This is a genomic window from Sphingomonas sp. PAMC 26621 (genome assembly GCF_000251145.1).
Taxonomy (GTDB): domain Bacteria; phylum Pseudomonadota; class Alphaproteobacteria; order Sphingomonadales; family Sphingomonadaceae; genus Sphingomonas.
In genome coordinates this window covers 57,672-168,710 of the sequence record NZ_AIDW01000019.1, presented here as the reverse complement: position 1 = coordinate 168,710, position 111,039 = coordinate 57,672, and the positions used below count along the sequence as shown (strand labels likewise).

At 66.2% G+C, this 111,039-nt stretch carries 114 protein-coding genes, 3 tRNA genes and 2 pseudogenes (1 of these 119 cut by a window edge); 51 read left to right on the top strand and 68 right to left on the bottom strand.

Features of this window, described 5'->3' with window-relative positions; all coding sequences use genetic code 11:
- Positions 1–30, top strand: the 3' portion of a protein-coding gene (locus tag RI03_RS10750) for a class I SAM-dependent RNA methyltransferase (RefSeq protein ID WP_026046643.1). 1,152 nt of this gene lie to the left of the window's left edge; only the last 30 of its 1,182 coding nucleotides appear in the window; its start codon lies beyond the left edge, outside the window; the stop codon is at positions 28–30.
- 6 nt (positions 31–36) lie between these two features.
- Here RI03_RS10750 and RI03_RS10745 read toward each other — a convergent pair whose 3' ends face one another.
- Positions 37–588, bottom strand: a complete 552-nt coding sequence (locus tag RI03_RS10745) for a class I SAM-dependent methyltransferase (protein WP_010164078.1) — start codon at positions 586–588, stop codon at positions 37–39.
- 95 nt (positions 589–683) lie between these two features.
- On the opposite strand from RI03_RS10745, the gene RI03_RS10740 reads away from it, so the two are divergent.
- Positions 684–854 (top strand): CsbD family protein, encoded by a 171-nt coding sequence (locus tag RI03_RS10740; RefSeq protein ID WP_010164077.1) that lies wholly within the window; start codon positions 684–686, stop codon positions 852–854.
- Between the two features lie 52 nt (positions 855–906).
- Here the strand turns inward: RI03_RS10740 and RI03_RS10735 are convergent, their stop codons facing one another.
- From RI03_RS10735 to RI03_RS10720, 4 genes are all read right to left on the bottom strand, one after another.
- Positions 907–2,544, bottom strand: a complete 1,638-nt coding sequence (locus RI03_RS10735) for a thiamine pyrophosphate-binding protein (protein ID WP_010217291.1) — start codon at positions 2,542–2,544, stop codon at positions 907–909.
- 223 nt (positions 2,545–2,767) lie between these two features.
- The gene (gene grxD / locus RI03_RS10730; protein ID WP_010164075.1) at positions 2,768–3,100 is read right to left on the bottom strand and encodes a Grx4 family monothiol glutaredoxin; all 333 of its coding nucleotides are present in this window, start codon (positions 3,098–3,100) and stop codon (positions 2,768–2,770) included.
- Between the two features lie 5 nt (positions 3,101–3,105).
- Positions 3,106–3,345: a BolA/IbaG family iron-sulfur metabolism protein gene (locus tag RI03_RS10725; protein WP_010217290.1), complete on the bottom strand. Its 240-nt coding sequence runs from the start codon at positions 3,343–3,345 to the stop codon at positions 3,106–3,108.
- The gene (locus tag RI03_RS10720) at positions 3,345–3,668 is read right to left on the bottom strand and encodes a DUF1476 domain-containing protein (RefSeq protein WP_010217289.1); all 324 of its coding nucleotides are present in this window, start codon (positions 3,666–3,668) and stop codon (positions 3,345–3,347) included. The genes RI03_RS10725 and RI03_RS10720 overlap by 1 nt, the downstream gene beginning before the upstream one ends.
- 146 nt (positions 3,669–3,814) lie before the next feature.
- Here RI03_RS10720 and RI03_RS10715 point away from each other — a divergent pair, with 146 nt between their 5' ends.
- Positions 3,815–5,263 (top strand): Nramp family divalent metal transporter, encoded by a 1,449-nt coding sequence (locus tag RI03_RS10715; RefSeq protein WP_010217288.1) that lies wholly within the window; start codon positions 3,815–3,817, stop codon positions 5,261–5,263.
- Between the two features lie 63 nt (positions 5,264–5,326).
- Here the strand turns inward: RI03_RS10715 and RI03_RS10710 are convergent, their stop codons facing one another.
- The 10 genes from RI03_RS10710 to RI03_RS10665 form a co-directional block, all read right to left on the bottom strand.
- On the bottom strand, positions 5,327–6,328 hold the full coding sequence (locus RI03_RS10710; RefSeq protein ID WP_026046642.1) for an NADPH:quinone oxidoreductase family protein: 1,002 nt from the start codon (positions 6,326–6,328) through the stop codon (positions 5,327–5,329).
- On the bottom strand, positions 6,291–6,920 hold the full coding sequence (leuD, locus tag RI03_RS10705) for a 3-isopropylmalate dehydratase small subunit (RefSeq protein ID WP_026046641.1): 630 nt from the start codon (positions 6,918–6,920) through the stop codon (positions 6,291–6,293). Before leuD ends, RI03_RS10710 begins: the two co-directional genes overlap by 38 nt.
- Before the next feature lie 133 nt (positions 6,921–7,053).
- The gene (leuC, locus tag RI03_RS10700; protein WP_010217284.1) at positions 7,054–8,505 is read right to left on the bottom strand and encodes a 3-isopropylmalate dehydratase large subunit; all 1,452 of its coding nucleotides are present in this window, start codon (positions 8,503–8,505) and stop codon (positions 7,054–7,056) included.
- Positions 8,506–8,554: 49 nt separating this feature from the next.
- On the bottom strand, positions 8,555–9,400 hold the full coding sequence (locus tag RI03_RS10695) for a hypothetical protein (RefSeq protein ID WP_026046640.1): 846 nt from the start codon (positions 9,398–9,400) through the stop codon (positions 8,555–8,557).
- Positions 9,401–9,491: 91 nt separating this feature from the next.
- Complete coding sequence (locus RI03_RS10690; protein ID WP_010217281.1) at positions 9,492–10,379, bottom strand: alpha/beta hydrolase; 888 nt, start codon at positions 10,377–10,379, stop codon at positions 9,492–9,494.
- Entirely contained in the window at positions 10,376–11,011 is a 636-nt protein-coding gene (locus RI03_RS10685; RefSeq protein WP_010164063.1) for a 3-oxoacid CoA-transferase subunit B, read from the bottom strand. Before RI03_RS10685 ends, RI03_RS10690 begins: the two co-directional genes overlap by 4 nt.
- The gene (locus tag RI03_RS10680; RefSeq protein ID WP_010217280.1) at positions 11,011–11,886 is read right to left on the bottom strand and encodes a 5'-nucleotidase, lipoprotein e(P4) family; all 876 of its coding nucleotides are present in this window, start codon (positions 11,884–11,886) and stop codon (positions 11,011–11,013) included. The genes RI03_RS10685 and RI03_RS10680 overlap by 1 nt, the downstream gene beginning before the upstream one ends.
- A 149-nt stretch (positions 11,887–12,035) precedes the next feature.
- The gene (locus RI03_RS10675; RefSeq protein WP_010217279.1) at positions 12,036–12,737 is read right to left on the bottom strand and encodes a CoA transferase subunit A; all 702 of its coding nucleotides are present in this window, start codon (positions 12,735–12,737) and stop codon (positions 12,036–12,038) included.
- Between the two features lie 70 nt (positions 12,738–12,807).
- Complete coding sequence (locus RI03_RS10670) at positions 12,808–13,500, bottom strand: VIT1/CCC1 transporter family protein (protein ID WP_010217278.1); 693 nt, start codon at positions 13,498–13,500, stop codon at positions 12,808–12,810.
- A gap of 24 nt (positions 13,501–13,524) precedes the next feature.
- On the bottom strand, positions 13,525–14,433 hold the full coding sequence (locus RI03_RS10665; protein ID WP_010217276.1) for an SMP-30/gluconolactonase/LRE family protein: 909 nt from the start codon (positions 14,431–14,433) through the stop codon (positions 13,525–13,527).
- A gap of 121 nt (positions 14,434–14,554) precedes the next feature.
- Between RI03_RS10665 and RI03_RS10660 the strand changes: the two genes are divergently transcribed.
- The 7 genes from RI03_RS10660 to RI03_RS10630 all read left to right on the top strand — a co-directional run bounded on the left by RI03_RS10660 (position 14,555) and on the right by RI03_RS10630 (position 20,502).
- Positions 14,555–14,923, top strand: a complete 369-nt coding sequence (locus RI03_RS10660) for a BlaI/MecI/CopY family transcriptional regulator (RefSeq protein ID WP_010164056.1) — start codon at positions 14,555–14,557, stop codon at positions 14,921–14,923.
- Positions 14,920–16,677 (top strand): M56 family metallopeptidase, encoded by a 1,758-nt coding sequence (locus tag RI03_RS10655; protein WP_010217275.1) that lies wholly within the window; start codon positions 14,920–14,922, stop codon positions 16,675–16,677. The genes RI03_RS10660 and RI03_RS10655 overlap by 4 nt, the downstream gene beginning before the upstream one ends.
- 64 nt (positions 16,678–16,741) lie before the next feature.
- Positions 16,742–17,599 (top strand): MBL fold metallo-hydrolase, encoded by an 858-nt coding sequence (locus tag RI03_RS10650; protein WP_010217274.1) that lies wholly within the window; start codon positions 16,742–16,744, stop codon positions 17,597–17,599.
- Positions 17,596–18,279, top strand: coding sequence for a DUF4230 domain-containing protein (locus RI03_RS10645; RefSeq protein ID WP_010217273.1), 684 nt, complete (start codon positions 17,596–17,598; stop codon positions 18,277–18,279). The genes RI03_RS10650 and RI03_RS10645 overlap by 4 nt, the downstream gene beginning before the upstream one ends.
- A 98-nt stretch (positions 18,280–18,377) precedes the next feature.
- Positions 18,378–19,097, top strand: coding sequence for a hypothetical protein (locus tag RI03_RS10640; protein WP_010217271.1), 720 nt, complete (start codon positions 18,378–18,380; stop codon positions 19,095–19,097).
- 52 nt (positions 19,098–19,149) lie between these two features.
- Entirely contained in the window at positions 19,150–20,160 is a 1,011-nt protein-coding gene (gene nadA, locus RI03_RS10635; protein WP_026046638.1) for a quinolinate synthase NadA, read from the top strand.
- A 45-nt stretch (positions 20,161–20,205) separates the two neighbouring features.
- On the top strand, positions 20,206–20,502 hold the full coding sequence (locus tag RI03_RS10630; protein WP_238542344.1) for a DUF6894 family protein: 297 nt from the start codon (positions 20,206–20,208) through the stop codon (positions 20,500–20,502).
- On the opposite strand, the gene RI03_RS10625 is transcribed toward RI03_RS10630, so the two are convergent.
- Positions 20,468–21,196, bottom strand: coding sequence for a Crp/Fnr family transcriptional regulator (locus RI03_RS10625; protein WP_010217265.1), 729 nt, complete (start codon positions 21,194–21,196; stop codon positions 20,468–20,470). The genes RI03_RS10630 and RI03_RS10625 overlap by 35 nt on opposite strands.
- A 432-nt stretch (positions 21,197–21,628) precedes the next feature.
- Between RI03_RS10625 and nadC the strand changes: the two genes are divergently transcribed.
- From nadC to RI03_RS10610, 3 genes are all read left to right on the top strand, one after another.
- Positions 21,629–22,492: a carboxylating nicotinate-nucleotide diphosphorylase gene (nadC, locus tag RI03_RS10620; protein ID WP_010217264.1), complete on the top strand. Its 864-nt coding sequence runs from the start codon at positions 21,629–21,631 to the stop codon at positions 22,490–22,492.
- A gap of 75 nt (positions 22,493–22,567) precedes the next feature.
- On the top strand, positions 22,568–22,993 hold the full coding sequence (locus RI03_RS10615) for a hypothetical protein (protein ID WP_010217263.1): 426 nt from the start codon (positions 22,568–22,570) through the stop codon (positions 22,991–22,993).
- Positions 22,990–23,697 (top strand): ribonuclease T2 family protein, encoded by a 708-nt coding sequence (locus RI03_RS10610; protein ID WP_010217262.1) that lies wholly within the window; start codon positions 22,990–22,992, stop codon positions 23,695–23,697. The genes RI03_RS10615 and RI03_RS10610 overlap by 4 nt, the downstream gene beginning before the upstream one ends.
- A gap of 15 nt (positions 23,698–23,712) precedes the next feature.
- Here RI03_RS10610 and RI03_RS10605 read toward each other — a convergent pair whose 3' ends face one another.
- The 8 genes from RI03_RS10605 to aroA form a co-directional block, all read right to left on the bottom strand.
- Positions 23,713–24,123, bottom strand: coding sequence for a DUF4112 domain-containing protein (locus RI03_RS10605; protein WP_026046637.1), 411 nt, complete (start codon positions 24,121–24,123; stop codon positions 23,713–23,715).
- A 27-nt stretch (positions 24,124–24,150) separates the two neighbouring features.
- Entirely contained in the window at positions 24,151–25,626 is a 1,476-nt protein-coding gene (locus RI03_RS10600) for an ABC transporter substrate-binding protein (RefSeq protein ID WP_010217260.1), read from the bottom strand.
- Between the two features lie 105 nt (positions 25,627–25,731).
- A tRNA-Leu gene (locus tag RI03_RS10595) sits at positions 25,732–25,814 on the bottom strand.
- 82 nt (positions 25,815–25,896) lie between these two features.
- A complete protein-coding gene (gene ihfB, locus RI03_RS10590) occupies positions 25,897–26,178 on the bottom strand; it encodes an integration host factor subunit beta (RefSeq protein WP_010164040.1) in 282 nt (93 codons plus the stop codon).
- Positions 26,179–26,331: 153 nt separating this feature from the next.
- Entirely contained in the window at positions 26,332–28,059 is a 1,728-nt protein-coding gene (rpsA, locus tag RI03_RS10585; protein ID WP_010164039.1) for a 30S ribosomal protein S1, read from the bottom strand.
- 245 nt (positions 28,060–28,304) lie between these two features.
- Positions 28,305–28,925: a (d)CMP kinase gene (gene cmk, locus RI03_RS10580; protein WP_010217259.1), complete on the bottom strand. Its 621-nt coding sequence runs from the start codon at positions 28,923–28,925 to the stop codon at positions 28,305–28,307.
- Positions 28,922–29,179, bottom strand: coding sequence for a CBU_0592 family membrane protein (locus RI03_RS10575; protein ID WP_010164036.1), 258 nt, complete (start codon positions 29,177–29,179; stop codon positions 28,922–28,924). The genes cmk and RI03_RS10575 overlap by 4 nt, the downstream gene beginning before the upstream one ends.
- A complete protein-coding gene (gene aroA / locus RI03_RS10570) occupies positions 29,176–30,513 on the bottom strand; it encodes a 3-phosphoshikimate 1-carboxyvinyltransferase (protein ID WP_010217257.1) in 1,338 nt (445 codons plus the stop codon). The genes RI03_RS10575 and aroA overlap by 4 nt, the downstream gene beginning before the upstream one ends.
- A 108-nt stretch (positions 30,514–30,621) precedes the next feature.
- Here aroA and RI03_RS10565 point away from each other — a divergent pair, with 108 nt between their 5' ends.
- The 5 genes from RI03_RS10565 (at position 30,622) to RI03_RS10545 (ending at position 34,729) form a co-directional block, all read left to right on the top strand.
- Positions 30,622–30,939: a TIGR02300 family protein gene (locus tag RI03_RS10565; protein ID WP_010217256.1), complete on the top strand. Its 318-nt coding sequence runs from the start codon at positions 30,622–30,624 to the stop codon at positions 30,937–30,939.
- Positions 30,940–31,096: 157 nt separating this feature from the next.
- Positions 31,097–31,172 (top strand) — tRNA-Ala (locus RI03_RS10560).
- Between the two features lie 147 nt (positions 31,173–31,319).
- Positions 31,320–32,459 carry a Gfo/Idh/MocA family protein gene (locus RI03_RS10555; protein ID WP_010217253.1) on the top strand — a complete coding sequence of 380 codons (1,140 nt, stop codon included), beginning with the start codon at positions 31,320–31,322 and terminating at the stop codon, positions 32,457–32,459.
- 3 nt (positions 32,460–32,462) lie between these two features.
- Positions 32,463–33,509, top strand: a complete 1,047-nt coding sequence (locus RI03_RS10550; protein ID WP_010217252.1) for a Gfo/Idh/MocA family protein — start codon at positions 32,463–32,465, stop codon at positions 33,507–33,509.
- Complete coding sequence (locus RI03_RS10545) at positions 33,506–34,729, top strand: glycosyltransferase family 4 protein (protein WP_010217250.1); 1,224 nt, start codon at positions 33,506–33,508, stop codon at positions 34,727–34,729. Before RI03_RS10550 ends, RI03_RS10545 begins: the two co-directional genes overlap by 4 nt.
- 10 nt (positions 34,730–34,739) lie before the next feature.
- Here RI03_RS10545 and RI03_RS10540 read toward each other — a convergent pair whose 3' ends face one another.
- Entirely contained in the window at positions 34,740–36,059 is a 1,320-nt protein-coding gene (locus RI03_RS10540; RefSeq protein ID WP_010217248.1) for an ABC transporter ATP-binding protein, read from the bottom strand.
- A 34-nt stretch (positions 36,060–36,093) separates the two neighbouring features.
- Entirely contained in the window at positions 36,094–37,848 is a 1,755-nt protein-coding gene (locus tag RI03_RS10535; RefSeq protein ID WP_010217247.1) for an ABC transporter permease, read from the bottom strand.
- A 465-nt stretch (positions 37,849–38,313) separates the two neighbouring features.
- Between RI03_RS10535 and RI03_RS10530 the strand changes: the two genes are divergently transcribed.
- From RI03_RS10530 to RI03_RS10500, 7 genes are all read left to right on the top strand, one after another.
- On the top strand, positions 38,314–39,423 hold the full coding sequence (locus RI03_RS10530; protein ID WP_010217246.1) for an S-(hydroxymethyl)glutathione dehydrogenase/class III alcohol dehydrogenase: 1,110 nt from the start codon (positions 38,314–38,316) through the stop codon (positions 39,421–39,423).
- The gene (gene fghA, locus RI03_RS10525) at positions 39,423–40,283 is read left to right on the top strand and encodes an S-formylglutathione hydrolase (protein WP_010217244.1); all 861 of its coding nucleotides are present in this window, start codon (positions 39,423–39,425) and stop codon (positions 40,281–40,283) included. The genes RI03_RS10530 and fghA overlap by 1 nt, the downstream gene beginning before the upstream one ends.
- An 89-nt stretch (positions 40,284–40,372) precedes the next feature.
- On the top strand, positions 40,373–40,648 hold the full coding sequence (locus RI03_RS10520) for a hypothetical protein (protein ID WP_010217243.1): 276 nt from the start codon (positions 40,373–40,375) through the stop codon (positions 40,646–40,648).
- A gap of 228 nt (positions 40,649–40,876) precedes the next feature.
- On the top strand, positions 40,877–41,863 hold the full coding sequence (locus RI03_RS10515; protein ID WP_010217242.1) for an aldo/keto reductase: 987 nt from the start codon (positions 40,877–40,879) through the stop codon (positions 41,861–41,863).
- Complete coding sequence (locus RI03_RS10510; RefSeq protein WP_010217241.1) at positions 41,860–42,678, top strand: SDR family NAD(P)-dependent oxidoreductase; 819 nt, start codon at positions 41,860–41,862, stop codon at positions 42,676–42,678. Before RI03_RS10515 ends, RI03_RS10510 begins: the two co-directional genes overlap by 4 nt.
- A 76-nt stretch (positions 42,679–42,754) precedes the next feature.
- Complete coding sequence (locus RI03_RS10505) at positions 42,755–43,096, top strand: hypothetical protein (RefSeq protein WP_010164019.1); 342 nt, start codon at positions 42,755–42,757, stop codon at positions 43,094–43,096.
- 221 nt (positions 43,097–43,317) lie between these two features.
- Positions 43,318–43,746 (top strand): Hpt domain-containing protein, encoded by a 429-nt coding sequence (locus RI03_RS10500; RefSeq protein WP_170318372.1) that lies wholly within the window; start codon positions 43,318–43,320, stop codon positions 43,744–43,746.
- Positions 43,747–43,786: 40 nt separating this feature from the next.
- Here RI03_RS10500 and RI03_RS10495 read toward each other — a convergent pair whose 3' ends face one another.
- Positions 43,787–46,114, bottom strand: coding sequence for a hypothetical protein (locus tag RI03_RS10495; RefSeq protein WP_010217239.1), 2,328 nt, complete (start codon positions 46,112–46,114; stop codon positions 43,787–43,789).
- A gap of 83 nt (positions 46,115–46,197) precedes the next feature.
- Between RI03_RS10495 and RI03_RS10490 the strand changes: the two genes are divergently transcribed.
- From RI03_RS10490 to RI03_RS10470, 5 genes are all read left to right on the top strand, one after another.
- Entirely contained in the window at positions 46,198–46,491 is a 294-nt protein-coding gene (locus RI03_RS10490; protein ID WP_010217237.1) for a hypothetical protein, read from the top strand.
- A gap of 191 nt (positions 46,492–46,682) precedes the next feature.
- Entirely contained in the window at positions 46,683–47,843 is a 1,161-nt protein-coding gene (locus RI03_RS10485) for a hypothetical protein (RefSeq protein ID WP_010217236.1), read from the top strand.
- 56 nt (positions 47,844–47,899) lie between these two features.
- Positions 47,900–49,024 carry a DUF2336 domain-containing protein gene (locus tag RI03_RS10480; RefSeq protein WP_238542343.1) on the top strand — a complete coding sequence of 375 codons (1,125 nt, stop codon included), beginning with the start codon at positions 47,900–47,902 and terminating at the stop codon, positions 49,022–49,024.
- Positions 49,021–50,421, top strand: a complete 1,401-nt coding sequence (locus RI03_RS10475) for a sensor histidine kinase (RefSeq protein ID WP_010217233.1) — start codon at positions 49,021–49,023, stop codon at positions 50,419–50,421. Before RI03_RS10480 ends, RI03_RS10475 begins: the two co-directional genes overlap by 4 nt.
- A gap of 84 nt (positions 50,422–50,505) precedes the next feature.
- Positions 50,506–50,694 carry a hypothetical protein gene (locus tag RI03_RS10470; protein WP_026046634.1) on the top strand — a complete coding sequence of 63 codons (189 nt, stop codon included), beginning with the start codon at positions 50,506–50,508 and terminating at the stop codon, positions 50,692–50,694.
- A 76-nt stretch (positions 50,695–50,770) separates the two neighbouring features.
- Here the strand turns inward: RI03_RS10470 and RI03_RS10465 are convergent, their stop codons facing one another.
- The 3 genes from RI03_RS10465 to gltX are packed head-to-tail and all read right to left on the bottom strand — an operon-like array spanning position 50,771 to position 53,702.
- Positions 50,771–50,959: a hypothetical protein gene (locus tag RI03_RS10465; RefSeq protein ID WP_010164009.1), complete on the bottom strand. Its 189-nt coding sequence runs from the start codon at positions 50,957–50,959 to the stop codon at positions 50,771–50,773.
- A complete protein-coding gene (locus tag RI03_RS10460) occupies positions 50,956–52,242 on the bottom strand; it encodes a citrate synthase (RefSeq protein ID WP_010164007.1) in 1,287 nt (428 codons plus the stop codon). The genes RI03_RS10465 and RI03_RS10460 overlap by 4 nt, the downstream gene beginning before the upstream one ends.
- Before the next feature lie 20 nt (positions 52,243–52,262).
- On the bottom strand, positions 52,263–53,702 hold the full coding sequence (gene gltX / locus RI03_RS10455) for a glutamate--tRNA ligase (RefSeq protein WP_010217229.1): 1,440 nt from the start codon (positions 53,700–53,702) through the stop codon (positions 52,263–52,265).
- On the opposite strand from gltX, the pseudogene RI03_RS10450 reads away from it, so the two are divergent.
- Positions 53,632–55,359, top strand: a pseudogene (locus tag RI03_RS10450) (ComEC/Rec2 family competence protein); the annotation flags it as partial. The gene gltX and the pseudogene RI03_RS10450 overlap by 71 nt on opposite strands.
- 678 nt (positions 55,360–56,037) lie before the next feature.
- On the opposite strand, the gene lexA reads toward RI03_RS10450, so the two are convergent.
- Complete coding sequence (gene lexA / locus RI03_RS22690; protein ID WP_081504216.1) at positions 56,038–56,718, bottom strand: transcriptional repressor LexA; 681 nt, start codon at positions 56,716–56,718, stop codon at positions 56,038–56,040.
- A 56-nt stretch (positions 56,719–56,774) separates the two neighbouring features.
- Entirely contained in the window at positions 56,775–57,965 is a 1,191-nt protein-coding gene (locus tag RI03_RS10445) for a molybdopterin molybdotransferase MoeA (RefSeq protein ID WP_010217224.1), read from the bottom strand.
- A gap of 282 nt (positions 57,966–58,247) precedes the next feature.
- On the opposite strand from RI03_RS10445, the gene RI03_RS10440 reads away from it, so the two are divergent.
- A complete protein-coding gene (locus RI03_RS10440) occupies positions 58,248–60,575 on the top strand; it encodes a TonB-dependent receptor (protein ID WP_010217222.1) in 2,328 nt (775 codons plus the stop codon).
- A 51-nt stretch (positions 60,576–60,626) separates the two neighbouring features.
- Here the strand turns inward: RI03_RS10440 and RI03_RS10435 are convergent, their stop codons facing one another.
- Positions 60,627–60,959 (bottom strand): GFA family protein, encoded by a 333-nt coding sequence (locus RI03_RS10435; protein ID WP_026046633.1) that lies wholly within the window; start codon positions 60,957–60,959, stop codon positions 60,627–60,629.
- 212 nt (positions 60,960–61,171) lie between these two features.
- Between RI03_RS10435 and RI03_RS10430 the strand changes: the two genes are divergently transcribed.
- The gene (locus RI03_RS10430; protein WP_026046632.1) at positions 61,172–62,218 is read left to right on the top strand and encodes an HWE histidine kinase domain-containing protein; all 1,047 of its coding nucleotides are present in this window, start codon (positions 61,172–61,174) and stop codon (positions 62,216–62,218) included.
- Complete coding sequence (locus tag RI03_RS10425; protein ID WP_010217215.1) at positions 62,215–62,589, top strand: response regulator; 375 nt, start codon at positions 62,215–62,217, stop codon at positions 62,587–62,589. The genes RI03_RS10430 and RI03_RS10425 overlap by 4 nt, the downstream gene beginning before the upstream one ends.
- Positions 62,590–62,668: 79 nt before the next feature.
- Here the strand turns inward: RI03_RS10425 and moaC are convergent, their stop codons facing one another.
- From moaC to RI03_RS10405, 4 genes are read right to left on the bottom strand one after another with little or no spacing between them, the layout of a single operon-like run.
- A complete protein-coding gene (gene moaC, locus RI03_RS10420; RefSeq protein ID WP_010217214.1) occupies positions 62,669–63,136 on the bottom strand; it encodes a cyclic pyranopterin monophosphate synthase MoaC in 468 nt (155 codons plus the stop codon).
- Entirely contained in the window at positions 63,133–63,918 is a 786-nt protein-coding gene (gene trpC / locus RI03_RS10415; protein ID WP_010163996.1) for an indole-3-glycerol phosphate synthase TrpC, read from the bottom strand. Before trpC ends, moaC begins: the two co-directional genes overlap by 4 nt.
- Positions 63,915–64,910: an anthranilate phosphoribosyltransferase gene (trpD, locus tag RI03_RS10410; RefSeq protein ID WP_010217212.1), complete on the bottom strand. Its 996-nt coding sequence runs from the start codon at positions 64,908–64,910 to the stop codon at positions 63,915–63,917. Before trpD ends, trpC begins: the two co-directional genes overlap by 4 nt.
- Positions 64,907–65,491, bottom strand: coding sequence for an anthranilate synthase component II (locus RI03_RS10405; protein WP_010217210.1), 585 nt, complete (start codon positions 65,489–65,491; stop codon positions 64,907–64,909). Before RI03_RS10405 ends, trpD begins: the two co-directional genes overlap by 4 nt.
- A 124-nt stretch (positions 65,492–65,615) precedes the next feature.
- Between RI03_RS10405 and RI03_RS10400 the strand changes: the two genes are divergently transcribed.
- Entirely contained in the window at positions 65,616–66,047 is a 432-nt protein-coding gene (locus RI03_RS10400; protein ID WP_026046631.1) for a hypothetical protein, read from the top strand.
- A 146-nt stretch (positions 66,048–66,193) separates the two neighbouring features.
- On the opposite strand, the gene RI03_RS10395 is transcribed toward RI03_RS10400, so the two are convergent.
- Positions 66,194–67,729: an anthranilate synthase component I gene (locus RI03_RS10395; protein WP_010217205.1), complete on the bottom strand. Its 1,536-nt coding sequence runs from the start codon at positions 67,727–67,729 to the stop codon at positions 66,194–66,196.
- Positions 67,701–69,650: a peptidylprolyl isomerase gene (locus RI03_RS10390; protein ID WP_026046629.1), complete on the bottom strand. Its 1,950-nt coding sequence runs from the start codon at positions 69,648–69,650 to the stop codon at positions 67,701–67,703. The genes RI03_RS10395 and RI03_RS10390 overlap by 29 nt, the downstream gene beginning before the upstream one ends.
- 136 nt (positions 69,651–69,786) lie before the next feature.
- Between RI03_RS10390 and tpiA the strand changes: the two genes are divergently transcribed.
- Both tpiA and RI03_RS10380 read left to right on the top strand, forming a co-directional pair.
- A complete protein-coding gene (gene tpiA / locus RI03_RS10385; RefSeq protein ID WP_010163988.1) occupies positions 69,787–70,524 on the top strand; it encodes a triose-phosphate isomerase in 738 nt (245 codons plus the stop codon).
- Between the two features lie 16 nt (positions 70,525–70,540).
- Positions 70,541–71,182, top strand: a complete 642-nt coding sequence (locus RI03_RS10380) for a GNAT family N-acetyltransferase (protein WP_010217200.1) — start codon at positions 70,541–70,543, stop codon at positions 71,180–71,182.
- Positions 71,183–71,192: 10 nt separating this feature from the next.
- Here the strand turns inward: RI03_RS10380 and RI03_RS10375 are convergent, their stop codons facing one another.
- Genes RI03_RS10375 through rimO form a run of 3 tightly spaced genes read right to left on the bottom strand, consistent with a single transcriptional unit; the run spans position 71,193 to position 74,343 of the window.
- The gene (locus RI03_RS10375) at positions 71,193–71,588 is read right to left on the bottom strand and encodes a hypothetical protein (protein WP_026046628.1); all 396 of its coding nucleotides are present in this window, start codon (positions 71,586–71,588) and stop codon (positions 71,193–71,195) included.
- On the bottom strand, positions 71,585–72,976 hold the full coding sequence (locus tag RI03_RS10370; protein WP_010217196.1) for a leucyl aminopeptidase family protein: 1,392 nt from the start codon (positions 72,974–72,976) through the stop codon (positions 71,585–71,587). The genes RI03_RS10375 and RI03_RS10370 overlap by 4 nt, the downstream gene beginning before the upstream one ends.
- 38 nt (positions 72,977–73,014) lie before the next feature.
- On the bottom strand, positions 73,015–74,343 hold the full coding sequence (gene rimO / locus RI03_RS10365; RefSeq protein WP_010217195.1) for a 30S ribosomal protein S12 methylthiotransferase RimO: 1,329 nt from the start codon (positions 74,341–74,343) through the stop codon (positions 73,015–73,017).
- Positions 74,344–74,363: 20 nt separating this feature from the next.
- On the opposite strand from rimO, the gene RI03_RS22685 reads away from it, so the two are divergent.
- From RI03_RS22685 to RI03_RS24065, 4 genes are all read left to right on the top strand, one after another.
- Positions 74,364–74,795, top strand: a complete 432-nt coding sequence (locus tag RI03_RS22685; RefSeq protein WP_338009633.1) for a GIY-YIG nuclease family protein — start codon at positions 74,364–74,366, stop codon at positions 74,793–74,795.
- Between the two features lies 1 nt (position 74,796).
- Positions 74,797–75,312, top strand: a complete 516-nt coding sequence (locus RI03_RS10360; RefSeq protein WP_010217190.1) for a DOMON-like domain-containing protein — start codon at positions 74,797–74,799, stop codon at positions 75,310–75,312.
- 145 nt (positions 75,313–75,457) lie between these two features.
- Complete coding sequence (locus RI03_RS10355) at positions 75,458–76,654, top strand: exo-beta-N-acetylmuramidase NamZ family protein (RefSeq protein ID WP_010217188.1); 1,197 nt, start codon at positions 75,458–75,460, stop codon at positions 76,652–76,654.
- Between the two features lie 170 nt (positions 76,655–76,824).
- Positions 76,825–76,983: a hypothetical protein gene (locus tag RI03_RS24065; RefSeq protein ID WP_157136955.1), complete on the top strand. Its 159-nt coding sequence runs from the start codon at positions 76,825–76,827 to the stop codon at positions 76,981–76,983.
- Between the two features lies 1 nt (position 76,984).
- On the opposite strand, the gene RI03_RS10350 is transcribed toward RI03_RS24065, so the two are convergent.
- The 9 genes and pseudogenes from RI03_RS10350 to RI03_RS10310 all read right to left on the bottom strand — a co-directional run bounded on the left by RI03_RS10350 (position 76,985) and on the right by RI03_RS10310 (position 86,891).
- Positions 76,985–78,163 (bottom strand): vWA domain-containing protein, encoded by a 1,179-nt coding sequence (locus RI03_RS10350; protein WP_010217186.1) that lies wholly within the window; start codon positions 78,161–78,163, stop codon positions 76,985–76,987.
- A 131-nt stretch (positions 78,164–78,294) separates the two neighbouring features.
- Complete coding sequence (locus RI03_RS10345; protein ID WP_010217184.1) at positions 78,295–78,858, bottom strand: CHAP domain-containing protein; 564 nt, start codon at positions 78,856–78,858, stop codon at positions 78,295–78,297.
- 107 nt (positions 78,859–78,965) lie between these two features.
- The gene (locus tag RI03_RS10340; RefSeq protein WP_010217182.1) at positions 78,966–79,820 is read right to left on the bottom strand and encodes an AAA family ATPase; all 855 of its coding nucleotides are present in this window, start codon (positions 79,818–79,820) and stop codon (positions 78,966–78,968) included.
- 113 nt (positions 79,821–79,933) lie between these two features.
- Positions 79,934–80,599, bottom strand: a complete 666-nt coding sequence (locus RI03_RS10335; protein WP_010217180.1) for a DUF6975 family protein — start codon at positions 80,597–80,599, stop codon at positions 79,934–79,936.
- 284 nt (positions 80,600–80,883) lie between these two features.
- Positions 80,884–81,795: a PAS domain-containing protein gene (locus RI03_RS10330; RefSeq protein ID WP_010217178.1), complete on the bottom strand. Its 912-nt coding sequence runs from the start codon at positions 81,793–81,795 to the stop codon at positions 80,884–80,886.
- Between the two features lie 127 nt (positions 81,796–81,922).
- The gene (gene rpoD / locus RI03_RS10325; RefSeq protein ID WP_010217175.1) at positions 81,923–83,950 is read right to left on the bottom strand and encodes an RNA polymerase sigma factor RpoD; all 2,028 of its coding nucleotides are present in this window, start codon (positions 83,948–83,950) and stop codon (positions 81,923–81,925) included.
- Positions 83,950–85,832, bottom strand: a pseudogene (gene dnaG, locus RI03_RS10320) (DNA primase). The gene rpoD and the pseudogene dnaG overlap by 1 nt, the downstream one beginning before the upstream one ends.
- The gene (locus RI03_RS10315) at positions 85,829–86,239 is read right to left on the bottom strand and encodes a GIY-YIG nuclease family protein (protein ID WP_010217169.1); all 411 of its coding nucleotides are present in this window, start codon (positions 86,237–86,239) and stop codon (positions 85,829–85,831) included. The pseudogene dnaG and the gene RI03_RS10315 overlap by 4 nt, the downstream one beginning before the upstream one ends.
- Before the next feature lie 184 nt (positions 86,240–86,423).
- Entirely contained in the window at positions 86,424–86,891 is a 468-nt protein-coding gene (locus RI03_RS10310) for a GatB/YqeY domain-containing protein (protein ID WP_010217167.1), read from the bottom strand.
- Positions 86,892–87,009: 118 nt separating this feature from the next.
- On the opposite strand from RI03_RS10310, the gene carA reads away from it, so the two are divergent.
- The 4 genes from carA (at position 87,010) to greA (ending at position 92,579) form a co-directional block, all read left to right on the top strand.
- Positions 87,010–88,287, top strand: coding sequence for a glutamine-hydrolyzing carbamoyl-phosphate synthase small subunit (carA, locus tag RI03_RS10305; RefSeq protein WP_010217165.1), 1,278 nt, complete (start codon positions 87,010–87,012; stop codon positions 88,285–88,287).
- Complete coding sequence (locus RI03_RS10300) at positions 88,287–88,685, top strand: ribonuclease E inhibitor RraB (protein ID WP_037515176.1); 399 nt, start codon at positions 88,287–88,289, stop codon at positions 88,683–88,685. The genes carA and RI03_RS10300 overlap by 1 nt, the downstream gene beginning before the upstream one ends.
- Complete coding sequence (gene carB / locus RI03_RS10295) at positions 88,685–92,017, top strand: carbamoyl-phosphate synthase large subunit (RefSeq protein WP_010217160.1); 3,333 nt, start codon at positions 88,685–88,687, stop codon at positions 92,015–92,017. Before RI03_RS10300 ends, carB begins: the two co-directional genes overlap by 1 nt.
- Positions 92,018–92,102: 85 nt before the next feature.
- Entirely contained in the window at positions 92,103–92,579 is a 477-nt protein-coding gene (gene greA / locus RI03_RS10290) for a transcription elongation factor GreA (protein WP_010163958.1), read from the top strand.
- A gap of 43 nt (positions 92,580–92,622) precedes the next feature.
- Here the strand turns inward: greA and RI03_RS10285 are convergent, their stop codons facing one another.
- The 5 genes from RI03_RS10285 to RI03_RS10265 form a co-directional block, all read right to left on the bottom strand.
- Positions 92,623–92,856, bottom strand: a complete 234-nt coding sequence (locus RI03_RS10285) for a DUF4170 domain-containing protein (protein WP_010163956.1) — start codon at positions 92,854–92,856, stop codon at positions 92,623–92,625.
- A 78-nt stretch (positions 92,857–92,934) separates the two neighbouring features.
- On the bottom strand, positions 92,935–93,516 hold the full coding sequence (locus RI03_RS10280) for a hypothetical protein (protein WP_037515150.1): 582 nt from the start codon (positions 93,514–93,516) through the stop codon (positions 92,935–92,937).
- Between the two features lie 22 nt (positions 93,517–93,538).
- A complete protein-coding gene (locus RI03_RS10275) occupies positions 93,539–93,838 on the bottom strand; it encodes a DUF3618 domain-containing protein (protein ID WP_010217157.1) in 300 nt (99 codons plus the stop codon).
- Positions 93,835–94,203: a phage holin family protein gene (locus tag RI03_RS10270; RefSeq protein ID WP_010217154.1), complete on the bottom strand. Its 369-nt coding sequence runs from the start codon at positions 94,201–94,203 to the stop codon at positions 93,835–93,837. Before RI03_RS10270 ends, RI03_RS10275 begins: the two co-directional genes overlap by 4 nt.
- 22 nt (positions 94,204–94,225) lie before the next feature.
- Positions 94,226–94,738: a hypothetical protein gene (locus RI03_RS10265; protein ID WP_010217152.1), complete on the bottom strand. Its 513-nt coding sequence runs from the start codon at positions 94,736–94,738 to the stop codon at positions 94,226–94,228.
- A 145-nt stretch (positions 94,739–94,883) separates the two neighbouring features.
- Here RI03_RS10265 and eno point away from each other — a divergent pair, with 145 nt between their 5' ends.
- Both eno and RI03_RS10255 read left to right on the top strand, forming a co-directional pair.
- Complete coding sequence (gene eno / locus RI03_RS10260) at positions 94,884–96,161, top strand: phosphopyruvate hydratase (protein WP_010217150.1); 1,278 nt, start codon at positions 94,884–94,886, stop codon at positions 96,159–96,161.
- Between the two features lie 80 nt (positions 96,162–96,241).
- The gene (locus RI03_RS10255; RefSeq protein ID WP_010163949.1) at positions 96,242–96,529 is read left to right on the top strand and encodes an FtsB family cell division protein; all 288 of its coding nucleotides are present in this window, start codon (positions 96,242–96,244) and stop codon (positions 96,527–96,529) included.
- A gap of 154 nt (positions 96,530–96,683) precedes the next feature.
- Here the strand turns inward: RI03_RS10255 and RI03_RS10250 are convergent, their stop codons facing one another.
- A complete protein-coding gene (locus RI03_RS10250) occupies positions 96,684–97,487 on the bottom strand; it encodes an alpha/beta fold hydrolase (protein WP_010217147.1) in 804 nt (267 codons plus the stop codon).
- A 142-nt stretch (positions 97,488–97,629) separates the two neighbouring features.
- Here RI03_RS10250 and RI03_RS10245 point away from each other — a divergent pair, with 142 nt between their 5' ends.
- On the top strand, positions 97,630–99,366 hold the full coding sequence (locus RI03_RS10245) for a DUF885 domain-containing protein (protein WP_010217144.1): 1,737 nt from the start codon (positions 97,630–97,632) through the stop codon (positions 99,364–99,366).
- Positions 99,367–99,432: 66 nt separating this feature from the next.
- Here RI03_RS10245 and RI03_RS10240 read toward each other — a convergent pair whose 3' ends face one another.
- The 3 genes from RI03_RS10240 to RI03_RS10230 form a co-directional block, all read right to left on the bottom strand.
- Complete coding sequence (locus tag RI03_RS10240) at positions 99,433–100,062, bottom strand: PEPxxWA-CTERM sorting domain-containing protein (RefSeq protein WP_238542341.1); 630 nt, start codon at positions 100,060–100,062, stop codon at positions 99,433–99,435.
- Between the two features lie 409 nt (positions 100,063–100,471).
- Entirely contained in the window at positions 100,472–101,008 is a 537-nt protein-coding gene (rsmD, locus tag RI03_RS10235) for a 16S rRNA (guanine(966)-N(2))-methyltransferase RsmD (RefSeq protein WP_010217140.1), read from the bottom strand.
- Positions 101,008–102,336, bottom strand: a complete 1,329-nt coding sequence (locus RI03_RS10230; protein WP_010217139.1) for a pseudouridine synthase — start codon at positions 102,334–102,336, stop codon at positions 101,008–101,010. Before RI03_RS10230 ends, rsmD begins: the two co-directional genes overlap by 1 nt.
- Before the next feature lie 147 nt (positions 102,337–102,483).
- Between RI03_RS10230 and RI03_RS10225 the strand changes: the two genes are divergently transcribed.
- Entirely contained in the window at positions 102,484–102,915 is a 432-nt protein-coding gene (locus RI03_RS10225) for a response regulator (RefSeq protein ID WP_010163940.1), read from the top strand.
- A 120-nt stretch (positions 102,916–103,035) separates the two neighbouring features.
- On the top strand, positions 103,036–104,352 hold the full coding sequence (locus tag RI03_RS10220; protein WP_026046625.1) for an AmpG family muropeptide MFS transporter: 1,317 nt from the start codon (positions 103,036–103,038) through the stop codon (positions 104,350–104,352).
- Between the two features lie 35 nt (positions 104,353–104,387).
- Here the strand turns inward: RI03_RS10220 and RI03_RS10215 are convergent, their stop codons facing one another.
- The 7 genes from RI03_RS10215 to RI03_RS10185 form a co-directional block, all read right to left on the bottom strand.
- Positions 104,388–104,831 (bottom strand): DUF6628 family protein, encoded by a 444-nt coding sequence (locus RI03_RS10215; RefSeq protein ID WP_010217134.1) that lies wholly within the window; start codon positions 104,829–104,831, stop codon positions 104,388–104,390.
- A gap of 69 nt (positions 104,832–104,900) precedes the next feature.
- Entirely contained in the window at positions 104,901–106,235 is a 1,335-nt protein-coding gene (locus tag RI03_RS10210; RefSeq protein ID WP_010217133.1) for a bifunctional folylpolyglutamate synthase/dihydrofolate synthase, read from the bottom strand.
- 135 nt (positions 106,236–106,370) lie between these two features.
- Entirely contained in the window at positions 106,371–107,231 is an 861-nt protein-coding gene (gene accD, locus RI03_RS10205; RefSeq protein WP_010217131.1) for an acetyl-CoA carboxylase, carboxyltransferase subunit beta, read from the bottom strand.
- On the bottom strand, positions 107,228–108,031 hold the full coding sequence (gene trpA / locus RI03_RS10200) for a tryptophan synthase subunit alpha (protein ID WP_010217128.1): 804 nt from the start codon (positions 108,029–108,031) through the stop codon (positions 107,228–107,230). Before trpA ends, accD begins: the two co-directional genes overlap by 4 nt.
- Positions 108,028–108,237 carry a hypothetical protein gene (locus tag RI03_RS10195; protein WP_010217126.1) on the bottom strand — a complete coding sequence of 70 codons (210 nt, stop codon included), beginning with the start codon at positions 108,235–108,237 and terminating at the stop codon, positions 108,028–108,030. Before RI03_RS10195 ends, trpA begins: the two co-directional genes overlap by 4 nt.
- The gene (gene trpB, locus RI03_RS10190) at positions 108,234–109,490 is read right to left on the bottom strand and encodes a tryptophan synthase subunit beta (RefSeq protein WP_010217123.1); all 1,257 of its coding nucleotides are present in this window, start codon (positions 109,488–109,490) and stop codon (positions 108,234–108,236) included. The genes RI03_RS10195 and trpB overlap by 4 nt, the downstream gene beginning before the upstream one ends.
- Positions 109,491–109,974: 484 nt before the next feature.
- Positions 109,975–110,487, bottom strand: coding sequence for a hypothetical protein (locus RI03_RS10185; RefSeq protein ID WP_010217120.1), 513 nt, complete (start codon positions 110,485–110,487; stop codon positions 109,975–109,977).
- A gap of 123 nt (positions 110,488–110,610) precedes the next feature.
- Here RI03_RS10185 and RI03_RS10180 point away from each other — a divergent pair.
- Positions 110,611–110,687 (top strand) — tRNA-Arg (locus tag RI03_RS10180).
- A gap of 136 nt (positions 110,688–110,823) precedes the next feature.
- Here the strand turns inward: RI03_RS10180 and RI03_RS10175 are convergent.
- On the bottom strand, positions 110,824–111,039 hold the full coding sequence (locus RI03_RS10175; protein ID WP_010163930.1) for a hypothetical protein: 216 nt from the start codon (positions 111,037–111,039) through the stop codon (positions 110,824–110,826).

The window sequence follows — 111,039 nt, the reverse complement described above, 5'->3', positions numbered from 1 at the left end:
GCCGAACTGGCGGCGCTATTCCGGCGGTAGGACGCGTTACAGTTTCTCGGCGAGCCATATCCCCGCATCGTCGCACGCAGGATCGACGTCCATATGCGCGATCAGGCGGAGACCGCTGCCCGCGATCGCGGCGGCATAATCGGTCGCCTCAAGGTCGAAGCGGTATGGCGAACCATCGCGATAATCCTTGCGGCTGGGATCCTGATCGGCCGGGGCATTGAACAGCATCCGGCCCTCTGGCTTGAGCCATTCGGCCGCACGCCGCGCCATCAGCGCGCGGTCATCGTGGCTGAGCCACGTCAGCGAGTTCCACGCGATCACGGCGTCGAACGGCCCTTCGACCTGGACGACGCGCATGTCTCCCTTGATCCAGCGCCCGCGCGCCAGCCGGGTCCTGAGGAGTTCGATGATGGAAGTCGCGGCGTCGACGCCGGTGACTGCGAACCCGCGATCGAGCAGGTAGCGCGGGATCGGCTGGCCATCGCCACATCCAAGATCGAGCACGGTGGCACCGGCGGGCAGGGGGGCGACAAGTCGGTCGATCCAGGCCTTGCCGACGAAGCCGGCATCCCGCGAACGATCAGTCATTGTACAAAGGAACCGCTTGGGACATTGGCCGTTTATTACCTGGGAGTAGCGGATGTCGGCTTGCGACATCGCTTAGGACCGAAAGGATAAAAGCCATGGGCGAATTCATCGACAAGATCAAAGGCAACGTCAACGAAGCCATTGGTAAGGCGAAGCAGGAAAGCAATAATCCCGAGACGCAGGCTGACGGCGCCGCCCAGGAAGCCAAGGGCAAGGCCCAGCAGCTCGGCGGCAAGGTCAAGGGCGCGCTCGGCGACGACATCTGACCTGCGCTGACTGATAATAGAGAGGCCGCTCCGGGAAACCGGAGCGGCTTTTTTATGTCTTGAGCATGGCACCAGCGGTGATCGCACGCATCTCGGTCTTGAGGTGCAGCAGCCGCACACCGTCTTCTGCCATCGCGCGCGCCAGCGCCGGGGTGAAGCTTTCGGTCGCATCGACGGTCTCCGCCCAGCAGCCATAAGCCTTGGCGAGCGCTGCAAAGTCGGGATTGCCAAGCACGGTGCCGCTGATCCGCCCCGGATAGTCTCGCTCCTGGTGCATTCGGATCGTGCCGTAGCCGCCGTTGTCGATCACCAGTACGAGCATGTCCGCGCCATGCGCGACCGCAGTCGCGAGCTCCTGTCCGTTCATCAGGAAACACCCGTCGCCCGCAAGCGCCACCACGGTTCGCCCCGGATAGCGTAACGCGGCAGCGGTCGCCGCGGGCACGCCATAGCCCATGGCACCTGCGGTCGGGGCAAGTTGCGTACCCGGTCCGGCGTAGCGCCAGTAGCGATGCCACCAGCCCGAATAATTCCCCGCGCCGTTGCAGATGATGCTGTCCGCCGGAAGGTGATCGCGCATTGCGGCGACGCACGGCCCGAGATCGAGCGTCAGGCCGGCGCGCGGGGCAGGGGTCGACCAGTCGAGGTAGGCGGCATGCGCCGCGTCCGCATCGCGCGGGCGACATGCGATCGAATGGAGCGAGTCTCCGAACGACCCCATGTCCGCGCAGATCGCGAGGTCGGTGCGGTAGGTCCGTCCAAGTTCGGCGGGATCGGGATGGACGTGGACCAGCCGCTGGCCCGGATGATCGGGGGTGACGAGGGTGTAGCCGTCGGTCGTCGCCTCGCCAAGCCGGGGACCGACCACCAGCAGCAGATCGGCCTCGCGGACTCGCTGGACGAGCTTGGGATTTGGGCCGTAGCCGAGGTTACCCGCCCATACCGGGCTGGTGTTGGGGAGAGCGTCCTGGCGCCGGAACGCGGCGGCGACGGGCAGGCCACACCGCTCCGCCCATGCCCCAAACGATTCCGCCGCGCGCGTGCGCCAGCCCGCGCCACCGATGATCGCGAGCGGGTTTTCCGCTGCCTCGAGCAGTTCGGCGAGGGCGTGGAGCTGGAACGGATCGCACGCCTGCACCGCAGGTTCGACGCGCGGCCGGTCGACCGCGTCGACCCGGTCGAGCAGCATGTCCTCGGGCAAGGCTAGGACGACCGGGCCGGGCCGGCCCGACATCGCAACGCTCCACGCACGAGCGACATATTCGGGAATGCGACGCGCATCGTCGATCTTCGCCGCCCATTTCGCGATCGGGCCGAACATTGCCGGGAAATCGATTTCCTGGAACGCCTCGCGATCGCGCGTGCCGCGATCGACATCGCCGATGAACAGGACCATCGGCTGCGAATCCTGCATCGCGACATGAACGCCGATCGATGCGTTGGTGGCACCGGGACCGCGCGTGACGAAGGCAACGCCGGGCCGCCCGGTCAGCGCGCCATCGGCGCACGCCATGAAGCCGACGCCGCCTTCCTGTCGGCAGACGACGAGATCGATTTCGGGCGTGTCATGCAGCGCGTCGAGCACCGCGAGGAAGCTCTCGCCCGGCACCGTAAAGATGCGGTCGCATCCCTGCGCCAGCAGGTTGTCGACAAGGATCTGGCCGCCGGTGCGGGGGGATTGGGTCGTCATGCCCGGGTTCTAGCGAGGGATGCGGGGCAAGGAAACCGCGATAAAATGTCGGAAAACTTTACACTCGTCAGGGTGGACGCTGTACCGTTAACCACCGCGAACTCTGCAAAACCGCGCTTGTGGCGTTCTGGCACGCCGCATGCTACTAGATCGATATGCCGAGCGGTTACGCTTCAGCAGGGCGGGTCAGCGCTACTCCAGCGCGACCCGCCCAACCCGGCCGTCAGTTCGCCTTCGCGACGCCCTGTTCCTCGAGCAGCGTGGCAAGCTCGCCGCTCTCGTACATTTCCATCATGATGTCCGAGCCACCGACGAATTCGCCCTTCACATACAGCTGCGGGATCGTCGGCCAGTCCGAAAAGGTCTTGATTCCCTGGCGGATACCCTGGTCCTGAAGCACGTCGACGCTGTCGAATTCCACGCCGATGTGGTTGAGAATCGCAATCGCACGGCTCGAAAAGCCGCACTGCGGGAATAGCGGGCTGCCCTTCATGAACAGCACGACGTCGGACTTGCCGACGAGGTCGGCGATACGGGTCTGGGATTCGTCGGTCATAGTCATCACTCCTGAACAGGGACGGCGGTGGTGAGTTGCAGCGCGTGGAGTACGCCGCCCATCCGGTCGCCCAGCGCGGCATAAACGGCACGCTGTTGCTTCAACCGCGGTTGCCCGCGGAAACTCTCGGCGGTGACCCGCGCGGCCCAATGGTCGCCGTCCCCCGCCAGATCGGTCATCTCGACATGGGCATCGGGAATGCCCGCGACGATCAACGCCTCGATCTCGGCCGCAGACATGGGCATTATTCGCTGCCCATCAACTGGCGGCGCGCCTCGACCGTCTTTTCCTCGATGGTGCGACGGATCGTCGGCTCGTCGATCGCGACGTTTGCGGCGGTGAGATCGCTGACCAGCTTGCGGATCACGTCCTCGTCGCCGGCTTCCTCGAAGTCGGCCTGGACCACGGCAGTCGCATAGGCATCCGCCTCTTCCTTGGTCAGACGCATCTCCGTCGCCGCCCAATGGCCGAGCAGGCGGTTGCGCCGGGCGACGATGCGGAACGCCATTTCCTCGTCGCGCGCATATTTGGTTTCAAAGGCGCGTTCGCGATCGTCGAAGCTGGTCATGTGCCGTTGGTCCCCGGATAACGGTAGGAAAGGATGCACCGGAGATAGGGACAGCGGGGGGATGGTGCAACGCATCGCTGTCGCAACCGTTCGACTCTCGATTCCGCGTCGGCAAATCGCGGGACTTCGGGTAGGGCATCACCTTCATGGCTTCGTCACAGAAAAAGCGCGCGCTGTTCGAGCGCACGATGGCCCCGGCGGATCCTCCCGACCTCGCGCGATCGCTGCCGGAGGCGCATCGCAGCGTCAAAGTCTGGGAAAGCGGCGATCCGCGACGCTCGAACTGGCGGCAGTGGCTCGGGTTCGCGGGGCCCGGGTTCCTCGTTTCGGTCGGGTATATGGACCCGGGCAATTGGGGGACCGATCTCGCGGGCGGGAGCCAGTTCGGCTACACGCTGCTGTGGGTCATCCTCGCGTCGAACCTGATGGCGATCTTCCTGCAGGTGCTGTGCGCGCGGCTCGGGATCGTCACGGGACGCGATCTCGCGCAATCGTGCCGGGACTATTATTCCAAACCCGCCTCTGTCGCGCTCTGGCTGCTGTGCGAAATCGCGATCATTGCGTGCGACCTTGCCGAAGTCGTTGGTTCGGCGGTCGCGCTCAACCTGTTGCTCGGCCTGCCGCTGGTGTGGGGCGTGGTGATCACCGGGCTCGACGTGTTGCTGCTGCTGCTGCTGATCAACCGCGGGTTCCGCAAGATCGAGGCGGTGGTGATCGCGCTGGTCGCGACGATCGGGTTGTGTTTTGCCTATACGATCGTGCTGGCGAAGCCCGACTGGAGCGCGGTCGCGCTCGGCGCGGTGACGCCGGACATTCCCAACACCGCCGCCCTGCTGATCGCGCTCGGGATCCTCGGCGCGACGGTGATGCCGCACAATCTCTATCTCCACTCCTCGATCGTGCAGACCAGGGCGTTCGGCAGCGGCAAACGCGACATCAAGGCGGCACTCACCTTCAACACGATCGATACCGTCGTCGCGCTCGGCATGGCGTTCTTCGTCAATGCGGCGATCCTGGTGCTCGCGGCGGCGGTGTTCTGGCGCAACGGCATGGTCGTCACCGAGCTGCAGGACGCTCACCAGTTGCTGCGCCCCGCGCTGGGCGGGGTGGCGGCGACGGCGTTTGCGCTCGCGCTGCTCGCCTCGGGGCAGTCCAGCACGATCACGGGGACGCTTGCCGGGCAGATCGTGATGGAGGGGTTCCTGCGGATCCGCGTCCGGCCCTGGCTGCGGCGAATGGTGACGCGCGGGCTTGCGATCATCCCCGCGCTGATCGTCATTTCGGCGACCGGGGGGAAGGATACGGTCGAATTGCTCGTGGTCAGCCAGGTCGTGCTGTCGATGCAGCTGCCGTTCGCGATCTTCCCGCTGATGATGGTGACGAGCAACCGGGCGCGGATGGGGGAATATGCGAACCCCTTGTGGGTAAAACTGCTCGGTTTTGCGATCTGCAGCGTGATCGCAGGGTTGAACGTGTATCTGCTGTGGGAAACGATCGGGCCATTATGGGTCGGGGTGATGGCGGCAGCGATGCTGGGGTTCGCCGGCTATGTCCGGTTTGGATATGCGCCCCGGCCGAAAGCGGTACGTGACTGACCGACCGCATCACCCCGGCACGCGGCCGGGGCGATGCCCGCTATCCGGCAACTCCTATGGCGCTCACGCCGCGACCGTCACCACCAGCTTCCCGATCGCGCCGCGTGCCGCCATCTTGGCGATCGCCTTGCCGCCATCCTCGAACGCGAAGGTTTCGGTGACGCGCGGGCTGATCTGGCCGCCCGCCCAAAGCCGGAACAATCGATCGATATGCGCCTGGTTTGCCTCCGGATCGCGCGCGGCGAACGCGCCCCAGAACACGCCGCAGACGTCGCAACTCTTGAGCAACGTCAGGTTGAGCGGAAGCCGTGGGATCCCCGCCGGGAAGCCGACGACGAGATAGCGCCCCTCCCAGCCGATCGAGCGCAGCGCCGGCTCGGCGTAATCGCCACCCACCGGATCGTAGATCACGTCATAGCCACTCTTGCCGCCCGCCGCCTTGAACTGCTCGGCGAGTGCTTTGGATTGATCCTTGTCGAACGGTGCGCGCGCGTAGACGATCGTCGCGTCGGCACCGGCATCGCACGCGGCCTGCGCCTTTTCCTCGGACGAGACGGCGGCGACCACGCGCGCGCCAAACGCCTTGCCGAGTTCGATCGCCGCGAGCCCGACCCCGCCCGCCGCGCCGAGCACGAGCAGGCATTGCCCCTCGGCCAGATGCCCGCGGTCGAGCAGCGCGTGGATCGTCGTGCCATAGGTCAGCAGCAGCGACGCGCCCTCGGCGAAGCTGCGCCCTTCAGGCAGCGCGAACAGGCTGGTGGCGGGGAGGGCGATCTTCTCCACCAGCCCGCCCGATCCGGTCGTCGCGATCACGCGGTCGCCGGGTTTCCAGTCGGTGACGCCGTCTCCGACGCTTTCGACGACGCCCGAGATCTCGCTCCCCGGCGCGAACGGGCGCGGCGGCTTGAACTGATATTTGTCCTCGATGATCAGGACGTCGGGATAATTGATCGAGCACGCCTTCACCGCGACCACGACCTGCCCCGGTGCCGCCACCGGATCCGGCAGCGTATCGAGCGTTAGCGTTTCAGGTCCGCCCGGCGCTTTCGACAAGAGTGCTCGCATCCGCCCGTTCTCCGCTCATCCACGGCCGGTGTTCGCTTACCCCGGCTTCGTATTTCGAAATCGCGGTATCTCTTGCCAGTGTCAGGCCGATCTCGTCCAGCCCTTCCATCAAACACTGGCGACGGAAGGCGTCGAGGTCGAAGGCGAAGCGGTCCTGGAACGGGGTGGTGACGGTCATCGTCTCGAGATCGACCGTGACCGGCTGGTCCTGCGCGACCTCGAGCAGGCGATCGATCTGCGCCTGCGGCAGCACGACCGTGACGATGCCGTTCTTGAAGGCATTGCCCGAAAAGATGTCCGAAAAGCTCGGCGCGATCACCGCAGTGATCCCCATGTCGGCAAGCGCCCAGGCGGCATGCTCGCGGCTCGACCCGCAGCCGAAATTGTCGCCCGCGATCAGGATCGGCGCGCCACTGTAACGTGGATCGTCGAAGATGTTGCCGGGCTTGGCGCGCACGGTCTCGAACGCGCCCTTGCCGAGGCCGTCGCGCGTCACGGTCTTGAGCCAGTGCGCGGGGATGATGACGTCGGTATCGACGTTCTTCTGGCCCCATGGGTAAGCGGTGCCGGAAACTTGGGTAACAGGCTGCATCATGGGGTCCAGTTCAGGCGGGATCAGCGCGGCGTGGCGGTGATCGCATCGTTGGCGGCGGTACGCGCGGTCGCGGCATAGGCCGCGATCCCGCTCAACAGGGTTCCCATTACCAGCAGAACCAGAACACGCTTCATCGATCGTCCCCCCCGGACAGTGTTACGAGGTCACGCACGTCACTCAGGCGCCCGGTGACGGCGGCAGCCGCCGCCATTGCGGGCGAGACCAGGTGCGTGCGCGCACCCGGGCCTTGTCGTCCTACGAAATTCCGATTCGATGTGGAAGCACAGCGGAGACCGGGCGGTACTTTATCGGGGTTCATTGCCAGGCACATCGAGCAGCCCGGCTCGCGCCAGTCGAAACCGGCCTCGACGAAGATGCGGTCGAGGCCCTCGGCCTCGGCCTGTCGCTTGACCAGCCCCGATCCAGGCACGACCAGCGCATGGACGCCATCGGCGACGCGCCGACCGTTCGCGACCGATGCGGCGGCGCGCAGGTCCTCGATCCGGCTGTTGGTGCAACTGCCGATGAAGACATAGTCGATCCCGACGTCCTGCATCGCGGTGCCCGCGGTCAGCCCCATATAGTCCAGCGATTTCCGCGCGGCGTCGCGCTTTGCCGGGTCGGCGAAGCTGTCGGGGTCGGGGACGTGGCCCGTGATCGCGACGACATCCTCGGGGCTGGTGCCCCAGGTCAGCAGCGGCGCGATGTCGGTCGCGTCGAGCGTGACGACACGGTCGTAGCGCGCGCCGGGGTCGCTCGGCAGCGTCCGCCAATAGGCAACCGCCCGGTCCCAGGCATCGCCCTTGGGTGCCATCGGCTTGCCCTTGAGATAGGCGAAGGTCGTCTCGTCCGGCGCGACCAGTCCGGAACGCGCGCCGGCCTCGATCGACATGTTGGCGACCGTCAGCCGCCCCTCGATCGACATTCTGCGGATGACCGAGCCGGTATATTCGAGCACATGCCCGGTCCCGCCCGCAGCCCCGATCTTTCCGATGATCGCTAGGATCACGTCCTTGGGCGTGATCCCGAAGCCCAACGTCCCGTCGACGCGGATTTCCATCGTCTTGGACTGGCCGAGCAGCAAGGTCTGGGTCGCGAGCACATGCTCGACCTCACTCGTCCCGATCCCGAATGCGAGCGCCCCCAGTGCGCCATGCGCGGAGGTGTGGCTGTCGCCGCAGACCAGGGTCGTGCCGGGGAGGGTGAAGCCCTGTTCGGGCCCGACGACATGGACGATCCCCTGCGCCGCCGCGACCGCATCGATATAATCGATCCCGAAGTCGCGCGTGTTGCGCTCGAGCGCGTCGAGCTGCGCTGCGCTTTCGGGATCGGTGATCGGCAGGCGGACACCCTGCGCATCGCGTCGCGCGGTGGTGGGAAGGTTGTGATCGGGGACCGCGAGCGTCAGATCGGGCCGACGGACGGTGCGGCCATTGGCGCGGAGCCCGGCGAACGCTTGCGGGCTGGTCACTTCGTGAACAAGGTGGCGGTCGATATAGATCAGGCAGGTGCCATCGTCGCGTCGCTCGACGACGTGGTCGGCCCAGATCTTCTCGTACAGGGTTAAGGGACGGCTTGCCATCCGCCGCGCTCTAGCGGAAAACTGCGCGAACGCAATTCCAAACGTCGCTTTATTGCGCGGAGGGGTGGTTCTGTTCGCGCACCAGATACGCTTGAATCGCCGCGATCTCGTCCTCGGTCAGCATCTTGAGATCACCCCTCGCGACACGGCTCATCAGTCCGAGATCGCGCGGGGTCATACCGACGCCTGTTCGCAGCAAGGTGTGAAAAGCCTTTGGCTCGTAGGCCGCGCCAACTTGCGCGAGGGCAGGAATGATCGTCGCGGGCGCACCTTCTTCGGGCTTGGCCTGATGGAGGTCATGGCATGCGAGACAGGATACATGCGCGAAATACCGACCGGTCTCGGTCGGACGGAGGGGCGGAGCATGGTCGATCGGCCTGAACTTGCTGTCAAGTGCCCCGGTCAGGATCAGAAACCGGCCGAGCGGGCCATAGGAGACGGTGCCGGGAACGTCGTGCGGGGTTGGTCGCAGCGTGCGGACCCAGCCGATGATCCGCGCGACGTCGCCGTCCGCAAGATGCATCAGCGCCTGGGTCGGCATGACATGCAGTGCGGTGCCATCGCGTTTGACGCCGTGGCGGATCAGCCGCACCAGCTCTGCATCGGAATAGACCGCCGCGCGGCGCGCGATCGCGGGCGCGGCGATCCTGCCGATCATGACATCCTCGGCGAGCACGCGACCCGTCCCATCCTGCGAATGGCACCCCCGGCATCCCACGATCCGCGCCAGTCGACCGCCCTCCACCAATCCCGCGGATGACCGGTCCGCGACGATCGGCTCGATCAGCGTCGCATGGGTTTGCCGCAGCACCCATTCCGACCCGGCGTACAGCAGGACGAGCGCGAACGTGATCATTCCGACCAGCGCAACCGACGTGCGTTTTACCCAGATCATGAAGCCCCCCAGCCGCATCGCGCCCAAGCGCCGTCACGGTTTCCTAAGCAGAAAACGGCCAAAGGCGCGAGCGCGCCGGGGGGTTCTAAGGTCAGCGGTCTCCGAGTGCCGTGTCGAGGAACGCCACGCTGTCGGCGAGCACGCTGGAGCGCGCGCGGAACGGGCGGGAGAGCGCCATGACGATCGCTTCATGTGTCTGGCCGGGATAGTTTTTCACCGTCACCACGGCACCGTGGGCATGCAGCGCGGCGGCGAGCCGAAGCGCATTGCGCGGGCGGACGGTGGTGTCCGCGGTGCCCGTGATGAGCAACATCGGCGGGGCATCGCCGCGCGCGAAGGTGATCGGCTGCGTCATCCGTGGATCGGCAACGCCCTTGAACGCCTCACGCGCGCGACTCGAGGTCCAGGGGTAGAAGTCATACGGACCGCATAAGGGGACCGCCGCGCGAACGATCCGCGGATCGACCCCTTCCGCCTGCAGCCAGCGGCGGTCGAGCGCGAGCATGGCGACCGTATAGGCGCCCGCCGAATGCCCCGACAGCGCGATCCGCGCGGGATCGCCGCCAAACGCGGCGACGTGATCGCGGGTCCAGCGGACCGCCTTCGCGCCGTCCTGCAGCATTGCCGGGAAGCGGATCGCGGGGACCTTGCGATAATCGGGAACCACGACGACGAACCCCGCCCTGGCAAACGCGCGCGCGGCGAAAGCGTAGGCCGCGCGATCGCCCTTCACCCAGCCGCCGCCATACCAGAAGATGACAACCGGGCGTTTGGCGTCACCGGCATCGGCGGGCCGCCAGACGTCGAGCGTCTGGCCGTGGCTTCCGAACGCAATCGCATTACCCGGCCGCTCGACCCCGATCCCGCCGCCCGCGAGCGCATCGATGAGGCTCAGGATGCCGGGGGGCGACACGAACACGGCAATCAAAGCCACCAGAAGCCCGAACGCCAGCGCGGTGCCGAGCAGCCAGCGCCTCACATTACATACTTTGCCGTGGTCTTGGCGGCAATCTCGTCCGCGGTCACGCCGGGGGCCATCTCGACGAGCCTGAACGGCGACTGGTGATCGGGTCGCTGGAACACCGCGAGATCAGTGACGATCATGTCGACGACGTTCTTGCCGGTCAGCGGCAGCGTGCATGCGGGGATGAACTTGGGGTCGCCGTTCTTGGAGGTATGCTCCATCACGACGATGATCTTCTTGACGCCAGCGACCAGATCCATCGCGCCGCCCATGCCCTTGATCATCTTGCCCGGGATCATCCAGTTGGCGATGTCGCCATTCTCGGCGACTTCCATCGCGCCCAGCACGGTCAGGTCGATATGCCCGCCGCGGATCATCGCGAAACTGTCGGATGAGCTGAAATAGGAGGATTGCGGCAGTTCGCTGATCGTCTGCTTGCCCGCGTTGATCAGGTCCGCATCTTCTTCACCCGCAAGCGGGAAGGGGCCGATCCCCAACATTCCGTTCTCGGACTGGAGCGTCACTTCGACGCCCGCCGGGATGTGATTGGCGACGAGCGTCGGGATGCCGATACCGAGGTTGACGTAGAAGCCGTCCTGCAACTCGCGCGCGGCGCGGGCTGCCATTTGGTCGCGAGTCCAGACCATCACTTGTCTCCTGCGGGCGGTGCCCAGCGTTTGTCTTGCGGGAAGATATCGTCGAGCCCGCCCTTGAGCGCGGTGCCATAGACGGGGTTGGGCAATACAAACCAGCCCGCGCCGAAGTGCGCGGCGATCGGACCCGACAGTACCGTCGCACGGCGGGGCGCGGGGGCGAGCCCGGCGTTGAACAGGTCGCTGAAATCGCCGAGCTGGTCGCCACCCATTGCGACGACGCAGAACTTCGCGGCGATCATCGCGCGGCGCCCGTCCTTGCGGCTTCCCATCGCGTCGTCGCCGGACAGGTAGAGCGTCTCGCCATGGACCGCGGGGCCGAGGCCAGCGGCTTCGATGGTGGCGCGGGTGACGGCGGCATTGGCGGCGGAGCGGTTGGTGTTGAAGATGACCGTCACGCCCATGCGGCGAAGCTCCGCCAGGGCTACAACCGCGCCGGGCTGTGGCGCGACCTTGTCGAGGTCGCCGCGCTCCCAGGCGTTCCAGACTTTCTGGTCATAGGGCGCGGGATGCGCTGCGTCGTTTGCTTCGAATCCAAGGTTGAGCAGCACGGTTTCGTCCACGTCGAACACGACCGCTTTTGGTTTCGTCCCGCACGGCACCCAGCGCGGCGCGGCGAGCGACGCGCCTTCGGCGAGGATCACGGATTCGGCTGGCGATGCCGCGACTTTTTGCGCGACGAAGCCGGTCAGCTGCCGCCATGTCTGCAGCGCCTGCGCCGCCGCTTCGCCGGATCCGTACAGATATTGCATTCCGGGCGGGACGGCGGGGGTGCTGGCGAGCGGAACCGCCTGCGTCGTGGTGCAGGCGGAGAGCGCCAGCGCCAAAACCAGAAAGCCCCTCCCCTTCAGGAGTGTCGGGTCGGCCATGCCCCCGGCATGGCCTGAAGGGTGAGGGGCATCCTTCACCCGACACTGGATTGGGGGTGGGGAAGTGCCTCGCCGAGAGCCCGGCTCTGCTGGACTGCCCCACCCCAACCCCTCCCCTAAAGGGGAGGGGCTTGTTCCGTCTCCGAAGATCACGCCGCCTCGCGGACCGTGCGGAACTCGATCTTCTTCTCGTAGGGAGCGCCGAGAATCAGCCGCTGGACGTAAATGCCCGGCAGATGGATGCAGTCCGGATCGAGCGACCCGACCGGGACGATCTCCTCGACCTCGGCGACGCAGATCTTCCCGGCGGTCGCCATCGGCTGGTTGAAGTTGCGTGCGGTCTTGCGGAAGATGAGGTTGCCGCTTTCGTCCGCCTTCCAGCCCTTGATGATCGCGAGATCGGCGCGGATGCCGCGTTCGAGGATGAACTCCTCGCCGTCGAAGGTCTTCACTTCCTTGCCCTCGGCGACCAGCGTGCCGACCCCGGTCTTGGTATAGAAGCCGGGAATGCCAGCGCCGCCCGCGCGGCAGCGCTCGGCGAGCGTGCCCTGCGGGCAGAATTCGACCTCGAGCTCGCCTGCCAGATATTGCCGCTCGAATTCCTTGTTCTCGCCGACATAGCTCGAGATCATCTTCTTGATCTGGCGACTGCGCAACAGCTTGCCGAGGCCTTCGCCGTCGATCCCGGCATTGTTGCTCGCGATCGTCAGATCCGTGGTGCCCGCGGCGAGGATCGCGGCGATCAGCCGTTCGGGAACGCCGGCCAGCCCGAACCCGCCCGCGCAGATCGTCATACCGTCGAAAAGCACGCCCTCCAGGGCGGCGGCGGCGTCGGGGTAGATCTTACGCATTGGCTGGTCCTTTCGGATGTTGCCGCCCGATTAGGGCGGGGGAGGGCGGCGGGTCAAGCCGCCGCCACGGTCAGACCTGCGCGCCGAACAAATGCCCGATTCCTGCCGTCACCGCCATCGCCAGCGCCCCCCAGAACAGCACCCGCACCGCGCCGCGCCACAAGGACGCGCCGCCGATCTTCGCCCCGGTCGCGCCGAGCGCCGCGAGCAACACGAGTGTCGCGATGACCACCGCCTCGATCAGCGCGGTGCCGCGGAACAGCACCGCCATCATCACCGGGAAGATCGCACCCACCGAAAAACTCGCCGCCGACGCAAGCGCGGCCTGGACCGGGCGGGCTTCGAGCGCCTCGTGAATCCCGAGTTCGTCGCGCATGTGCGCGCCGAGCGCGTCGTGGGCCATCAGCTGCTGCGCGACCTGAAGCGCGAGCGCGGAGTCCAGCCCGCGGTGCCGATAGATCGCGGCGAGCTCGTGCGTCTCGGCCTTGGGGTCCTCTTCGAGTTCCGCGGCCTCGCGCGCGCGGTCGGCGGCTTCGGTATCGGCCTGCGAGCTGACCGAGACATATTCGCCCGCGGCCATCGACATTGCGCCGGCGACGAGCCCGGCGATCCCGGTCAGCACGATCTCGGACGGGGCGCGCGACGCCGCCGCGACCCCCACGATCAGGCTCGCGGTCGAGAGGATTCCGTCGTTCGCCCCGAGGACCGCCGCGCGGAGCCAGCCGATCCGCTGGACGAGATGTTTTTCACCATGTCTTATCATCGCTTTGCCCTAGCCGGACCGGTCTCAATACGCCAGCGCGAGCCCGGCGCGCGGCCAGTCCATTCGGACGAGCTGCCCGGTGCCCGACAAGGTGATGTACGCGGTCCGCCGGTCCGCGCCGCCCCAGCAGATGTTGGTTGTGAACGGATCGGGCGTGGGGACGAACTCGACCAGGTCGCCGGCGGGCGAAATGACCGATATGCCGCTCTCGCCGATCGTCGCGACGCAGATGTTGCCGCCTTCCTCGACCCCGAGTGAATCGAAGAACTTGTACCCCGCCGGGCGATACAGCGGGATGCCTGCGCCGCCGAGCCCCGCCGTCTGGTCGACCTTGCCCGGCGCGGTGATATCGAAGGCCATCAGCCGGCAGGTATAGGTCTCCGCGGCATACAGCCGCTTGCCATCGGGCGAGAGACCGATGCCGTTCGGGTTCTCGCTCGGGAAGATGACCTCCTCGAGATGGCTGCCGTCGGCCTTGGCGTAGAAGATCCCCGTGACGTCGCGTTCGCGCTCGCGGGTCTTGCCGTGGTCGGTGAACCAGAAGCCGCCATGGGTGTCGAACACGATATCGTTCGGCCCGCGCAACGCGCAGCCGAAATCGCCGTCGCGGTACACCGTCTCGACCGCGCCGGTCACGAGGTCGATCCGCTCGATCCTGCCTCCCGAATAATCGCGCGCCTGGCCGTGTGGAATCAGCAACCCGCTGGGGTGTTCCAGATACTCGAACCCGCCGTTGTTGCAGCAATACAGCTTGCCGTCGGGCCCGAGCGCGAGGCCGTTCGGACCCCCGCCAGGTTCGGCGACGATCGAGACCGTACCATCGGGGGCCACCCGGCTGATCCGCCCGGCTGCGATCTCGACCAGCACCACGCTGCCGTCGGGCAGCGCGACCGGTCCTTCGGGGAAGCGCAGGCCTTGCGCGACGGGGATCAATGTCACCAGTCCTCTCCTTTTTCGGCAGAGTTTACCGAGCGTCTGCAACCCGGCAAGGCCGCTCTTGACTACAGACGTAAACGGTATGATTACGCACGTAGTCAGTACGGAGGCGACTCGAATGGCCGACAAGATCAGTGATGCCGAACACGCGGTTATGGAGGTGCTGTGGGATGAAAGCCCCCTGACCGCGCAAGACGTGGCCGAGCGAATTCCGGCGACGCGAGACTGGACGGCCAATACCGTCAAGACGTTACTGGGTCGTCTCCTCGCCAAGAACATCATCGCGCACGAAGCCGATGGGCGTCGGTATTTGTACCGGCCACTGGTCGAGCGTACAGATTATGTCGCAGGCGAATCGAAGCGCCTGATCGACCGGCTGTTCGGGGGCAAGCTGACACCGCTGGTCGCGCATCTTGCCGAACGCGACGAACTGACCGCACAAGACATTTCGGAAATCGAGGCATTGCTGAAGGGGCTGAAGGGATGATCGGGCCGGTCGGAGCAAGCTGGGCAATCGAGGCGCTGGTCGCATCGAGCCTGCTGATGGTGCTGGTGCTGCTGTTGCGCGGCCCCGTGCGGCGCGCGTTCGGGGCGCATGTCGCTTATGCCTTGTGGGCGCTGCCGGTGTTGCGCCTCGCGCTGCCACCGCTCTCCGCGCCGTGGCGCGACGCGACGGTGGCGTCGTTCCATGCGGCGGCGGTCGACCCGGTATTGCGCGCGGCCGAACCGGCGACGGTGCTGCTGGCCGCGCCCGCGCTTGAGGCGGATCCGGTGGCGGGATGGACGTGGGTCGTCCCGGTCATCGGTTTGCTCTGGCTGGTCGGGGCGGGCGCGTTCTTCGTCTGGCACGCAGTCGCGCATCGGCGGTTCTGCGCGCGGATGCTCGCGAGCGTTGGACAGCGGGTCGAACTCGATGGCGTCAGCGTGATCGAGAGCGATGCGGCGAGTGGCCCGCTCGCGTTCGGGATCGTGCGCCGCTATGTCGCCTTCCCGCCCGATTTCGCCGAGCGGTACGAGCCGGAGGAACGCGACCTCGCGCTTGCGCATGAGATGGGGCACCATGAACGCGGCGATCTGATCGCGAACTGGATCGCGCTCGCCGTGCTCGCGCTGCACTGGTTCAACCCGATCGCGTGGCGCGCCTTCCGTGCCTTCCGCGCCGACCAGGAAATCGCCAACGATGCGCGCGTGCTGGCGGGCATGAACCCGATGCGGCGGCACACCTATGCCTGCGCGATCGTCAAGGCGGCGCATCCCGCGCTGTACGGTTCGGTGGCGGCGACGTGCCATCTCAACACGATCGACGATCTCAAGGGGCGGCTGCGCGTCCTGACGACGCAGCGCATCTCGAAACTGCGGCTGGCGAGCGGCGGCCTCGTGATCGCGGCGCTGACGCTGGGCGGGCTCGGGCTGACCGCGTCGGGAAGCGCGGCGGCGGAGAAGGTCCGGTCGGGCGTAGCAAAAGCGACCGGCGTCGATATCGCCGCGCTCGTTCCACCGCCGGCGCCCGCCGAAGACGACGCAACCGTCGCCCCGGTCGCAACTGCGACGTCCGGCACGGTGGAGGAGGGTGCGGAACCGTATCACGAGCGCAACACGCGGACCTCGGCAGCGGTCGCCCCCGTCGCGCCCGTTCCGCCCGTCGCGCCCGTTCCGCCTGTAGCACCCGTCGCGCCCGTCGCACCGACCGCGCCGGAACCCCCGGTCGCGCCGGAAGCGCCCGAACTGGCCGAACGTCCGGAGACATCGCCCGGTGCCGACGGAACCTGGGTCGTCAGCACCACGACCGACGGCAGGCGGGTCGTCCGGCATGGCCGTTACGTCAAGCTCGGCAAGAATGGTGCGGTGACGGTCGTGGGGGAAGACGGGGCGGTCGCTTCGGTTTCGCGCCCGCCCGCGGTGCCCGACGTGCGCTCGCGCAAGTGCGGCAACCGGGGTGACGGCAAGCGCCTGACGATCGAGGATCGGCATGACGGGCGTCGCCGGATCGTGATCTGCGAGGACCGGATCGCGGCCGCGCAGGCACGCGGCGCGGCAGCGGCGGCGCGGGGGGCACAGCTTGCCGCGAACGGCCGGGATACCGAGCGCAACGCCTATCTCCACGCGCTGACGAACCTTCGCACTGCGCGCGCGCGGATGACGCTCAACCGCGATATGCCGTCGGACGCGCGGACTCACGCGCTGCAGGGCATGGACTCGGCGATCGCGGACCTCCAGGCGAATCTGGCGCGGGTTCGCTGAAGCTGCGCGCGACGGACCCCTGCCAAGGGTTGCGTCGCGCGCGGCAAGCCGCCATCTCGGGGGCATGACCGAGCAACAGACCGGCGTGCCCGAGCAGCGCGAACGCCTCGTCGCCCGGGTGCTCGCACCCAATCCCTCGCCCTTCACCCATACCGGTACGCAAGTGCATCTGGTCGGCACGCGCGACCTCGCAGTGATCGATCCGGGGCCGGACACGCCGGCGCATATCGACGCGCTGGTCGCGGCGATCGCGGGGCGCCCCGTCACCGCGATCGTCGTGACGCATACCCACCGCGACCACAGCCCGGGAACACGCCCGCTCGCCGCGATCACCGGCGCGCCGATCGTCGGTTGCGTGCCGCTCGCGCTCGACGATCTCGGGCCGCGCGCGGATGCGTCCTTCGACGCGGATTATGCGCCAGACCGGGTGCTGCGCGAGGGCGACAGTGTCGGCGGGGAGGGGTGGACGCTCACCGCGATCGCGACGCCGGGGCACACCTCCAACCATCTCGCCTTCGCGCTTCCCGAGAGCAAGGCACTGTTCTCGGGCGATCATGTGATGGGCTGGTCGACCAGCATCGTCTCACCCCCCGATGGCGACATGGCGGCCTATATGACGAGCCTCGAGAAACTGATGGGGCGTGACGACCGCATTTATTACCCAGGGCATGGCGACCCGGTCGAGAACCCGCAGCGGCTGGTGCGCGGGATGCTCGGGCATCGCAAGCAGCGCGAGGGGCAGATCCTGCGGTTGCTCCGCGCCGCGCCCGCGAGCGTCCCGGCGATGGTCTCGCGCATGTATGTCGGGATCGATCCGCGCCTGTTCCCGGCGGCGGAACGCTCGGTGCTCGCGCATCTGATCGACCTGGCGCAGCGCGGGCTGGTGCGCGAAGACGGCGATGCGTGGATGGCTGCGGCATGACGTTCCTCGGCAAGTTCGCAGGCGCGCTCGCGCTGATCGCACTGTTCATCCTCGCGCTGTTCTGGGGCATCGGCGCGCTGGTGGAGAAGCGGCTCGCCGGGCCCGATCCAGTGACGATCGCAAGCGGATCGTTGCAGGGGCTGCGCGAGCAGAACCGGTTGTCGGCGTTCGCCGCGCGGTTCGTCGCGGTGTCGACCTCGACTCAGTCGCAATATGGGCTGACCAGCAAGAAGACGCTGATCATGCCCGGCAACGTCGACTATCGCGTCGACATGGCGAAGCTGACCGCACGCGACGTCACCTGGGACGCAAAGACCCGCACGCTAGGTGTCGTACTGCCGCCGATCGAGGTGTCGCCGCCGCAGATCGACCTGACGCAAATCCGTGAATATGGCGAGGGCGGGCTGCTCTCTGCGATCAGCGACGCCGATGCGAAGCTCCAGGCGGCGAATCGCGCCGCCGGGCAACGTGAGCTGATTCGGCAGGCGCACGAGCCGGTGCCGATGACCCTCGCGCGGGATGCGACTCGCCGCGCGGTCGAGCACAGCTTTGCCTTGCCCTTGAAAGCGGCGGGGCTCGATGCGACCGTGAAGGTCCGCTTTGCCGACGAAGCGCATGATTCCAGTGATGTCTGGGACACGACCCGGTCAATCGCCGACGTCCTCGGCAATCGGCAATAGGCAGGGGGCGAAACGCTTCCCGACGTGGGATCGATATCGCCTGCCCTCCGAAAATGTGATAACGTCTGCGTATCGAGATTTTCGGGGGAGAATCGCGGGTGGCGACACAGGCATCACAGATCGGGGTTCCGATCGAGCGCGAACGCGCGTTCTTTTTCGCGATGGCGATCGCGATCGTGCTTACGACCGTATCGGGGTTCGTGCTGCAATTCGTCATGGGGCGGTCGAGCATCGCATCGCCATGGTGGGTGCATCTCCATGGAATGACCTCGGTCGGCTGGCTCGCGCTTTATGCGATGCAGAACTATCTGGTATTCCACGGGTCGCTGGCAACGCATCGGCGGCTCGGCTGGGTGGCCAGTTGGTATCTCGGCTGGATGGTGGCGGTCGGGCTGTCGACGACGACGGTCGCTGCGGCGGCGCACCGCATTCCGTTCTTCTTCGAACCCAATGTCTTTTTGGTGATGGATTATCTCACCGTCCTGGTGTTCGCCGGGCTGACCCTCGCCGGCGTGGCGCTCCGCGCCCGGACCGACTGGCACCGGCGGCTGATGCTGTGCGCCGCGATCCTGGTGATGACGCCCGGGGTAGGGCGGTTACTCCCGCTGCCGCTGATGGGGACGTGGATCCTGTGGTCGATCTGGCTGGTCATGGCGGTCTATGTCGGCATCGCGATGACGTTCGACGTGATGACGCGCGGCAGGATTCATCCCGCCTATTTCTGGGGCTTCGGCGCGATCACGCTCGACACGGCGCTGATGCGCCCGCTCGCCTTCTCGCCGCCGGTCCTGGCGCTGACAAGAGCGTTGATGGGTTGATCACCGTCGCCGCTGGGGCCATGTGGGCCGCAGACAAGGCGGGAGGATGGTGATGGACGCACGCGGTGGTATCGGCGGAACGCTGACGGGGCTCGACCTGCGGGCGGAGATCGACCGTTTGCGCAAGGACCGCAACGCGGTAATCCTCGCGCATTATTATCAGAAGCCCGAGATCCAGGACCTCGCCGATTTCGTCGGCGACAGCCTCGACCTGTCGAAGAAGGCGGCCGCGACCGACGCCGACGTCATCGCGTTCTGCGGCGTGCGCTTCATGGCGGAGACCGCCAAGATCCTGAGCCCCGACAAGATCGTCGTTCTGCCCGATCTCGACGCCGGATGCAGCCTCGAGGATAGCTGCCCACCCGACCAGTTCGCCGCGTTCCGCGCTGCGCATCCCGATCACATCGCGCTGACGTACATCAATTGCTCGACCGAGGTGAAGGCACTCAGCGACGTTATCGTCACCTCGTCCTCCGCCGAGAAGATCCTCAGCCAGATCCCGCTCGATCAGAAGATCATCTTCGGTCCGGACAAGAATCTGGGGGGCTATCTCGCGCGCAAGACCGGACGCGAGATGCTGCTGTGGCCGGGCGTGTGCATCGTGCACGAGGCCTTCAGCGAAACCGAACTGCTCAAGCTCCAGCTCCGGCATCCCGGCGCGCCGATCGCGGCACATCCCGAATGCCCACCCTATATTCTGGATCACGCGGATTACGTCGGGTCCACCAGCGCGATCCTCGCATTCGCCGACTCGATGCCGGGCGACACGCTGATCGTCGCGACCGAGCCGCACATCATCCATCAAATGGAGAAAGCCGCGCCGCACAAGACCTTCATCGGGGCTCCCGGCGCGGACGGAAATTGCAACTGCAACATCTGTCCGTACATGGCGCTCAACACGATGGAAAAGCTCTACGTGGCCTTGCGCGATCTCAGCCCGCGGATCGAAATCGAGGAAGATCTGCGACTTCGGGCGAAGAAGAGCCTCGACGCGATGCTCGCTATGGCGAGCGGTACGGTCGGGATGGGGGACCTCGGTCCGTTACGCGTTTCGGGCGACTAACGCAGGATAATGCAGCGCGCGTGGGAAAGGGCGACACTCCCCCGCATGTCGCGCTACTATTTCCATGTCGAGAACCAGGAGTCCTACACCCGGGACGAAAACGGGATGGAGTTCGACAGTCTCGAACGCGCCCGCAACGAAGCGTCCGACGCGGCGGGTGAAATTCTGACGTCCGACTTGCGCGCGGGCAAGACCAACGTGGTTTTCCAGATTCAGGTCGAGGATGGTAACGACAAGCGCTTGATGACGCTTGTCGTTACCGGAGCGGTCGCCGCACAATCCCGGAACGCTTCAGGCCAGCGTGAGGTCAGCTCTGACCGAGATGAAGATAGCGCGGATTGAAGTCGCTCGCGTCGCGCAGGCCGACCCAGTCGACGATACGAATCTTGCGCCTGTCGCGCTCGATCAGTCCGCGTTGGGCCAGTGCCTTGAGTACCCGATTGACGTGCACCGGGGTCAACCCGACCGTGTCGCCCAGCTGCTCCTGAGTCATCGGCAAATCATAGGCACCCGTCGTAGCGATCCCGGCGGCTTCCAACCGGAGCGAAAATTCGCACAGCAGATGCCCGACCCGGGTATGGGCGTCGCGACGGCCGATGTTGACGATCCATTCGCGAAAGATCGAGGAATCGATCAAAGACGTCCGCCACATCGCGGTCGCGATCGCGGGCCGCGTGGTGACGACCGTGCGCAGTGCGCCGATATCGATGTCGGCGATCTGGGTTCGCGTAAGGGCCTGGACGTTATGGTCGGATTCGTTGAGCCACAAATTCTGCAGATCGACGAACTCACCGGGAATTTGCAACGAGACGATCTGCCGCGCGCCGTTGCTGGTCAGTTTCTGGCGATACGTGAATCCCGACAGGATGAAGGCGCAACGTGCCGGTTTCTCCCCCTCGCGAACGAGATAGGTGGAGGGTTCGATCTGGCGGGGGGAAAGCTGGAGACCGCGAAGTGCGGCATAATCGTCCTCGTCGAGCGCTGCATGACGCGTGAGGCTGGCGATAATGGAATCGTGTATAGAATTTCGCTGCATTGGCTTCCCGCTAAAGGGCGGGAGCATGTCGCATCTCTCTGTCCCCGAAGCCCTTGTAGCGTTCCGGCGATGTCCTTGCTCTAACACAGGTGGCAAAAAACCTTATCAACATTTATCAAATATAATAGCAACGTAGGTTAAGCTTCGCCCTGTAAGTAACTGTCAGCACAAGGTTAACGTCCGAAGCCCATTTCGAAAGGATTTGGTCCGAAACGATCCCATACCCCTGAGGCGCGTTTCGTTCAAACGGCGGGTCAGTCCGCTCCCCGGGCGGGGTTCCGCCACCGGGGTCATCGCGGGATAGTAGACGCGGGCGCGGTCGAACCGATCGCGGAACCCACCCACCCGCCGCTTCGGCCAAGAACCGGGCCGGCCCGACGGTCCTGACGAAATTGTGGCTGCACCGCGAAGCTTCGGCCGCTAAAGCGAGGCATGACCGATCAGACCACCGCGTTCGCCCTGGAGGGCTTCGATCTCCCGGCCTTCATTTCCGCAACGCTGGCGGAAGATCTTGGCGACGTCGGCGATATCACCTCGCAGGCCGTGATTCCCGAAACCGCCCGTTTCACTGGCGTGATGGACAGCCGCGAAGCGATCGTCGTCGCAGGCCTGCCAATCGCCGAGGCGTTCTTTCGCGCACTCGACCCGGAGGCGGTGATCGAACGGCTGGTCGCGGATGGCGACCGGATCCTCCCCGGAACCGACGTTCTGCGACTCTCGGGCAAGGCCCGCGCGTTGCTCACGGCGGAGCGCTCCGCGCTCAACACCGTCCAGCATCTGTCGGGGATCGCGACGCTCACCCGCACCTATGTCGATGCCATTGCCGGTACAGGTGCGGTTCTTCTCGATACGCGCAAGACGATCCCGGGGCTTCGACGGCTGGAAAAATATGCGACGCGCATGGGCGGCGCGACCAATCATCGGCTGGGGCTGTGGGATGCCGCGATGATCAAGGACAACCATGTCGCGGTGGCAGGCGGGATCGCTCCTGCCGTCGCGCGCGCAGTTTCGGCCGGGATCGCGCGGATCATCGTCGAGGTCGACTCCCTGGACCAGATTGCGGAAGCCCTGGATGCCGGCGCGACGCACCTGCTGCTCGACAATATGGACGTGACGACGTTGCGTGCGGCGGTCGCGATTGTCGGCGGGCGCGTTCCGACCGAGGCATCGGGGGGCGTGCGGCTCGACACGATCCGCGCGATTGCCGAAACCGGCGTGACCTACGTCAGCGTCGGACGGCTGACCCAGTCCGCCCCCGCCGCCGACCTCGGGCTCGATTTCGCGCCCTCGCGCTGACCACTGTCGTCGCGTTGCGCTTGTCGGGATCGCCGCTAAGCTTTCGCGATCATCGCCTTTGGGGGGAAGCGAATCATGGAACGTCCGGTGTCGATCATCTGGTTCGAACGCTGTTATCTCGGCGCGACCGCGGTGGGTCTGGTCAACACCGCGCTGTCGTGGAACTCTTCGCTGCAGCGGATGGCGGAAAACCCGGGCGCGGCGCAGTTCGGTCCTGCCTTCGGGGGCAACATCCTCCTGTTCGGAACGGCGATTGCGATCGTCCTCGCGCTGACCCTCTGGTATTTCACCGCGCGGCGACGCTCGGTCGTGACGAAATGGATTATCACCGCGTTTTTCGGTCTGGGAGTCCTCGGCATCGTGACCAGCCTCAGGACCGGTACGACCCAGCCGGGGATCGGCGGGGTGCTGATGATTGTCGCGTTCGTGCTCAACGCCATTGCCGTGTGGCAATTGTTTCGCCCGGATGCGGCGCTTTGGTTCGACGAGGTGGTCGCATGAAGCACGCCCTGACCGCCCTTGCGATGATCACGATGCCCGGCGTCGCTGCCGCGCAGAGCGAGCAATGCAGCATCCCGGCGCAGCTTGCCCGTCCACACCCCGATCTTCCTTCGGAAAGCCAGCCCCGACGGGTCCTGCCGATCGGCAGTTACACGCTCGCGCTCACCTGGGCTCCGGAATATTGCCACAGCAACGCCCGCGACCCGAACGCCCGGTTCGAATGCCGCAGCGGCAATCGGTTCGGGTTCACGCTCCACGGTCTCTGGCCCGATGGCGTTGGCAAGGAATGGCCGCAATATTGCGCTGCTACGCCCATTCTGCCCGACGCGACGATCCGCCGGGCGGTGTGCGCAACGCCGTCGCCGCAATTGATCCAGCACGAATGGGCCAAACATGGCACCTGCATGGGCGTTACGCCGGATGCCTATTTCGCGCGTTCGACCGGCCTGTACGACCGGTTGCGTTTTCCCGATATCCGCGCGTTATCGCGTCGCCCGGTGAACGCAGGGCAGGTGGCAAGCGCGATCGCACGCGCCAACCCGGGTCTGCCAGCCGAAGCCATTCGCGTTACCGTGAACAAGCGTGGCTGGCTCGACGAACTTTGGTTGTGCCTCGACACGCGCTTTGCCTACGCACCTTGCCATCCCGGCTCGGGCGGCGTTTCGCCCGAGACGCCAATGCAGATCTGGCGGGGAAAGCGCTGAGCTAGATCGCTCGCCCTACTGGTCGACCACGGCAAGCGCTGGGTGGTGCTTGTCGAGGTGGCGCTTGATGATCTTCAGGTTGCGGGTGTTCGAGCGGAACAGGAAATCGGGAACCGCCCCGATGAACGGAATCAAGCCGAGCGCAAAGTCGATCCCGACATTGCCGAACATCCGCGCCATCTGGCCTTTCGACATACCGAGATTGCGGGCTTCCCACACCATCCAGCTTCCCATCGCTGCGCCGACGATGTCGCCGCCGATCGGCAGGAGATCGAGCAGAACGTCGAGGCCGACCTTGCGGTTGATCCCGGGAATCGTGAAAAGGCCTTCGAGCAGATGCTCCATCGCCTCGATCCGTTGGCGGACCGCTGCCGGATCCTTGCCGGCATAGCGTGCAGCGAAGTCGCCTAGCGGCGGCGGGCTCATGCGTGTCGTGTTCTGGACCATGTTACCTCAATTGGTATCGCCGCGGAGATGATTCAACGGGTGCCACGCGCGGGTGTTCCCGGTCCATGCCTTGAGGCGGGTCGATACCAGCGACCAGCGGAGCGGACGGGCGATCGGGATGAACGCCACGTCGCTGGCGAGCGCCGCATCCGCTGCCGCAATCTGTTGCGACCGCAACCGCGGGGAATCGGCATCGCGCGCCGCTTCGATCGCGATCTGCGCGACCCCGCCGCACGGCTGGCAGGCGCGCGCGACGTACCAGCGTGCGCTGTCATAGGGCGCGACCTCGTCGACCAGGCGGAGCTCGGCAGGTGCGTCCGGGCCGACGCGTTCGGGGGTGATCCCGAGCGACTGCAGCGCGGCGCCGACATAGCCGTAAAGGATCGTCGCGCCGGGTCCCGCCGGCAACGCGACGCGAACCCGGATGTCCCCCGGGTTGGCCGCCCGCCATGCGTCGATCGTCGCCCGCGGGGTCCTGTCGTTCGGCCCGAGCGCTTGCGTCCAGGGCGCGAGCGCCGGTGGTGCCGCGGAATCGAGCTGCTCGGGAAGCAATTGCGTCGTCGTGGCCCATTCGGGAGAAATCGAGGCGGTGAACCCTGCGCGGTCGACGCTGCGCGCGATCGCGGCACGGTTCGCGGGGTCGGCGAGCACGCCGTCGCGACTGGTGATCGCAAGCCCGAACAACCCGGCGGCGGGATCGAACCGCCGACTGATCGGCGGGATCCGCGTTTCGAGCACGATCGGCCAGTCGGAAAAGCCGCCGCCCAACACCCCGTCGGACAATTCGGCACGGAAGCGCGCGATCGCCATCGCGGCCCGCTCGCCGATCAGCTTGATCGTGGCATCCGCCGGCGGTTTCGCAACGTCATTGTCCGCGGCGCGGGAGGGATCGAACGCCGGACGCAAACGGGTGACGGGACCGCGTTGCGCGACGATCCGGTAGGGGCCGCTTCCGCCGGGTGCCGTGAGGCGGAAAATTGCGAGCTCGGGCTGCGCGAACAGCTTCAGGAGATCGGGGCGCGGGCGCTTCAGCCGGATCTCGATGACCTCGGGCGTCATCTCGACGATTTCGTCGATCGCAGTCAGGAACGGGGCAAGCGGGTTGCGCGACGTCGGGCCGAGCTGCCGCCGCAGGAGGCGCACGACCTCACCCGCGGAGACGGTCCGTCCATCGGGCCATTCGCTGTCGCGGAGACGGAAGATGTAGCTCATCCCGTTGTCGATCACGCTCCACCGCTCGGCAACGCCCGGCTCGATCTGGCCGGCGGCATCAAACCGGACGAGACCCTGTGCGGTCGCGTCGAGCAGGACGCGGGCAGGGGGATCCAGCACCGACCTGGCGGGATCGGCCATGCCTGGCGCGCCGCCGATCGCGCTGACGACGACGGGCCCGTCGTCGGTCCGTTCGGAACAGGCGGCAAGCAACGCGGGCAGGAGAACACATACGGCGCGAAGGCTGGGACGGAACAGAACAGGCGGCATGATGCAACTGTGCCACTCACGGCGATAACGCGCTACCCGCGATCGGCGTGGAGCGACCGCCGCCGCGCCGGGGAACCACGATCCGGGCCTTATGCCGTAAAAAGATGGTGCGGACGGCGGGACTCGAACCCGCACTCCGAAGAGGGGGATTTTAAGTCCCCTGCGTCTACCGATTTCGCCACGTCCGCTTGCGGAGACGACAAGCCGATGTCGCGGGCCACGTCAAGCGTGCGGAGACGGCAATTCCTTGAGAACCGCCGTCAAGCCAAGTCAGGCGACGTTGAGCCGAACGCGCATTTCCTTGCCGGGCTTGAAATACGGCACGCGTTTCGCCTCGACCGCGACAAGTTCGCCAGTGCGGGGGTTGCGCCCGGTGCGCGCATCTCGCGGACGGGTCGAAAAGGCACCGAAGCCGCGAAGCTCTACACGACCGCCAAGGGCGAGCCGTTTGCTGATTTCATCGAAAAAGGTCGTCACCAGCGCTTCGACATCGCGCGCGGACAGATCGGGATTCTCGCTCGCCAGCATTTCCACCAGCTCGGACCGGATCATATCGTCTTCCCTTACCCAAGACCTTCATATCCACTGTGGAATGAAGAAAGGCCGCATCGGTCTTGATTTACCGCAACTCGGCCAACGTACAAAGGCAAATTACGACGTCAAAAGTTAAGGGGGATCGTCCGTTAGAACGATCCCCCAATAGTCTTACTTCTTGGTATCGCTGTTCTGCGCCTTCAGCGCCGCGCCCAAGATGTCGCCCAGCGACGCGCCCGAGTCGGACGAGCCATACTGTGCCACGGCCTGCTTCTCTTCGGAGATCTGCATCGCCTTGATCGAGAAGGTCGGCTTCTTCGAACGGTCGAAGCCGGTCACCATCGCATCGAACTTCTGTGCGACCTGGAAACGCTCCGGTCGCTGCTCGTCACGATCGCGGCCGAGATCGGTCCGCTTGATGAAGCCCGTCGCGCCGTCGTCACCGACCTGCACTTCGAGACCGGCATCGCGCACTTCGAGCACCGTGACGGTGACGATCGCGTTCTTGTTGAGGCCCGACGACGCATTGCCGCCTGCTGCAACCGTGCCTGCCGCCGGGGCACCACGCTCGAGCTGCTTCATGCCAAGCGAGATCCGCTCCTTCTCGGCATCGATGTCGAGCACGATCGCCTGGACGACCTCACCCTTGCGATGCAGGTTGAGCGCGTCCTCGCCCGACACGCCCCAGGCGATGTCCGACATGTGGACCATGCCGTCGACGTCATTGTCGAGGCCGATGAACAGACCGAATTCGGTCGCGTTCTTGACTTCGCCTTCAACGGTCGAACCGATCGGATGCGCCTCAGCGAAGGCCTCCCACGGGTTGTTGATCGCCTGCTTGAGACCAAGCGAGATACGACGCTTGTCGGGATCGACCTCGATGACCACGACGTCGACTTCCTGCGAGGTCGAGACGATCTTGCCCGGATGGACGTTCTTCTTGGTCCAGGACATTTCGGACACGTGAACGAGGCCTTCGATGCCCGGCTCCAGCTCGACGAACGCACCATATTCGGTGATGTTCGTGACGCGGCCGGTGAGCTTGGCACCAACCGGGTACTTGGCGGCTGCACCCTCCCACGGATCGCTCTCGAGCTGCTTCATGCCGAGCGAGATACGCTGCGTGTCCTTGTTGATACGGATGATCTGAACACGGACGGTGTCGCCGATGTTGAGGACTTCCGACGGATGGCCGACACGCTTGTACGACAGATCGGTGACGTGCAGCAGGCCGTCGATGCCGCCCAGGTCAACGAACGCACCGTAATCGGTGATGTTCTTGACGACGCCGTCAATGATCTGGCCCTCGGCGAGCGACAGGATGAGGCCTGAACGCTGCTCGGCGCGGGTCTCTTCCAGGATCGCACGACGCGACACGACGATGTTGCCGCGCTTGCGGTCCATCTTGAGGATCTGGAACGGCTGCGGGATGTCCATCAGCGGGGTGACGTCGCGCACGGGGCGGATGTCGACCTGCGAACCCGGCAGGAAGGCCACGGCGCCGTTGAGGTCGACCGTGAAGCCGCCCTTGACGCGACCGAAGATAACGCCCTCGACGCGAGCCGACTTGGCGAATTCGGTTTCGAGCGTGTCCCATGCAGCTTCGCGGCGTGCGCGGTCGCGCGACAGCATCGCTTCGCCGTGGACGTTCTCGACGCGGTCGACGAACACTTCGACTTCGTCACCGACCTTGAGGTCCGCCTTCTGGCCGGGCATCGCGAATTCGCGAAGCGGCACGCGGCCTTCCGACTTGAGGCCGACGTCGATGACGGCGAGGTCGTTTTCAATTCCGGTGACGGTGCCCTTGACGACGCGGCCTTCGAAACTGTCGGCACCGCCGAGGGTCATTTCGAGAAGGGCGGCGAAATCGTCGCGGGTCGGGTTTGGCTGAGTGGCCATAAAGTGTTGCGTTCCTAAATCATGTTCCGGCCAGCCGGTTGTCTCCGGCGGTCTTGGCCAATATTGCCGCGACGGCCGAATGCCGAACGCGACATCCGCCGTTATGGATTGCGCGGAGGTGGGCAAGTCGCTTTAATGCGAAAAGGGCGCGAGAGGGCATGCCTGTCGCGCCGACCTCCGCGGGCACCGCCCGCCGGACCGGATGCCTATAGCGCAAACCGCGCTTTCAGGCAAGACGACTGGTCCTAGGCGGTCCTCGCCTCGACGATGGCGATCGCGCGCTGCACCGAGGCCTCGATCGAGAGGAAACTGGTGTCGAGGAGGGCAGCATCGTGCGCGGGCACGAGCGGCGCGGTCGTGCGGGTCGAATCCCGCAGGTCGCGCGCGCGAATGTCCGCCAGAACGCGGTCGAGACTCAACGTCGATCCGCGCTCGCGCAGCTCGGCGTGGCGGCGTTTCGCGCGGATGTTGGGGGTGGCGCGGACGAACAGCTTGGCGTTCGCGTCGGGCGCGATCACCGTGCCGATATCGCGCCCGTCGAGCACCGCGCCGCCCTCCTGATAGGCGAAGCGCTTCTGCCGGTGGAAGAGGGCTGCGCGCACCAGCGGGTGCGCCGAGACGACCGAGGCGAGCGACCCGATCTCGTCGCTGCGCAGGATGGGGTCGTTGAGCAGCGAATCGTCGAAATCGCAGGCGGCGACGGCATCCGCCTCGATGGCGGGGTCGAGTTCGAGGCTGGCGACATTGGCGGCCACCGCGCGGTACAGCAGGCCGGTGTCGAGATACGGCAGGTCGAAATGCCGTGCCAATGCACGCGCGATCGTGCCCTTGCCCGAGGCGGCGGGTCCATCGACGGCGATGATCATGCGCTGGCTCCCTGGCGTGCGACCATCATCCGCACGAGCCCGAACGCCGCGATCGCCGCCCAGGCGAGTTCGAGCGCCAGTGCGGGCAGGTTGTAATTCACCGTCAGCGACAACGCGAGCAGCGACGCGCCCGCGAAGTTGAGCAGGGTCGAAAGCAGGTCTGGCGCGGCGTTGCGCAGCGTCTGATAGGCATAGCCGGTCAGGATCGTCAGCGCGCCGACGAAGCCGATCAGGTCGGCGGTCGAAGCAGTCATTGGTCTTTGGCACCCTGAAGTTGCGCGATCTGGGCAAAGAACGCGGGGTAGCTGGTGGCGACGGGCGATATGTCGTCGAGCGTCACGGGCTTGTCGCAGGCGAGCGCGGCAACCGCCAGGCTCATCGCGATCCGGTGGTCGAGCAGCGTCGCGATCGTCGCGCCACCGGGGAGGGGCGCGCCGCCGCTGCCGTGGACGATCATGCCGTCCTCGACCTCTTCGACCCGCGCGCCGATCGCGCCCAGCGCAGCGGCCATCGCGGCGATGCGGTCCGATTCCTTGACGCGAAGTTCCTCCGCGCCGCGTGCGATCGTCGTGCCCGAGGCGAAGGCGGCGGCGACGAACAGCACGGGATATTCGTCGATCATGCTCGGCGCGAGTTCTGCGGGTACATCGATTCCCGTCAGCGCGGCATAGCGGACGCGTAAGTCGGCGACCGGTTCGCCGCCGACGTCGCGCGCGTCGCATTCCTCGATGCTCGCGCCCATCATCCGCAGCGCGGTGAACAGTCCGGCGCGAGTCGGATTGAGACCGACGTTCTCGACCACGATGTCCGATCCCGGCACCAGCGTTGCGGCGACGACGAGGAAGGCGGCGGACGACGGATCGCCGGGAACGACGATCTGCTGGGGCTTGAGCTCGGCCTCGCCGCGGAGCGAGATGATCTTGCCTTCGGGCGTTTGCTCGACGGTGACGTCGGCCCCGAACCCGCGCAGCATTCGCTCGCTATGGTCGCGCGTCGCGACGGGTTCGATCACGCGCGTGATCCCGGGGGTGTTGAGCGCGGCGAGCAGCACCGCCGACTTGACCTGTGCGGAGGCGACGGGGAGGGTGTAGGTGATCGGGATCGCCGGGCACATGCCCCGCACCATCAGCGGCAACCGTCCGCCGGGGCTGGCGGTGAATTCCGCACCCATTTGGGACAGGGGCGTGATGACCCGTCCCATCGGGCGCTTGGACAGCGACGCGTCGCCGGTGAACGTCACGGTGATCGGGTGGCTCGCGACCAGCCCCATCAGCAGCCGCGTCGAGGTGCCGCTATTGCCCATCTCCAGCGCGCCCGCGGGTTGCAGCAGGCCGCCGACCCCGACGCCGTCGATCGTCCACACGCCATCGTCGCCGCGCTCGATCGTCGCGCCCATCGCGCGCAGCGCAGCCGCAGTGGCGAGCACGTCCTCGCCCTCGAGCAGCCCCTCGACGCGGCTGGTGCCGACCGCGAGCGCGGAGAACATCAGCGCGCGGTGGCTGATCGACTTGTCGCCGGGAACGCGGACGCGTCCCGCCAGCGGGCCGGAGGGAACCAATTCGAGCGGGGTGGGGGCGGAGTGCTGCATCGGCCCTGCGCTTTGACAGTGCGCTTGCGCTATGGCAAGGCGCGCCCCACTTTGCGACGTTCGCGTTGCAAGCTCTCAAATTCAATTTTGTAGAAGGTCAAGCGGCCCATGATACAGCCGGAATGGGGCACGAAGCGTACGTGTCCGAAATGCGCCACCCGTTTCTATGATCTGGGCAAGGACGATCCCGTCACGTGCATCAATTGCGGTGCGCATTGGGAGCCCGAGCCCATCCTGAAGTCGAAGCAGCCGCTGCCGTTCGAGCAGGCCAAGCCCGAGCAGGTCAAGAAGGACGATGATCTCGCCGGCGACGACGAGGATATCGACACCGGTGAAGACGAGGAGCCCTCGCCCGACGACGAAGTCGACCTGGGTGGCGACGACGACCTCGGCGTGGAAGCGCCGGCCGTCGACGACGAGCATTGATCCGATGTCCCGGCCCGTGTGCGAATGCGCACGGGCCGGGGCGAAAAATTTGAACGATTTTCGGGCAAGCGGTCTTTCCGCGCTTGCCAACCGCGTCGGGCCTCGGTAGGGGCGACGCCTTCCCGCCGTGGACCCGCCCAGGACCGCGCAAATCGATGGGGCCGTAGCTCAGCTGGGAGAGCGTTCGCATGGCATGCGAAAGGTCAGGGGTTCGATCCCCCTCGGCTCCACCATTCGATTTCCGGGTCTTGCAACGACCCGACCGATCTTCGAAACACCTTGTCCAGCCCGCCCGGCACCGCATTGCGAAGCCGGAATCGCTGCTGTAGACGCCGCGGTCATCGGCCGTCCGGTCCATTGCTAATAGAAGTTGGGATACCATGCGCACAGTGGCGATCATCGGGACCGGCTTCGTCGCCGATCTCTACGCGGCCTCGCTGCGCACCTTTCCCGACATCACCGTCGTCGCCTGTTACGACAAGGACGCCGAGCGGCTGCAGCGGTTCTGCGCCTATTGGCATCTCCCCGCAGTCGACAGCCTCGACGCGTCGCTTTCCAGTGCGGCGACGCTGGTGCTCAACCTGACCAACCCGCATGCGCATTTCGAGGTCAGTCGGCAGGCGCTCGAGGCAGGCAAGCACGTCTATTCCGAAAAGCCGCTCAGCACGGACTTCGCCGATGCCGTCACGCTCCATCACCTGGCGAAGGAGCGCGGCCTGCAGATCGCCTCGGCCCCGTGCAGCCTGCTGAGCGAGGCGGCGCAGACGTTGCGGATGGCGGTCGAGCAGGGGCGGATCGGCGTACCCAAGCTGATCTATGCAGAGCTCGACGACGATTACATCTCGCAGGCACCGCTGACCAAGTGGAAGAGCGAATCGGGGACGCCGTGGCCGGTCGAGGACGAGCTGGTCGTCGGCTGCACGCTCGAACATGCCGGCTATTATCTGACATGGCTGATGGCGATGTTCGGGCCCGTGCGGACGACCGTTTCCGCTTCCGCGGGGCTGGCGGATGTCTCGGCGCTGACCAGTGCGCCGACCGCGCCGGATTATTCGTCCGCTACGCTGTTCTTCACAAGCGGCGTGGTTGCACGGCTGACGTGCAGCATCCTCGCGCCGCATGACCACCGCATCCGCGTGATCGGTGACCGCGGGGTCGCGAGCGTTACCGAATCGTGGAACAACCGCGCGCCGGTGCGGATCCGCACGCGGCACGTCATCCGGCGGCGGATGATCAACAGCCCGGTCGCGCGCAAGGTCGCGCCGGCGGCGTTCACGCGGCATCCTTCGGTCAAGCGGCGCGGTGCCGCCGCGATGAACTTCATGCTCGGGCCAGCCGAAATGCTCGATGCGATCGCAGCTGGTCGCGAGGCGGTGCAGGCGGGCGACTTCGCGCTGCACCTGACCGAGGTCTCGCTCGCGATCCAGTCGGCGGGGGAGAACACCGGCGCGCAGCACATGACGACCAGCTTCGTCCAGCCGCCGCTGACGCGCTGGTCGGGCCAGCGAACCGGGCAATAAGCGATGGCGCAGGATATTCGCGTCGCGGTGATCGGCACGGGCTATATCGCGCATACGATGATCGCGGCGATCGGGCATGTTTCCGGGATGCAGGTCGTCGGGGTCTGCTCGCGCACCGCCGAACGCGCGCGAATGGTTGCGGATTCGCTGGGGGTGGCAACCGCGTACGGCACGCTCGATGCCGTGCTCGCAGATCCGGCGGTGGACATGGTCTATATCGGCAACAGCACCGCGGACCATGCCGATGTCGCGATCCGCGCGCTCGAAGCGGGCAAGGCGGTGCTCGGCGAGAAGCCGTTCGCGGTCGATGCGCAAGAGGCCGAGCGGGTGGTTGCGGCGGCCCGGCGGACCGGGAAGCTGTTCATGGAGGCGGTCGCTACGCCGTTCCTGCCGGCCGTTCGCGCAGCGCTCGACCAGGCAGCGTCGGGTGGCCTTGGAACGGTACGGCATCTCTCCGCCAGTTTCGGCTATCCCGCCTCGACGACCAGCCATCCGGGCCTGTATGCCGAAGCTGGTGGCGGCGTGCTGCTCGATCGCGCGATCTATCTGGTCACGCTCGCCCGGCTTGCGCTCGGACCGATCGAGCATAGCCGCGCAACGATCACGCGCGATGCCGACGGGATCGATACCGAGACGGCGCTGCTGCTGACGCATGCCGGGGGCGCGACGTCCCAGCTTACCGCGTCGCTGACGACGTTGCTTGGCAACAGCATGACGATCTCGGGCGACCGCGGCGCGGTGACGGTGTCCGCGCCGTTACTGTCGGCCGAGCAGGTCATGGCGGAAACCGCCGGACTGCCGGAGCGCCCGGCGACGTCGGCCGGGACTCACAACGCGCTCAAGGAGCGTCCGCTGGTGCGGCGTCTCGCCAGTCTGGCGCGACTGCGGAAGAACCGCTTCGTTCCGTTCGGACGTAGCCCGTACGTCCCCGAACTCGAGCATTTCCGGGATCTTTACCGCGCCCGTGCACAGGAGAGCCAGGTCCTGCCGTTGCAGCTGTCGCTGGACGTGATGCGGGTATTGGACGCGGCCCGGGACGATCGTCGATGAAGCTTGCCTATCTGCTCAATTCCTATCCGATGACGAGCACGACGTTCATCCGAGGCGAGATCGAACAGCTCGAGGCGCTCGGCCAGCCGGTGAAGCGATTCGCGGTGCGGCATTGGGAAGGGCAGTTGCTCGATCCGGGTGATATCGCGGAACAACATCGGACCGAATATCTGCTGACCGGGAACGTTGCTCGGCTCATCGGCGCGGCACTGCTCGAGCCGCTGGTCAATCTTCCGGGGCTGATGCGAACGCTGCCTGTGTTCCGCCACGTGCTTGGGCAGTCGAGCGGCGGGCTGGCGAAGAACGTCAATTACTTGCTGCAGGCGATCTACCTGCGGCGGCGCGCCCGCGCGATCGGCATCGACCATGTCCACACCCATTTCTCGACCAATGCCACGACGGTCGCGCTGCTCGCGCGGCATCTCGGCGGGCCGACGTATAGCTTCACCGTCCACGGCCCCGACGAACTGGTCGAGCCAAAACAGAACGCGCTTGGCCGGAAGGTTGCGGACTCCGCCTTTACGGTCGCGATCACGCGCTACTGCCGTGGCCGTATCCTGGAAGAAGCGGCTCGGGATGCCGACAAGGTCGAGATCATCCCGTGCGGCATCGATCTGACCCTATTCACGCCGTTACGCGAACCCGGCGAGGCCGGGCGCTTCGTGTGCGTCGGGCGGCTCTGCCCGAACAAGGCGCAGACGCTGATCCCCGCCGCAGTCGCGCTGGTCCGCGCGGAATTCCCCCACGTCATGGTCGACCTGATCGGCGACGGCGAAGATCGTCCGAAGATCGAAGCCGAGATCGCGCGGCACGACGTGCAGGACCATGTCCGCATTCTCGGCTGGGCGGATGCTGCTGGCGTGCGCAGCGCGATCGCGCGGTCCTCGGCGCTGTTGCTGCCGAGCTACGCCGAGGGGCTGCCGATCGTGTTGATGGAGTCGCTCGCGCTCGGGCGCCCGGTGCTGACGACGTCGATCGCGGGAATCCCCGAACTGGTCGACGGCGGATGCGGCTGGATCTACCCGTCGGGGTCGGTCGAAGCGATTGCCGACGCGCTTCGATCGGCGCTGCGGTCCTCGCCCGAGGCGCTGATGGCGCTGGGCGCGGAAGGTCGTCGACGGATCGAGGCGCGGCACGATGCGACCAAGTCCGCGCAGGCATTGCAGCAGAATTTCCAGGCAGTGGCGCAATTGCCCACGCCCGCCGCCCCGACCACCTGAAGCGCGCCGCTTACACCGCGTCTTCCAGCGAGAAGCGATCGTCATCCTCGTCATAGGCGAAGACCTCGGCATAGCGGCCCCAGTGCGTCACCGTGCGGAGCGTCTCGTCGGCATAGTCGGGGGACATGTGATCCTCCAGTTCATCGCGGAACCGCCGTGCGGGTGCGACATGCCCCGCGCGTTCGTCGAGGATACGGCGGATGTGCTGCGCGAGCGGCACGTGCGCGAGCAACGCGCGGGCGAACATCGCCTTGCGGTCGTCGACGTCCGCCTCGACATAGCGGCGCGCGGCGGGGGTAAGCTGAATGTCCGCGCCCTGCAGATCGGCGAAGCGCAGCAATTGCAGGGTTTCCGCCATCGGGAACAGCTCGTCGATCTCGAGCTGGAGCTGGTCCGCGAGATCGGGCAGCGCCGCGCGGCCATCGAACGGCGCGGCGTCGACTTCCTCCATCAGCCCGGCGAGCGCGTTGGTCGACACGCGGGGCAGGACCATCTGGATCCCGGAGCCGGGGAAAACGCCGTCATGCGCTGGCTCGGGCGCGGGCCGCGCGGTCATGCGCGCGTAAATGTCGTCGACCAGCGCACGGAACGCCGGGTCGAGCCGGTCACGGGGTTGCGGCAGGTCGACCGTGATCTCGGCGGCGACGCGGCCGGGGTTGGACGAGAAGACGAGGATACGGTCGCACATCAGCACCGCTTCCTCGATATTGTGGGTGACGATCAGGATCGCCTTGATCGGCATCCGCCCCTCCGCCCACAGGTCGAGCAGGTCGGTGCGCAGCGTCTCCGCGGTCAGCACGTCGAGCGCGGAGAAGGGCTCGTCCATCAGCAACAGCGACGGATTGACGACGATCGCGCGCGCGAGGCCGACGCGCTGTCGCATCCCGCCGGACAATTCCTTGGGGTAGGCGTTCTCGAACCCGTCGAGGCCGATCAGATCGATAGCGGCGAGCGCGCGGGTGCGGCGTTCCTCCGCGGGCACGCGTTGCGCCTCTAGGCCGAGTTCGACGTTCTGGAGCACCGTCAGCCACGGGAACAGCGCGAAGGTCTGGAACACCATGCTGACGCTCGGGGCTTCGCCCGCTTCGTCGGGGACGAAGGCGATGCTCCCCTCGTCGGGCTGGATCAGCCCTGCGATCGAGCGCAGCAGCGTCGATTTGCCCGAGCCCGACCGACCGAGCAGCCCGACGACTTCATTCTCTACCAGCGTCAGCGCGACATCGTCGAGCACGAGCAGCGCGCCGCTCGTCCCGCCCTTGCCGTAGCGGTGCGTCAGATGCTCGATTTCGACGAGCGGGCGGGCGGGGGCAAGCGAGGCGAGGGTGGCCATGGTGATCGGCTCCTTGAGGACTCGGGAAACAGGCTCAGGCGAGGCGCAGACGGCGGTCGGCATAAGCGTAGAGCGGGCGCCACAGCAGTCGGTTGAAGCCGATCACGAAGACCGACATCACCGCGATGCCGAGCGTCACGCGCGGGAAATCGCCTGCGGTGGTCGCCTTGGCGATGTAACTGCCAAGACCGTGCGCCTCGAGCCGTTCGCTCCCCCAGGACACCGCCTCCGCGACGATGCTCGCGTTCCACGATCCGCCCGAGGCGGTCAGCGCGCCGGTGACATAATACGGGAAGATCCCGGGGATGCCGAGCTGCCGCCACCATTGCCAGCGCCGCACGCCGAACATCCCCGCCGCCTCGCGCAGATCGTTGGGGATCGCGCTCGCGCCCGCAATGACGTTGAATAAGATGTACCACTGCGTGCCGAGCACCATCAGCGGCGACAGCCAGACGTCGACGTCGAGATGCCAGTGGACGATCGCGATCACCGCGAAGGGGAACAGCACGTTGGCGGGGAAGGCGGCGAGGAATTGCGCGACCGGCTGGAGCCGCTCGGCCCAGCGCGGGCGCAGGCCGATCCACACGCCGATCGGCACCCACACCAGGCTCGCCAGCGCGATCAGTACGAGGACGCGCGCCATGGTAATCATCCCCAGCCCGAACGCCGTGAACGCATCCTGCCACGCGAGGTGCCGCGCGACATAGCCGAGCACGAGCCAGGCAGCGGCGGCGAGCGTGACCGCGACGACCGCGATCCACACCGCTTGCCCGACCGGACTGCGCGGGGTGGTGCGAACGCTGCGCTGTGCCCGCGTCGGCGCACGGTCGAGCGCGCTCAGCAGCCGCACCAGCCCCGTCAGCGGCGCGAACAGCACCGGCAGCAGCCGCGCCTTGCGGAAGACGTCATACGCCCAGCTCCCCGGCGCATCCTGCGACGCGGTCTGTTCGAAGCGGAAGCGGTCCGCCCAGGCAACGACCGGGCGGAAGACGAGCTGGTCGTACAGCAGGATCACCACCGCCATCGCGCCGACGGCCCAGCCGACCGCGCGGAAATCCTGCCGGTCGATCGCGAGCGCGAGCCACGATCCGATCCCCGGCAGCATGATCCGCGTATTGCCGACGCTGATCGCTTCCGACGCGACGACGAAGAACCAGCCGCCCGACATCGACATCATCGCGTTCCACACCAGCGACGGGGTCGCGAAGGGCAGCTCGAGCCGCAGGAACCTGCGCCACGGCGACAGCGCGAAGCCTTGCGACACCTCCGCCAGATCGCTCGGGACCGAGCGCAGCGACTGGTAGAAGCTGAACGCCATGTTCCACGCCTGACTGGTGAAGATCGCGAAGATCGCCGCGAGTTCGACGCCGAGCTGCTGCCCCGGGAACAGCCCCATGAAGAAGGTGACGGTGAAGGTCAGGAAGCCGAGGATCGGCACCGATTGGAGGATGTCGAGCGCGGGGACGATGATCATCTCGGCGCGCTTGCTCTTGGCGGCAAGCGTTGCGACGACGAAGGTGAAGGCGAGCGACGCGCCGAGTGCGGCGAACATGCGCAGCGTGGTACGCAGCGCATAGCCGGGCAGGTTCCACGGATCGAGCGCGACGGGATCGATGTTGAGCTCGGACAGCGGCTGCGCGACCCCCGCCGCGCCCTTGGCGACGAGCACCGCAAGGGCTGCCAGCAACAGGAACGCAATCGCATCGGCCCAGCTCGGCGTCGTCGCGCGCCAGTAGCGCGAGAAGGGACGGCCGATCCAGGCGGTGTTGGCCCGGGCAATCTGGGGCATTTCACGCATGGTCTCACCTCGTTCGGACGCCGTCGACGACGCCCGGGGCGAGACTGATCGGATCAGGCTCGGCCGAACGCCTTCGACGGCGCGTACATTCGACTACTGTCGCTTGGCATTTGCTGTTTCGAGTCCCGATCTTCGGCCCTTCGGCCGGTCTGCGCCGATAGGGACGGGGGCGGAGGGTTGTCAAATGATTGAAGGCTTGGGTTGCCTGCTTGCGCTTCTGTTTCTGTTTCTGCTTCCCCGGCGGAGGCCGGGGCCCAGGAGTGGAGGTCGCTGTAACTAAGCGCAGCACGTGAAGTGCCGATGGCCCGCTCCTGGGCCCCGGCCTTCGCCGGGGAAGGGGATAGAAAGGCAGATCGGGAAGCGCAGCAAAGGAAGGTTGCAACCCCAGCCCAACTCCGCGCTTTATGGCACGCCCCGCTCCCCTATAAGCGGCACGCCAAGACACCGGAGTATGCCATGAAGACCCGCGCCGCCGTAGCCTTCGAAGCCAAGAAGCCGCTCGAGATCGTCGAGCTCGACCTGGAAGGGCCCAAGGCGGGCGAAGTGCTGGTCGAGATCATGGCGACCGGCATCTGCCATACCGATGCCTATACGCTCGACGGACTCGACAGCGAGGGCCTGTTCCCGAGCGTGCTCGGCCACGAAGGCGCTGGCATCGTCCGCGAAGTCGGGCCGGGTGTCACCTCGGTCAAGCCGGGCGACCATGTCATCCCGCTCTACACACCGGAATGCCGCCAGTGTAAGTCGTGCCTCAGCGGCAAGACCAACCTGTGCACCGCGATCCGCGCGACGCAGGGGAAGGGGCTGATGCCCGACGGTACGACGCGGTTCTCGTACAAGGGCCAGCCGATCTTCCATTACATGGGCTGCTCGACCTTCTCGAACTTCACCGTCCTCCCCGAAATCGCGGTCGCGAAGATCCGCGAGGACGCGCCGTTCAAGACGAGCTGCTACATCGGCTGCGGCGTGACGACGGGCGTCGGCGCGGTGGTCAACACCGCCAAGGTCGAGGTCGGCGATACGGTGATCGTGTTCGGGCTCGGCGGGATCGGGCTCAACGTGCTTCAGGGCGCACGGCTCGCGGGCGCGGCGAAGATCGTCGGCGTCGACATCAACCCGGATCGCGAGGAATGGGGCCGTCGCTTCGGCATGACCGACTTCGTCAACCCGAAGGACGTCAGCGGCGATCTCGTCGCGCATCTGGTCGCACTGACCGATGGCGGTGCGGATTATACGTTCGATTGCACCGGCAACACGACCGTGATGCGCCAGGCGTTGGAGGCATGCCATCGCGGGTGGGGCACATCGATCGTCATCGGCGTGGCGGAAGCGGGCAAGGAAATCAGCACGCGGCCGTTCCAGCTCGTCACCGGGCGCAACTGGCGCGGCACCGCGTTCGGCGGAGCGAAGGGGCGAACCGACGTTCCGAAGATCGTCGACTGGTACATGAACGGGATGATCGAGATCGACCCGATGATCACCCACGTCCTGACGCTCGACGAGATCAACAAGGGCTTCGACCTGATGCATTCGGGCGAAAGCATCCGCAGCGTGGTGCTGTTCTGATGGCGACGCTGAAGACCGTTTCCGCGGTCAAGGCGCATGGCGGGGTGCAGGGCGTCTACAGCCACGCCTCGACCGCGACGGGGACAGAGATGACCTTCTCGGTGTTCGTCCCCGACCATGCCGAGGACGAGACGCTGCCGGTGCTGTGGTTCCTCTCGGGGCTGACTTGCACGCAGGCGAACGTGACCGAAAAGGGCGAATTCCGCGCGGCTTGCGCGGCGCACCGCGTCATTCTGGTCGCGCCTGATACCAGCCCGCGTGGCGAGGGTGTGCCGGACGATGCCGACGGGGCGTATGACTTCGGGCTGGGCGCTGGCTTTTACGTCGATGCGACCGAGGCACCGTTTGCCGAGCATTACCGGATGTGGAGCTACGTCACCGAGGAACTCCCGGCGCTGATCGGCGAGACGTTCGCGGTGGACATGACGCGTCAGGGGATCATGGGGCATTCGATGGGCGGCCACGGCGCGCTGACGATCGGGCTGACCTTCCCGGATCGTTTTGCGGGCGTGTCGGCGTTCGCGCCGATCGTCGCGCCGTCGCAGGCGCCATGGGGGCAAAAGGCGCTCGGCGGGTATCTCGGGGATGACCGGGCTGCGTGGCGGCGGCACGATGCGGTCGCTTTGATCGAAGATGGTGCGCGGGTGCCAGCGCTGCTCGTCGATCAGGGGGAGGCGGACAATTTCCTGGCGGAACAGCTTCGTCCGGAATTGTTGCAGGCTGCGTGCGATGGGGCGGGGATCGACCTGACGCTGCGGATGCAGCCGGGGTATGACCACAGCTATTATTTTATCTCGACCTTCATGGCTGATCATGTCGCCTGGCATGCGGAGCGGCTGCGCTCTGGTTCTCTCGCGTAGGCGGGAGTCCAAGATATCCGCGCGATACGGTTGTAACTCTGGGTTCCAGCCTTCGCGGGGAAACAGCAAGAGGTCTAGGCGACTAGTTCATGGCCAAGAAGCGCACGTACCTCACCGCAACGCTCCCCGATGGCTACGTCAAGACGATCGGGCCGACGACCTCCGGCTTCACGCATTACTGGCGGATCGTCGCGACGCTCGAGAACGGCAAGAGCGAGGTTTTCTGGGGGCACACCAAGTCGCTTGCCGAGGCGAAGCGCAAGACTGCGGCCGCCGGAGAGGCGTCTAAGATGCGCGGGTGGCGGGGGTTTGCGCTTGATATTGTCGAGGTTGTTGCGACTGACCGGGGCGTCGCGGAGGGGTGATGCAACTTTAAGCCCCTCCCCTTCAGGGGAGGGGTTGGGGGTGGGGAAGTGCCTCGCAGAGAGCAATGCGCTGCTGGTCTTCCCCACCCCAACCCCTCCCCTGAAGGGGAGGGGCTAAGGAAGCGGCGCGGCATCCCACTCACACGACCTGCAACCCTTTCCCCGGCGAAACATTGGGCGCTCGACGGCAATGGGCGCGGTTGTGGTGCCCGGCCAGGGAGATCGCTGATGGAAATGCGCAAACTCGGATCACAAGGCCTGGAAGTGTCCGCGCTCGGGCTCGGCTGCATGGGCATGTCGGACTTTTACGGCGCGCAGGATGACGTCGAATCCGCCGCGACGATCAACCGGGCAATCGACCTTGGGGTCGATTTCCTCGACACCGCCGACATGTACGGCGTCGGACGTAACGAGGAACTCATCGGCCGCGTCGTCCGCGAACGCCGCGAATGGATCAAGGTGGCAACCAAGTTCGGCAACATGCGTGGTGCGGACGGCAGCTTCCAGGGGATCAACGGCCGGCCCGAATATGTCCGCCAGGCCTGCGACGCGAGCCTGAAGCGCACCGGGCTCGACCTGTTCGACCTGTATTACCAGCACCGCGTCGACCCCGACGTGCCGATCGAGGAGACCGTCGGCGCAATGGCCGAACTGGTGAAGGCGGGGAAGGTCAAGTATCTCGGCCTGTCCGAAGCCGCGCCCGAGACGATCCGCCGCGCGCATGCGGTCCATCCGATCAGCGCGCTTCAGACCGAATATTCGCTCTGGACGCGTGATCCCGAAGAAACCTTGCTGCCGACGGTGCGCGAACTCGGGATCGGGTTCGTGCCCTATTCGCCGCTTGGGCGCGGTTTCCTGACCGGCCAGTTCAAGACCCCCGGCGACCTCCCCGAGGGCGATACGCGCCGCAATCACCCGCGCTTCCAGGGCGAGGCGTTCGCCAAGAACCTCGCGTTGGCAGATGCGGTTGCCGACATGGCGCGCGACAAGGGCTGCACGCCGGCGCAACTGGCGCTCGCCTGGGTCCTCGCGCAGGGCGACGATATCGTGCCGATTCCCGGCACCAAGCGGCGGACGTATCTCGAACAGAATCTGGATGCGCTCGACGTCGAGCTGGGCGCGGACGATCTGGCGCGGATCAATGCGATCCTCCCGCCCGGAGCGGCGACGGGAACGCGCTACGCCGCGCCGCAGATGGCGGCACTCAACCTGTGAGCGCGCTTTCGGCAGGCAATCTCGCGGTCATCACGGGCGGGGCGAGCGGCATCGGGCTTGCGGCGGCGAAAGCGTTCGCAGGGCTTGGCCTCCGCGTCGTGATCGTCGATCGCCCGGGTCCAGCCCTGGACGAAGCGGCGGCCGCGATCGAGGGTGCGATCGCGATGGCGACCGACGTCGCCGATCGGGCGGCGATGACCACGCTCGCCGACACGATCGCGGAGCGGCATGGCGCGGTATCGGTCCTGATGAACAACGCCGGGGTCGGCGCCGGCGGCGACGTGCTCGCGGATCCGGCGGCGTGGGAGCAGGTGCTCGGCGTCAACCTGATGGGCGTCGTCCATGGGGTGCAGAGCTTCGTCCCCGCGATGATCGCACACGGCCAGCCCGGACTGGTCGTCAATACCGGGTCGAAGCAGGGAATCACCCAGCCGCCCGGAAACACCGCGTACAATGTCAGCAAGGCGGGCGTGAAAGCGCTGACCGAGGGACTCGCGCATACGTTGCGACAGGAAACCGGCGACCGGATCACCGCGCACCTGCTGATCCCTGGCTACACCTTCACCGGCATGACCGCGCGCGGCGCAACCGAGCAGCCGGCGGGTGCATGGTCGGCCGATCAGGTCGTCGCCTTCATGCTCGACGGGATTGCGGCGGGGAATTTCTATCTGCTGTGCCCCGATAACGAGACGACGCCCGAGCAGGATCGCAAGCGCATGCTGTGGGCGGCGGGGGATCTGGTGGAAAACCGTCCGGCACTGTCCCGCTGGCATCCGGCGTGGCGCGAGCGGTTTGACCGATACATGGCCGATTAAGCGAGCAGCGTCCAAATGAACTTTTGGAAGGCTGGACGGTTATCCGGCCACAGGTTTTGAGACAGAGGAAAAGCTCATGAAGAAGTTTTTGATGGCAGTGATGGTAGCAGCAGTTGCGCTCCCCGGTCCGGTTCTCGCAGCGCAGGATCGTGACCGCGACGGTTACCGTGATGGCTATCGTGACCGCGACTATCGCGATCGCAACTACCGTGGTCGTGACTCGCGCCGGTATCAGGATTGCAAGCGCAGCAGCGGCACGACCGGAACGATCGCGGGTGGTGCCGGTGGCGCGGTCCTCGGCAACGTGCTTGGCGGCGGTACGCTTGGGACGGTCGCAGGCGGTGTTGGCGGTGCGCTGCTCGGGCGTCACCTCGACAAGAAGCACGACGCTGCGCAGAACCGCAAGAACGGTTGCTGACCTGAAAACCGCGCTGGCGTAAGCCAGTTCGGGACCGAATGATGGCCCCGCTCCCGATCTTCGGGGGCGGGGCCTTCGTATTTAAGGCGACCCTCTCTCGCGAGATTATCCGTGGCAGTTCAACGGGAAACAAGCGCGAGCGTCAATAATCTGCACCGGCGTCAACGCCTCGTTTACGGTATCTCGCTACATCGAACGCATGACCTACACATCCGCGGTGGATGTGTCCGGGGGAGACGACGGTGTCACTCGACGACAGAGACTTGATCGACTGGGTCGCCTTCGCGAAGGCGCGAAGCGAGCTTGGTACCGGATTTGTCCGCATCCTCGGGTATTTCCGTGAGGACGGCGTCAAGTCAGTAGCCGCAATCGAGGTCGCAATGCGCGCGCAGAATGCCGCGGCGTTGGTGATTCCAGCGCACACGTTGAAAGGCGAGGCGCGTCAGTTCGGTGCCGAGCCGCTCGGGGCGCTGGCCGAAAAGATCGAAGTCGTCGCCCGCGATTGCGTCGAAAGCCGCGATACGCCGGACGAAGCAATCGCGGAAGTCGCCGCGTTGCGGGGGTTGTTCCAGCGGACGCTGACGATCCTCGAGGCCGAAGGCAATCCCGTGGTCCAGCGCCGTCAGGGCTTCGGTCGCCGGATCGGCTGACCAAGTCCACCGACGCTCGAGTAAGCGGACGTGTCTGCGTTCAGGTCCGCAGTCGCTCGATCGCCTGTGCCAGCGCAACGTAGAGCTTACCCATATCCGACGACAACAGCGTGACGCCGAGCGGCGACCCGTCGCGGCCCGAAAGGATGGCGCGCAACATCGATTCGAAGTCGTGAATGTAGCGGTTCACATGCTCGCGGAACCCGTCATCCTCGTCATAGAGATGGACGATCTCGCGCGCTTCGGTCGAATCGAGCAGCCGGACCGCGCGCCGGGTGAAGACACCGCGATCGCCCTTGAGATAGGCGGACCAGGCGCTGTCGGAGACATCCGCCGCAAAGGTCTTGGCGATGTCGATCGATGCCGAGTTGAGCGCCTCGATCAGCAACGACACGCGGCGTGCCATCGAATTCTGGTCCGCTGCCTCGCGCTCGAGCCGGTCGTCCTCGAACCGCGTCTCGAGGATCGCGGACGCATCTGACAGGGCCGCGACCCGATGTTCCAGCCGCTCAGACGCGCGCGCGGCCGTATCGGCAGCGGCATCAGCAGCGTCGGCGATGGCGGCGAGTTGCTGCTGCACCGCGCGCGTGGCGGCGCGTTCGACCGCGGCGGCGCTATGCTGCTCGAACGCGAGCGCGGCATCGGGGATGACGCTCGCCAGCGTCTCGCGCGCGCGATCGGCGGCGGCGCTTGCGGTATCGCGGACGCGGAGCAGCGCTTCGACCAGCCGCGGTGCGGCTTCGTCGGCAAAACGGTTGGTTTGCCCGATCGTGTCGTCGACCATCTGCCCCAGCGCATCCGCCTTGAGCTTGCCGTCGCTGAGCGTGTCGATCAGCGTCCCCGCAAGCTTGTCGACCGTGTCGCGCTGGTTGGCGACGACATGCGCGATCGCCTCGATCGCATCGTGCGTGCTTTCCGCGGCGGTGACCAGCGCGAGCAGTTCGGGCTTGGTCGCACCGACGTGGCGGCGGGTATCGGCAACCTTGGTGTCGAGCCGTGTGAGCGCGTCGGGCAGCGTCTCGTCGATTTCGCGTGCGGCGGCGTCGAGCGCGAGCAGCAGTCGCTCGGTCGTTTCGATCGCGGTGGTGGCAACGGTATCGCCGAGCCGCAAGGCTTCGGTCATCGCGTGCGCCGAGCCGCCGAGCGCGCCGATCGATGCGGCCAACGCCTGGCTGCGATCGATGCCTTGTGCGTGCAGCGCATCGAACCGACCCGAGACATGCGCGATGCCGTGATCGAGCTCGGCAAAGATTTCGCCACCCGTGCCGCGCTGGGCATCGAGCCGCGCGGCAACGTGTTCGATCAGCGATTCGATCTCGTGGATCCGCGATGCGAGGCCATCGGCGCTGTCATGCGCGACGCGCTCCAGCGCAGCCTGGTTCGTGCCGAGCATCGCAAGCAGCGCATCGCCCTGCGCCGCGATGCCGCGGCGGGATTCGTCGATCGCGTCGGCGGTGCGGTTGAGGAGCCCGTCGACCGCAAGCGACATGTCGCCCGTCACCTGTTCGAGCCGCGCGCCGGCGGTTTCGCTGGTCGCTTCCATCCGCGTGATGTGGGCAGCGAGCTTCTGCGCAGCGCCATTGGCGACTGCGTCGGCTTCACGACCGCGCTCGGCGAGCGCGGACAATTGCGCATCGAGCGCTGCGGCATGTTCGCTCGCGGTAATCCCGGTCGCCTTGAGCACCTGCGCGAGCGCATCGGTTTCGCCATGCGCGCGCGGTAGCAGCGCGAGCAGGACGTCGAGCCGGGTCTGCGCATTTTCGGCAGCCTTGGCGAGCGTCGTCGCGTGTGAATCCGCCGAGGCGATATGGTCCCGCAACCCGTTGCCGACCCCTGCGAGCCGCGCCACCGCGGTATCGCCGAGCGTGCCGAGCCATTCGGTCTGCTCGGTCAGCTGGATCCGGTGATCGTCGATCCGCGTCGAGAGCCGGTTGACCGTGCGTTCGAGATTGGCGGCCTCGGCGCGCATCGCCTGTGCGGTCCGTCCGAAGCGTCGCGCCTCGGCGGTGCTGGTGCGCAACGCGAGCAGCAAGAGAATGCCGACCAGCGCGGGCGGCACACAGAGTGCGCCAAGGAAAAGTACGACTTCGATGGGCCTGGCGTCGAGCAGGCTCGACCAGCACAGCGCCGTCATCACACCGATCCAGGCCAGCGACAGCACCACGCCGACCACAATGAGCCATGGGAAAGGCCGGCGCGGCACTTCCTCGTCGGTGAAGTCGTCGGGGTGGGAGAGAGTCTGCATGGGCATGGTTTCCGCATCGGACGACAGGGCTTGCGGATCGGGCAGCAGATCCCCGCGCGGCGCGTCGCCGGGTTTCGGGCGACCATTGGGCCGAAGATCGATGATGCGAGAACCCCCGTTCATCAGGCTCGTTTATCACGAAAAGCCCGGAGGCAAAGCGAATAGCGAAACTTTGCCTTAAGTCCTTGCCCGGTAGAGGGTGCGATATGGTGTATGAACCCGGTGCAATCGATGCGGCGCTCGCGGCTGCGGTAGGCGACGAGCCCATGCTGATCGCGGAATTGCGTGTAGCCTTCCTGGAAAGCGTGCGGCGCGGGCTGCATGGGTTGGAGACTGCCTCCGGCGAAGCGGAATGGGAGAAGGCCGCATGGCGGTTGCGCGGGCTGGCGGCCAGTTTCGGCGCGGTCCGCCTGATGGCGATCGCGACCGAGGCGGCGGAAAGCGACGCACATGATCCCGCGTTGATGCGACGGTTGCGGCGCGCGGTCGACCGGCTCTGATCGCGGGCGAAAGCTTTGGGGCGGTCGCTGCGCAGGCCCGCACTGCGTTACCACGGGCCAGGCCCCGGACGACGCTGGTTAGAAAGGATCGCGCAAAACCGGCGTGATCGCGGAGCGCCTCGAAGACGGGCGCCGGCCCGCCGTATCACACCCCTTTGCCAAGCACCGCCGAACCCCGTAACAGCCCGGCCATGCTGGCAGGACTGATTTTCGCGACCGACGACGCCGACGACCGTCCGGGGACGCTGGCGGCGACGCTGCCGTTCGGCGGCTTGACGCTGGTCGAGTTCCAGGCGCGGCTGCTCGCGGCCGCCGGAGCGACACAGATCATTCTCGTCGTCGCGCGGATGACGCCCGAGCTGCTTGGCGTGATCGGCCGGATCGGCAAGCGCGGCGGGTCGGTCGATGCGGTCCGCAGCGCGCAGGATGCGGTTGCCAAGCTCCATCCGCTCGCGCGCGTGATGATCGTCGCGGATGGCGTCGTGACAAGCGGCGACATCGTCCAGAGCCTCGCCGCCGCGCCACACGATACGATCGTCGTCTGCGATCCCGACGACCAGCGCTACGAGCGGGTCGGGTCGAAGGCGGCGTGGGCCGGGCTGGCACTGCTGGAATGCAAGCGCGTCGCGGAAGTCGCGGCGATGCCCCGTGACTATGATTTTCAATCGACCTTGCTGCGGGTTGCGGCACAGGCCGGGGCGGAACAGGTCCGGCTCGACCCGCGCGACGCGCCCAAGCACGCGATCGAACGCAGCGCCGACGCGCTGACGCGACGCGGGACGAGCACGGTTGCGGCGTTGGTCGCCAAGCCCGTCCGCTGGGCAGAGCGCTTCCTGCTTGCACCGGTGGTTCGGTTCGCCCTGCCGCCGCTGATGGCACGCCTCGTGTCGACGCTCGCGCCGCTCGCGGTCGCCGGACTCCTCGTCGTCGTTGCCCTGGCGACGATCCTCGCGAAGCATCCGGTCATCGGAATTGGCGTTGCCGGGCTCGCGATCGTCTCGGCAAGCGTTGCTGCCGCGCTGGCCTGGGTCCGCGAGGAGACGCGGCTTGCGGAGGTTGCGGGGCATGCCCGGTCCGGGTTCGTCGCGCTGGTCGTCCTTGCGATCGGCGTCCGCGCCGATCCGGTTGCGGGGGGCGCGCTCGCGGGGGCGCTGGTCGTCGCAGGCGCGCTGCTGGAGCGCGCCGCGCTGCCGGCGCTGCTGCGCCGCTGGTGGGCGAGCCCGGTTTCTTACCTGATGATTCTGCTGCCGTTCGTGCTCGTGGGCTGGCCGTTGATCGGGCTCGCGGCGGCTGCACTGTACGCTGCTGGGACACTTGGGGCAGCGATCGAGGCTTTTCGGCAAAAGCCGTAGTCCCGCTTCAGCGACAAAGTCCCTAAGCCCAGCCAATGCCGATCAACGATCGTGAGATGGAGGACAGGGCCCAGGGGGGGATGACGGCGTTGCTCGCTCGAGCAACGATCGCAGACGTGCGGGCGGACGAGGCGTTGCAGGTCGCGATCGACGATGTGTTCTTGCCCGATGCCGCGCGGCTCGACGACCGGACCCGCCTCGGGGTCACGCTTTTGCTCGACGATCTGGCGAACGGGATCGCGGCGACGGTGCGACGGCATGCCGCGCGGCTGCTGACCGCGCGCGACGAAAGCGCGCTCGCCGAACGGCTGGCCGTGTCGGGCGGTGGCGAAACCGGCAGAGCGCTCGCTTCAGCCGGCTTGCTCCGCGACGCGCAGCTGATGCGCGAGATCGTCGGACGCGTGCGGCAGGATGTGATCGCCGAAGCGTTGCCAGCGATGGCGCGGGAAGATCCGGACGCGTCCAGTCTGCTCCCCCGTCTGCTGTACCATGCCGATCCGGTCGTGGGCAAAAGTGCAGCGGCGTTGCTCGGCGCGGAAAGTCGACGCCGCATCGGCGGCCCGGTCGGAGCCCCCCTCGCGAGCGACCTTCCTGCCGAGGTACATCGCCGGCTTGTCTGGATAAACGCAGCCGCAGTGCGGGACCAGTTTGCGAAGGCTGCCGGTGCGGCGCTGCCGGCACTCGATCGCGCGCTTGCGGAAGCGGCAATGCGCAGCATCGCGACGCACGACGAAGGGGAGCGTCTGGAAGCGGTGGCCTTGCGTCTTGCCGCAGCGCTTGATCCCAATCCGGGCGAACGCGCCACATTGCTGGTCGAGGCGCTGTTCGACCGCCGCCTCGCGTTGTTCATCGCGGTCATCGCGCAAGGGCTCGGGCTGGACCACCCGGATACGCGCGATATCGTGCTCGATCCGAACGGCGAGCGGCTGTGGCTGCTGTTGCGCGCGCTCGATCTCGATCGCGCCACGATCGCGCGGATTGGTTTCTCGCTGGGCGAGGCCGACCCGCGGCGCGATCTCGATGGTTTCGCCGAAATGCTCGACACGATCGTCGCGATCGATCCGCTTGCCGCACGGCAGGCGTTGGCGCCGCTTCTGCTGCACCGCGACTATCGTGCAGCCCTGACCGCGTTTGCCCGCAGCCAGCAGCGTTCGGCGCTGACGTGGGACTGGACGGCATGATGGCGAACGCGGCGGCGCTGCTGCCCGCGCGCGCAACGCTCGATCGGGAGGGCCGGCTGGTCGCGGCCGACCCACGGTTGCTGGACCTGAACAATCGTGCGGGTGGCACGATCGGACAAATGCTCGCAGTCCCGCAACTCGGGACGATCGCGCGGTTGGCGAGGCGGTTGGGGATCGGGGTTTCGCGCAACGTCGTGGTCGCCGACGGCGGGGACGATCTCGACCTCTGGGTTCGCGCCGAGCCGACCTTGGTGGACGCCGGGGCCGACGGCGTCGCGCTGACCGTCAGCGGCTGGCGGCAACGGCCATCGTGGCAACCCGCCGGAACGGCGGAGGGCACCGCGGGGGACTTCCTGCGCAGCGCAGCGGACTGGATGTGGGAGACCGATTCGACGCTGGCCCTCACTTTTCTCGCAGCGTCCGACAGTATGCCGGGTTCGGTGGACACCGCGTTGCTCGGCCTGCCGCTGACCCGGATCTTCCTGCTGGGCGAGGATGATGCCGGCACCTTCCCGATCCTGACCGGGCTCGCGCAGCGGCGTCCCTTCGAGGATCAACGGGCGACGCTCCGCGCTACCGGGCAGCCGGTCCTGTTGTCCGCCGCGCCACGGATCGATTCGGCGGGAGCGTTCGTCGGCTTCATCGGTGCGGCGCATGCGATCGGATCATCGGTGCCGGGTGCTGCCAAACCGACCGAGCCGCCAACCCCCGATCTCGATGCGGTCGCGACCGCCTTTGCAGCGAGGCTCGACCAGACCTTGCGCGCCCCGCTCGACCGGATCATCGCAAACGCCGACAGCATCCACGCCCAGTCGGACGGACCGCTCAAACAGGACTATGCGGAGTACGCTGCCGACATCGCGAGCGCGGGGCGGCACCTGATGGGCCTGGTCGACGATCTGGTCGACCTGCAGGCGATCGAACGGCCCGACTTTTCCGTGGCGCGCGAGCCGATCGACCTCACCGACGTGGCGCGGCGCGCGGCAGGGCTGCTCCAGATCCGTGCGACCGTCGCACGGGTCAGAATCGACAAGCCTGCATTCGGCGAAATCCTGCCGGCGACTGGCGAATTCAGGCGCGCGTTACAGGTGTTGGTCAATCTGATCGCCAATGCGGTGCGCTATTCCCCGATCGACGGGATGGTATGGATCCGCGCCGAGCGCGCGGGGCAGTTTGCCGCGATCATCGTCGCCGATCAGGGCAAGGGAATCGCGCTTGCCGACCAGATGCGGATTTTTGGCAAGTTCGAGCGAGTCGACCAGAATGAGGCGGGCGGTTCGGGGCTAGGCCTCTACATCGCGCGACGGCTCGCGCGCGCAATGGGTGGGGACGTTACCGTCGACAGCGCACCGGGGCAGGGCGCGCGCTTCATCTTCTCGCTCCCGCTGCGCGGATGACGACGGGATGACATAAACGACAATTGACGAGCGCCACGCTTCGCGTACCTTTCCCGTGCCCACGTATGGGCGGGGAGAGTTTGTATGCGTAAGCTTATCGTCGCGGCATCACTGCTCGCGTTTGCCGTTGGAACGGCGCCGGCCACGGCTGCGCCGTGCAAGGACGCCAAGGGGCGTTTCATGAAATGCCCGACGGTGGCTCCGAAGGCCACCAAATGCCGGTTGAACGGCAAATTCGCCAAATGCGGAACGCCGGGCGCGAAGCCCGCCTGAAGGTCTTGAACCGCCGTCACTCCGGTACGAGACCGGAGTGACGACGGGCCAATCGGAAACAAACCGCAGGGGCAGGTCAGCGCCGCCGCGACCACCAGATCGCGGCAACGCCAACCAGCGCCAGAACCGCGCCGTAGACCGCCCATTGCGTCTGCGCGATCATGAAGCTCGACGCCGGCCAATGCACCAGTCCGAGCCCCTGACCGATCCACAGCAGCCCCATCAGCGTGGCGAGCACGCCGACGAGGGCCACCAGGGTTTTCACGAACGCGCGTCCAGCGAGACGTAGTCGCGCTGCGTCGGACCGGTGTAGAGCTGGCGCGGACGGCCGATCTTCTGCTCTGGATCCGCGATCATCTCATTCCACTGCGCGACCCAGCCGACGGTCCGCGCGAGCGCGAACAGCGCGGTGAACATCGTGGTCGGGAAGCCGATCGCCGAGAGGATGACGCCCGAGTAGAAGTCGACGTTCGGAAACAGCTTCTTCTCGATGAAATATGGATCGTTGAGCGCCATTTCCTCGAGCTTGAGCGCGACGTCGAAGACCGGGTCGGTCACGCCCAGCTCGCCGAGCACTTCGCGCACAGTCTGCTGCATCACGGTCGCGCGCGGATCGTAGTTCTTGTACACGCGGTGGCCGAAGCCCATCAGGCGGAACGGATCGTTCTTGTCCTTGGCGCGCGCGATATACTCGGGGATGCGGTCGACCGTGCCGATCTCGCGCAGCATGTTGAGCGCGGCCTCGTTCGCGCCGCCATGCGCGGGACCCCACAGGCAGGCGATGCCCGCTGCGATGCACGCGAACGGGTTCGCGCCCGACGAGCCGGCAAGACGGACGGTCGAGGTCGAGGCGTTCTGCTCGTGGTCGGCATGGAGGATGAAGATCCGGTCCATCGCCTTTTCGACCACCGGGTTCACCACATATTCTTCCGCAGGGACGCCGAACGTCATCTGCAGGAAGTTGCCGGTGTAGCTCAGGTTGTTCTTGGGATGCATGAACGGCTGGCCGATGGAATATTTGTACGCCATCGCAGCGATCGTAGGCATCTTCGCGATGAGCCGATGGCTCGCGATCATGCGCTGCTGCGGATCCGTGATGTCCGCCGAATCCTGGTAGAACGCCGACAGCGCGCCAACGACGCCGCACATGATCGCCATAGGATGCGCGTCGCGACGGAAGCCGCGATAGAAGGTCGCGAGCTGCTCGTGGAGCATCGTGTGGCGGCTGATCGTGTAGGTGAACTTCTCGAGCTCGGGCTTGGTCGGCAGCTCGCCGTTGAGCAGCAGGTGGCAGACCTCCATGAAGCTCGACTGTTCGGCGAGCTGGCCGATCGGATAGCCACGATGGAGCAGGACGCCCTCGTCGCCGTCGATGTAGGTGATCGCGGAATCGCACGACGCAGTCGAGGTGAAGCCCGGGTCGTAGGTGAACATACCCGTCTGCGCGTACAGCTTTCGGATATCGAGTACGTCGGGGCCGACGCTGCCGTGCATGACCTTCACATCGAGGTCCTTGCCAGCGGCGCTCAGCTTGGCGGTGTCGGTCATGGATAGTCCTTTCGTGACTTTTACGCGGTCATCTGGTCTGCGATGCGACCCAGGCTCTCGTCGCGCCCGAGCAGGTCGAGCACGTCGAAAATTCCGGGCGAGGTCTTGCGCCCGGTCAGCGCCGCGCGCAGCGGTTGCGCGACTTGCCCGAGCTTGACCCCTGCGTCTTCGGCAACCTGCCGTACCGCAGCTTCGAGGCTCTCCGTATCCCAGCGTTCGACCGCGTCAAGCGCTGCGTGCAGCCGGGCGAGAAGCGATCGCGCATCGTCGGACGGCAGCGCGGTGGCGTCGCGGTCCATCTCGAGCGGGCGCTGGCGGAACAGGAAGGCAGCCCCGTTGGTGAGATCGAGCAGATCCGCCGCCCGCGGTTTGAGCGAGGCCATGCTTCGGCCAAGAACCTCGCGTTGCTGCTCCGTGGGTACGAAATCAAGCCGCTCCGCCACCAGCGCGGCGAGCCGTGCATCGTCTGCGACGCGAATGTACTGGCCGTTCAGATTCTCGAGCTTCTTGAAATCGAATCGCGACGGGGACTTGCCCACTCCGGCGAGATCGAACCATTCGACTGCCTGGCTTCGGCTGATGATCTCGTCGTCACCATGCCCCCAGCCCAGCCGGAGCAAGTAATTGTCGAGCGCTTCGGGCAGCATTCCGAGCTCGTCGCGATAATATTCCACCCCGACCGCGCCGTGCCGCTTCGACAGCTTCGCGCCATCCGAACCGTGGATCAGCGGGATGTGTGCATAAACGGGATCGGGCCAGCCAGCTTCGCCGGATTTCCTGGCAATCGCATCCATCGCGCGGATGATCGGCAACTGGCGGAATGCGTTGTTGAGATGGTCATCCCCGCGAATCACGTGGGTCACCCCCATGTCGTGATCGTCCACAACCACCGCGAGCATATAGGTGGGCGTGCCATCCGAGCGCAGGAGGACGAGATCGTCGAGTTCGGCATTCTGCACCGTCACCGACCCCTGGACACGGTCGTCGATCGTGACGGCACCCTCGGTCGGCGCCTTGAGGCGGACGACGAACGGGCGCGTATCGTCCGTATCGGTGCGGTCGCGCCACGGGCTGCGGACCCGGAGCGGCTTCTTCGCTGCCTCCGCCTCGGCGCGCATCGCGGCAAGCTCCTCGGTGGTGAGGTAGCAGCGATAGGCGTGGCCGTGCTCGACCATCCGGTGCGCGACCTCGGCGTGGCGATCCGCGCGCGCGGACTGATACACTTCGTCGCCATCCCAATCGAGCCCGAGCCAGCGCAGCGAGGTGAGGATCGCGTCGATCGCGGGCTGGGTCGAGCGCGCCCGATCGGTATCCTCGATCCGCAGCAGGAAGCGCCCGCCATGGTGGCGCGCGTACAGCCAGTTGAACAACGCGGTGCGCGCGCCGCCGATGTGGAGGAATCCGGTCGGCGAGGGCGCGAAACGAGTCACGACCTGCGCGCCGGAGGCGGCGTCCCGCATGCCCTCGGGGGCTGCGGTGGTATCACTGATTGCGCTCAACCGCGCATACTCCCAGACTAGAAGATCGATGGCCGGAACAGCCTGCAGCGCCCCTAGCACGCGCTTTGCACCGCTTCAAACTGGCGTTCGCAGATGGTTGGGCGATGGCGCGCGCAAGGCGGCGGACGCGCTGGAACGCTGGCTCGAGGCCGAGCGCGATCAGCTCGCGCTGTGGCTTCCGGTGATGTTGGGCGGCGGGATCGCTGTGTGGTTCGTGCTTCCCGATCGCACCGCATGGACCGTCGCTTTGCTGGGCGCGCTCGGCGTGGCGCTCACTGCGGCGGCGATCGGTCGACATGGGCGCGCCGCGCGCGTTCTCGCGATCGGCGCGCTGATGGTGGCGCTCGGGATCGGACTGATCTGGTGGCGGGCGACGCAGGTCGGCCATGTCGTCCTGCAGCGCCCGAGCATCGCGACGTTCACCGCAACGGTCGAGCGGATCGAACCCTTGCCTGCGCGCGACCTGGTCCGGCTTCGGCTCGCACCGGTCGCCGTTTTCAGGCGGGCAGGCAGCGACCGGCCACCGCCCGCCTTGCCGCGGCGGCTGCGCCTCAATCTGGCGGTCGGCGATGTTCCCGCCGGACTCGCCGTCGGGGTCACGCTTCGGCTGACGGCGCGGTTGCTGCCACCCCCTGAACCGTCGGTTCCCGGTGCTTATAATTATGCGGTCGGTGCCTGGTTCGACCGGATCGGCGCGACCGGACGGGGGCTGCCGCCGGTAACGATCGTCGCGGGAGCGCGCGCAACCGGCATTCCGCTCCGCCAGCGCCTGTCCGCCCATATCCAGGCGAGCGCCGGCGGCGGTGGGGCGGGGGGGATCGCGGCGGCGCTCGCGACCGGCGAGCAGGGCTCGATCCCGCTCGATGATACCGAGGCGATGCGCCGCTCGGGCCTTGCCCACCTGCTGTCGGTGAGCGGGCTGCATATCAGTGCGACTGTCGCGGCGACCATGATCCTCGTCTCGCGATTGCTCGCCTTGTCGCCGTGGCTGGCATTGCGCTGGCGTCTGCCGCTCGTTGCGGGCGCTGCCGGGGCGCTGGTCGCGATCGGCTATACACTGCTGACCGGGGCCGAGGTTCCGACGATCCGGTCGTGCGTTGCCGCGTTGTGCGTGCTGATCGCGCTGGCGCTCGGGCGCGAGGCGTTGACGCTGCGGCTCGTTGCGGCGGGGGCAATCGTCGTTTTGCTGCTGTATCCGGAATCGCTCGTCGGCCCGAGTTTCCAACTCTCGTTCGCCGCAGTGGCGTCGATCATCGCGCTCAACGAGCATCCGCGCATCCGCACCCTGTTCGCCGCGCGGGACGAGCCGCGCGTGCGTTCGGTAGCGCGCAGTCTGGCGTCGCTGTTGCTGACCGGGATCATGGTCGAGGCGGCGCTGCTGCCGATCTCGCTCTATCACTTCCAGAAAGCGGGGATTTACGGCGCGGTCGCCAACATCTGCGCGATCCCGCTGACGACGTTCGTCATCATGCCGCTCGAGGCGGGGGCCTTGCTGTTCGACCTGATCGGCGCAGGCGCGCCCTTGTGGTGGGCCACGCGGCTGGCACTCGACGTGTTGCTGTGGATCGCGCGGACGACGGCGGCGATCCCGGGATCGGTCGCGCCGCTGCCGTCGATGCCGGATGGCGCCTTCGGCCTGATGATCGCGGGCGGCCTGTGGATTGCGCTGTGGCGGACGCAATGGCGGCGGCTTGGCGTCGGGCCGCTGGCGATTGGTGCGGTATGGGCGCTGTCGACGCCAGCGCCCGACCTGCTCGTGACCGGTGACGGGCGCCATGTCGCGATCCGCACGCAGGACGGGGCGGTCGCGTTGCTGCGGGACCGGACCGGGGATTATACGGCGGACATGATGGCGCAAGGCGGCGGGGCGACGGGACTTCCCGTCCTTTGGTCGGACCAGCGCTCAGCGCGATGCAGCCGCGATCTGTGCATGGCGACGCGCCTGGTCGGCAACCGCCGCTGGCAGGTACTCGCGACTCGCAGCGCATATGCGATCCCGGTGCAGACGCTGCTAGACGTCTGTTCGCGCGCCGATATCGTCATCAGCGAGCGACGGCTGCCCAAGCGGTGTCACCCGCGCTGGCTGCGACTGGACCGGACGATGCTCGCACAGACCGGCGGGGTGGCGATCACGTTTTACCCGTCCGTGCTGTCGCTCCCGGCTACCGCGAGCGTACGGACGGTGCGACGGGTACGGGACGAACATCCCTGGATCACCGTCCTCGAACCACTACCGCAGGGCGCGCGGGGCACGGGGCACGGGGCGGCGCTTCCGCCACTCCCGCACCGCACCCGATCAGTCGTAGCGGCGCAGCAATCCGGCGAGCTTGCCCTGCACCCGGACCTGCGCCGGGGTATAACGCTGCGGATCATACGCTCGGTTGGCGGGATCGAGCCGGACCATCGCGCCCTCGCGCCGGAAGAACTTGAGCGTCGCCTCACTGTTGTCGATCAGCGCCACGACGATCTCGCCGTCGCGCGCGACTTCCTGTCGCTTGATCAGCGCGTAGTCGCCGTCGAGAATTCCTGCCTCGACCATCGAATCCCCCGCAACTTCGAGAGCGTAATGCTCGCCGCCGCCGAGCAGCGCGGCCGGCACCGCGAGCATCGATGCGCCTTCGAACGCCTCGATCGGAACGCCCGCCGCGATCCGCCCGTGGAGCGGGATCTCGATCACATCGTTCGCGGGATTGGGCAATGGACGCACGTTGGCGGGCGACGCCTCGGGCAGGGTCACAACCTTGGAAACCGGCTTGGCGCCGCGTTCGGGCATCTTGAGCACTTCGAGCGCGCGCGCACGATTGGGCAGGCGGCGGATGAACTGGCGTTCCTCGAGCGCGCTGATCAGGCGGTGGACGCCGGACTTGGACTTGAGGTCGAGTGCTTCCTTCATTTCCTCGAACGAGGGCGAAACCCCGGTCTCGTCCAGCCGGTCGTTGATGAAGCAGATCAACTCATGCTGTTTGCGCGTTAGCATTCCGGGCCCTTTCGTCGGAACAGACGACGAACCTATACGGAACATAAAGCAGTGCGTCAAGCGATCGGCAGGATTTCCACCGAGTCGCCCGTCGCGGCGGCGGGCGCGAAGGGGGCGCGGATGATCATGCAGTCGGCATCGGCAAGGGTCGCCAGCAGCGACGAATCCTGCCGTTCGGCGGCGTAGACTCGGCCGTCGCGGGTGGTCGCGCGCAGATAATCCTGCCGCCGGTCGTTTTCCTTGAGCGGGGCGCCAAGAATTGCCGGGTAAGCGATCGGGCGGGGATCGCTCGCGCCCGAAATCGACGCGATCAAGGGCTTGAGGAAGATCGCCGCGGTCACGAACGCGGACACCGGATTGCCCGGCAACCCCAGCACGAGCATTTCGCCGATCTTTCCCGCCAGCATCGGCTTGCCCGGCCGCAAGGCGATCCGCCAGAAATCGATCGCGCCCCCCGCTGCTGCGAGGGCGGGACGGATCAGGTCGTGATCGCCGACCGAGGCACCGCCGGTGGTGACGAGGATATCCGCCTCGACCCGCGCGAAAGCCTCGACGATCGTGTCGAGCCGATCGGGCAGGATCCCGAGATCGACGACGTCGACCGGGAGGTCGGCGAGCATCGCCGCCAGCATCACACCGTTCGATTCGGGGAGCGTCCGGTCGCTGAGCGGAGCGCCCGGCAGCGTCAGTTCGTCCCCGCTCGCCACGATCGCGACACGCACCCGCCGCGCCACCTTTAGTTCGCCGTGTCCGCCGCTCGCGGCGAGCGCGATGCGGGCGGGGCTCAGCCGCTGACCGGTCGAGATCAGGACGTCCCCGTTTGAGAAGTCGATTCCTGCGCGGCGGATGTTGCCGCCACGAACCGGGCCGCTTCCCGAAAGGCGGACGGTGTCGCCGTCGCGCGCCGCTTCCTCCTGGACGAGCACCGCATCCGCGCCACCGGGCAGCGCCGCGCCGGTGAAGATCCGGACGGTCTGGTTCTGGCCGATTGCGCCGTCGAACGGATGCCCGGCCGCGCTTTCGCCGATGAGCTGCAGCGGCTGCGCAAGATCGTCGAACCGTACCGCATAGCCATCCATCGCGGACAGGTCGCGCGCGGGCTGGGTGCGGAGCGCCAGGACGTCCGCCGCGCTCCACCGTCCGCTCGCGGTGCGGAGCGGAACGGTCTCGAGCGGGATCGTCGGAGCGAGCGCGCGCAGACGGGTCTGGGCCTCTTCGACGGAGAGGAGCGGTACGGGGGTGGTCATTCGGCTGCCTTATCGCCTCGTATCGCCTCGCGTCGACCCCTGTCAGCCAGCGCACACGCTTGGATCGCGCGTCGAAAGTGCGACATTGCAGCCACGCTCGGTAACCAAGTTTCGATGCCGAAACAGCATGTCATCAATTAGCAACAAACCAACCCTAGCGGGCGCGGCGGGGGAACGGACTTTTCGATCCCGGGCGCAACTCACCCGTCACGATGCCAAAATGGCGCGGGACGGCGCAGCGGGTCGGTCGGTTCCCAAAGCAATCCAAGGGGGACTCCGCACATGACGATCACCATCGCAAAATCGCTGCTGCTTGCCGGTGCCGCCGGTTCGGCTCTGCTCGCGGTCCCGTCGGCGATGGCGCAGACCGCGCCCGACGCTGCCACGCCCGCATCGGTCGAGGCACCCGCTACTACGGACGGCGTCGGCGATATCGTGGTCACGGCGGAGCGCCGGAGCGAGAACCTGCAGAAGGTGCCGGTGTCGGTCGGCGTCGTCGGTGGGGACGATCTGCGCGCCTTCCAGAGCGGTGGCGGCGACGTGCTCGAACTCGCGAACCGTGTTCCCGGCCTCTATGCCGAGACGACGACCGGGCGCATCTTCCCGCGCTTTTACATCCGCGGCCTCGGCAACATCGATTTCTATCTCGGCGCCTCGCAGCCGGTGTCGATCATCCAGGACGACGTCGTGCTCGAGCATGTCGTGCTCAAGTCCAACCCGGTGTTCGACGTCCGTCAGGTCGAGGTGCTGCGCGGGCCGCAGGGCACGCTGTTCGGCCGCAACACCACCGCGGGCATCATCAAGTTCGACACCAACCGCCCGACCAACGATTTCCACGGTCGCGCCTCGGCGTCGTTCGGCAGCTACAACACCGCGACGATCGATGCGGGCGTCGGCGGGCCGATCGTCAAGGACGTGCTGTCGTTCCGGGTCTCCGGGCTGTTCCAGCACCGCGACAACTGGGTCGACAACACCTATACCGGCGTCAGCGCGGACGGCACTGTCGGCGGCAAGGACAAGCTCGGCGGGTTCGACGAGAAGGACGTTCGCGTCCAGTTAATGCTGACCCCGCCCGACACGGGCTTCACCGGGCTGCTTTCCGCGCATGCGCGTGATTACAGCGGCACGTCGACGATCTTCCATCGCGGCGCGCTCAAGCGCGGCTCGAACGACGTCAGCGCCGAACCGCGCGCGTCGATCGCGCTCGACGAGGCGGCCAACAATCCGCAGGCGTACAAGACCTACGGCGCGTCGCTCAACCTGAAGAACGATTTTGGCGGCGTGGTGCTGACCTCGATCACCGCGTGGGAAACGACCTCGGGCTATAGCCGCGGCGACACCGATGGCGGTGCTGCGACCAACTTCGCCGGCGCGCGCTTCTATGGCGAGAGCCAGGGCCGGGTCCGCAATCTCGACCAGCTGACGCAGGAAGTCCGGTTGTCGGACGACGGCACCGGCCGGTTCAAGTGGCAGATCGGCGAGATGTATTTCGAGCAGCGCGACCTGACGGAATTCGACCAGCGCGGCGTCTTCCTGATCCAGCCCGATCTCAACAACACCCGCCCGAACCCGAACAACTACGTCCTGCTGCGGGACTTCAACACGTCCTACGCGGGCTTCGGCCAGATCAGCTATGAGATCCTCCCCAAGCTGACGCTGACCGGCGGCGTGCGCGTCACCAACGACACCAAAGCGACCCGTCTGCTGATCGCCAACGCCAATGCGGCGGGCGTGTCGAGCTACACCGGTCGCCGCTACGTCCGCCTGTCGGATACGCAGCCGAGCTGGGACGCGAGTGCGCTGTACCAGATCGACCCCAATGTCAGCGTCTATGCGCGCGTCGCGCGCGGCTTCCGCGGACCGACGATCCAGGGGCGTTCTGCGGTGTTCAACACCGATTTTACCACCGCCAATTCCGAAACGATCATGTCGTATGAAGCGGGCTTCAAGTCGAACCTGTTCGGCAACACGCTGCGCTTCAACGCGACCGGCTTCTATTACGAAGTCAGCGACATTCAGCTCAACGGCAACGATTCGTTCGGCAATGGCGTGCTGTTCAACGCGGACAAGGCGAAGGCATGGGGCGGCGAGGCGGAGCTGAAGTGGCGGCCGGTCCGCCAGTTCACGCTGGGCCTCGGCGGCAGCCTGCTCCACACCGAGATCAACGATCCGCGCGTCTATGCGCAGGTCTGCATCCTCGGCGGGGTCGTCACCTGCACGGTGCAGGATCCGACGATCCGTGTCGGCCCGAACACCTTCGCGCAGATCGACGGCAACCCGCTCCCCAACGCGCCGAAATATCAGTTCAATGCGACCGCACGCTACGATCTGCCGCTCGGCAACGGCGGCTCGCTGTTCCTCGCGGGCGATGCGAACGTCCAGGGCTATACCAACTTCGTGCTCTACAAGACCGCCGAGTTCACCTCGGACGGGACGTTCGAGGCAGGCCTGAAGGCGGGCTATGTCGCGCCGGACAACAAATATGAGCTCGCGGTGTTCGTCCGCAACCTGACCAACGAGAAGAACCTGAAGGGCGTGATCGAGAATTACAACGCCGCAGTCTTCAACGACCCGCGGATCATCGGCGTATCACTCAGCGGCAAGTTCTGATGGCCTGGCGCCCCGGCCGTTCCCTTGTCGGGAGCGGCCGTGGCGTTTCATTCAGTCCGCGTTGTCGACCTTGCGAACTTCGATGCCGCTCTCATCGAAGCCGTCGAGCAGGCGGGCGTTGACGCCCATCTTGCCGAAATCCTCGCCGAGCGTTTGCCAGTGGGTTCCGCAGCCACAGACCGGGCAATGGTGGATGCCGATCATCCGGTCGCCCCAGACATAGGCGGTGGTTTTGCCCGAGATGCGGACCTGCTCGGGCGGGTAATAGGCCACACGCCACGCAAGCTTGCGACACAGCGAGCAGTTGCAGTCGGCTACCCACGATGGGGTGTCCGGCACCTCCACCCGAACCGCACCGCAGTGGCAACTTCCCCGAACGCGCATGGCGACTTGTAAAGGCGGGTTCAGCGTGTTCGCAAGTGGGCGGGCGTTGGTAGCTCCGCGATGTTCCTGCCTCGGGCCGGCCTTAGCAAGCAACCATTCCAGACGCGCTGGACGCCCCCGAGGCTCAAGACGACCGTCTTCCCGCCTGCATGACAAATATTCTTAGGAGGACGGAGACTAAGCGAGTAAGCCACGGCAGGTTAAGGAATAAAATGGCGGATGTAACAGCAAAATCAGAGGCCCAAAAAGAGGGCGAGGCAGCAGTCGACACGTTCCGAAAGGAACTTGGCCCATTCGTCGTGGCTGCTCAGAAGACCCGGATGCCGATGGTTTTTACTGACGTGGAGCCCGGCCACCCAGTCATCTTCGCAAATGATGCGTTCTTGACGCTGACGGGTTATTCCCGAGAAGAAGTGCTCGCCAAAAGTTTCCAGTCGTTGCTCGCCGTGGGGGTCGACTCGGAAACAATGGAGACGGTCGAAACAGCGTTCCGCGGAGAGTGCGACCACGAACCGGAAATCCATTACAAGCGAAAGAACGGTAGCGAATTCTGGGCGTCGATGTTCGTCAGCCCGGTGTGCGACGATAGCGGCACGGTTGTGCAGCATTTCGTGTCGCTCGTCGATTTGACCAACCACCGGCAGGATAACGCTCGGTGCAAGATGTTGATCGACGAACTCAACCATCGGGTAAAAAACACGTTGTCGACGGTGCAGTCGATCGTCACCCAGGCGTTGCGGCGGCCGGCCGAACCGGCGGTGATCCGCGAAGCGATCGAGTCCCGCATTCTGGCTTTATCGCGGTCGCACGACCTCCTCACCCACCGCAATTGGGAGGGCGCGGGGCTACACGATCTGGTCGATACAGCGCTGCACCCGTTCAAGGTTGTCGCGGGCTGCGCCGAGCGTTTCACGATCACAGGCGGCAATGTCCATCTGTCGCCCAAGGCCGCACTCTCGGTCGCAATCGCGCTCAACGAGCTTGCGACCAACGCCGTTAAATACGGTGCCCTCTCGAACGATGCTGGCAACGTCGCGATCGACTGGACGGTGTCTTCAGCGCCGCAAGACCGGCTCGTGCTCCGGTGGCGGGAGCACGACGGACCGCCGGTGGTGCCGCCGACGCACAAGGGGTTCGGATCGTGGGTCATCGAGCGTGGGTTGCCGCACGAGCTCGGCGGCAATGTCACGCTCGAATATCTGCGGGCAGGCTTGGCGTGCACGATCGACATACCAATCTCCTCCGGGGCGCAAGCATGACCGGCCTTCTCGCCGGCCGCAGGATCCTCGTCGTCGAGGACGAGATGCTCGTGCTAATGCAGATAGAAATGTCGCTGGAAGAGCTCGGCTGCTCCGCCGCCAGCGTTGCCGAGGCGCTCGCAATTCTGGCCGGACACAGTTTCGATGCGGCAATGATCGACGTCAACTTGAACGGTGAGAAAAGCTATCCGGTCGCAGATATGCTGGCGCAGCGCGGTATCCCGTTTGCGTTCGCGACCGGCTATGGCGATCATGGAGACCGCACGGACCTGCTCGATCGGCCGATGCTAAGGAAGCCGTATGCGAAAGCGCCTTTGGTGGCAGTTTTGAAACAGCTGATAGCCGACCATCCTCTGCCAGCGTGGGCCTAGCGCCGTTCCCGGCCGCCGTTCCCGCACCTGACGACGCCCAGCCGCCTGTATGGCGTCAAAGCAGCCGCCGTCGCAGGGTTCAGCGTACCCAGTCGCCCGACTTGCCGCCGAACTTGGTCAGCAACTGGATGTCCCGGATCGTCATGCCTTTGTCGATCGCCTTGGCCATGTCGTAGATCGTCAGTAGCGCCACGCTGACCGCGGTGAGCGCCTCCATTTCGACTCCGGTCTTGCCTTCGGTCGCCGCGGTCGCGGTTGCGACGACGCCCGCATCATCCACCGCAAGATCGATCGCTACACGCGTGAGCGGGAGCGGGTGGCACAAGGGGATCAGGTCGCTCGTCTTTTTCGCGCCCATGATGCCGGCAACGCGCGCCACCGCGAGCACGTCGCCCTTGATCGCGCTGCCATCGCGGATCGCGCGGACCGCTTCGGGGATCATGTCGATCCGCCCGCGCGCGACCGCTTCGCGCCGGGTCGCATCCTTGCCGCCGACGTCGACCATGTGCGCGGCACCCGCCGCGTCGAGATGCGTCAGCCCGCTCATCCGATCAGGCTCCGCGTCGCCGCCTCGACATCCGCCTGCCGCATCAGCGCCTCGCCGATCAGGAAGCAGCGGATGCCGTGCTCCGCCATCGCGTCGAGGTCGGCGCGGGTCGTCAGCCCGCTTTCTGCGACGAAGGTGCAGCCCTTGGGGGCCTTGGACACGAGTTCGTAGGTCCGCGCGAAATCGACCGTGAAGGTGCGCAGGTCGCGATTGTTGACGCCGATCAGCCGCGACTTGAGCTTCATCGCGCGCTCCATCTCGTCCTGCGAATGAACCTCGACCAGCACGTCCATCCCGCATTCGATCGCGCTCGCCTCGATCTCGGCGAGCAACGTATCGTCAAGCGCGGCCATGATCAGCAGGATCGCATCCGCGCCAAGCCCGCGCGACTCGGGCACTTGCCACGGATCGACCATGAAGTCCTTGCGCAGCACGGGAAGGTCACACGCCCCCCGCGCGGCCGAAAGATACGAGTCCGCCCCCTGGAACCACGCCTCGTCGGTCAGCACCGACAGGCAGGCCGCACCGCCGGCGGCATAAGCGGTGGCGTGCGCAGGGGGATCGAAATCCTCGCGGATCAGGCCCTTGGACGGACTGGCTTTCTTGATCTCCGCGATCAGTGCGGGTCCCGTCAGCGCCTTGGCGTCGAGCGCAGCGCGGAACCCGCGCGGCTTGCTCTGTGCCGCCATTCGCGCATCGAGTTCGGCCATCGGGATCGTCGCTTTGCGCGCGGCGACGTCGGCGCGCTTGGTTTCGAGGATGCGATTGAGAATATCGGTCATGAATAAGCGATCCAGCGATCGAGCAAGGTATTGGCGGCGCCCGAATCGAGCGCATCGGTGGCGCGTGCGACGCCGTCGGACAAAGTCTGCGCGGTCCCCGCGACGATCAGCGCGGCGGCGGCGTTGAACAGCACGGCATCGCGATAGGCACCGGTTTCGCCGGTCAGCAGGCGGCGCAACGCAGCGGCGTTATGGGCGGAGTCGCCGCCGACGATCGCGCTGATCGGATGGCGCGACAGTCCGGCGTCCTCGGGTGCAATCCGGCCGGGGAGCTCCGCTTGCCCGACGCCGACGACGACGGTTGGCCCGGCACAGGACAGTTCGTCGAGGCCTTCCTCGCCTGAAACGACCAGCGCCGCCTCGGTGCCGAGCTGCTCGAGCGCGGCGGCATAGGTCGCGGTATAATCGGGCCGAGCGATCCCAATCAGCTGGCGGGTGACCCCGGCAGGATTTGCGAGCGGGCCCATCAAATTGAAGATCGTCCGCCGCCCGATCCGCCGGCGGATCGGGGTAATCTGCCGCATCGCCGGGTGATGGTTCGCGGCGAACAGGAAGGCGATGCCGATGTCGCGCAGGCTCGCCTCGGCGAGCGCGCCCGCACGGTCCATGTCTAGCCCGAGCGCCTCGAGCGTGTCGGCGGCGCCCGCCTTGGACGACGCCGCGCGATTGCCGTGCTTGGCGACCGGCACGCCCGTGCTCGCAACGACGATCGATACCGCGGTCGACACGTTGAGCGTATGATGCCCGTCGCCACCGGTGCCGCAAACGTCGATCGCGCCCGCAGGCGCGGAGATCGGGATCAGTCGGTTGCGCAACGCGCGCGCGGCCTCGGCGATCTCGATGCTGGTCTCGCCGCGTTCGGTCAGCCCGACCAGGAACGCCGCGATCGCGTCTTCGGGAACATGCCCGTCGAGCAGGTCGGCGAACGCCTTCGCCGCCGTCTCGCGGCTGAGCGGGCTCGTCGGATCGGGGAGCAAGGCGAGCGTGCTCATGCCGGCGTCTTCGCGGTGATGCCCGCGTCGGCGAGAAAATTGGCGAGCATCGCATGGCCGTGCTCGGTGGCGATGCTCTCGGGGTGGAATTGCACGCCGTGGATCGGCAGCGTGCGGTGGCGGACGCCCATCACTGACCCGTCGTCGGCATGCGCGTTGGCGATCAGCGAGTCGGGCATGTCCTCGACGATCAGCGAATGATAGCGCGTCGCAATGAACGGCGAGGGGAGGCCGGCGAACACGCCGCTGCCATCGTGCTGCACCGGAGAGGTTTTCCCGTGCATCAGCCCGCCACGCACGACCGTGCCGCCAAAATGCTGCCCGATCGCCTGATGGCCAAGGCACACGCCAAGCAAAGGCCGCCCTGCCTCCGCGCAGGCCGCGACGAGATCGAGCGAGACGCCCGCCTCGGTCGGCGTCTTCGGGCCGGGGGAAATTAGAAACCCTTGCGCGTTGCTCGCCATCGCATCCGCGGCGGTCAGCGCATCGTTGCGAACGACCTTCACCTCGGCGCCCAACTCCATCAGATAATGGACCAGGTTCCAGGTGAAGCTGTCATAATTGTCGATGACGAGGATCATCGCGCGCCGCTACCGTGTTTGGACATATACCACAATGATTACGCTGCTACCGGCCCGGCGGACGTGGTTCAGCATGGATCAACCTTGCACCCCGCACGTTAGGGAATCCTCAGGAGAAATGATGATGTCGCGCACCTTTGCCCTGCTGGGGCTGCTGACCGCCTTGCCCGTTGCCGCGTTCGCGCAAGTTCCCGCGGGGCAGCAGCAAGCCGAGTCGGGCAAACCGCCGCAGCGGATTCGTTCGATCACCCTGACGGGGAATCAGGCGTGTCCCAAGTCGACGGATCCCGATGCCGAGATCGTCGTCTGCGCGCGCGTCGGCGAACCGTACCGGATCCCGAAGGAATTGCGCGACGACAAGCCGATCCCGGCGCAGAACCAGAGCTGGGTGAACCGCACTGCCGTCGCCGATGACGCCGGACGTCGGGCAGCGGGCCTGCCGGATACCTGCTCACCGGTCGGTTCGGGCGGGCAGACGGGCTGCTCGAAGCTCCGCGCGGAACAGTTTGCGGCGGATCGTGCAGAACGGCGGCGGCAGGCCGAGATCGTTCCGTGATCTGATGGGTGGTGAACCCCGGTGTTGCACCGGGGTGACACTCGGGCAACGGCTTGGGAGATCATCATCTCTTCCAACTCCCGCTTCAAAGGGGGCGGGAAGCCGTCTTTACCTCGCGACCATGGATCAGGCTCTGGCGTGGCGAATTACTGACCGAAGCCGGCCTCGCTGGCCCGTCCGACCGCTTCCCGCGCGGCCGCCAGCAACGCTCCGGCCTTCGCCTCGCACTCCCGCTGCTCATAGACGGCCTCGCTGTCCGCGACGATCCCCGCGCCGGCCTGGACGTGCATGACCCCGTCCTTGACCACTGCGGTGCGCAACACGATGCACGAATCCATCGATCCGTCCGGCGAGAAATAGCCGACGCCGCCCGCATACGGCCCGCGCACCGCATCCTCCAGTTCGGCAATGATCTCGCACGCGCGGACCTTCGGTGCGCCCGAAACCGTGCCAGCCGGGAAGCCGGCGAACAGTGCGTCAAGCGCGTCCTTGTCGGGGGCGAGCCGCCCGACGACGTTCGACACAATGTGCATCACATGGCTGTAGAACTCGGTCGTGTAGCTGGCCGTGACGGTAACGCTGCCGGCCTCCGCCACACGTCCGACATCGTTGCGGCCGAGATCGAGCAGCATGAGATGCTCCGCGCGCTCCTTGGGGTCGGCGAGCAGGCTCGTGCGGTTGGCCTCGTCTTCGGCGGCGGTCTTGCCGCGCGGGCGGGTTCCCGCGATGGGGCGGATCGTGACTTCGCCATCGCGGACCCGGACGAGGATTTCGGGCGACGAACCGGTCAACGCGAATCCGGGCAGATCGAGGTGATACAGGAACGGTGACGGGTTGATCCGTCGCAACGCGCGATACAGTTCGATCGGCGGGAGCGGGAATGGCGCGGTGAAGCGCTGTGCGAGCACGACCTGAAAGATATCGCCAGCGACGATATAGTCCTTCGCACGTGCGACCATCTCGGCATAACGCCCGGCGGGCAGGGCCGACGTCAGCGCGATCTCGTCGGGCGTTTCGATCCGGACCGGTGCGGGCAGGGGGGCGGTCGCTAGCCGGGCTGCGGTCGATTCGATCCGATCGAGCGCGTCGGTGATGATCGCGTCCGGGTCGCGCGCGTGATCGGGCCAGACCGGGGAGACGATGAACAATGCATCCGCCAACCGGTCGAAGATGAGAATGACGGTCGGCCGCACGAAGATCATGTCGGGCACGCCGAGCGCGTCCCGGGATGGGCGCGGCAGCCGTTCGACCAGGCCGATCGTCTCGTAGCCGAAATAGCCGACGAGGCAGGCGAGCGCGCGCGGCAGTTCGGTGGGGACGTCCATCCGGCACGTCGCGACCAAGGCCCGAAGCGCGTCGAGCGTAGGCTGCGCACAGGGCTTAAAGGCGGCTCGATCGGTCAGCCACGAAGGGTTGATCTCCGCTGCCGACCCGTGCGCGCGGAACAGCAGATCCGGCGCGAGCCCGATCAGGCTGTGCCGTCCGCGCGTCTCCCCACCCTCGACCGATTCGAGCAGGAAATCCCCGCGACCCGGTTCGATCAGCTTGAGTGCCGCGGCGACGGGGGTTTCGGTGTCCGCGATCTGGCGCTGCCACAGCAACGCCGGGCGCCCCGCCGCAAGCGCAACCCGCGCCGCGGCGGCGCCTGCACGATCAGGGCTGGCTGGCACTGGCGACGCCAAGCAGTTCGGCCTTGAGCGACGCGATCGCAGCGGCGTTGCGCGACGTCCCGATCGAATTCTGCACCGCCTTGCCGAATTGCGCGACATATTCGCGCCCGACGACATTGCCGAGATCGCTCTGCGTGCCCGCGATCACCTTGGCGTTGCCCTGCGCATTGCCGGGCGTGATGGTGTCGAGATGGACGATGATCCAGCCCGACTTGTCGGGTGCCTCGAGCAGCTTGGTGCTCCTGGGCGCCATCGCGAACATCAGCGCGAGCGGCGGCGGCACCTGCCGCGGGTTGCCGATCAGCGCTGCGCGCGGACCGGTGACCGGACGCAGCGGCGGCAGCTTGAGCCCGGTCGCGGCCAGCGCTTGCGACAGCGCGGTGCCACCATTGGTCGCCGCAACGACCTTCGCCGCGACATCACGCGCCGACCGTTCCGCACGGTCGAGCTGATAGTCGCGCACGACGGCATCGCGGATCTCCGTGAGCGGACGGGCAGCGGCGGGGATCACCTTGTCGAGCGTCACGAGGGCAAAGCTACCGTCCTGCCCGAGCGGCACCGTCTGCGGCTGGTCACCCGCCGACGCGGCATAGGCGGCGGCAAGGATCGGGGTCAAAGCGGGATCGGGCTTGACGGTCGGGGTGTCGACGTTCTGACCGCTCGCGGTGAGCGCCGGGGTCGTCTGCACCGCCATCTGGTTCTTCGCGACAAGGCCATCGAAGCTCGTCTTGCCCGATGCATCGTCAAGCGCGTTGCGCTTCTCAGTCAGCAGCGCGGTCACCTTCTGCGGCGCGAGCGATGCCTTGAGTTCGGGGGTTGCCTCGGCGAGCGACTTTGCGGCCTGGGTGCGGACGGTTGCGATCTTGGCGACGATGAAGCCGAGCGGTGCGCGGAGCGGGCCAACGACGTCGCCGGCCTTCGCTGCGAACGCTGCATTGGCGATCTCGGGCGACGACTGGCCGGCAAAGGCCGCCTTTTGCGTATCCTTGATCGTCGCAGGCTCGAGCCCGGCTGCGCGCGCGGCCTGCTCGATCGGCGTTCCGCCGCGCACCTTGGCGGCAAGCGTATTGGCCGAGGCCTGATCGCCAACGACGACCTGAACGATCGTGCGAAGCTCGGCAGCGGCGTATTTCTGAGATTGCGCGCGGTAAGCGGCGGCGATCTCGGCGTCACTTGGTGTCGCTTGTGCGGCAACCGAGGCCGGGGTCAGCGTCGCGTAACGGACGATGCGGCGCTCGGGCAGGCGATATTTGCCCGAGTTGCGCGCATAGAAAGTGGTCAGCTCGGCATCGCTCGGCGCGGGGCCGGCAGGCAGCGCCGCCGCCGGGATGAACCCGATCTGGCCGCTGCGCTTCTCAAGAAGCAGATCTGCGTACGGCATCGCAAGTGCCGCCGGCACCTGCTTCGCCTGGATCGGAGAGAGCAGCAACTGGCGCGTCAGCACCTGGTCGGTCGACTGGAGCCGGACCTCGGCATCGGTCATCCCGATCTGGCGGAGCACCTGCTCGTATTTCTCCTGGCTGAACTTGCCGTCGAGCCCGGTAAGGCCCGGCTGGCTGGCGATCAGACCGTCGACCGCACGCTTGCTAACGACCATGCCCTGCGCCTGGGCATATTGGCGGAACGCGGTCGAATCGATCAGTCGCTCGAGCGTCGCGTCGAACCCGCCGCCCGCGACGAACTGCTGCATGTCGAGCGTCGGCTGCTGCTGGCGATAGCCGTCCATGTCGCGCGCCACTGCGGCGCGCAGCTCGCTGATCGTGATCGTCTTGTTACCGACCTTCACCGCGACGTCGGCGGCGTTGACCGACGCGCCGGTGTTGCTGCTCGAATGATCCGACAGGACGAACGCGAGACCGAGCAGGGCGACGAAGCCCAGCGCGACCGCGCCGCCGAGCGGGTGGCGGATCATTCTACGGAAGAAACTGAGCATGGTCGGGTGCGGCCGATCTGTCGTTGTAAGGGACTAAGAGGGGTTGCTTTACGGGCAGGTCGGGGCGGCATCAAGCTTGTGCAGCACGCACGCTGCGCTATCGCTGTCGGAAAGATACAAAAGGAGAGACCCGCAGATGGCGCGACGCAAGCTGGTGGCAGGCAATTGGAAAATGAACGGCAGTCACGCCGCCTTGGCGGAGCTCGTGACGATCGCGGCGGCGGCGGAGGCGGCTGGCGGCATCGACGTGTCGATTGCGATGCCGGCAACGCTCATCGCACCCGCGGTGGCATTGGTCCCCAAGTTCATGATCGGCGGACAGGACGTTCACGAGGCGGAGAGCGGCGCGCACACCGGATGCCTGTCGGCATCGATGCTTGCCGAGGCGGGCGCGCGCTTCACGATCGTCGGGCATAGCGAACGGCGCGCCGATCAGGGCGAGACCAGCCAGGATGCCTGGGCGAAGGCAAGCGCAGCGCACCGCCACGGGCTCGGCGTCATCCTGTGCGTCGGCGAGACCGACGCGGAACGCGATGCCGGTCGCGCCGCGCGGGTGGTGCAGGCGCAGATCGAGAAGTCGGTCCCCGATCTTGCGACGGGCGACTGGCTGACGCTCGCCTATGAACCGCGCTGGGCGATCGGTACCGGGCGTACCCCGACGCTCGACGAGATCGGCGAAGTCCATGCGATCGCGCGCGCCAAGCTGCGGACGCTGGTGGGAGATGCCGCGGACGGGATCCGGATCCTGTACGGCGGCTCGGTCACGGGCGCGAATGCCGCGGCGATCCTGGAGACCGAGGAGGTGGACGGTGCACTGGTCGGCGGCGCGAGCCTGACCGCGGCGAAGTTCGTGCCGATCATCGAAGCGGCGTAAGCATCGGATCGACGGGATGACCGGGCCCCTTTCGTGGTGGATGCTGGAGGACTGGGCGACGGCGCGGTCGCGCGCACGCCTCCTGCCTCTCCCGGTTCGTGACCGGGGCGGTCTGCGAGTCGATACCGCTAGCGCGGTCGAGCAGGCCCGCTATGTCTTCCTCGACGTGGACACGGCATTTGCTGCGACAGCGGAAGCGATCGCTGCGCCGCGCGTGTTCCTCAAGGCGTGCGCGGCCCCTTCGGCGGTGCTGGCGGTCGTGCCGTCGCGCTGGACGCTCCAGTCCGTCGCCTGGATCATGGTGCAGGATCCGCGACGCGACGATGCCGAGCCGACGCTCCCGCCCGGCTATGCGCTGGACGTGACGACGGCCGACGGTGTCGTTGCGGCCGTCATCATCGGCGATGATGGGGCACTCGCGGCGCGGGGCTATGGCTGCCGCTCGGGCAGGATCGACTGTTACGACCGGATCAGGACCGAGGCGGCACACTATCGACGCGGCTTGGGTCGCGCGGTGATGCATGCGCTCGGCCACGCGCAACCGGATAGTGCCGCGTGCAGAATGCTTGCCGCGACCGACGCGGGACGAGCCCTGTACGAGACGCTGGGGTGGCGTGTCGTTGCGCCATACACGACGATCGAAATCGTCGACCGGTGACCGTGCTGTGTCAGGCGGGCGGCGGGGCCAGCCCGACCAACTTCATTGCCACGGCCTGAAAAACCATCGTGACCAACCAGAACAGACCATCGCGCGTGATCTGCCCGAGCCGCGCACCGCGATAGCTTTGCGTGATCGCGACGACCGGCAGCACGAACCCGGCCCAGATCACCACGGCGCTGCCCACCGCCATGATCCACGGTGCCGCCTTGGGCGGCGCAAGGATCAGCGCGCCGGCCAGAATCGACGCGAACCAGAACAGGCCGAGCGTTGCGATCAGCAGAGTCGCGATCGTCACCGGCGGCGACACACCTCGATCAACCGTGGCGCGATACGCCGCGCCGAGCAGCAGCCCGATTCCGGTCGCTACGAGGATCGGCACCAGATTGATCAGGATGTAGATCATCCCGGATAGCGCGCCTGCAGCATTGCCCATGCCGCGCGCAGGCCGAGCGCGTCACCCCCTTTGGGGCGGCCCGGCTTGGCGGACGGGCGCCACGCGAACGTGTCGAAATGCGCCCATGGCGTATCCGCAGGCACGAACCGGCGCAGGAACAACGCCGCCGTCACCGATCCGGCGAACCCGCCGTCGGGCGCATTGACCATGTCGGCGATGTCGGAGGCCAGCATCTCGTCATAGCCATCCCACAGCGGCAGCCGCCACAATGGATCCCCGGTCTCGGTTCCGGCGTGGAGCAGCGCCTCGGCCAACGCATCGTCATTGGCGAAGGTGGCGGGCAGGTCGGGCCCGAGCGCGACCCGTGCCGCGCCGGTCAGCGTTGCAAAGTCGAGGATCAGCGTCGGCGCTTCCTCGGCGGCACGCGTGATCGCGTCGGCAAGGACAAGCCGACCCTCGGCATCGGTGTTGGTGTTCTCGACCGTCACGCCCTTGCGCGTCGCCAGCACGTCGCCCGGGCGGAACGCGTTGCCCGCGATGCTGTTCTCGACCGCCGGGATCAGCAGGTGCAGCCGTACCGGCAACCGCGCGCCCATGATCAGCCCGGCGAGCGCGAGCGCATGGGCGGCACCGCCCATGTCCTTCTTCATCAGCCGCATTCCCGACGAGGGCTTGATGTCGAGCCCGCCGGAATCGAAACACACGCCCTTGCCGATAACCGCGATGCGGGGATGCGCCGGGTTGCCCCATTCGAGCTCGATCAGCCGCGGCTCGCGCCCCTTGGCCGCTGCCTGGCCGACGGCGTGGATCATCGGATAGCCCTTGACCAGCGGCTCCCCCTTGGCAACGGTCAGCGTCGCCCCGTGCGACTTGGCGAGCGCTGCAGCGTCTGCCTCGAGCTCCGCCGGACCAAGATCGGCCGCTGGCGTGTTGACGAGATCGCGCACTTTCGCAACGGCACGCGCGATCGCCACGACCGGATCGATCCGCGCGGGTTCACTGGTCAGCAGGACCCGAGGGCCGACCGCCGCCTCATCCTTGCGGTAGCGATCGAAGCTGTGCTGCGCGAGCGCCCAGCCGAGCATCGCCGCGCCGGGCTCGCCCTGCGCCAGTCGATACGTGCCTTCCGGAAGCTGTCCGCCAAGCGACGCGATCCGCCACGGCGACTCGAGGCTTTCGTTGCAAACCAGCAGCATCGCCCAGTCGTCTGCAGCATCGCCGGGGAGAACCGCTCGGTTGCCCGGCTTTCCCGTCAGGCGATGCGCGGCTATCGTTGCGCGGATCCGTGGGGGCTGGGCGGTGAGCCACGCCGACCACTGATCCGGGTGGACGACGTGAATGAGGCGGGCGGGTTGGCCGCGATCGGCCTGGAGCAACTGCGCGGGGTCAAAGGTCATACCCTTGTATCGGGAGCGCTCGCCCCGCGCGCAAGCGGTCAGGCGGGCACGCCGTAAAGATCGTGCTCGTCGGCATCCTCGATCACGACCGGAACGATACTGCCGATGCTGAGGTGCCCTGCGTCGCGGAGGAAGACTTCACCATCGATCTCCGGCGCATCCGCCTTCGACCGACCGGTCGCGCCGCCCTCGTCATCGACCGCGTCGACGATGACGTCGAGCGTGCGGCCGACCTTGGCCTGGAGCTTGTCTGCCGAAATCCGCGCGGTCAGTTCCATCAGGCGTGCGTAGCGCTCTTCCTTGATCTCTTCGGGCACGTGGTTGGGCAGGTCGTTGGCAGCGGCGCCCTCGACCGGCTCAAAGCGGAACGCGCCGACGCGGTCGAGCTGCGCTTCTTCCAGCCAGTCCATCAGATAGGCGAAATCGTCCTCGGTCTCGCCGGGGAAGCCGACGACGAAAGTCGAGCGGATCGCGATGTCGGGCGCGATGGTGCGCCAGGTCTTGATGCGCTCGAGCACCTTGGTTTCGTTCGCCGGGCGCTTCATCAGCTTGAGGACGTTGCGGCTGGCATGCTGGAACGGAATGTCGAGGTAGGGGAGGATCAACCCCTCGGCCATCAGCGGGATGACCTGATCGACGTGCGGGTAGGGGTAGACGTAGTGGAGCCGGACCCACGCGCCCAGCTTTCCGAGTTCACGCGACAGGTCGGTCATGTGCGCGCGGACTTCTTCGCCGTGCCACATCCGCGGCTGGTGACGGATGTCGACGCCGTAGGCCGATGTGTCCTGGCTGATCACGAGGAGTTCGCGGGTGCCCGCCTCGATCAGCTTCTCCGCCTCGCGCAGGATCGCATCGGGGCGGCGGCTGACGAGGTCGCCGCGCAAGCTTGGGATGATGCAGAAGGCACAGCGGTGGTTGCAGCCCTCTGAAATTTTCAAATAGCTGTAGTGCCGCGGCGTCAGCTTGAGCCCGCTCTCGGGGACGAGATTGAGGAACGCGCTCGGCGGCATCGGGGCGGCTTCATGCACCGCGCCGACGACTTCCTCATATTGATGCGCACCGGTGACCGCGAGGATGCCGGGGAATTTGGCGCGGATCATCTCCGCTTCCTTGCCCATGCAGCCAGTGACGATGACGCGGCCGTTCTCCGCGATCGCCTCGCCGATCGCTTCGAGCGACTCTTCCTTGGCGGAATCGAGGAAACCGCAGGTGTTGACGAGCACGACGTCGGCACCCGCATAATCGGGGGACATGGCATAGCCATCGGAGCGCAGCTTGGTCAGGATCCGTTCGCTATCGACCAGATTCTTGGGACAGCCGAGCGAGACCATGCCGATCTTCGGCGGGGAGGGGAGTGTTGTTGCCATGGGAACGGTGGCATGTAGGCGTGTTCGAGCAATTTTTCCAGCCACCCCGATTACGCTATTCTTCTTCCTTCCCCGGCGAAGGCCGGGGCCCAAGAGCGATGGCGGTCGTTATGGACGAGCAGGCTTGTATCGACATGATGGCGAGCCGACGAAACGGCACGCTCTACCTCGGATCAACCAATGATCTGGTACGGCGCGTTTGGGAGCACTGTGAAAGCGTAGTTGGAGGCTTCACTAAGACCAACGGCTGCAAATTACTGGTGTGGTACGAGGCGCAGAGCTCGTTTGAATCAGCGCGTGTTCGGGAGTTTCAAATGAAATCTTGGCATCGGACGTGGAAAGTCCGCGAAATCGAAGGTCTCAACCGGGAGTGGGAACGTCGTACGATCGGATCGCACAGCCATGACGGACACCGCTACTGGGCTCCGGCCTTCGCCGGGGAAGGAATATAGGTTGGTCGCGCATCCTGACAGGCCGCCCAGTGCGGTGCGATCGGTCAGCGCGGAGGTGCTTCGGGACGGCGACGAACTGCTCCTGACCTTCACCGTCGAGGGTCTGGAGCACGTCGCGCTTCCCGACCGGGCTGTTCCCTCGCGCACCGACGGCCTCTGGAAGACCACCTGCTGCGAGCTCTTCCTCGCGCCTCCCGGATCGGACGTCTATTTCGAGTTCAACTATTCGCCGTCGACGCAATGGGCGGCCTATCGGTTCGACTCCTATCGGGCGGGCGGTTGCGATCTTCCGTTGTCGGTAGAGCCACATGTTGATCACGAGTCCGCCTATCTCGCCGTGGTTCGCCAAAACCTGTCCGACCTGCCGCCGGGCCCGCTTCAGATGAGCCTCACCGCCGTCATCGAGGAAACCGACGGCACCAAATCCTATTGGGCACTCGCCCATGCGCCCGGGCCGCCCGATTTCCACAACCGCGCGACGTTTATCGCGACCCTGCCGGTGCCGCCGCACCCTTGACCTGCTTTGCTTCCCCAGCGAAGGCCGGGGCACAGTCGAGGGACGGTTGAACGCAAGACGCAGCGCGCGGTAACGATCACCTTCGCTACTGGGCCCCAGCCGTCGCCGGGGAAGCAAAATCGAGATGGTGCAGGGACCAGACCCCATGAACTTCGGTATCGATCGCCTCCTCGCCGACCCTGCGCTCCGCAAGCCGCTCGAGGGCAAGCGCATCGCGCTGCTCGCGCATCCCGCTTCGGTGACCGCCGACCTGACGCACGCGATCGACGCGCTGGTCGGGGTCGGCGTGAACGTCACCGCGATGTTCGGCCCGCAACACGGCGTGCGCGGCGATCTTCAGGACAATATGATGGAGTCGCCCGACTTCACCGATCCGACCTACGGGATGCCGGTCTTCAGCCTGTATGGCGAGGTGCGCCGCCCGACCGCGGAATCGATGGACCTGTTCGACGTGCTGCTGGTCGACCTGCAGGACCTCGGCACGCGGATCTACACCTTCATCACGACGCTGCGCTATGTGCTCGAAGCCGCCGCCGAACACCGCAAGGCGGTGTGGGTGCTTGATCGCCCCAATCCGGTCGGCCGTCCGATCGAAGGGCTGACGCTGCTGCCGGGCTGGGAAAGCTTCGTCGGCGCGGGGCCGATGCCGATGCGCCACGGGCTGACGATGGGGGAACTCGGCCACTGGTTCGTCGACTTGCTCAAGCTCGATGTCGACTATCAGGTCGTGGCGATGGAAGGTTGGCAGCCCGACGCCGCGCCGGGCTTCGGCTGGCCGGTCGACCGGACGTGGATCAACCCCAGCCCGAACGCGCCCAATGTGATGATGGCGCGGGCTTACCCGGGTACGGTGATGCTGGAAGGCACGTCGCTTTCCGAAGGCCGCGGGACGACCCGTCCGCTCGAACTGTTCGGTGCTCCCGATGTCGCGGCACGCGCGGTGATCGGCGAGATGCGGCGGCTCGCGCCCGAATGGCTCGAGGGCTGCCGGTTGCGCGAGATCTGGTTCGAACCGACCTTCCACAAGCACGTCCACCAATTGTGCAACGGCGTCCAGATCCACTGCGAAGGCCCCAGCTACGACCATGCCGCCTTCCGGCCGTGGCGGCTTCAGGCGCTCGCGTTCAAGGCGATCCGGACGCTCTATCCAGAGTATCCGTTGTGGCGCGACTTTCCGTATGAATATGCCTTCGGCAAATTGCCGATCGACGTCATCAACGGCGGCCCGGGCTTGCGGGAATGGGTCGACGATGCGGCTTCGTGCCCAGGCGATCTCACTGCAGTAACGATCGCCGACGAAGCCGCCTGGGCCGAACGTCGCCAAGACTTCCTCCGCTATTGACCGTGTCCTGATCGCTTTACGAAAATAAATTTCGGTTGGTCGTAATTGAGTAACGAGTCGCGGTCATAAGCCGGATTGACGATGGCGCGATGCCGCACCCTCGGTCATGCAGGACTTAGGCGATTCGCGACGGCTGGGGGGTTGTCGGATCGTATCGGAGGGTGGACCAAGTGGAATCAGACCGTCTGTTTTACATGCGCCGGGTGACGGCGGAACGTCTTGCCGCCGCACGCGCCATTACCGTCGAAGCGCGCGAGCGGCGCATGGTGCTCGTGCATTCCTATCTCGCCAAATTGCAGGCGCTGTCGACCGACCTCACCGCCGCCTGAGCTAGCGTTTCCGGGTCAGTTCGCGCATCGCCTCGTCGAGCCCGGCGAGCGTCAGCGGATACATGCGGTCGCTCATCAGCTCGCGGATGATCCGGACGCTTTGCGAATAGCCCCATTGCTGGTCGGGAATCGGATTGAGCCATACTGCGGCCGGATAGGTCGTGGTGAGGCGGTGCATCCACACCGCTCCTGATTCCTCGTTGAAATGCTCGACCGATCCGCCGGGGTGGCTTATCTCATACGGGCTCATCGACGCGTCGCCGACGAACACCAGTTTATAGTCATGCCCGAACTTGTGGAGCACGTCCCACATCGGAGTCCGCTCGGCGAAGCGCCGGGTGTTGTCCTTCCACACGCCCTCATAAGGGCAATTGTGGAAGTAGAAGAATTCGAGGTTCTTGAACTCGGTGGTCGCCGCCGAGAACAATTCCTCGCACAACTTCACCCACGGATCCATCGAGCCGCCGACGTCGAGGAACAGCAGCAGCTTGACCGCATTGCGGCGTTCGGCGCGCATCACGACGTCGAGCCAGCCCTGCCGCGCGGTGCCGTCGATCGTTGCGTCGATATCGAGTTCGTCCGCCGCCCCCTCACGTGCGAACTTGCGCAACCGGCGGAGCGCAACCTTGATGTTGCGCGTGCCGAGCTCGCGGGTGTTGTCGAGATTGCGGAACTCGCGCTGGTCCCAGACCTTGAGCGCGCGCTTGTGCGTGCTTTCGCCGCCGATGCGGACGCCCTCCGGGTTATAGCCGCTGTTGCCATAGGGCGAGGTGCCGCCGGTCCCGACCCACTTGTTGCCGCCCTGGTGCCGCTCCTTCTGCTCGTCGAGCCGCTTCTTGAGCGTCTCCATGATCTCGTCCCACGATCCGAGCGCCGTGATCGCGGCCATTTCCTCCGGGCTTAGATATTTTTCGGCGACCGCGCGGAGCCAGTCTTCCGGGATCTCTGCGGTGGTCTGGCCGAAGGTGGTGGCGATGCCCTTGAACACCTTCGAGAAGACCTGGTCGAACCGGTCGAGCAGGCCCTCGTCCTTCACGTACACCGCGCGCGACAGGTAGTAGAAATCCTCGGGCGTGCGATCGATCACCTCGGCGTCGAGTGCCTCGAGCAGGAGCAGATGTTCCTTGAGGCTGGCCGGGATGCCGGCGGCGCGGAGCTCGTCGAGGAAGTGGAGGAACATGGCGTTATGGTCCGGAACATCACAAAGGTCGCACACGCACGCCATTGCAGACGGGCGCACGGCGCGTCGGCTGGACGACGCCGCGACCCGATGATGACAGACTTGGGCCGTGTAGGACAGCCCGCGCGGCGTCAGCGATAGGCGTCGATCAACGCGCCGACGTAGTCGGGATGCCGCCCGGTCAGCTCGCGTGCGGGCCGGACCTTTGCCACCGCCCGGTCGCCGACCGGCTGGCCATAGATGAAGCCGTAGGTCGGAAAGACCGACCCGCCGAGCCCGGCATTGTCGCGGAACCACACCTTGACCACGCTCCAGTCATTGTCGCGCGAGACGTCGGTCAGCGTGACATCCTGTTCGGCATGGCCGCGCTCGCCGTTCATCCGTGACCAATTGGCGTGCGTCACCATCGCGACGCGTGAATCGACGACCTGGCTGATGACCGCGACATGGCCGAGCGGAAGCCGGCTGGTGCGGGCGAAGACGAGGACGGCACCCGCCTTGGGCATCTCGCCCCGGCGATAACGCCCCGCGGCCTGCGCCCACCACGTCCAGGCATCGCCGAACAGCTGGATTCCGGAGGCGGCGCGCGCGAAGGGAACGCATTGGCCGACATAGTCGAGCAGCGACGACGCGACCGCCGGTGCCGTCACAAGGACCGCACTCAACGCCGTGATCGTCAATCGAATTCCGCGCATCTGGCATCCCGTCGGACACAGCCCGGCGGTTTGCGTAGCGCGAAACGGTGACCGAGTCGTTACCGAAATTCAGCCGCCGTCACCTCGGGGCAGGCCGGGGTCGCGCTTCAGCCCTTGTTCTGCTGTCGCTTCGCCATGAACGCGAGGCGCTCGAACAGCATCACGTCCTGCTCGTTCTTGAGCAGCGCGCCGTGGAGCGGGGGGATCGCCTTGGTCGGGTCGCGGTTCTGCAGCACGTCGAGCGGCATGTCCTCGTGGAGCAGCAGCTTGAGCCAGTCGAGCAATTCACTCGTGCTCGGCTTCTTCTTGAGCCCCGGCACGTCGCGGACATCGTAGAAGATATCCATCGCGCGGTTGACCAGGATCTTCTGGATGCCGGGGAAGTGGACATCGACGATCGCCTGCATCGTGCCGCGGTCGGGGAATTTGATATAGTGGAAGAAGCAGCGGCGCAGGAACGCGTCGGGCAGTTCCTTTTCGTTGTTCGAGGTGATGATGACGATCGGCCGTTCGACCGCGCGCACCGTCTCACGGGTTTCGTAAACGTGGAATTCCATCCGGTCGAGTTCCTGCAACAGATCGTTGGGGAATTCGATGTCGGCCTTGTCGATCTCGTCGATCAGCAACACCGGCGGCTTGGGGCGGGTGAACGCTTCCCACAATTTGCCCTTGCGGATGTAATTGGCGATGTCGTGGACGCGCGCGTCGCCCAACTGCCCGTCGCGCAACCGCGCGACCGCATCATATTCGTACAGGCCCTGCTGGGCCTTGGTGGTCGACTTGACGTTCCATTCGATCAGTTCGGCATCGAGCGCCTTGGCGATCTCATAGGCGAGCACGGTCTTGCCGGTGCCGGGTTCGCCCTTGACCAGAAGCGGGCGTCGCAGCGTCACCGCTGCGTTGACCGCGACCTTCAGATCATCGGTGGCGACATAGCCTTGCGTGCCTTCGAACCGCTTCATCGCGACGCCCTCGTTCGTTTGAATTCCGGGTACGGCGATAGCGGGAATGCGCGCAGTAGCGCAAGCGCGCTCGAAACGAACCCCGGGGGGAGGGGTGTGCGCGGTGGCCTCGCCTAGTGCCGGTCGCGCGCGGTCGCGCGCGCCTCGATCAGGCACAACAGACCGCGATGCTGCGCAAACGCCTGTTGCGCGCCGAACCGCATCGCGCGGTGGACCGCCGCGCCTGCGCCCGCCGCCGCACTCAGCCGGACGATCGCACCCTCGTCGGGCAGTTCGCTCGGCGGAACTTCCACTCCGACCCGACCCGCGGCGGTATCGCAGATGCGGCGAAACGTCTGCCAGTCGATCAGCAGCGCGATGGCCGCCCCGGTGGCGCAACCGAGCCGGTCCGAGCCGGCGAGCGTATCGAAGGCATGTCGAAGCGCGGCGAACGCGCTGTCGCTCTCTGCCTGGCCCGGGGTCGAGGGCAGGGGGCCTACCGCGGCGGTCAAAGCGGCGAGATAGCCACGCTCGCCTGCGATTGCGGCGGCGGCATCGTCGAGCCAGCGGTGGTCGACGTCGGGAATGCGTTGCCGCGCGGCCGCCTCGAACAGCATGTTCGCGCGCCCGTGCACCGCACACAACGCGTGGATCGCATCGGCAAGATCGCGCCCGGCAGCCCGCGCGCCGAGCAGGCGAGGAACGAAGGGGTGGTGCGCACAGCTATCCGTCCCCGCAAGCGCCACGATCGTACCGGGGACTCCCGCCCCCGAATGTACCCCTGTCGCTGCGGTCGGCATGATCTTCGGTTCGTCCTTCGGTTCGAGTCGCGTCCGCCGTATTGGCAGGACGCCACACCGCTTTGGCGCAAGGCTTATACCGAAGCACGTAAAAACCTGGTTTATGGCAGGTTAAACCTATTTCAACTTAGTCGCGCACAATCCTTGGCGGCAAACGCAAGTTATTGATCGGCAAATGATTGCTGGATCGCCTAGACGGTACGAGAAATTGTCTTTCCGTCATCGCCGGTTCTGAAAATTCTACTATAATGGCAATGTCTTAGCTTGTTGCTTTGCCGGCGGGATCAGCGTGTGCAGACCATGCCGATGATCCGGTCCATGGCGCCGTGCCATACCGGCGCGAAGCCGATCCGGACCTTGAGCGAGCGTTGGGGTGCCTGGGCGAGTGCCGTGTCGATCGCTTCGGCGCGATGGCTTTCAAAGACGCGCTCGATCGTTCGGGCGACCATGGCACGCTGCGACAGCACGGCCAGACCGGCAAAGGCGGTCGAACGCAGCATGTCCGCGTCGGACCCGACCATCACCGTGAGCGCCGGCGCCGGCTCCGCGATCGCCCCGGACCGGTCGATCAGCACCAGCGCGACATCCCCCGCCGCCATCATCGCGTCCGCCGCTGCCTGTTCGATCGCGCAGATCCGGGCATGGTCCTGGACGAGCGTATCGTCGCGACTGATCAGCGCGACGCCGCGCCGAGACGGCACAAGCGTTACGGCGAGGACTCGCCCGGCGCGCGCGATCGAACGGAGGTGAAGATCTTCCGCCGTTCCGGTCATCGCGACCCGCTGGATCGCCGCGGTGAGGACGGGGTGCTGCGCGACCGGCGCGATGCCGGCAAGCGGTTGACCGGGCGCAGCCATCGTCCCGAAATGAAGCCGCGCCGCGCGGCTCGTCGCCGCGATCCTCCCGTCCGCGTCGGCGACGAGAACGATGTCGCCGATCGTATCCAGCAATGGGGCGACGTCGATCGGTTCACTCTTGTCGCTGGCGGGATCGGGGGTGGCTTCCCCACACAACCCGTTGAACGTTTCCATCGCGAGCAGCACGAGGCGGGGCCGGCCGTGCATCAGGACATAGACCGGCTCTCGCGCGGCGCGTTCCTGCCACACGCCGAAATGTCGAACCAGATTGGAGGCAGTGACGATCCGGTCGGGCGTTGCCGGAAACGCTGCGGGATAGGGGTGGGATGCGGTCGGCATGCGACCGTGATCGCGCAAAGACCGCCGAGGCACCACCGAATGCCGCCAAACCGGATGCAGTTGCTATTGCGCGTCGTTGCCATGCGACTGGACGACGATGGGGTCTCCATCGCCGTCCGTCACCGGCTTACTGGTCGAGGAACGACCGCATCTTGCGGCTGCGGCTCGGATGCTTGAGCTTGCGCAGCGCCTTCGCCTCGATCTGACGAATACGCTCGCGCGTGACCGAGAACTGCTGGCCGACTTCCTCGAGCGTGTGGTCGGTGTTCATCCCGATCCCGAAGCGCATGCGCAGAACGCGCTCCTCGCGCGGGGTGAGCGACGCGAGCACCCGCGTGACGGTCTCCTTGAGGTTCGCCTGGATCGCAGCATCCACGGGGATGATCGCGTTCTTGTCCTCGATGAAATCGCCGAGATGCGAATCCTCCTCGTCGCCGATCGGCGTTTCGAGGGAGATCGGCTCCTTGGCGATCTTCATCACCTTGCGGACCTTCTCGAGCGGCATTGACAGACGCTCTGCCATTTCCTCGGGCGTGGGCTCGCGGCCCTGCTCGTGGAGGAACTGACGGCTGGTGCGGACCAGCTTGTTGATCGTCTCGATCATGTGGACCGGAATGCGGATCGTCCGCGCCTGATCCGCAATCGAGCGGGTGATCGCCTGACGGATCCACCAGGTCGCATAGGTCGAGAACTTGTAGCCGCGGCGATACTCGAACTTGTCGACCGCCTTCATCAGGCCGATGTTGCCCTCCTGGATGAGATCCAGGAACTGCAGGCCGCGGTTGGTGTATTTCTTGGCGATCGAGATGACGAGCCGCAGGTTCGCCTCGACCATTTCCTTCTTGGCGATGCGCGCCTCGCGCTCGCCCTTCTGGACCATGTTGACAATGCGGCGGAACTCGCCGAGCGCCATGCCGGTCGCCTGGCTGATCTCGCTGATCTCGACGCGGATGCGATCGACCGCTTCGCCCTCGTTGGTGACGAACGCGGTCCACTTCTTGTCGAGCTTGGCGACGCTCGGCAGGAACTGCTCATCGAGCTCATGGCCGATATAGCGGTCGAGGAAGTCCTTGCGCGGCACCTTGTGGCGCTCGGCGAGGCGCAGCATCTGGCCACCGAGCGCGGTGAGGCGACGGTTGAAGGCGTAGAGCTGGTCGACCAGATATTCGATCTTGGCGTTGTGGAACTGGACGCTCTCGACCTCGGCGGTCAGCTCCTCGCGGAGCTTGTGATACTTTTTCTCGTCGTTGCTCGACAGCTCTCCGCCGCCCGCCATCGCGTCGAGACGCGCCTGCTGGATCTTGGAGAACTTCTTGTAGAGCGCGGTGATGTTGGCGAAACGCTCGAGCGCGATCGGCTTGAGCTGCTCTTCCATCTGCGCGAGGCTGAGGGTGTTGTCCTCTTCCTCATCGTCCGACGCACGCGGGGTGCGGCGCTCGCCGTCCTCGTCCTCGTCGACCGACGGCTCCTCGGGCTCGGCTTCTTCCTTGAACGATGGCCCTGCGTTCTTTTCCGAAATCTCGCCGTCGCCTTCCTCGGCTTCGGCCATCGCTTCCGGCGCGGGGTCCTTTGACAGCATCGCGTCGAGATCCATGATCTCGCGCAGCTGCATCGTGCCTTCGTTGAGCGCGGTCGACCAGTCGATGATCGCGTTGAACGTGATCGGCGATTCGCACAGACCCAGGATCATCGTGTCGCGACCCGCTTCGATCCGCTTGGCGATGGCGATTTCGCCCTCACGGCTGAGCAGCTCGACCGCACCCATCTCACGCAGGTACATGCGGACCGGGTCGTCGGTACGGTCGACGATTTCCTTCTTCTTGACGTCGAGCGCGGGGCCGGCGTCTTCCGACGAGTCTACGGGTTCCGCATCGTCGTCGTCCTCGGCCTTGGCCGGCTCGTCGCCGTCCTCGCCCTGCTCGTCATTCTCGACGATGTTGATGCCCATCTCGCTGAGCGCGGCGCTGATGTCCTCGATCTGGTCGGACGACATCTCGCCCTGCGGCAACGCTTCGTTGAGCTGTTCATAGGTGATGTACCCGCGCTTCTTCGCGCGCGCGATCACCTTCTTGATCGAAGCGTCGTTCAAATCGATCAGCGGTGCGTCGCTCGACTCGGTCGTATCCGCAACGTCCGCCATATCCGTCTTCGCCATCAACTGCCCTCGGTCATAAAGCTTCTTGCGTCTTCGTTCGACTGCACCAGATTTGCAAGTCGCGCGTCGAGCGTCTGTTTTTCCTTCACCAGCGCAACTTGCCGGGCAAAGGCCTCATCCGAACACTCCAGCTGCATCGCAGCGGTTGCCTCAGCCAGCGCGGCGTCGACTTCTGGTCGCGCCACCAGGATTGCGATCGCCTCGTCGAGGTCCTCGCGCGCCCGGGCCGGCTCGGCATCCTTCTGCGTGAACGAACACGACAATCGGTCGGGTCGCAGCAGATCATGCGCGATACTGTCAAATCCGGATGAAGCCAATATGGTGAGCAAGCGGTCACTATCAAGCACATGGTCTTCGACCGCGAGATCGACCACCGCCTCGAACAACCGCCCGAGCGCGTCGTCGCCGAGCTTCAGGCTCCCAAGGACCTCCATATGCCGTGCGATTTCCGCCGGATGGCGGATGAGCCCGGCCAGCACCGCCTTGGCGAGGATCGGATCGATTCCGCGGGTGCGGACCGATTTGACCCCTTCGCCGACGGGAAGATGCGGCGCCTTATACGCCTTGCCGGGCTTTCCGCGCTGGAACGGCTGGAACGGCGCGCGCGGCTCGAAGGGCTTGCGCTGCGGACGGAAGGCTTCGTCGAAGCGGGTGCGGAATTCGGCCTGATATTCGTGCGCGACGTTGCTGTCGGCGATCGTCTTGGCAAGATCGGCGAGCCGCGCCTTGAGACCCGCCTTCTGCTCGGGCGTGTCGAGCGGCTCGGCGGCGAGCTCGCTTTTCCACAGCCGGTCGACCAGCGGTTCGGTCTGCTGGAGCAACGCCTCGAACGCGCCAGGGCCCTTGGCGCGGACAAGATCGTCGGGGTCCTGACCCGCGGGCAGGGTAACGAACGCGAGGCTGCGGCCCGGCTGGAGCAGCGGGAGCGCGCGGTGTGCGGCGCGCAAAGCCGCCTTCTGCCCCGCGCTGTCACCGTCGAAGCACAGGATCGGGACTTCGCACAGCCGCCACAGCCGCTCGAGCTGCGGCTCGGTCAGCGCGGTGCCGAGCGGGGCTACCGCCTCGCCGAACCCAGCCTGCGCGAGCGCGATCACGTCCATATAGCCCTCGACCACCAATACGCGCCCCGTCTTGCGCGAGGCGGGGGCGGCGCGATCGAGATTGTAGAGCGTGCGGCCCTTGTCGAACAAAGGGGTTTCGGGAGAATTGAGGTATTTGGGCTCGCCGTCGCCGATGATACGACCGCCGAACGCAATCGTGCGCCCGCGCGGATCGCGGATCGGGATCATCAGGCGGCCACGGAAGCGATCGTAGGGGACCTTGTCGTCGACCTTGATCAGCAACCCGGCCTCGATCAGCAGCGGGTCGCCATAGTCCTTGAGCGCGGTCTTGAGCCCGCCGCGCGAATCGGGCGAGAAGCCGAGCCCGAAGGTGCGCGCGGTCTCGGGCTTGATCCCGCGCTTGGCGAGCACCCCGCGCGCGGTCGCGCCAGCGAGGCCGTCGAGCTGCTCGGTGAACCAGGTCGCGGCATCGGCGCACGCTTCGTGGAGGCCCTTGGCGGCTTCCGCTTTCTCCGCGGCGCGCGGGTCCATCGCGGGGAGTTCGAGCCCCGCGGTCTGCGCGAGTTCCTTGACCGCATCCATGAACGCAGCCCGCGCTGCTCGGTCATCCAGCGGATCGCATCGCCATGCGCCGAGCAGCCGAAGCAATGGTAGAAGCCCTTGTCGTCGTTGACGTAGAAGCTCGGGGTCTTCTCGTTATGGAACGGGCAGCACGCACGCCACTCGCGGCCCGCCTTCTGGAGCTTGGTGGTCTTGCCGACCAGGCCGGACAGGAGCGTGCGGCTGCGGAGTTCGTCGAGGAATTGGGGGGAGAGGGTCATGCGATAGGGGCCTTCGGGGGAGGCCCCCCTACACCCCCGTTCGTTTCGAGCGAAGTCGAGAAACCCGGCACCAGCCCAGGTTTTACGACTTCGCTCGAAACGAACGGTTTGGGGTGGAGTGTGCGTTCTTTTGGAGGGCGCGCGAAATGGGAGAGCATCGACCAGTTTCCGGCGATCAACGCCTCTTTCTTGGCACGCGACCAGCCGCTTACGATCCGCTCGGCTTCGAGGGCCTCGAGGCGGGTCGGGAAATATTCGCTCCAGACGAGTTCGACGGGCATCCGGCGGGAGGTGAAGTCGCAATGGCCGCCGGTCTGGTGTTCGCCGATCCGGCGGTCGAGCGAGTCGGTATGCCCGGTGTAATAGGCACCGTCCGCGCATCGCAGCATGTAGGTCCAGAAGGCCATGCTGTAGTGTGCTCCCGCGCCTGGGTTGAGTCGAGCGCGGGGGTGGCGGGTGCCGGGTTTCTCGACTTCGCTCGAAACGAACGGTTGGGAGTAGCGCGGTTTGGTTGGGAAGTGGCGGGGGGGCGGGGCACCCCCCACCCCCTGTTCGGTTCGAGCGAAGTCGAGAACTCCGCGCTACTCCCGGTTACGCCAGCGCAGCCTTCACCGCAGCACTCGCCTTGCTCATGTCGAGCTCGCTCGCATGGCGCGCCTTCAGCTCCGCCATCACGCGGCCCATGTCTTTCATGCCACTCGCGCCGAGCTCGGTCTTGATCGCCTCGATCGCCGCCGCGGTCTGCGCCTCGTCGAGCTGCGTAGGCAGGAACTGCTCGATCACGACGATCTCCGCGCTCTCCGCATCCGCCAGTTCCTGGCGTCCGCCCTTGACGTACATCTCGATCGACTCGCGGCGCTGCTTGATCATCTTCTGCAACACCTCGACCACGAGCACATTGTCGTCGTCCGGCGCCTTGCCCTCGCGTGATTGCGGCGCGCGCGCCTCGATGTCGCGATTCTTGATCGACGACTGCACCAGCCGGAGGGTCGCGGTGCCAGCCTTGTCGCCGCCCTTCATCGCAGTGATCAATGCAGCCTTGATGTCGTCTCGAATCATGTGTCGTCCTTTTGCTGGGGCAGGAGGGTAGCGGGTTTATCCGATTGACGCACTGCCCATCCCCCTCTAGCTCCCGGCGCTTAGCGACATCGAAACGAAAAACGGAGTGCCCGCCGCAATGGCCGACGCCAATCCCATGACTGCGCCCGACGGAGCCACCGGCGTTCTGGTGCTATCCACTGGCGAGATCGTATGGGGCAGGGGGTTCGGCGCGGAAGGTGCCGCCGTCGGCGAAGTCTGCTTCCACACCGCGATGACCGGCTATCAGGAAATCATGACCGACCCGAGCTTTGCGGGCCAGATGATCACCTTCACCTTCCCGCATATCGGCAACGTCGGCGCGAATGCGGACGACATCGAGGCGGACGATCCCCACGCGCTCGGCATGATTGTCCGCGAGGACGTGACCGAACCGAGCAATTTCCGCAGCACCGAGCGACTCGATGCGTGGATGGTGAAGCATGGGCGAATCGGCCTGTCGGGCGTCGATACGCGCGCGCTGACGCGCCGGATCCGTAGCGGCGGCGCGCCCAACGGCGTGATCGCGCATGCGGCCGATGGCGTGTTCGACGTGCCCGCGCTGCTCGAGATGGCGCGCGCCTGGCCGGGGCTCGAGGGCATGGACCTCGCGCTCGGGGTGAGCACCGAGATGCATTATGGCTGGGCCGGCGGGATGTGGAAGCTCGGCGCCGGCTACGACACTTCTTCCCTCCTCCCCTTCAGGGGAGGGGCCGGGGGTGGGGCCGTGCAGCCAACCGACCCCGCGACTGCGCAGGACAGCCCCACCCCAAACCCCTCCCCTGAAGCGGAGGGGCTTAAGAAGACGCGGCCGCATGTCGTCGCGATCGATTACGGCTCGAAGCGCAACATCTTCCGCAATCTCGTCGCCGCCGGCGCGGACGTCTCGGTCGTCCCCGCGCAGACGAGCTTCGACGAGATCATGGCGCTTTCCCCCGACGGCATCTTCCTGTCGAACGGCCCGGGCGACCCTGCCGCGACCGGCGAATACGCCGTGCCCGTGATCCAGCAGCTGCTCGACACCGGCAAGCCGCTGTTCGGCATCTGCCTCGGCCATCAGCTCCTCGCGCTCGCGGTCGGCGCGAGCACGACCAAGATGTTCCAGGGCCACCGCGGCGCCAACCACCCGGTCCAGCGCTTGAGCGATGGGGCGGTCGAGATCACCTCTATGAACCACGGTTTCTCGGTCGAGCGCGCGACCCTGCCGCCGACCGCGCGCGAGACGCATGTGTCGCTGTTCGACGGCTCCAACGCCGGCATCGAACTCACCGACCGCCCCGCGTTCAGCGTGCAATACCACCCCGAAGCGAGCCCCGGCCCGCAGGACAGCCTGTATCTGTTCGCAAAATTCGTCTCATCCCTGAAAGCACCGGCATGATGAACCTCCCAGAAGTCCCGCAAGCCCGGCTCGAGGAAGAATGGGCCGCCGACAAGGACGTGCTCGCGAGCCTCAAGGAAAGCGGCGACCTTGCGCATCTCGTCCGCCCGGTCGACGTCAGCTTCCGCGGCGATGACGCGGCTCTCGACAAGCTCGAGGCGGATGCCGAGGAACTCGGCTTCGAAGTGATCGAGCGCGAAGAGGATGAGGAAGGCGAGATGTGCCTGTTCCTCGGCTGCGAGCAAGCCGCCGACGAAGCCTCGATCCGCGCGCTGACTCGCAAGTGCGTCCAGATCGAGATGGCCTACGGCGTCGAATATGACGGCTGGGGCTGCACATCGGAAGACGGCACCGACGACGACGCGGACGACACCGAAGAAACCGGACAAGCACACTAATGCCAAAACGTACCGACATCTCCTCGATCCTCGTCGTCGGCGCGGGGCCGATTGTCATCGGGCAGGCGTGCGAGTTCGATTATTCGGGCACGCAGGCGATCAAGGCACTCAAGGAAGATGGCTATCGCATCATCCTGGTGAACTCGAACCCCGCCACGATCATGACCGATCCCGAGCTGGCGGATGCGACCTATATCGAGCCGATCACGCCCGAGATCGTCGCGAAGATCATCGAGAAGGAACGGCCCGACGCGATCCTGCCGACGATGGGTGGGCAGACCGCGCTCAACACCGCGCTGGCGCTGTTCAACGACGGTACGCTCGAGAAGTACGGCGTCGAGATGATCGGGGCGGATGCCGAGGCGATCGACAAGGCCGAGGACCGGATGAAGTTCCGCGACGCGATGACCAAGATCGGTCTCGAAAGCGCGCGTTCCGGCATCGCACACAGCCTCACCGAAGCGTTCGAAGTGCTTGAACGGACAGGACTTCCGTCGATCATCCGGCCGAGCTTCACGATGGGCGGCACCGGCGGCGGGATCGCGTACAACCGCGAGGAATTCGAGACGATCGTCCGCTCTGGGCTCGACGCCTCGCCGACGACCGAAGTGCTGATCGAGGAATCGCTGATCGGCTGGAAGGAATATGAGATGGAAGTCGTGCGCGACCGCGCCGACAATGCCATCATCATCTGCTCGATCGAGAATATCGATCCGATGGGCGTCCATACCGGCGACTCGATCACCGTCGCGCCAGCGCTGACGCTGACTGACAAGGAATATCAGATCATGCGCAACGCGAGCATTGCTTGCTTGCGTGAAATCGGCGTTGAGACGGGCGGGTCGAACGTGCAGTTCGCGGTCAACCCCAAGGATGGCCGCCTGATCGTGATCGAGATGAACCCGCGCGTGTCGCGGTCGTCCGCGCTCGCGTCCAAGGCGACCGGCTTCCCGATCGCCAAGGTCGCCGCCAAGCTGGCGGTCGGCTATACGCTCGACGAGATCATGAACGACATCACCGGCGCGACCCCTGCGTCTTTCGAGCCGACGATCGATTACGTCGTCACCAAGATCCCGCGCTTCGCGTTCGAGAAGTTCAAGGGTGCCGAAGCCGTGCTTTCGACCGCGATGAAGTCGGTCGGCGAAGTGATGGCAATCGGCCGCAACATCCATGAGAGCCTGCAGAAGGCACTCCGCGGGCTCGAGACCGGGCTGTCCGGGTTCAACATGATCGACCGCCTCGAAGGCGCTCCGCGCGCTGAGATCGAGGCCGCGCTCGCGATCGCGACGCCGGACCGGTTGCTCGTCGCGGCACAGGCGTTGCGCGAGGGCTTCACCGTTGCCGAAGTGCATGCGCTGGCGAAGTTCGACCCGTGGTTCATCGAGCGGATCGCCGAGATCGTCGCTGCCGAGGAGCATATCAGCGCCAACGGTCTGCCGATCGACGCGCCCGGCATGCGGCGTCTGAAGTCGATGGGATTCAGTGACAAGCGCCTTGCCTATCTCGCTCTGAAATCAGCGAATTTGCGCGGCAATGCGCGTGGCATCGCGCGTGGGTCGGGGCTGGTGCACGATGCGATCGTCGCGATGACCGGCGGCGTGACCGAGGCCGAAGTGCGCGCGTTGCGGCACCGGTTGGGCGTGCGCCCGGTGTTCAAGCGGATCGACACGTGCGCGGCGGAATTCAACGCAAAGACGCCGTACATGTACTCGACCTACGAGGCCCCGAGCTTCGGCGAACCCGAGTGCGAGAGCCAACCGACCGACCGGCGCAAGATCGTCATCCTGGGTGGCGGGCCGAACCGGATCGGGCAGGGGATCGAGTTCGATTATTGCTGCTGCCATGCGTGCTTCGCACTTGCGGATGCGGGCTATGAGACGATCATGGTCAACTGCAACCCGGAGACGGTGTCGACGGACTATGACACGTCCGACCGCCTGTACTTCGAGCCGCTGACCGCGGAGGACGTGCTCGAGATCCTCCACGTCGAGCAGCAGAACGGCACGCTGGTCGGCGTGATCGTCCAGTTCGGCGGGCAGACCCCGCTCAACCTCGCGCAGGCGCTCCAGGACGCAGGCATCCCGATCCTCGGTACTTCGCCCGACGCGATCGACCTGGCGGAGGACCGCGAGCGGTTCGCCGCGCTCATCAACAAGCTCGGCCTGCTCCAGCCCGCCAACGGCATCGCACGCAGCCGTGACGAGGCGATCGCGGTCGCCGAGCGGATCGGCTACCCCGTGCTGATGCGCCCGAGCTACGTGCTCGGCGGGCGCGCGATGGAGATCGTCGACGGGCCGCTCCAGCTCGACGACTATATCCAGACTGCGGTCCAGGTGTCGGGCGATTCGCCGGTGCTGATCGACCAGTATCTGCGCGATGCGATCGAAGTCGACGTCGATGCCATCTCGGACGGCACCGATGTCGTCGTCGCAGGCGTGCTGCAGCATATCGAGGAAGCCGGGGTCCATTCGGGCGACAGCGCCTGCTCGATTCCGCCGTACAGCCTGACGCCCGCGATCATCGAAGAGATCGAGAAGCAGACCGCCGCGCTCGCCAAGGCGCTGTCGGTGGTCGGCCTCATGAACATCCAGTTCGCGGTCAAGGGCGGGCAGGTCTACCTCATCGAGGTCAACCCGCGCGCGAGCCGCACGGTGCCGTTCGTCGCCAAGGCGATCGGCGCACCGATCGCCAAGATCGCCGCGCGCGTGATGGCGGGGGAGAAGCTCGCCAATCTGCCCGTGATCGATCGCCACATCGATTATTACGCGGTCAAGGAAGCAGTCTTCCCGTTCAACCGCTTCCCCGGCGTCGACCCGGTGCTGTCGCCCGAGATGAAGAGCACGGGCGAGGTGATGGGGATCGACCCTGACTTCACGCTTGCCTTCGCCAAGTCGCAGCTCGGCGCGGGGACGATCCTGCCCAAGGCGGGCGCGGTGTTCGTCAGCGTCAAGGATACCGACAAGCCGGTGATCCTGCCGGGCGTCCGTGCGCTTGCCGAGCATGGCTTCACGATCGTCGCGACTGGCGGCACCGCGGATTATCTCGCAGGCCAGGGCGTGGCCGTCGAGCGGGTCAACAAGGTCGCGCAGGGGCGGCCGCATATCGTCGACCGGATCAAGGATGGCGGTATCGCATTGATCTTCAACACGACCGAGGGCTGGCAGAGCCTTAAGGACTCGCAACCGATCCGCGCCTCCGCGCTGCAATTGAAGATCCCGTACTTCACGACGGCACCCGCGAGCGTCGAGGCAGCACAGGCAATCGTCGCGCTTTCGACGCGCAGTCTTGAAGTGCGACCGTTACAATCCTATTATTCCTCTTCGCACCATTGATCCCGACATATTGAAACAGTGCGGGCGCGCCCTCCTCGGAGGGTTCGCTTGATAAGGGATTGTTCGAAGACAAAGGGTTTAAGGGATGGCTACCGTCGAAAAGATGCCGATGCTGCAGGAAGGCTATGAAACGCTGAATGCAGACCTGAAACGGCTGAAGGCGGAACGCCCGACGATCGTGGATGCGATCGAAGAGGCGCGCGCGCATGGCGACCTTTCGGAAAACGCCGAATATCACGCCGCCAAGGAGCGTCAGGGCCAGATCGAAGCGTCGATCAGCGATATCGAGGACAAGCTTGCGCGTGCGCAGGTCATCGATCCGCTCGAACTGTCGGGCGACAAGGTCGTGTTCGGCGCGACCGTCACGCTGATGGACGAGGACGACAAGCCCGTCACCTACCAGATCGTCGGCCAGACCGAGGCGAACGCCAAGGGCGGCCGTATCTCGTACAACTCGCCGCTCGGGCGTGCACTGATCGGGCGGAAGCTCGATGACGAGGTCGAAGTGACCGTTCCGTCGGGCGACCGCTACTATGTCGTCTCGAAGATCGAGTTCATCTAACGAAAAGGCCCGCCGTGCAGATGCAGGGCGGGCCTTTTTTGATTCAGGCGGCGGTGCCCGGCTTGAGCAGATCCGGCTCGAGCAGACGGTGCAGGTGCACCACCACGAACTTCATCTCGGCATCATCGACCGTGCGCTGCGCGGCCGCGCGCCATGCCTTTTCGGCGCTCGCATAATCCGGATAGACGCCGACGATTTCGATCGAGGCGGTATCGACGAAGTCGACTCCGCGCGGATCACGGACGCGGCCGCCGAAGACTAGGTGCAGTTTGCTCATGGTATTGGGTTCCCGAAGACAGCAGGGTCGCGCTTCTCATAGGCACGCACTGCCGCTTCGGGAACCTGTCATCCGCGATTAATTGGTGGCCGACCCCGTTTTGGTCGATGCCTGTGGTGCGGCAGGCTCAGGCGTGTCGGCGGCGTCGGTGCCACCGGCCTTCGCGGTGACCGCTGCCGTCCCCGCCGCGGTCAGCGCGGTGATGACGTTGCCGAGCAGCTTGCCCACCTGATCCTTTGCCGCGTTGCGCGACAGCCCAAGTCCGGCGAATTCGGACCGTGCGGTCTCCTTCGCTGCATCGACCGCGCCATGCGCCGTCAGGCTCAGCCGTCGCCCGACCGGGGCGAGCAACTGCGCTTCGCGATCGGTGCGCGGCAGCAGCGAACCGGTCAGCATCCCGACCGCAAGACCGCCGACGAGCACGCTCAGCGGGTTTGCTTCGGCCAGCGCGACCGCGCGTGCCGAGAAATCCTGTGCGCCGTGAGTCGTCGTCTCAATCGCCTTGCCGGACGCCTCGCGCGCGGTCTCGAACGCGGTGCCCGCGGTCTCGCGGACGGTTTCGACTGCGGTGCCGGCGGTTTCGCGGGCGGTATCGAGTGCGGTGCGGGCCTTGTCCGACACCGCTGCGGCACCCGAATGGAGGGTTTCGGCTACAGTCATCTCATCGTCTCCCAAATTCACTTCAGCGTTTCAGTTTCGATTTCGCGGGCTTGCGACCCCGCAACAGCCGGGAGACCGGTCCGACCACCAGGAATGACCCAAGCACCGCGCCCACGATGCCCGTGGCCACGGGGTTCTTTCGGGCAGTCTCGACGGCGGTCGTCACCGCCTCGGTCCCGCGAACCTTGAGGTTCTCGGCAACGTCCGAGGCCAGCGTCTGCGGGTTGGCCCGCTTCTGCAGGATGCCGATTGTATCGGCCAGTTGCGCCCGGGCGGCATTGGCGCGGGCCTGCGCCAGCGCGACCGAATCGGTGGTGCTCATGCGTTTGCTCCCGGCACGGCGAACATCGCCTTGAAGCGGCTCACCGCCACCATCGCGAAGATGGCCGCGAGCACCAGCAATCCGCCGACGACGATCACCGTCGCCCAGATCGGCCCGACGACCGGCGTCAGGATCATCAGCAGCCCGACCACCAGCCCGATCAGTGCCAGCAGGCCAAGCACCGCTGCGATCGCCGCCATGACGACGCCGCCTTTCGCATCCGAGACCTTGGAGAAGACCTTGGCCTTCTGCAGATCCACCTCGGCCCGCGCGACCTCGCCGGCGTCCGACACCACGCGTGACAGCAAGGTCACGATGGTGTCGTCCGCCGGGGAGGACCCGGCATTCTTCAGAATTTCACTCATCCGGGTCCCCGTCACGCTGCGATCAGGCCTTGGTGTCGCTGTCGGCGGCGAGACCCGACTGGATCAGGCGCACCAGCACGAAACCGAGCGCGGCGGCGGTGCCGATCGCGATGGCCGGGCTCTTTTGCACGAAGCCACGCGCGTCCTCGATCAGGTCGTCGAGTTCCTTGGCCTTCAGGCCTTCCGAGAAACCCTGGACCTTGTCGGCGGCGGTGCGGGCATATTGGCCATATTGCGACCCGAGCTTCTCGTCGACGGTGCCGGCGGCATCGTTGATCATCTTGACGACCTCGTCGAGCGCGGTCCCGGCGCGGGCCTTGCCATCCTCGGCATAGGTCTTGGCGCGACCGACAACTTCCTTGCCAAGCTTGTCGGTGCTGTCCTTGAACAGCTGCGCGGCACCGCTGGTCAGCTTCGCGGCTTCGTCACGCGCGGACGAGGCGGCATCCTTGGCGGCACCGGCAGCGGCGTTGATCTTCTCGTTTGCAGTCGCCTGCGCGTCTGCGCCCGTCGGGGAATCTGAAGTCGTGGCCATTGTTATGCCCTCCAATTGTTACTTGTCGACAATAAGCGGTCCGGGCCGCGCTGGGTTCCATCGGACGCGCACGAATTGCGGCCACACCGGTTAGGCGATAGAGGCACCCGCGACGCCATTCCCAATTTGGTAGAAGGATCGTTCCGTGACCGCAATCATCGACATTCATGCCCGCACGATCCTCGACAGCCGGGGCAACCCGACGGTCGAGGTCGACGTGATGCTGGAAGACGGCAGCTTTGGCCGCGCCGCCGTTCCCTCGGGCGCCTCCACCGGCGCGCACGAAGCGGTCGAGAAGCGCGACGGCGACAAGAGCCGCTGGGGCGGCAAGGGCGTCGACCAGGCGGTCGAGGCGGTCAACCGTGAGATCGCCGATGCGGTGCTCGGGCTCGAAGCCGAGGACCAGCGCGACGTCGACCACACGATGATCGAGCTCGACGGCACCGACAACAAGACCCGCCTGGGTGCGAACGCGATCCTCGGCGTGTCGCTCGCGGTGGCAAAGGCCGCCGCCGATGCGCGCAGCCTTCCGCTGTACCGCTATGTCGGCGGGGTTGCCGCGCATGTCCTGCCGGTGCCGATGATGAACATCATCAACGGCGGCGAACATGCCGACAACCCGATCGATTTCCAGGAATTCATGATCGTGCCGGTCGGCGCGTCGTCGATCCTCGAAGCGGTCCGCTGCGGCTCGGAGATCTTCCACACGCTCAAGAAGGGCCTGAGTGCCAAGGGCCTGTCGACCTCGGTCGGCGACGAGGGCGGCTTTGCGCCCAACATCGCGACCAATGACGAGGCGATCGAATTCATCCTGCGCTCGATCGAGACCGCCGGGTACAAGCCGGGCGAGGACGTCATGCTCGCGCTCGATTGCGCGGCGACCGAATTCTACAAAAACGGCAAGTATGAGATTTCGGGCGAGGGCAAGAGCCTGAGCAGCCACGAGATGGCCGAGTATCTGGCGGATCTTGCGCGGCGCTATCCGATCTTCTCGATCGAGGATGGCATGGGTGAGGACGATTTCGAGGGCTGGAAGGCGCTTACCGACCTGTGCGGCGATACGGTCCAGCTGGTCGGCGACGATCTGTTCGTGACCAATCCGAAGCGGCTGGGGCAGGGGATCAAGGATGGTCTCGCCAATTCGCTGCTGGTCAAGGTCAACCAGATCGGCACGCTGACCGAGACGCTCGAAGCGGTGTCGATGGCGAACCGCGCTGGCTACACCGCGGTGATGTCGCATCGGTCGGGCGAGACCGAGGATTCGACGATCGCCGACCTCGCGGTCGCGACCAATTGCGGGCAGATCAAGACTGGCAGCCTCGCGCGGTCGGACCGGCTCGCGAAGTACAATCAGCTGATCCGCATTGAGGAGGAACTCGAAGGCGCGGCGCTCTATGCCGGGCGTTCGGTGCTGCGTGTCTGATTTAGGGAAATAACCGCTTGATCCACGAGTCGCGATGTAAGAGAATCGCGCTCGTGGCCAAGACTCGCTCCAATGTCCGAATGATGCTCCGCAGCGCGATCGCGCCGGCGGCGTTGATGATCGTCGGCCTGTTTTTTGGGGGCTATGCGGTGTTCGGGCCGAATGGTGTGCTGGCGTATGGCGACATCCAGCGGCAGTTGGCGGTCAAGCAGCATCACCTGGCGCTGCTCGATCGTAACCGGTCCGAGTTGAAGAACCGCGTCGCATTGCTCGATCCGCGGCATGCCGATCCTGACCTGGCGGATGAGCTGGCGCGCAAGGATCTTGGCGTCGTGCATCAGGACGAGGTTATCGTTCCGCTGAACTAGCCCAAAAGCCCCTCCCCTTCAGGGGAGGGGTTGGGGTGGGGCCGTGCAGCGTACTCCATCAGAGACAGTCTCGGTGAGACCTCCCCCACCCCCAACCCCTCCCCTGAAGGGGAGGGGCTAAGTTGCAACAAAGCGGCTTACCGCCCCAGAAACGTCAGCAGGTCATTCGGAACCGATCGCTCTCGGTAATCGTCAAGCCGTGCGGCGCGCCTTCATATTCCACGAGTTGCGACGTCGCGATGCCCTCGGCGGCGCGGCGGGCGGTTGCGTCGATCGGGACGGTCTGGTCGCTCGTCCCGTGGACGATCAGCGTCGGCACGCGGAAGGCCGCGAGATCCGGGCGGAAATCGGTATGCCCGAACGACTGCGCGCAGGCGAGGATCGGCTTGAGCCCGGCCAGGTTGGTCTGCGACCACGCCCAGTCGACCATCTCGCTGCTCACCGGCGAGGAGATGAACCCGACGCCCAGGAACTGCTTCATGAAGGTCTGAAAGAAGCCGTAGCGATCCTTCTGGATGCCTTCGCCGATGCTTGCGAGCTTGTCCTCGGGAACGCCGTGCGGATTGTCGTCGGTCTGGAGCATGTACGGCACGACCGAGGCGATAAGCCCCGCTGCGACCACGCCCTTGCCGTCATGCCGGCTCATGTAGCGCGCGACTTCGCCGCCGCCCATCGAGAAGCCGACGATGGTCGCGTCGTCCGCACCGGTCCGCTCCAGCACGTCCGCCAGATCGTCGGTCAGGGTGTCGTAATCATAGCCGGTCCACGGCTGGCCCGACCGGCCGAACCCGCGGCGATCATAAGCGATTGCGCGAAATCCGGCATCGGCGAGCGCCATCGCCTGTGCGTCCCAGCTGTCGGCGTTCAGCGGCCAGCCGTGAATCAGGACGACCGGGCGGCCGCTGCCCCAGTCCTTGACGTAGAGATCGGTGCCATCGCGCGTTTTGATATAGGGCATGGAAAGCTCCTTGGCGTTGAACTGCTTGACCAGAACGATACGCGGCGGGGGCCGTTCCGTGCGGGGTGGCGCTCGTCATCGCAAGCTGCCAGCTTCCCATCGCAAACGAATCCCCTGACCGAACGTACAAGAAGGAGCGGCAATGCGGAAGATCTGGCTTACCGGAATAGCGGCGCTGGCGATGGCGGCGTGTACCGCCGAGGCGCCGATGCCGAAGACTGCGACGGCAGCGCTGGCCCCCTTGCCGACGGGGGACTGGAAGCGGTTCCGCGACGCGTTCATCGAGGACTGGTTCAAGGTGTCGCCCGCCGATGCGGTCTATCAGGGCCGGCATGATTTCGACGGCGGGCTCGGCGACTGGTCGCCCGAGGGGCTCAAGCGGCAGGGCGCGTTCCTGCGGGAGGCGATCGCCAAGGCGAAGACATTCGATTCCGCCAGGCTCGGCAAGCAGGACGCGTTCGAACGCGACTATCTGGTTACGGTCGCGGCGGGGAAGCTGTTCTGGCTCGAGGATGCCGATTTCCCGCATCGCAATCCGGCATGGTATGTCAACGCGGGGCTCGACCCGAACGTCTATATCGCGCGCCATTATGCCGATGCGCCGACGCGGATGCGCGCGATGGTCGCGTTCCTCCGCAAGATCCCGACCGCGACCGCGCAGATCCGCGCGAACCTCAAGACGCCGATGCCGCTGAGCTACATCAATTTCGGGGTCGCGGCGTTCAACGGGTTTGGCGATTATTACACCGGGGACGCCAGGAAGGCGTTCGCCGACGTCAAAAGCCCCGCGCTGCAGGACGAGTTCGGCCAGGCCGCGACCGCGGCGTCGAAGGCGATGCACGATCTCGGCGCATGGCTTGAGAGCCAGCGTGGCTCGGCGACGCAGGATTTCGCGCTCGGCGCGGACAAATTCTCGCGGATGGTGCGCGATACCGAGGGCGTCGACGTGCCGCTCGCGACGCTCGAGGCGGCGGGGCGGGCGGACATGGCGCGCAACCAGCAGGCACTGGTCGCCGCCTGCGCGCAATTCGCGCCCGGCGCGAGCGTGCCTGCGTGCATGGCGAAGATGAACGCGAACAAGCCGGTCAACGACGACCCCGTCGCCGAGGCGCGCAAGCAGATCCCCGAACTCCGCGCGTTCGTGCTCAAGAGCGACGTCGTCACGATCCCGGATCAGGAGCAGGCGCTGGTCGAGGAAAGCCCGCCGTACAATCGGCAGAACTCCGCGTACATCGATCCGCCCGGGCCGTTCGAGAAGGGCATCCCCTCGGTCTATTACATCTCCCCGCCGGACCCGTCGTGGAGCAAGGCAGAGCAGGACGGGTTCATCCCCGGCAAGAACGACCTGCTGTTCACCTCGGTGCATGAGGTGATGCCGGGGCATTTCCTCCAGTTCCGCCACGCCAATGCCTCGCCCTCGTTGTTCGGGCGGCTGTTCGTCGGCTACGCCTTCGCCGAGGGCTGGGCGCATTATGCCGAGGAAATGATGTGGGAAGCCGGGCTCCATGCGGGCGACCCGGAAACGCATGTCGGGCAATTATCGAACGCGCTGCTACGCGACTGCCGCTATCTCTCCGCGATCGGGCTTCATGCGCATGGCATGACGCAGGAGCAGTCGCGCAAGATGTTCATCGAGCAATGCTATCAGGACGAGGGCAACGCCCGGCAGCAGTCCGCGCGCGGGACCTATGACCCGGCGTATCTCAACTATACGATGGGCAAGCTGCTGATCCGCAAGATGCGCGCCGACTGGACCGCGACGCATGGCGGTCGCGCCGGGTGGAAGGCGTTCCACGACCAGTTGCTGAGCTACGGCGGACCGCCGCTGCCGCTGGTGCGCAAGGCAATGCTCGGGGGAGACGGCAAGGCGGTGTTCTGACGCCTGCGTGCAAAAAGGCCGTCGACGCATGCGCCGACTGCCTTTTCTCCCCCCCGACCTATGGTGTCAGGCGTAGGTAACCCGGAGCTTGGCTTGACGCTGGCGGCGCAGCGCGACGCCGAGCATTCCGAAGCCGAGGATCATCATCACCCAGCTCGCGGGTTCGGGCACTGCCGACAGCGAGATGCTGTCGAGATACCCGCCAACCGAGTCGCTGGTGCCGATTGCCGAGAAGGTGAGGGTGGTCGGGGCGGTGACCGCGAAATTGACGGTCTGCAGCACCCAGTTGGTCGACGCGCCACCGTTGCCGCCGGGCGTGGTGAAGATCGGCGACTCGTTCAGCAGGACGCTGATCCCGTTCGAAGATGCCGGAACGCCGGGCCGGTTCGAATACCAGTAGCGCAGGACGTACGTGCCCGGATCGATCATGCGGCTCATAGAGCTGTTGGCGGACGTATCGAGCTCGACCAGGTTCGCCCCCGAAAACGCTGCCCCGGCGACGTTGTTATACTGGACCTCGAGGCCGTTGCGGCCGGCGGTCCAGCCCTCGTACGACTCCCGCGTGGTGAAACCCGGGCCGGAACCGAAGTTGATGGAGTCGAAATTCGTGAAGAAGTTGGTGGCTGCAAAAGCAGGTGCTGCGAGTGACAGCGCCGCACTGGCCGCCAATACTCCCAAAGTCCTATTCATACGCATCGCTTTTCCTTTCCCTGATTGACTCGGAACGGAAAGTCATTCTAAAGTACTAGTAACGCCCTCAATACCCGAGTGCTGTGTACCTCGCATAGTTCATGCCATTTCGAACTCTCAACGACTTGGATGGTTAACGAGGATCGGGGTGTAACGCCCGGCGACGATATTGCCGGCGAGGTGTAAAAAATGCTGCGAGAACAGTAGGTCGCAGCCTCCATCTTTCGATCGATTCCGGCAGCCGAGCGCTCCCCGCACGCCGTCCCTTTCCGATCACGTCGTGATACCGGGCATGGCACGGGTCGCGCGGATCGACGTCGCTCGAAACAAATTAATCGAGGGTGATCCGTAAAAGGCAAGGTCCGGGCCCGCGCCGTCGCGGCGCCGGACCCGGACACGTCAGCCCGGTCGCAAGTCAGCCCCGCCGCAACAGCGTCAGCCGGGCCTTGCCGTGGACGCGCGTGACGTCCTCGACGAATCCGGCGACTTCGACCCGGTCGGGCTTGGCGGTCTCGATGCTGATCCACGTCGCATCGCCGACCCAGCCGAGCCGCGCGAGCTTGTCGAGCGCGACCGCGCCCGCATTGCTGTCATAGGGCGGGTCCATCAGGATCAGGTCGAGCGGCGCGACCGCATGGCCGAGCGCCATCACCGATTGCGCGCGGACGTCCGCCTTGGCGGACAGCTTCGCGATATTGGTGCGCAACGCATCGAGCGCTGGCTTGTCCTGCTCGACGAAGATGCACGACGCAGCACCACGCGACAGCGCCTCGAGCCCGAGCGCGCCCGACCCAGCGAACAGATCCGCCACGCTGAGGTCCTCGAAACTGCCGAGGCGGCTCGAAAGCATCGAGAACAACGCCTCGCGGACGCGGTCTGCGGTGGGACGAGTCGCGTCTCCCTTTGGGGCGACGAGCGGGCGGCCGCGCCATTCTCCGGCGATGATGCGCATTATTTACGGGTCCGTGGTGTGCGTGGCTTGGCAGGGCGTGGAGTCGGGCGGTCGCCGGTCGGGCGAGCCCCGGTCGGGCGGCTGGCGGTGGCACCATCGGCTCCGGCCCGAGCGGTCGTCGGTCGCACCGCATTCGGGCGCGACGCCCCCGGGCGGGCAGGCGCTGCGCCCGCTCCACCGGTGGCGCGCGGCGTCTTGGCACGGACGTTACGACCGAGTTCGGGATTGAACACGCGTGCCGGGCGGCCATCGGGTGTGCGCGCCGGAGCACGGGTGGCCGCAGCGGGGGCGGGCGATCCCGCCTTGGGCTTGGCGTCATAGAAACGCTTCACCTTGGGTGCCTTGGCGACGACGATGCCTTCGCGGCGCGGCTCGGCAAAGGCGGCGCGATCCGAAGTGTTCGCGACCGCGCGGGTGATCCGCACCGGTTGCGGCTTCGGCAGCGCGCGTGGCGTACGCGCCGGGCGTGCGGCGGCCGGGGCTTCGGGTTCGGCGGTCGGCCGCTGGTCGGGGCGCGGGCCGCGGATCCGCTCGGGTTGCAGGATTCGCTTGGGGTCCTTGCGGAATGCGGCGACGTCATGCGCGCGCACTTCGCCGATGTCGCCCGGCGCAAGGTCGCCGAGCAGGAACGGACCGTAGCGCGTGCGGATCAGCCGCGACACGCGCAACCCGAGGAATTCGAGGACGCGGCGGACTTCGCGGTTCTTGCCCTCGGTCAGGATCATCTCGATCCATACGTTCGCGCCGGTGCGGCGTTCGAGGTTGGCGTTGATCGAGCCGTAACGGACGCCTTCGATCTCGATCCCGTGGATCAGTTCCTCGAGCTGCTCCTGCGTCACCGGGCCATAAGCGCGCGCGCGATAGGCGCGTTCGACGCCGGTCGCGGGAAGCTCGAGCTGGCGCTTCAATTCGCCGTCGGTGGTGAGCAGCAAGAGCCCCTCGGTATTGAGATCGAGCCGCCCGACCGGGACGAGGCGCGGCAGATCCTGCGGCAGACGGTCGTAGATCGTCGGGCGCCCGGCGGGATCGCGCTCGGTGACGAGCAGACCCGACGGCTTGTGGTACAGGAACAGCCGCGCGTCGGCGGGGGCGGCGACCGGATTGCCGTCGACCGTCACGCCGTCGAGCGAGGCGAGGATCGTCGCAGGCGTATCGATCACCACGCCGTTTCGCGCGACGCGACCCTCGGCGATCATGCGTTCGACTTCGCGGCGCGAGGCGATGCCTGCGCGCGCGAGCAGTTTCGCGATCCGTTGTTCGTCGTCGGCGCGGGCGCGGGGGGTGGTGGCGCCGGGTGCGGGGGTTTTGGGGGGACGGTATTTTGACACCGCGCCCTGATACCGAAAATCGGGCGCACGTGTTGAACAAAAAGATTTGCGCCCGATCTTGTAGCCGAGCGTTAAGCTACGGGTGCGTAACGAGGGCGATACGCACATTGCCAGTTTCGGCGCGTGACAGAAGGTGGGGGGCCGAACATGTTGTTCGGACGGAAAAAGCGGCGAATCTGCAAGCTTCTGCTCGTTGAGGACGAGCCGTTGGTCGCATTCGATACCGAACATTTCCTGCGCGACGCGGAATATGAGATCGTCGCGACGGTGGATCGCGTCGCCGATGCGATCGCGGTGATCGACAACGAGCTCGAGATCGATCTGGTGCTGGTCGATATCAGCCTGGCGGACGGTAATGGCGTCGACGTTGCGCGGGCCGCGAAGGCGAAGGGGATCGCGGTCCTGTTCGTCACCGGTCAATGCCCGCAGGGTGGTCGCGCGGTGGCCAATGGTTGCCTCGCCAAACCCTATGCGCAACGCGACCTGCTGGCCGCGATCTCGGCACTCGAGGCGGTGCTCGACGGCAAGATTCCCAGGCGGATGCCAAATGGGCTGAGCCTGTTCACGAACGTCGACTGAGCGCGACGATCGGTCCCGCTGGCCCGCTGCGCCCTTTCGCTTCGCAGTTTAGCCGTTAGGGTCGCTTGCCTTGGCAAGCGATTGTGGTGAAGTGGGTGTGGCGGTGGGGGCAAGAGACGAATGGATGGCGTGAGCGGGCGTGCCGCGAGCTGGTCGGATGGCATCCGCCCCTATTTCGAAAAGGCCCCGCTGGCGGCGCTGGCACTGGGGATTTCCTCGGGCTTCCCGTTCGCGATGATCGGCGCGACGCTCACGACGCGGCTCGCGCAGGACGGCATTACCAAGTCGACCGTCACCGCGTTCAGCCTCGCGTTCCTGGTCTATAATCTCAAATGGCTGTGGGCGTGGATCGTCGATGGCGTGCGGTTGCCGCTGATCGGTGCGCTCGGCCAACGCGTGTCGTGGTTGATCGTGGCGGGGCTGCTGGTGATCGCGGCGGTCGTCAATCTCGCGCTGGTCGACCCGAAGGCGGATATCTTCGCGACCGCGATCGCGGCGATTCTGGTCGGTGCGGCGGGCGCGACGTTCGACATCGTGATCGATGCGTACCGGATCGAACTGCTCGAGCCGCGCCAGTTGGGCATTGGCTCTGGGATGTCGCAATATGGCTGGCGGCTCGGGTCGGCCGGCGCTGGCGCGGTCGCGCTCGTCATCGCGGCGCGGTTCGGCTGGGCGAACGGCTATCTCGCGTGCGCGGCGTTCGCCTTGCCCGCGATGCTCGCCGGGCTGATCTGTGGCGAACCCGCCAGTCGCCGTGCGCCCGAACAGCGCCGGGCCGGGCTGGCGAGCCTCGGCAGTTCGATTCTCGGGCCGTTCCTCCAGTTCTTCCAGCGGCGCGGCGCGGTGCTCGTCCTGCTGTTCATCCTGATCCACAAGATCGGCGACACGCTGGCGAACCTGACCTTCCGGCTGTTGTTCGATTCGCTCCATTTCACCAATGACGAGATCGCCTTCTACGACGTCTGGGTCGGGTTCCTCGCGTTCATGGTCGGGATCTTCGTTGGCGGCATCCTGTACACGCGGCTCGGTCTCAAGCGGTCGGTGCTGGTGTCGCTGGTGCTGATGATGCTCTCCAACCTCAGTTTCGCTGCGCTGGCCGCGGCGGGGCATTCCAACCTCGGCATGGGCAGCGCGATCGGGTTCGAGAATTTCTCGAGCGGGATCGGCGGCGTGACCGTGATCGCCTATTTCTCCGCGCTGACGAACGCGCGCTTCACCGCCGCGCAATATGCGCTGATTTCAGCGGCGGCGAGCATCGTCGGGCGCGCGGTGACCGGGACGACCGCGGGGGGGCTGATCGATTCGATGGGCTATGTGAACTTCTATCTGCTCACGACCGTGGTGGCGTTTCCGGGAGTGGTTCTGTTCTGGTGGATGAGCCGGACCGGGCTGATCGACGCGTCGATCGGCGCGACCGAGAATGGCGTGGCGGACTGAGGCGACAGGCAGGGCGCAGGAGCGCACCGCCTGCATCATTCGGCGATGATCGGACGTCCCGCGTCGGCAAACGCCTGCGCCACCACGGTGATGCTCGCAAGCACGCCGTCCGGCTGCCGCACCCCGATCAGGTCGCCGAGCAACAGCCGTGCGCTGCCCGGCGACGTTTCCGCGCGTGAGAGGATCGTCAGCACCGCGTGTTCTGCGTGCGTCATCCGGCGGCAGCAGCACGGCGCAATCGCAATCGCGCACGTCGCGCTGCCTGCAAGATCCGCCATCATCGCGCGCAACAGGGTCAACGGACGCCGGAAGTCAGTGCCGAAACCTTTGATCATCGTTTGGGCTGCGTGCGCATCGCCAAGCCCGTGCGCGCCCATCCGGCGAAAGGCGAAGAGCAGCAATTGTGCATTGGGATCCTCCGGCAGCAGGTGCGGGAGGGCTGCCGGGAGGGTGGCGGCAGACGGGCGATATGCGGTCATGGGGGATGCTCCGTGGGGTGGGGGCATCCTCCTTCAGTCGCTATTGCAAGTCAATCGCAATAATATCGGTCAGTCGGGCAACTCGCCGTTCGCCAGGAGCACTTCGCCCGCAAGGTAGAGGGAGCCGAGGACGAGGACGATGGGAGGCTCGGCCTGATCCGCGATTTCGGCGATATCGCGCAGCGCGCTGGCGACGTCTGGCGCGGTATGGGTCGCAAGCCCGAGGGCGTGCGCGGTCGCTGCGAGGGCGGCGGGGGTGTGGTGTTCGTGCTGCCCGATCGGCACCGCATGCACCGTCGTCGCAATACCGGCGAACGGCGCGAGCAGTCCCGCGGGATCCTTGTTGGCGAGCATCCCGAGCACGAGATGGACCTCGCTCCGCCCGACGCCCGGGTTGGAGATGTCGCGCAGCGTCGCCGCGATCGCGCCGGCGGCGGCGGGATTGTGCCCGCCGTCGAGCCACAATTGGCTGCCGGGCGGAAGCAGGTCGACCAGCGGCCCCGGATGGAGGCGCTGCATCCGCGCGGGCCAGCGTGTGTCGCGCGCGGCGGCGGCATAGGCGTCGGTCGGGATCGTCAGCACGGTCTGGTGGCGGAGGATCGCAATGGCGAGCGCGAGATTGCCCGGCTGATGCGGTCCCGCCATTGCGGGCAGCGGGGTTTCGACTGTCCCGCCAGCATCCTCGTAGCGGAGCATCGCGGCGTCGGTTTCCATGTGCCAGGCCGTGCCGAGCGGAAGGACATGCGCGCCCGCCTGCATCGCCACCGCGGCGACGCGCGCGGCGCTGTCGGGTTCATAGGCCATCGTGACGAGCGCGACGCCGGGCTTGGCGATCCCGGCCTTTTCGCCGGCGATCCCTTCGGCCGTATCGCCGAGGAAGCTCTGGTGATCGATCCCGAGCTGCGCGATTCCCGTGACGAGCGGGTGCGCGATGACGTTGGTCGCATCGAGCCGCCCGCCGAGCCCGACCTCGATCACGCATGCATCCGCGGGGGTGCGCGCAAAGGCGAGGAACGCCGCGGCGGTGGTGACCTCGAAGAAACTCGCGCCGATGTCGCCGCCCGCGTCGAGCACTTCCTCGAGCAGCGCGGCGAGCAGGGTGTCGTCGATAAGACGCCCGGCGATGCGGATGCGTTCGTTGAAACGGACGAGATGCGGGCTGGTATAGGCGTGGACGGTGTATCCCGCCGCCTCGAGCGCGGCGCGCAGGAACGCGCAGGTCGATCCCTTGCCGTTGGTGCCCGCGACATGGAACACCGGGGGCAATCGGTCTTGCGGGTTGCCGAGCCGGTCGAGCAGGAGCGTGATTCGCTCGAGGCCAAGGATGTCGGCACCGGGGGACAGCTTCCACAGCCGGTCGAGCTGCGCCTGAACGGCGACGTCTTTTGAGACCGCATGGTCCATCTTCTTCTCCCTCTCCCCTCCGGGGAGAGGGTCGGGGAGAGGGGCGGTCCAGCACGCCACCCCAACCGTACTGCCCCTCTCCCTCGCGTCGCTTCGCCTCGCTTGCCCTCTCCCCGGAGGGGAGAGGGAGATCCGTCACGCCGCCGCGCGCTTGCTGCAGAGATAATCGATCAGGCTCGCCAGCGTCGTGCGCAGGTCGCGGCGGTGCTTCACCATGTCGATCATCCCGTGCTCGAGCAGATATTCCGCGCGCTGGAACCCGTCGGGCAATTTCTCGCGGATCGTCTGCTCGATCACGCGCTGGCCCGCGAAGCCGATCAGTGCGCCCGGCTCGGCGATCTGCACGTCGCCGAGCATCGCATAGCTGGCGGTGACGCCGCCCGTGGTCGGATCGGTCAGCACGACGATGTACGGTAGCCCGGCATCGTGGAGCATCTGGATCGCGACGGTCGCGCGCGGCATCTGCATCAGCGACAGGATGCCCTCCTGCATCCGCGCGCCGCCCGCTGCGGTGAAGATGATGTACGGGCAATTGTCCTCGATCGCGGTCTCCACCCCGCGAACGAACGCCTCGCCGACCGCAAGACCCATCGACCCGCCCATGAACGCGAAGTCCTGCACGCCGATGACCGCGCGACGCCCCTCGATCGTCCCGCGCGCGGTGATCAGCGCATCGCCCTCGGACGTCGCGGCGCGCGCGGCCTTGATCCGGTCGACGTAGCGCTTGGTATCGCGGAACTTCAACGGGTCGTCGGGGACCTTGGGCAGCGGTACGATCTTGTAGGAGCCCGCATCGAAGACATATTGGAACCGGAGGATCGGCCCGATCCGCTCGTGATGATCGCAATGCGGACAGACGTAGAGATTGTCCTCGAGTTCCTTCACGAACACCATCTGCCCGCAGCCCTTGCACTTGTGCCAGAGCGTGTCGGGCGTCTCCTTCTTGATCGGAACGACGAGCGAGAGCGCGTTGCGGACGCTGGTGAGCCAGGTCATGCGGGAACTCCTTCGCGGGCGGCATGGACTGCCGTCGACAGGGACTGGATATAGGCGCGCACCGCGTCCGGCGCAGCCGCGCCATGCTGCGCGACCAGCTCGACGATCGCCGAGCCGACCACGACGCCGTCCGCGACCTTTGCGATGGCTGCCGCCTGATCGGGGGTGCGGACGCCGAAGCCGACTGCGATCGGCAGGTCGGTCGACGCCTTCAGACGCGCGACCGCGGATTCGATCGACGCCTGCGCTGCCTGTTGCAGACCGGTGATCCCGGCGACCGAGACGTAATAGACGAACCCGCTCGCGCCATCGAGCACGGTGGGCAGGCGGGCGGCGTCGGTCGTTGGCGTGGCGAGGCGGATCGGGTCGATCCCGGCGGCGCGGAGGGCAGGGCCGAGTTCGGCATCTTCCTCAGGCGGGATGTCGACGCAGATGATGCCATCGACGCCCGCATCCTGCGCGGCGGCGGCGAACCAGTCCCCCCCGCGGATCGTCATCGGGTTGGCATAGCCCATCAGGACCAGCGGCGTATCCGGGTGCCGCGCCCGGAACGCCTTGGCGATGCCGAGGATGTCCGCGGTGCGCGTGCCCGCGAGCAGGCTGCGGATGTTCGCCGCCTGGATCGCGGGGCCGTCCGCCATCGGGTCGGTGAACGGCATGCCGAGCTCGATCACGTCCGCGCCGCCCTCGACGATCGCATCGAGGATCGCGCCGGTCGCGGCAGGGCTGGGGTCACCCGCGGTAACGAAGGCGACGAGCGCGGGGTGGCCCTTGCTGAAGGCAGCGGAGAGGCGGCTCATCTCCCCGACCTCCAGTTGCCGAAGAGGTTGCTCGCGGCACCCGCAATCGCGCCGATCTTCGCAGAATCGAGCGCGCGCGGGACGTGCAGCGTCCAGCGTTGCAGATCAAGGCCGAACGCGCTGACCTCGCGCACGATCAGCGCGACGACCGCGCCGACCATCGCGGCGGTCACGACATCGGAAATACCGCCCCCGCGCGCGCTCATATTGCTACCCCGAGCGCTTCGGCGACGGTGAAGATGTCCTTGTCGCCACGCCCGCACAGATTGGCGAGGATGATCTGGTCGCGGTCCATCTCGCGCGCGCGCTTGGCGACAGCGGCGATCGCATGGGCCGGTTCGAGCGCGGGGATGATGCCCTCGGTCCGGCACAGCAACTGGAACGCATCGAGCGCCTCGGTATCGGTGATCGACGTATATTCGACCCGTCCGATCTCGTGCAGCCACGAATGCTCGGGCCCGATCCCAGGATAGTCGAGTCCGGCCGAGATCGAATGCGCCTCGGTGATCTGGCCGTCCTCGTCCTGCAGCAGATAGGTCTTGTTGCCGTGGAGGATCCCCGGTGCGCCGCCTGCGAGGCTGGCGGCGTGCTCCTTGTCGAGCCCGCGCCCTGCCGCTTCCACGCCAAGCATCTCGACGCTGGCATCATCGAGGAACGGATGGAACAGCCCGATCGCGTTCGACCCGCCGCCGATTGCCGCGACGAGCAGGTCGGGCAGGCGGTTGATTCGCGACAGCATCTGCGCGCGCGCCTCGGTGCCGATCACGCTCTGGAAGTCGCGGACCATTTCCGGATAGGGATGCGGGCCAGCGGCGGTGCCGATGATGTAGAAGGTGTCGTGGACGTTCGCGACCCAGTCGCGCATCCCCTCGTTCATCGCATCCTTGAGCGAATGCGATCCGCTCGTCACCGGGCGCACTTCCGCGCCAAGCAGCTTCATGCGGAACACGTTGGGAGCCTGACGCGCGATGTCCTTGGCGCCCATGTAGATCACGCACGGCAGCCCGAAGCGCGCGCAGACCGTCGCGGTGGCGACGCCGTGCTGGCCGGCGCCGGTCTCGGCGATGATCCGGGTCTTGCCCATCCGCATCGCGAGCAGGATCTGCCCGATGCAATTGTTGATCTTGTGCGCGCCGGTGTGATTCAGCTCGTCGCGCTTGAACCAGATTTGCGCGCCTTTGCCCTCGGGCGCGGACTCGCGGAACGCCTCGGTCAGGCGCTCGGCATAATAAAGCGGGCTGGGGCGGCCGACATAATGTTCGAGCAGATCGTCGAACTGCGCCTGGAACGCCGGGTCGGCCTTGGCCGCGCGATACGCCTGGTCGAGCTCGAGCACGAGCGGCATCAGCGTCTCGGCGACATAGCGGCCGCCGAACTGGCCGAAATGCCCGTTGTCGTCGGGTTGCTGGCGCAGGCTGTTGGCCTGTCCGGCGGGCGGGGTGGTGAGGGAAACTGTCATCGGCTGAGCGTTTAGCAGGATGCGGGCCGGTTCCAAGGGGGTTTGCCTGGATCGTCGTCGGCCGCTGGTTAGGAAGAATGACTCACGCAAAGCCGCAAAGCCGCAAAGCGGTCTGCATCAATGCCGCGCCGGGTCACTCATCAGAACGCCATTCCCCCGGGCACTTCTTCTTCTCTTCGTGGCTTTGCGTTTTTGTGCGGTCAAATCTTCGATAGAAAAGAGGATCGCGCACAAAGCCACAAAGGCACGAAGGCCGTTTTGTTAAAGACCGGCGGTGCTTGAGCCCGCTCGGGCCGGCGTGAGGCGCGCCTCGGTGGCCTGGATTCGCGCGGCCTGTGCGGCCTGCCGCAGCGTTGCCGCGCTTCTTCTCTTCGTGGCTTTGCGTCTTTGTGCGATCAAATCTTCCTTAGAAAAGAAGATCACGCACAAAGCCACAAAGGCACGAAGACCGTTTTGTTGACGACCTCGTGGTGCTTGAGTCCGCTCAGGCCGGCGTGAGGCGCGCCTGGATGGTCTGGATCCGTGCCGCCTGCGAGTCGAGCATGGCCTGTGCGGTCTGGCGCAGCGTTGCGATCGCCGGATAGTCCGGCTTGCCGCTCGCGGCGCGCGTCAGCGCAAGCTCGTCGAGATCGGTGATCGCCGACGAGGTCGTCGCGCGCAGCCCGTCGAGTTGCCCCAGCTCGGTCTGCGCCGTGATCCAGCGATCGCTGCCGACCGCATCCCCGTGCGCCGCCCTGGCGAGCCGGTCGGCAGTGTCGGCGGCGGCATCGAAAGTCGTGCCCGCGGTATCGATCGTCTTCTGCAGGTCGACCAGCGTCGCATCGGTCGCCGGGTCGGGCTCGACGATCGTCACGGGCGCGACCGGCTCGGCATCGCTGCGCGATTCGATCGGACGGGGCAGGAGCGACGGGAAGGTCGCTGCCCGCGGTGCCGCGCAGCCGCCCGCCAGAAAGAGCGAAAGGAAGAGAAGATGGCTGGGCGCTGAACGATAGGTCATTTGCGCTTGCTCTATGCCGATGGCCGGGCGGGCGCAACGTGCGACGGCACCGTCGAACTTTGTGACTTTTTTTGGAAAAGCGCTTGCGCCCCCGAAATGTCGCGGCTAACAGCGCCTCTCCAGGCACCCATAGCTCAGCTGGATAGAGCATCAGACTACGAATCTGAGGGTCGGGCGTTCGAATCGCTCTGGGTGCACCATCTATTTCCGCCGCACGGCGGGCAAGGGCCGGAACAGCAATGTTCCGGCCTTTCTTGCGTCTGGACACCGTACGCCCGCGGTTTTGGGGTCGCCGGAGTCGTCGGCTTTACAGCGCGCGATCCCCGCACGCCCGTGTCACCCCGCGTCGCGTTCCACCGAATCCAGAATACGCGCGCCGGCCATGAACACCGCGATCGGGCAGACCGCGAAGAGCAGATATCCGCCGAACCCCGGATATTGCTCGAGGTAATGCGCGCCGCGCTCGACCGCGCCGACCGCGAGCGCGTAGATCACGCCAAAGGCTTCGAACTTGTTCTTGATGACGAACAGGCTGCTGAATTTGGTCCACAT

Excerpts from the sequence above, each read along its gene's own strand:
- RI03_RS10745 (WP_010164078.1), bottom strand. The coding sequence starts at position 588 with ATGACTGATCGTTCGCGGGATGCCGGCTTCGTCGGCAAGGCCTGGATC.
- RI03_RS10740 (WP_010164077.1), top strand. The coding sequence starts at position 684 with ATGGGCGAATTCATCGACAAGATCAAAGGCAACGTCAACGAAGCCATT.
- RI03_RS10735 (WP_010217291.1), bottom strand. The coding sequence starts at position 2,544 with ATGACGACCCAATCCCCCCGCACCGGCGGCCAGATCCTTGTCGACAAC.
- grxD (WP_010164075.1), bottom strand. The coding sequence starts at position 3,100 with ATGACCGACGAATCCCAGACCCGTATCGCCGACCTCGTCGGCAAGTCC.
- RI03_RS10725 (WP_010217290.1), bottom strand. The coding sequence starts at position 3,345 with ATGCCCATGTCTGCGGCCGAGATCGAGGCGTTGATCGTCGCGGGCATT.
- RI03_RS10720 (WP_010217289.1), bottom strand. The coding sequence starts at position 3,668 with ATGACCAGCTTCGACGATCGCGAACGCGCCTTTGAAACCAAATATGCG.
- RI03_RS10715 (WP_010217288.1), top strand. The coding sequence starts at position 3,815 with ATGGCTTCGTCACAGAAAAAGCGCGCGCTGTTCGAGCGCACGATGGCC.
- RI03_RS10710 (WP_026046642.1), bottom strand. The coding sequence starts at position 6,328 with ATGCGAGCACTCTTGTCGAAAGCGCCGGGCGGACCTGAAACGCTAACG.
- leuD (WP_026046641.1), bottom strand. The coding sequence starts at position 6,920 with ATGCAGCCTGTTACCCAAGTTTCCGGCACCGCTTACCCATGGGGCCAG.
- leuC (WP_010217284.1), bottom strand. The coding sequence starts at position 8,505 with ATGGCAAGCCGTCCCTTAACCCTGTACGAGAAGATCTGGGCCGACCAC.
- RI03_RS10695 (WP_026046640.1), bottom strand. The coding sequence starts at position 9,400 with ATGATCTGGGTAAAACGCACGTCGGTTGCGCTGGTCGGAATGATCACG.
- RI03_RS10685 (WP_010164063.1), bottom strand. The coding sequence starts at position 11,011 with ATGGTCTGGACTCGCGACCAAATGGCAGCCCGCGCCGCGCGCGAGTTG.
- RI03_RS10680 (WP_010217280.1), bottom strand. The coding sequence starts at position 11,886 with ATGGCCGACCCGACACTCCTGAAGGGGAGGGGCTTTCTGGTTTTGGCG.
- RI03_RS10675 (WP_010217279.1), bottom strand. The coding sequence starts at position 12,737 with ATGCGTAAGATCTACCCCGACGCCGCCGCCGCCCTGGAGGGCGTGCTT.
- RI03_RS10670 (WP_010217278.1), bottom strand. The coding sequence starts at position 13,500 with ATGATAAGACATGGTGAAAAACATCTCGTCCAGCGGATCGGCTGGCTC.
- RI03_RS10660 (WP_010164056.1), top strand. The coding sequence starts at position 14,555 with ATGGCCGACAAGATCAGTGATGCCGAACACGCGGTTATGGAGGTGCTG.
- RI03_RS10655 (WP_010217275.1), top strand. The coding sequence starts at position 14,920 with ATGATCGGGCCGGTCGGAGCAAGCTGGGCAATCGAGGCGCTGGTCGCA.
- RI03_RS10650 (WP_010217274.1), top strand. The coding sequence starts at position 16,742 with ATGACCGAGCAACAGACCGGCGTGCCCGAGCAGCGCGAACGCCTCGTC.
- RI03_RS10645 (WP_010217273.1), top strand. The coding sequence starts at position 17,596 with ATGACGTTCCTCGGCAAGTTCGCAGGCGCGCTCGCGCTGATCGCACTG.
- nadA (WP_026046638.1), top strand. The coding sequence starts at position 19,150 with ATGGACGCACGCGGTGGTATCGGCGGAACGCTGACGGGGCTCGACCTG.
- RI03_RS10630 (WP_238542344.1), top strand. The coding sequence starts at position 20,206 with ATGTCGCGCTACTATTTCCATGTCGAGAACCAGGAGTCCTACACCCGG.
- RI03_RS10625 (WP_010217265.1), bottom strand. The coding sequence starts at position 21,196 with ATGCAGCGAAATTCTATACACGATTCCATTATCGCCAGCCTCACGCGT.
- nadC (WP_010217264.1), top strand. The coding sequence starts at position 21,629 with ATGACCGATCAGACCACCGCGTTCGCCCTGGAGGGCTTCGATCTCCCG.
- RI03_RS10615 (WP_010217263.1), top strand. The coding sequence starts at position 22,568 with ATGGAACGTCCGGTGTCGATCATCTGGTTCGAACGCTGTTATCTCGGC.
- RI03_RS10610 (WP_010217262.1), top strand. The coding sequence starts at position 22,990 with ATGAAGCACGCCCTGACCGCCCTTGCGATGATCACGATGCCCGGCGTC.
- RI03_RS10605 (WP_026046637.1), bottom strand. The coding sequence starts at position 24,123 with ATGAGCCCGCCGCCGCTAGGCGACTTCGCTGCACGCTATGCCGGCAAG.
- RI03_RS10600 (WP_010217260.1), bottom strand. The coding sequence starts at position 25,626 with ATGCCGCCTGTTCTGTTCCGTCCCAGCCTTCGCGCCGTATGTGTTCTC.
- ihfB (WP_010164040.1), bottom strand. The coding sequence starts at position 26,178 with ATGATCCGGTCCGAGCTGGTGGAAATGCTGGCGAGCGAGAATCCCGAT.
- rpsA (WP_010164039.1), bottom strand. The coding sequence starts at position 28,059 with ATGGCCACTCAGCCAAACCCGACCCGCGACGATTTCGCCGCCCTTCTC.
- cmk (WP_010217259.1), bottom strand. The coding sequence starts at position 28,925 with ATGATCATCGCCGTCGATGGACCCGCCGCCTCGGGCAAGGGCACGATC.
- RI03_RS10575 (WP_010164036.1), bottom strand. The coding sequence starts at position 29,179 with ATGACTGCTTCGACCGCCGACCTGATCGGCTTCGTCGGCGCGCTGACG.
- aroA (WP_010217257.1), bottom strand. The coding sequence starts at position 30,513 with ATGCAGCACTCCGCCCCCACCCCGCTCGAATTGGTTCCCTCCGGCCCG.
- RI03_RS10565 (WP_010217256.1), top strand. The coding sequence starts at position 30,622 with ATGATACAGCCGGAATGGGGCACGAAGCGTACGTGTCCGAAATGCGCC.
- RI03_RS10555 (WP_010217253.1), top strand. The coding sequence starts at position 31,320 with ATGCGCACAGTGGCGATCATCGGGACCGGCTTCGTCGCCGATCTCTAC.
- RI03_RS10550 (WP_010217252.1), top strand. The coding sequence starts at position 32,463 with ATGGCGCAGGATATTCGCGTCGCGGTGATCGGCACGGGCTATATCGCG.
- RI03_RS10545 (WP_010217250.1), top strand. The coding sequence starts at position 33,506 with ATGAAGCTTGCCTATCTGCTCAATTCCTATCCGATGACGAGCACGACG.
- RI03_RS10540 (WP_010217248.1), bottom strand. The coding sequence starts at position 36,059 with ATGGCCACCCTCGCCTCGCTTGCCCCCGCCCGCCCGCTCGTCGAAATC.
- RI03_RS10535 (WP_010217247.1), bottom strand. The coding sequence starts at position 37,848 with ATGCCCCAGATTGCCCGGGCCAACACCGCCTGGATCGGCCGTCCCTTC.
- RI03_RS10530 (WP_010217246.1), top strand. The coding sequence starts at position 38,314 with ATGAAGACCCGCGCCGCCGTAGCCTTCGAAGCCAAGAAGCCGCTCGAG.
- fghA (WP_010217244.1), top strand. The coding sequence starts at position 39,423 with ATGGCGACGCTGAAGACCGTTTCCGCGGTCAAGGCGCATGGCGGGGTG.
- RI03_RS10520 (WP_010217243.1), top strand. The coding sequence starts at position 40,373 with ATGGCCAAGAAGCGCACGTACCTCACCGCAACGCTCCCCGATGGCTAC.
- RI03_RS10515 (WP_010217242.1), top strand. The coding sequence starts at position 40,877 with ATGGAAATGCGCAAACTCGGATCACAAGGCCTGGAAGTGTCCGCGCTC.
- RI03_RS10505 (WP_010164019.1), top strand. The coding sequence starts at position 42,755 with ATGAAGAAGTTTTTGATGGCAGTGATGGTAGCAGCAGTTGCGCTCCCC.
- RI03_RS10500 (WP_170318372.1), top strand. The coding sequence starts at position 43,318 with ATGTGTCCGGGGGAGACGACGGTGTCACTCGACGACAGAGACTTGATC.
- RI03_RS10495 (WP_010217239.1), bottom strand. The coding sequence starts at position 46,114 with ATGAACGGGGGTTCTCGCATCATCGATCTTCGGCCCAATGGTCGCCCG.
- RI03_RS10490 (WP_010217237.1), top strand. The coding sequence starts at position 46,198 with ATGGTGTATGAACCCGGTGCAATCGATGCGGCGCTCGCGGCTGCGGTA.
- RI03_RS10485 (WP_010217236.1), top strand. The coding sequence starts at position 46,683 with ATGCTGGCAGGACTGATTTTCGCGACCGACGACGCCGACGACCGTCCG.
- RI03_RS10480 (WP_238542343.1), top strand. The coding sequence starts at position 47,900 with ATGGAGGACAGGGCCCAGGGGGGGATGACGGCGTTGCTCGCTCGAGCA.
- RI03_RS10475 (WP_010217233.1), top strand. The coding sequence starts at position 49,021 with ATGATGGCGAACGCGGCGGCGCTGCTGCCCGCGCGCGCAACGCTCGAT.
- RI03_RS10470 (WP_026046634.1), top strand. The coding sequence starts at position 50,506 with ATGCGTAAGCTTATCGTCGCGGCATCACTGCTCGCGTTTGCCGTTGGA.
- RI03_RS10460 (WP_010164007.1), bottom strand. The coding sequence starts at position 52,242 with ATGACCGACACCGCCAAGCTGAGCGCCGCTGGCAAGGACCTCGATGTG.
- gltX (WP_010217229.1), bottom strand. The coding sequence starts at position 53,702 with ATGCGGGACGCCGCCTCCGGCGCGCAGGTCGTGACTCGTTTCGCGCCC.
- lexA (WP_081504216.1), bottom strand. The coding sequence starts at position 56,718 with ATGCTAACGCGCAAACAGCATGAGTTGATCTGCTTCATCAACGACCGG.
- RI03_RS10445 (WP_010217224.1), bottom strand. The coding sequence starts at position 57,965 with ATGACCACCCCCGTACCGCTCCTCTCCGTCGAAGAGGCCCAGACCCGT.
- RI03_RS10440 (WP_010217222.1), top strand. The coding sequence starts at position 58,248 with ATGACGATCACCATCGCAAAATCGCTGCTGCTTGCCGGTGCCGCCGGT.
- RI03_RS10435 (WP_026046633.1), bottom strand. The coding sequence starts at position 60,959 with ATGCGCGTTCGGGGAAGTTGCCACTGCGGTGCGGTTCGGGTGGAGGTG.
- RI03_RS10430 (WP_026046632.1), top strand. The coding sequence starts at position 61,172 with ATGGCGGATGTAACAGCAAAATCAGAGGCCCAAAAAGAGGGCGAGGCA.
- RI03_RS10425 (WP_010217215.1), top strand. The coding sequence starts at position 62,215 with ATGACCGGCCTTCTCGCCGGCCGCAGGATCCTCGTCGTCGAGGACGAG.
- moaC (WP_010217214.1), bottom strand. The coding sequence starts at position 63,136 with ATGAGCGGGCTGACGCATCTCGACGCGGCGGGTGCCGCGCACATGGTC.
- trpC (WP_010163996.1), bottom strand. The coding sequence starts at position 63,918 with ATGACCGATATTCTCAATCGCATCCTCGAAACCAAGCGCGCCGACGTC.
- trpD (WP_010217212.1), bottom strand. The coding sequence starts at position 64,910 with ATGAGCACGCTCGCCTTGCTCCCCGATCCGACGAGCCCGCTCAGCCGC.
- RI03_RS10405 (WP_010217210.1), bottom strand. The coding sequence starts at position 65,491 with ATGATCCTCGTCATCGACAATTATGACAGCTTCACCTGGAACCTGGTC.
- RI03_RS10400 (WP_026046631.1), top strand. The coding sequence starts at position 65,616 with ATGTCGCGCACCTTTGCCCTGCTGGGGCTGCTGACCGCCTTGCCCGTT.
- RI03_RS10390 (WP_026046629.1), bottom strand. The coding sequence starts at position 69,650 with ATGCTCAGTTTCTTCCGTAGAATGATCCGCCACCCGCTCGGCGGCGCG.
- tpiA (WP_010163988.1), top strand. The coding sequence starts at position 69,787 with ATGGCGCGACGCAAGCTGGTGGCAGGCAATTGGAAAATGAACGGCAGT.
- RI03_RS10380 (WP_010217200.1), top strand. The coding sequence starts at position 70,541 with ATGACCGGGCCCCTTTCGTGGTGGATGCTGGAGGACTGGGCGACGGCG.
- RI03_RS10375 (WP_026046628.1), bottom strand. The coding sequence starts at position 71,588 with ATGATCTACATCCTGATCAATCTGGTGCCGATCCTCGTAGCGACCGGA.
- RI03_RS10370 (WP_010217196.1), bottom strand. The coding sequence starts at position 72,976 with ATGACCTTTGACCCCGCGCAGTTGCTCCAGGCCGATCGCGGCCAACCC.
- rimO (WP_010217195.1), bottom strand. The coding sequence starts at position 74,343 with ATGGCAACAACACTCCCCTCCCCGCCGAAGATCGGCATGGTCTCGCTC.
- RI03_RS10355 (WP_010217188.1), top strand. The coding sequence starts at position 75,458 with ATGAACTTCGGTATCGATCGCCTCCTCGCCGACCCTGCGCTCCGCAAG.
- RI03_RS10350 (WP_010217186.1), bottom strand. The coding sequence starts at position 78,163 with ATGTTCCTCCACTTCCTCGACGAGCTCCGCGCCGCCGGCATCCCGGCC.
- RI03_RS10345 (WP_010217184.1), bottom strand. The coding sequence starts at position 78,858 with ATGCGCGGAATTCGATTGACGATCACGGCGTTGAGTGCGGTCCTTGTG.
- RI03_RS10340 (WP_010217182.1), bottom strand. The coding sequence starts at position 79,820 with ATGAAGCGGTTCGAAGGCACGCAAGGCTATGTCGCCACCGATGATCTG.
- RI03_RS10335 (WP_010217180.1), bottom strand. The coding sequence starts at position 80,599 with ATGCCGACCGCAGCGACAGGGGTACATTCGGGGGCGGGAGTCCCCGGT.
- RI03_RS10330 (WP_010217178.1), bottom strand. The coding sequence starts at position 81,795 with ATGCCGACCGCATCCCACCCCTATCCCGCAGCGTTTCCGGCAACGCCC.
- rpoD (WP_010217175.1), bottom strand. The coding sequence starts at position 83,950 with ATGGCGAAGACGGATATGGCGGACGTTGCGGATACGACCGAGTCGAGC.
- RI03_RS10315 (WP_010217169.1), bottom strand. The coding sequence starts at position 86,239 with ATGGCCTTCTGGACCTACATGCTGCGATGCGCGGACGGTGCCTATTAC.
- RI03_RS10310 (WP_010217167.1), bottom strand. The coding sequence starts at position 86,891 with ATGATTCGAGACGACATCAAGGCTGCATTGATCACTGCGATGAAGGGC.
- carA (WP_010217165.1), top strand. The coding sequence starts at position 87,010 with ATGGCCGACGCCAATCCCATGACTGCGCCCGACGGAGCCACCGGCGTT.
- RI03_RS10300 (WP_037515176.1), top strand. The coding sequence starts at position 88,287 with ATGAACCTCCCAGAAGTCCCGCAAGCCCGGCTCGAGGAAGAATGGGCC.
- carB (WP_010217160.1), top strand. The coding sequence starts at position 88,685 with ATGCCAAAACGTACCGACATCTCCTCGATCCTCGTCGTCGGCGCGGGG.
- greA (WP_010163958.1), top strand. The coding sequence starts at position 92,103 with ATGGCTACCGTCGAAAAGATGCCGATGCTGCAGGAAGGCTATGAAACG.
- RI03_RS10285 (WP_010163956.1), bottom strand. The coding sequence starts at position 92,856 with ATGAGCAAACTGCACCTAGTCTTCGGCGGCCGCGTCCGTGATCCGCGC.
- RI03_RS10280 (WP_037515150.1), bottom strand. The coding sequence starts at position 93,516 with ATGACTGTAGCCGAAACCCTCCATTCGGGTGCCGCAGCGGTGTCGGAC.
- RI03_RS10275 (WP_010217157.1), bottom strand. The coding sequence starts at position 93,838 with ATGAGCACCACCGATTCGGTCGCGCTGGCGCAGGCCCGCGCCAATGCC.
- RI03_RS10270 (WP_010217154.1), bottom strand. The coding sequence starts at position 94,203 with ATGAGTGAAATTCTGAAGAATGCCGGGTCCTCCCCGGCGGACGACACC.
- RI03_RS10265 (WP_010217152.1), bottom strand. The coding sequence starts at position 94,738 with ATGGCCACGACTTCAGATTCCCCGACGGGCGCAGACGCGCAGGCGACT.
- RI03_RS10255 (WP_010163949.1), top strand. The coding sequence starts at position 96,242 with ATGATGCTCCGCAGCGCGATCGCGCCGGCGGCGTTGATGATCGTCGGC.
- RI03_RS10250 (WP_010217147.1), bottom strand. The coding sequence starts at position 97,487 with ATGCCCTATATCAAAACGCGCGATGGCACCGATCTCTACGTCAAGGAC.
- RI03_RS10245 (WP_010217144.1), top strand. The coding sequence starts at position 97,630 with ATGCGGAAGATCTGGCTTACCGGAATAGCGGCGCTGGCGATGGCGGCG.
- RI03_RS10240 (WP_238542341.1), bottom strand. The coding sequence starts at position 100,062 with ATGCGTATGAATAGGACTTTGGGAGTATTGGCGGCCAGTGCGGCGCTG.
- rsmD (WP_010217140.1), bottom strand. The coding sequence starts at position 101,008 with ATGCGCATCATCGCCGGAGAATGGCGCGGCCGCCCGCTCGTCGCCCCA.
- RI03_RS10225 (WP_010163940.1), top strand. The coding sequence starts at position 102,484 with ATGTTGTTCGGACGGAAAAAGCGGCGAATCTGCAAGCTTCTGCTCGTT.
- RI03_RS10220 (WP_026046625.1), top strand. The coding sequence starts at position 103,036 with ATGGATGGCGTGAGCGGGCGTGCCGCGAGCTGGTCGGATGGCATCCGC.
- RI03_RS10215 (WP_010217134.1), bottom strand. The coding sequence starts at position 104,831 with ATGACCGCATATCGCCCGTCTGCCGCCACCCTCCCGGCAGCCCTCCCG.
- RI03_RS10210 (WP_010217133.1), bottom strand. The coding sequence starts at position 106,235 with ATGGACCATGCGGTCTCAAAAGACGTCGCCGTTCAGGCGCAGCTCGAC.
- accD (WP_010217131.1), bottom strand. The coding sequence starts at position 107,231 with ATGACCTGGCTCACCAGCGTCCGCAACGCGCTCTCGCTCGTCGTTCCG.
- trpA (WP_010217128.1), bottom strand. The coding sequence starts at position 108,031 with ATGAGCCGCCTCTCCGCTGCCTTCAGCAAGGGCCACCCCGCGCTCGTC.
- RI03_RS10195 (WP_010217126.1), bottom strand. The coding sequence starts at position 108,237 with ATGAGCGCGCGCGGGGGCGGTATTTCCGATGTCGTGACCGCCGCGATG.
- trpB (WP_010217123.1), bottom strand. The coding sequence starts at position 109,490 with ATGACAGTTTCCCTCACCACCCCGCCCGCCGGACAGGCCAACAGCCTG.
- RI03_RS10185 (WP_010217120.1), bottom strand. The coding sequence starts at position 110,487 with ATGACCTATCGTTCAGCGCCCAGCCATCTTCTCTTCCTTTCGCTCTTT.
- RI03_RS10175 (WP_010163930.1), bottom strand. The coding sequence starts at position 111,039 with ATGTGGACCAAATTCAGCAGCCTGTTCGTCATCAAGAACAAGTTCGAA.